107 protein-coding genes and 1 tRNA gene (2 of these 108 only partly in view) are annotated in these 114,003 nt (G+C 62.6%); 86 read left to right on the top strand and 22 right to left on the bottom strand.

Annotated features, from left to right (window positions below; all coding sequences use genetic code 11):
- The 7 genes in view from NIBR502773_RS05375 to NIBR502773_RS05345 are tightly spaced (at most 57 nt apart) and all read left to right on the top strand, a layout consistent with a single transcriptional unit that may run on beyond the window.
- Positions 1–348, top strand: partial view of a sugar ABC transporter substrate-binding protein gene (locus tag NIBR502773_RS05375; RefSeq protein WP_141155573.1) — the 3' portion only. It extends 612 nt beyond the left edge of the window; only the last 348 of its 960 coding nucleotides appear in the window; its start codon lies off the left edge, out of view; its stop codon occupies positions 346–348.
- A 57-nt stretch (positions 349–405) separates the two neighbouring features.
- Entirely contained in the window at positions 406–1,959 is a 1,554-nt protein-coding gene (locus NIBR502773_RS05370) for a sugar ABC transporter ATP-binding protein (protein WP_141155572.1), read from the top strand.
- A complete protein-coding gene (locus tag NIBR502773_RS05365) occupies positions 1,956–2,933 on the top strand; it encodes an ABC transporter permease (protein ID WP_065927257.1) in 978 nt (325 codons plus the stop codon). The genes NIBR502773_RS05370 and NIBR502773_RS05365 overlap by 4 nt, the downstream gene beginning before the upstream one ends.
- 3 nt (positions 2,934–2,936) lie before the next feature.
- Positions 2,937–3,959 carry a LacI family DNA-binding transcriptional regulator gene (locus NIBR502773_RS05360; protein WP_141155571.1) on the top strand — a complete coding sequence of 341 codons (1,023 nt, stop codon included), beginning with the start codon at positions 2,937–2,939 and terminating at the stop codon, positions 3,957–3,959.
- A 23-nt stretch (positions 3,960–3,982) separates the two neighbouring features.
- Positions 3,983–4,900, top strand: coding sequence for a ribokinase (gene rbsK / locus NIBR502773_RS05355; RefSeq protein ID WP_065940352.1), 918 nt, complete (start codon positions 3,983–3,985; stop codon positions 4,898–4,900).
- Positions 4,897–5,301 carry a D-ribose pyranase gene (gene rbsD / locus NIBR502773_RS05350; RefSeq protein ID WP_065940351.1) on the top strand — a complete coding sequence of 135 codons (405 nt, stop codon included), beginning with the start codon at positions 4,897–4,899 and terminating at the stop codon, positions 5,299–5,301. Before rbsK ends, rbsD begins: the two co-directional genes overlap by 4 nt.
- A gap of 26 nt (positions 5,302–5,327) precedes the next feature.
- The gene (locus NIBR502773_RS05345) at positions 5,328–6,356 is read left to right on the top strand and encodes a nucleoside hydrolase (protein ID WP_141155570.1); all 1,029 of its coding nucleotides are present in this window, start codon (positions 5,328–5,330) and stop codon (positions 6,354–6,356) included.
- Positions 6,357–6,382: 26 nt separating this feature from the next.
- Here NIBR502773_RS05345 and NIBR502773_RS05340 read toward each other — a convergent pair whose 3' ends face one another.
- On the bottom strand, positions 6,383–6,595 hold the full coding sequence (locus NIBR502773_RS05340; RefSeq protein WP_065940349.1) for a hypothetical protein: 213 nt from the start codon (positions 6,593–6,595) through the stop codon (positions 6,383–6,385).
- Between the two features lie 154 nt (positions 6,596–6,749).
- On the opposite strand from NIBR502773_RS05340, the gene NIBR502773_RS05335 reads away from it, so the two are divergent.
- Positions 6,750–7,055: a hypothetical protein gene (locus tag NIBR502773_RS05335; RefSeq protein WP_065927262.1), complete on the top strand. Its 306-nt coding sequence runs from the start codon at positions 6,750–6,752 to the stop codon at positions 7,053–7,055.
- Between the two features lie 143 nt (positions 7,056–7,198).
- Complete coding sequence (locus NIBR502773_RS05330; RefSeq protein ID WP_027604108.1) at positions 7,199–7,519, top strand: I78 family peptidase inhibitor; 321 nt, start codon at positions 7,199–7,201, stop codon at positions 7,517–7,519.
- 73 nt (positions 7,520–7,592) lie between these two features.
- Here the strand turns inward: NIBR502773_RS05330 and NIBR502773_RS05325 are convergent, their stop codons facing one another.
- Positions 7,593–7,805: a cold-shock protein gene (locus NIBR502773_RS05325; protein WP_003234260.1), complete on the bottom strand. Its 213-nt coding sequence runs from the start codon at positions 7,803–7,805 to the stop codon at positions 7,593–7,595.
- Between the two features lie 288 nt (positions 7,806–8,093).
- The gene (locus NIBR502773_RS05320) at positions 8,094–8,408 is read right to left on the bottom strand and encodes a hypothetical protein (RefSeq protein ID WP_027604109.1); all 315 of its coding nucleotides are present in this window, start codon (positions 8,406–8,408) and stop codon (positions 8,094–8,096) included.
- 367 nt (positions 8,409–8,775) lie between these two features.
- Here NIBR502773_RS05320 and thrS point away from each other — a divergent pair, with 367 nt between their 5' ends.
- The 10 genes from thrS to NIBR502773_RS05270 all read left to right on the top strand — a co-directional run bounded on the left by thrS (position 8,776) and on the right by NIBR502773_RS05270 (position 16,997).
- Positions 8,776–10,698, top strand: a complete 1,923-nt coding sequence (gene thrS / locus NIBR502773_RS05315) for a threonine--tRNA ligase (protein WP_048719014.1) — start codon at positions 8,776–8,778, stop codon at positions 10,696–10,698.
- Complete coding sequence (gene infC / locus NIBR502773_RS05310) at positions 10,698–11,249, top strand: translation initiation factor IF-3 (protein WP_015884933.1); 552 nt, start codon at positions 10,698–10,700, stop codon at positions 11,247–11,249. The genes thrS and infC overlap by 1 nt, the downstream gene beginning before the upstream one ends.
- Before the next feature lie 60 nt (positions 11,250–11,309).
- Positions 11,310–11,504, top strand: a complete 195-nt coding sequence (gene rpmI, locus NIBR502773_RS05305) for a 50S ribosomal protein L35 (RefSeq protein WP_002553160.1) — start codon at positions 11,310–11,312, stop codon at positions 11,502–11,504.
- A gap of 30 nt (positions 11,505–11,534) precedes the next feature.
- Positions 11,535–11,891 carry a 50S ribosomal protein L20 gene (gene rplT / locus NIBR502773_RS05300; protein WP_003174975.1) on the top strand — a complete coding sequence of 119 codons (357 nt, stop codon included), beginning with the start codon at positions 11,535–11,537 and terminating at the stop codon, positions 11,889–11,891.
- A gap of 109 nt (positions 11,892–12,000) precedes the next feature.
- Positions 12,001–13,017 carry a phenylalanine--tRNA ligase subunit alpha gene (pheS, locus tag NIBR502773_RS05295; protein ID WP_017737822.1) on the top strand — a complete coding sequence of 339 codons (1,017 nt, stop codon included), beginning with the start codon at positions 12,001–12,003 and terminating at the stop codon, positions 13,015–13,017.
- A 26-nt stretch (positions 13,018–13,043) separates the two neighbouring features.
- Positions 13,044–15,422: a phenylalanine--tRNA ligase subunit beta gene (gene pheT, locus NIBR502773_RS05290; RefSeq protein WP_141155569.1), complete on the top strand. Its 2,379-nt coding sequence runs from the start codon at positions 13,044–13,046 to the stop codon at positions 15,420–15,422.
- 3 nt (positions 15,423–15,425) lie between these two features.
- Positions 15,426–15,728 carry an integration host factor subunit alpha gene (gene ihfA / locus NIBR502773_RS05285; RefSeq protein WP_002553164.1) on the top strand — a complete coding sequence of 101 codons (303 nt, stop codon included), beginning with the start codon at positions 15,426–15,428 and terminating at the stop codon, positions 15,726–15,728.
- Entirely contained in the window at positions 15,709–16,065 is a 357-nt protein-coding gene (locus NIBR502773_RS05280; RefSeq protein ID WP_003174972.1) for a MerR family transcriptional regulator, read from the top strand. Before ihfA ends, NIBR502773_RS05280 begins: the two co-directional genes overlap by 20 nt.
- A 90-nt stretch (positions 16,066–16,155) precedes the next feature.
- Positions 16,156–16,232: transfer RNA gene (locus tag NIBR502773_RS05275), tRNA-Pro, on the top strand.
- Between the two features lie 204 nt (positions 16,233–16,436).
- Positions 16,437–16,997 (top strand): cytochrome b, encoded by a 561-nt coding sequence (locus NIBR502773_RS05270; protein ID WP_141155568.1) that lies wholly within the window; start codon positions 16,437–16,439, stop codon positions 16,995–16,997.
- A gap of 189 nt (positions 16,998–17,186) precedes the next feature.
- Here NIBR502773_RS05270 and bamA read toward each other — a convergent pair whose 3' ends face one another.
- A complete protein-coding gene (gene bamA / locus NIBR502773_RS05265) occupies positions 17,187–19,553 on the bottom strand; it encodes an outer membrane protein assembly factor BamA (protein WP_065940330.1) in 2,367 nt (788 codons plus the stop codon).
- A gap of 196 nt (positions 19,554–19,749) precedes the next feature.
- Between bamA and NIBR502773_RS05260 the strand changes: the two genes are divergently transcribed.
- The 9 genes from NIBR502773_RS05260 (at position 19,750) to NIBR502773_RS05220 (ending at position 29,735) form a co-directional block, all read left to right on the top strand.
- Positions 19,750–20,433, top strand: a complete 684-nt coding sequence (locus NIBR502773_RS05260; RefSeq protein WP_141155567.1) for a response regulator transcription factor — start codon at positions 19,750–19,752, stop codon at positions 20,431–20,433.
- Entirely contained in the window at positions 20,430–21,713 is a 1,284-nt protein-coding gene (locus NIBR502773_RS05255) for an ATP-binding protein (protein WP_141155566.1), read from the top strand. The genes NIBR502773_RS05260 and NIBR502773_RS05255 overlap by 4 nt, the downstream gene beginning before the upstream one ends.
- Positions 21,714–21,770: 57 nt before the next feature.
- Positions 21,771–22,208: a hypothetical protein gene (locus NIBR502773_RS05250; protein WP_141155565.1), complete on the top strand. Its 438-nt coding sequence runs from the start codon at positions 21,771–21,773 to the stop codon at positions 22,206–22,208.
- 256 nt (positions 22,209–22,464) lie between these two features.
- Positions 22,465–23,133 (top strand): GntR family transcriptional regulator, encoded by a 669-nt coding sequence (locus tag NIBR502773_RS05245; protein ID WP_141155564.1) that lies wholly within the window; start codon positions 22,465–22,467, stop codon positions 23,131–23,133.
- Between the two features lie 64 nt (positions 23,134–23,197).
- Positions 23,198–24,004 (top strand): ABC transporter substrate-binding protein, encoded by an 807-nt coding sequence (locus NIBR502773_RS05240; RefSeq protein WP_115486950.1) that lies wholly within the window; start codon positions 23,198–23,200, stop codon positions 24,002–24,004.
- A 12-nt stretch (positions 24,005–24,016) separates the two neighbouring features.
- Entirely contained in the window at positions 24,017–24,793 is a 777-nt protein-coding gene (locus NIBR502773_RS05235; protein WP_027607402.1) for an amino acid ABC transporter permease, read from the top strand.
- Positions 24,794–24,795: 2 nt separating this feature from the next.
- Positions 24,796–25,575: an amino acid ABC transporter ATP-binding protein gene (locus NIBR502773_RS05230; RefSeq protein WP_053129053.1), complete on the top strand. Its 780-nt coding sequence runs from the start codon at positions 24,796–24,798 to the stop codon at positions 25,573–25,575.
- A 21-nt stretch (positions 25,576–25,596) separates the two neighbouring features.
- Positions 25,597–27,207 (top strand): gamma-glutamyltransferase family protein, encoded by a 1,611-nt coding sequence (locus NIBR502773_RS05225; RefSeq protein ID WP_141155563.1) that lies wholly within the window; start codon positions 25,597–25,599, stop codon positions 27,205–27,207.
- Positions 27,208–27,329: 122 nt separating this feature from the next.
- Positions 27,330–29,735: a TonB-dependent receptor gene (locus tag NIBR502773_RS05220; protein ID WP_141155562.1), complete on the top strand. Its 2,406-nt coding sequence runs from the start codon at positions 27,330–27,332 to the stop codon at positions 29,733–29,735.
- Between the two features lie 111 nt (positions 29,736–29,846).
- On the opposite strand, the gene NIBR502773_RS05215 is transcribed toward NIBR502773_RS05220, so the two are convergent.
- The 3 genes from NIBR502773_RS05215 to NIBR502773_RS05205 are packed head-to-tail and all read right to left on the bottom strand — an operon-like array spanning position 29,847 to position 34,292.
- A complete protein-coding gene (locus NIBR502773_RS05215; protein ID WP_141155561.1) occupies positions 29,847–30,779 on the bottom strand; it encodes a sulfonate ABC transporter substrate-binding protein in 933 nt (310 codons plus the stop codon).
- Positions 30,776–32,107 carry an LLM class flavin-dependent oxidoreductase gene (locus NIBR502773_RS05210; RefSeq protein ID WP_141155560.1) on the bottom strand — a complete coding sequence of 444 codons (1,332 nt, stop codon included), beginning with the start codon at positions 32,105–32,107 and terminating at the stop codon, positions 30,776–30,778. Before NIBR502773_RS05210 ends, NIBR502773_RS05215 begins: the two co-directional genes overlap by 4 nt.
- 1 nt (position 32,108) lies before the next feature.
- Complete coding sequence (locus NIBR502773_RS05205; protein WP_141155559.1) at positions 32,109–34,292, bottom strand: TonB-dependent receptor; 2,184 nt, start codon at positions 34,290–34,292, stop codon at positions 32,109–32,111.
- Between the two features lie 209 nt (positions 34,293–34,501).
- Here NIBR502773_RS05205 and NIBR502773_RS05200 point away from each other — a divergent pair, with 209 nt between their 5' ends.
- Together NIBR502773_RS05200 and NIBR502773_RS05195 are read left to right on the top strand one after the other, a co-directional pair.
- Complete coding sequence (locus NIBR502773_RS05200) at positions 34,502–35,524, top strand: LacI family DNA-binding transcriptional regulator (protein ID WP_115486957.1); 1,023 nt, start codon at positions 34,502–34,504, stop codon at positions 35,522–35,524.
- A 29-nt stretch (positions 35,525–35,553) separates the two neighbouring features.
- A complete protein-coding gene (locus NIBR502773_RS05195; RefSeq protein ID WP_115486958.1) occupies positions 35,554–36,168 on the top strand; it encodes a TetR/AcrR family transcriptional regulator in 615 nt (204 codons plus the stop codon).
- Between the two features lie 458 nt (positions 36,169–36,626).
- Here NIBR502773_RS05195 and NIBR502773_RS05185 read toward each other — a convergent pair whose 3' ends face one another.
- A complete protein-coding gene (locus tag NIBR502773_RS05185; RefSeq protein WP_141155558.1) occupies positions 36,627–39,377 on the bottom strand; it encodes a glycoside hydrolase family 3 protein in 2,751 nt (916 codons plus the stop codon).
- Between the two features lie 507 nt (positions 39,378–39,884).
- On the opposite strand from NIBR502773_RS05185, the gene NIBR502773_RS05180 reads away from it, so the two are divergent.
- The 22 genes from NIBR502773_RS05180 (at position 39,885) to NIBR502773_RS05070 (ending at position 64,820) form a co-directional block, all read left to right on the top strand.
- On the top strand, positions 39,885–40,118 hold the full coding sequence (locus NIBR502773_RS05180) for a hypothetical protein (protein WP_141155557.1): 234 nt from the start codon (positions 39,885–39,887) through the stop codon (positions 40,116–40,118).
- 128 nt (positions 40,119–40,246) lie between these two features.
- A complete protein-coding gene (gene gspE / locus NIBR502773_RS05175) occupies positions 40,247–41,977 on the top strand; it encodes a type II secretion system ATPase GspE (protein ID WP_141155556.1) in 1,731 nt (576 codons plus the stop codon).
- Positions 41,974–43,176 (top strand): type II secretion system inner membrane protein GspF, encoded by a 1,203-nt coding sequence (gene gspF / locus NIBR502773_RS05170; protein WP_141155555.1) that lies wholly within the window; start codon positions 41,974–41,976, stop codon positions 43,174–43,176. Before gspE ends, gspF begins: the two co-directional genes overlap by 4 nt.
- A gap of 20 nt (positions 43,177–43,196) precedes the next feature.
- Positions 43,197–43,622: a type II secretion system major pseudopilin GspG gene (gene gspG / locus NIBR502773_RS05165; protein ID WP_024076412.1), complete on the top strand. Its 426-nt coding sequence runs from the start codon at positions 43,197–43,199 to the stop codon at positions 43,620–43,622.
- A gap of 9 nt (positions 43,623–43,631) precedes the next feature.
- Complete coding sequence (locus NIBR502773_RS05160) at positions 43,632–44,063, top strand: type II secretion system protein (RefSeq protein WP_141155554.1); 432 nt, start codon at positions 43,632–43,634, stop codon at positions 44,061–44,063.
- On the top strand, positions 44,060–44,428 hold the full coding sequence (locus NIBR502773_RS05155) for a type II secretion system protein (RefSeq protein ID WP_141155553.1): 369 nt from the start codon (positions 44,060–44,062) through the stop codon (positions 44,426–44,428). The genes NIBR502773_RS05160 and NIBR502773_RS05155 overlap by 4 nt, the downstream gene beginning before the upstream one ends.
- The gene (locus NIBR502773_RS05150; protein WP_141155552.1) at positions 44,425–45,054 is read left to right on the top strand and encodes a prepilin-type N-terminal cleavage/methylation domain-containing protein; all 630 of its coding nucleotides are present in this window, start codon (positions 44,425–44,427) and stop codon (positions 45,052–45,054) included. The genes NIBR502773_RS05155 and NIBR502773_RS05150 overlap by 4 nt, the downstream gene beginning before the upstream one ends.
- Positions 45,051–45,776, top strand: a complete 726-nt coding sequence (locus tag NIBR502773_RS05145; RefSeq protein WP_043293746.1) for a hypothetical protein — start codon at positions 45,051–45,053, stop codon at positions 45,774–45,776. The genes NIBR502773_RS05150 and NIBR502773_RS05145 overlap by 4 nt, the downstream gene beginning before the upstream one ends.
- Positions 45,773–46,816: a type II secretion system protein GspL gene (locus NIBR502773_RS05140; RefSeq protein WP_141155551.1), complete on the top strand. Its 1,044-nt coding sequence runs from the start codon at positions 45,773–45,775 to the stop codon at positions 46,814–46,816. Before NIBR502773_RS05145 ends, NIBR502773_RS05140 begins: the two co-directional genes overlap by 4 nt.
- A complete protein-coding gene (gspM, locus tag NIBR502773_RS05135) occupies positions 46,791–47,402 on the top strand; it encodes a type II secretion system protein GspM (protein WP_065940309.1) in 612 nt (203 codons plus the stop codon). The genes NIBR502773_RS05140 and gspM overlap by 26 nt, the downstream gene beginning before the upstream one ends.
- Complete coding sequence (locus NIBR502773_RS05130) at positions 47,399–47,923, top strand: general secretion pathway protein GspN (RefSeq protein WP_115486964.1); 525 nt, start codon at positions 47,399–47,401, stop codon at positions 47,921–47,923. The genes gspM and NIBR502773_RS05130 overlap by 4 nt, the downstream gene beginning before the upstream one ends.
- Entirely contained in the window at positions 47,920–50,142 is a 2,223-nt protein-coding gene (gene gspD / locus NIBR502773_RS05125) for a type II secretion system secretin GspD (RefSeq protein WP_141155550.1), read from the top strand. Before NIBR502773_RS05130 ends, gspD begins: the two co-directional genes overlap by 4 nt.
- A 1,145-nt stretch (positions 50,143–51,287) precedes the next feature.
- Positions 51,288–53,681, top strand: coding sequence for a TonB-dependent siderophore receptor (locus tag NIBR502773_RS05115; protein ID WP_141155549.1), 2,394 nt, complete (start codon positions 51,288–51,290; stop codon positions 53,679–53,681).
- A gap of 15 nt (positions 53,682–53,696) precedes the next feature.
- Entirely contained in the window at positions 53,697–54,662 is a 966-nt protein-coding gene (locus NIBR502773_RS05110; protein WP_141155548.1) for an amino acid ABC transporter permease, read from the top strand.
- A complete protein-coding gene (locus tag NIBR502773_RS05105; protein ID WP_065927298.1) occupies positions 54,655–55,428 on the top strand; it encodes an amino acid ABC transporter ATP-binding protein in 774 nt (257 codons plus the stop codon). Before NIBR502773_RS05110 ends, NIBR502773_RS05105 begins: the two co-directional genes overlap by 8 nt.
- A gap of 18 nt (positions 55,429–55,446) precedes the next feature.
- The gene (locus NIBR502773_RS05100; RefSeq protein ID WP_115486969.1) at positions 55,447–56,370 is read left to right on the top strand and encodes an ABC transporter substrate-binding protein; all 924 of its coding nucleotides are present in this window, start codon (positions 55,447–55,449) and stop codon (positions 56,368–56,370) included.
- A gap of 12 nt (positions 56,371–56,382) precedes the next feature.
- A complete protein-coding gene (locus tag NIBR502773_RS05095) occupies positions 56,383–57,966 on the top strand; it encodes an FAD-dependent oxidoreductase (protein ID WP_141155547.1) in 1,584 nt (527 codons plus the stop codon).
- 11 nt (positions 57,967–57,977) lie between these two features.
- Entirely contained in the window at positions 57,978–58,400 is a 423-nt protein-coding gene (locus NIBR502773_RS05090; protein ID WP_027607428.1) for a RidA family protein, read from the top strand.
- 233 nt (positions 58,401–58,633) lie between these two features.
- Positions 58,634–59,068, top strand: coding sequence for a DUF2165 domain-containing protein (locus NIBR502773_RS05085; protein WP_257228161.1), 435 nt, complete (start codon positions 58,634–58,636; stop codon positions 59,066–59,068).
- A 101-nt stretch (positions 59,069–59,169) separates the two neighbouring features.
- Positions 59,170–60,276, top strand: coding sequence for an efflux RND transporter periplasmic adaptor subunit (locus NIBR502773_RS05080; protein WP_141155546.1), 1,107 nt, complete (start codon positions 59,170–59,172; stop codon positions 60,274–60,276).
- Between the two features lie 21 nt (positions 60,277–60,297).
- Positions 60,298–63,381, top strand: coding sequence for a MexW/MexI family multidrug efflux RND transporter permease subunit (locus tag NIBR502773_RS05075; RefSeq protein ID WP_141155545.1), 3,084 nt, complete (start codon positions 60,298–60,300; stop codon positions 63,379–63,381).
- Positions 63,378–64,820, top strand: coding sequence for an efflux transporter outer membrane subunit (locus tag NIBR502773_RS05070; protein ID WP_141155544.1), 1,443 nt, complete (start codon positions 63,378–63,380; stop codon positions 64,818–64,820). Before NIBR502773_RS05075 ends, NIBR502773_RS05070 begins: the two co-directional genes overlap by 4 nt.
- On the opposite strand, the gene NIBR502773_RS05065 is transcribed toward NIBR502773_RS05070, so the two are convergent.
- Both NIBR502773_RS05065 and NIBR502773_RS05060 read right to left on the bottom strand, forming a co-directional pair.
- Positions 64,787–65,524, bottom strand: coding sequence for a nitroreductase family protein (locus NIBR502773_RS05065; RefSeq protein ID WP_027607433.1), 738 nt, complete (start codon positions 65,522–65,524; stop codon positions 64,787–64,789). The two genes, NIBR502773_RS05070 and NIBR502773_RS05065, sit on opposite strands and share 34 nt — an antisense overlap.
- A 35-nt stretch (positions 65,525–65,559) precedes the next feature.
- Positions 65,560–66,213, bottom strand: a complete 654-nt coding sequence (locus NIBR502773_RS05060) for a metalloregulator ArsR/SmtB family transcription factor (RefSeq protein ID WP_141155543.1) — start codon at positions 66,211–66,213, stop codon at positions 65,560–65,562.
- Between the two features lie 342 nt (positions 66,214–66,555).
- On the opposite strand from NIBR502773_RS05060, the gene NIBR502773_RS05055 reads away from it, so the two are divergent.
- The 8 genes from NIBR502773_RS05055 (at position 66,556) to ribD (ending at position 73,707) form a co-directional block, all read left to right on the top strand.
- Positions 66,556–67,611 (top strand): class I SAM-dependent methyltransferase, encoded by a 1,056-nt coding sequence (locus NIBR502773_RS05055; protein ID WP_115486974.1) that lies wholly within the window; start codon positions 66,556–66,558, stop codon positions 67,609–67,611.
- On the top strand, positions 67,611–68,504 hold the full coding sequence (locus tag NIBR502773_RS05050; protein ID WP_141155542.1) for a VOC family protein: 894 nt from the start codon (positions 67,611–67,613) through the stop codon (positions 68,502–68,504). The genes NIBR502773_RS05055 and NIBR502773_RS05050 overlap by 1 nt, the downstream gene beginning before the upstream one ends.
- A 74-nt stretch (positions 68,505–68,578) precedes the next feature.
- On the top strand, positions 68,579–69,610 hold the full coding sequence (locus NIBR502773_RS05045) for an SUMF1/EgtB/PvdO family nonheme iron enzyme (RefSeq protein ID WP_027607437.1): 1,032 nt from the start codon (positions 68,579–68,581) through the stop codon (positions 69,608–69,610).
- 10 nt (positions 69,611–69,620) lie between these two features.
- Positions 69,621–70,217 carry a GTP cyclohydrolase II RibA gene (ribA, locus tag NIBR502773_RS05040; RefSeq protein WP_065940295.1) on the top strand — a complete coding sequence of 199 codons (597 nt, stop codon included), beginning with the start codon at positions 69,621–69,623 and terminating at the stop codon, positions 70,215–70,217.
- A 28-nt stretch (positions 70,218–70,245) separates the two neighbouring features.
- Positions 70,246–70,914, top strand: coding sequence for a WD40 repeat domain-containing protein (locus NIBR502773_RS30835; protein ID WP_257228160.1), 669 nt, complete (start codon positions 70,246–70,248; stop codon positions 70,912–70,914).
- Positions 70,911–71,933, top strand: coding sequence for a WD40 repeat domain-containing protein (locus tag NIBR502773_RS30830; RefSeq protein WP_257228159.1), 1,023 nt, complete (start codon positions 70,911–70,913; stop codon positions 71,931–71,933). Before NIBR502773_RS30835 ends, NIBR502773_RS30830 begins: the two co-directional genes overlap by 4 nt.
- Positions 71,934–71,950: 17 nt before the next feature.
- A complete protein-coding gene (locus NIBR502773_RS05030; protein ID WP_141155541.1) occupies positions 71,951–72,607 on the top strand; it encodes a cyclopropane-fatty-acyl-phospholipid synthase family protein in 657 nt (218 codons plus the stop codon).
- A complete protein-coding gene (gene ribD / locus NIBR502773_RS05025) occupies positions 72,604–73,707 on the top strand; it encodes a bifunctional diaminohydroxyphosphoribosylaminopyrimidine deaminase/5-amino-6-(5-phosphoribosylamino)uracil reductase RibD (protein WP_227451416.1) in 1,104 nt (367 codons plus the stop codon). Before NIBR502773_RS05030 ends, ribD begins: the two co-directional genes overlap by 4 nt.
- Here the strand turns inward: ribD and NIBR502773_RS05020 are convergent, their stop codons facing one another.
- Positions 73,708–74,292 (bottom strand): trans-aconitate 2-methyltransferase, encoded by a 585-nt coding sequence (locus tag NIBR502773_RS05020; RefSeq protein ID WP_257228158.1) that lies wholly within the window; start codon positions 74,290–74,292, stop codon positions 73,708–73,710.
- A complete protein-coding gene (locus NIBR502773_RS30825; RefSeq protein WP_257228157.1) occupies positions 74,211–74,435 on the bottom strand; it encodes a hypothetical protein in 225 nt (74 codons plus the stop codon). Before NIBR502773_RS30825 ends, NIBR502773_RS05020 begins: the two co-directional genes overlap by 82 nt.
- Before the next feature lie 315 nt (positions 74,436–74,750).
- Here NIBR502773_RS30825 and NIBR502773_RS05015 point away from each other — a divergent pair, with 315 nt between their 5' ends.
- Positions 74,751–76,085 carry an LLM class flavin-dependent oxidoreductase gene (locus NIBR502773_RS05015; RefSeq protein WP_141155540.1) on the top strand — a complete coding sequence of 445 codons (1,335 nt, stop codon included), beginning with the start codon at positions 74,751–74,753 and terminating at the stop codon, positions 76,083–76,085.
- Positions 76,086–76,088: 3 nt separating this feature from the next.
- On the opposite strand, the gene NIBR502773_RS05010 is transcribed toward NIBR502773_RS05015, so the two are convergent.
- Both NIBR502773_RS05010 and NIBR502773_RS05005 read right to left on the bottom strand, forming a co-directional pair.
- On the bottom strand, positions 76,089–76,574 hold the full coding sequence (locus NIBR502773_RS05010) for a hypothetical protein (RefSeq protein ID WP_065940291.1): 486 nt from the start codon (positions 76,572–76,574) through the stop codon (positions 76,089–76,091).
- Entirely contained in the window at positions 76,571–77,485 is a 915-nt protein-coding gene (locus NIBR502773_RS05005) for an NAD synthetase (RefSeq protein WP_141155539.1), read from the bottom strand. Before NIBR502773_RS05005 ends, NIBR502773_RS05010 begins: the two co-directional genes overlap by 4 nt.
- Positions 77,486–77,669: 184 nt before the next feature.
- Between NIBR502773_RS05005 and NIBR502773_RS05000 the strand changes: the two genes are divergently transcribed.
- The gene (locus tag NIBR502773_RS05000; protein ID WP_141155538.1) at positions 77,670–78,158 is read left to right on the top strand and encodes a type VI secretion system tube protein Hcp; all 489 of its coding nucleotides are present in this window, start codon (positions 77,670–77,672) and stop codon (positions 78,156–78,158) included.
- A gap of 292 nt (positions 78,159–78,450) precedes the next feature.
- Here NIBR502773_RS05000 and NIBR502773_RS04995 read toward each other — a convergent pair whose 3' ends face one another.
- The 4 genes from NIBR502773_RS04995 to NIBR502773_RS04980 all read right to left on the bottom strand — a co-directional run bounded on the left by NIBR502773_RS04995 (position 78,451) and on the right by NIBR502773_RS04980 (position 82,763).
- Positions 78,451–79,917: an aldehyde dehydrogenase family protein gene (locus tag NIBR502773_RS04995; RefSeq protein WP_141155537.1), complete on the bottom strand. Its 1,467-nt coding sequence runs from the start codon at positions 79,915–79,917 to the stop codon at positions 78,451–78,453.
- Between the two features lie 143 nt (positions 79,918–80,060).
- The gene (locus NIBR502773_RS04990; protein WP_141155536.1) at positions 80,061–81,233 is read right to left on the bottom strand and encodes an FAD-binding oxidoreductase; all 1,173 of its coding nucleotides are present in this window, start codon (positions 81,231–81,233) and stop codon (positions 80,061–80,063) included.
- Positions 81,230–81,637 (bottom strand): RidA family protein, encoded by a 408-nt coding sequence (locus NIBR502773_RS04985; RefSeq protein ID WP_141155535.1) that lies wholly within the window; start codon positions 81,635–81,637, stop codon positions 81,230–81,232. Before NIBR502773_RS04985 ends, NIBR502773_RS04990 begins: the two co-directional genes overlap by 4 nt.
- The gene (locus tag NIBR502773_RS04980; RefSeq protein ID WP_141155534.1) at positions 81,627–82,763 is read right to left on the bottom strand and encodes a DSD1 family PLP-dependent enzyme; all 1,137 of its coding nucleotides are present in this window, start codon (positions 82,761–82,763) and stop codon (positions 81,627–81,629) included. The genes NIBR502773_RS04985 and NIBR502773_RS04980 overlap by 11 nt, the downstream gene beginning before the upstream one ends.
- 95 nt (positions 82,764–82,858) lie before the next feature.
- Here NIBR502773_RS04980 and NIBR502773_RS04975 point away from each other — a divergent pair, with 95 nt between their 5' ends.
- Positions 82,859–83,743 (top strand): LysR family transcriptional regulator, encoded by an 885-nt coding sequence (locus tag NIBR502773_RS04975; RefSeq protein WP_141155533.1) that lies wholly within the window; start codon positions 82,859–82,861, stop codon positions 83,741–83,743.
- Between the two features lies 1 nt (position 83,744).
- On the opposite strand, the gene NIBR502773_RS04970 is transcribed toward NIBR502773_RS04975, so the two are convergent.
- Positions 83,745–84,458, bottom strand: coding sequence for a cupin domain-containing protein (locus NIBR502773_RS04970; RefSeq protein ID WP_141155532.1), 714 nt, complete (start codon positions 84,456–84,458; stop codon positions 83,745–83,747).
- A 22-nt stretch (positions 84,459–84,480) separates the two neighbouring features.
- Positions 84,481–85,332: a GNAT family N-acetyltransferase gene (locus NIBR502773_RS04965; RefSeq protein ID WP_141155531.1), complete on the bottom strand. Its 852-nt coding sequence runs from the start codon at positions 85,330–85,332 to the stop codon at positions 84,481–84,483.
- Positions 85,333–85,858: 526 nt separating this feature from the next.
- Here NIBR502773_RS04965 and NIBR502773_RS04960 point away from each other — a divergent pair.
- The 14 genes from NIBR502773_RS04960 (at position 85,859) to NIBR502773_RS04890 (ending at position 101,757) form a co-directional block, all read left to right on the top strand.
- Positions 85,859–86,152, top strand: coding sequence for a transposase (locus NIBR502773_RS04960; protein ID WP_078833403.1), 294 nt, complete (start codon positions 85,859–85,861; stop codon positions 86,150–86,152).
- Positions 86,149–87,006: an IS3 family transposase gene (locus NIBR502773_RS04955; protein ID WP_141155283.1), complete on the top strand. Its 858-nt coding sequence runs from the start codon at positions 86,149–86,151 to the stop codon at positions 87,004–87,006. The genes NIBR502773_RS04960 and NIBR502773_RS04955 overlap by 4 nt, the downstream gene beginning before the upstream one ends.
- Before the next feature lie 705 nt (positions 87,007–87,711).
- Positions 87,712–88,380 carry a haloacid dehalogenase type II gene (locus NIBR502773_RS04945; RefSeq protein ID WP_065940281.1) on the top strand — a complete coding sequence of 223 codons (669 nt, stop codon included), beginning with the start codon at positions 87,712–87,714 and terminating at the stop codon, positions 88,378–88,380.
- Between the two features lie 23 nt (positions 88,381–88,403).
- Positions 88,404–89,678 carry an FAD-binding oxidoreductase gene (locus NIBR502773_RS04940; RefSeq protein WP_141155530.1) on the top strand — a complete coding sequence of 425 codons (1,275 nt, stop codon included), beginning with the start codon at positions 88,404–88,406 and terminating at the stop codon, positions 89,676–89,678.
- A gap of 95 nt (positions 89,679–89,773) precedes the next feature.
- Positions 89,774–91,411: an ABC transporter substrate-binding protein gene (locus NIBR502773_RS04935; protein ID WP_141155529.1), complete on the top strand. Its 1,638-nt coding sequence runs from the start codon at positions 89,774–89,776 to the stop codon at positions 91,409–91,411.
- 13 nt (positions 91,412–91,424) lie between these two features.
- Positions 91,425–92,381 carry an ABC transporter permease gene (locus NIBR502773_RS04930; RefSeq protein WP_027607458.1) on the top strand — a complete coding sequence of 319 codons (957 nt, stop codon included), beginning with the start codon at positions 91,425–91,427 and terminating at the stop codon, positions 92,379–92,381.
- A complete protein-coding gene (locus NIBR502773_RS04925; RefSeq protein ID WP_027607459.1) occupies positions 92,378–93,253 on the top strand; it encodes an ABC transporter permease in 876 nt (291 codons plus the stop codon). The genes NIBR502773_RS04930 and NIBR502773_RS04925 overlap by 4 nt, the downstream gene beginning before the upstream one ends.
- A gap of 1 nt (position 93,254) precedes the next feature.
- A complete protein-coding gene (locus NIBR502773_RS04920; RefSeq protein WP_141155528.1) occupies positions 93,255–95,096 on the top strand; it encodes an ABC transporter ATP-binding protein in 1,842 nt (613 codons plus the stop codon).
- A complete protein-coding gene (locus NIBR502773_RS04915; RefSeq protein ID WP_065940275.1) occupies positions 95,093–95,401 on the top strand; it encodes a (2Fe-2S)-binding protein in 309 nt (102 codons plus the stop codon). Before NIBR502773_RS04920 ends, NIBR502773_RS04915 begins: the two co-directional genes overlap by 4 nt.
- On the top strand, positions 95,383–96,762 hold the full coding sequence (locus NIBR502773_RS04910) for an NAD(P)/FAD-dependent oxidoreductase (RefSeq protein WP_141155527.1): 1,380 nt from the start codon (positions 95,383–95,385) through the stop codon (positions 96,760–96,762). The genes NIBR502773_RS04915 and NIBR502773_RS04910 overlap by 19 nt, the downstream gene beginning before the upstream one ends.
- Positions 96,759–97,913 (top strand): FAD-binding oxidoreductase, encoded by a 1,155-nt coding sequence (locus NIBR502773_RS04905; protein ID WP_115486990.1) that lies wholly within the window; start codon positions 96,759–96,761, stop codon positions 97,911–97,913. Before NIBR502773_RS04910 ends, NIBR502773_RS04905 begins: the two co-directional genes overlap by 4 nt.
- Positions 97,910–99,067 carry an acetylornithine deacetylase gene (gene argE, locus NIBR502773_RS04900; RefSeq protein WP_141155526.1) on the top strand — a complete coding sequence of 386 codons (1,158 nt, stop codon included), beginning with the start codon at positions 97,910–97,912 and terminating at the stop codon, positions 99,065–99,067. Before NIBR502773_RS04905 ends, argE begins: the two co-directional genes overlap by 4 nt.
- A 117-nt stretch (positions 99,068–99,184) precedes the next feature.
- Positions 99,185–100,645: an NAD-dependent succinate-semialdehyde dehydrogenase gene (locus tag NIBR502773_RS04895; RefSeq protein ID WP_141155525.1), complete on the top strand. Its 1,461-nt coding sequence runs from the start codon at positions 99,185–99,187 to the stop codon at positions 100,643–100,645.
- A gap of 20 nt (positions 100,646–100,665) precedes the next feature.
- A complete protein-coding gene (locus NIBR502773_RS04890) occupies positions 100,666–101,757 on the top strand; it encodes a tartrate dehydrogenase (RefSeq protein ID WP_141155524.1) in 1,092 nt (363 codons plus the stop codon).
- Positions 101,758–101,922: 165 nt separating this feature from the next.
- On the opposite strand, the gene NIBR502773_RS04885 is transcribed toward NIBR502773_RS04890, so the two are convergent.
- The gene (locus NIBR502773_RS04885) at positions 101,923–102,849 is read right to left on the bottom strand and encodes a glyoxylate/hydroxypyruvate reductase A (protein WP_141157822.1); all 927 of its coding nucleotides are present in this window, start codon (positions 102,847–102,849) and stop codon (positions 101,923–101,925) included.
- A 194-nt stretch (positions 102,850–103,043) separates the two neighbouring features.
- Between NIBR502773_RS04885 and gabT the strand changes: the two genes are divergently transcribed.
- From gabT to NIBR502773_RS04855, 6 genes are all read left to right on the top strand, one after another.
- A complete protein-coding gene (gene gabT / locus NIBR502773_RS04880; RefSeq protein WP_141155523.1) occupies positions 103,044–104,336 on the top strand; it encodes a 4-aminobutyrate--2-oxoglutarate transaminase in 1,293 nt (430 codons plus the stop codon).
- A 48-nt stretch (positions 104,337–104,384) separates the two neighbouring features.
- Positions 104,385–105,029 (top strand): 2-haloalkanoic acid dehalogenase, encoded by a 645-nt coding sequence (locus NIBR502773_RS04875; RefSeq protein WP_065940268.1) that lies wholly within the window; start codon positions 104,385–104,387, stop codon positions 105,027–105,029.
- A 45-nt stretch (positions 105,030–105,074) separates the two neighbouring features.
- The gene (locus NIBR502773_RS04870) at positions 105,075–105,563 is read left to right on the top strand and encodes an Lrp/AsnC family transcriptional regulator (RefSeq protein ID WP_010449292.1); all 489 of its coding nucleotides are present in this window, start codon (positions 105,075–105,077) and stop codon (positions 105,561–105,563) included.
- Between the two features lie 839 nt (positions 105,564–106,402).
- A complete protein-coding gene (locus NIBR502773_RS04865; RefSeq protein WP_257228151.1) occupies positions 106,403–107,173 on the top strand; it encodes a DUF4198 domain-containing protein in 771 nt (256 codons plus the stop codon).
- 28 nt (positions 107,174–107,201) lie between these two features.
- Positions 107,202–108,407, top strand: a complete 1,206-nt coding sequence (locus tag NIBR502773_RS04860; RefSeq protein ID WP_141155521.1) for a DUF1624 domain-containing protein — start codon at positions 107,202–107,204, stop codon at positions 108,405–108,407.
- Positions 108,408–108,476: 69 nt separating this feature from the next.
- Complete coding sequence (locus tag NIBR502773_RS04855; RefSeq protein WP_373682409.1) at positions 108,477–109,817, top strand: OprD family porin; 1,341 nt, start codon at positions 108,477–108,479, stop codon at positions 109,815–109,817.
- 7 nt (positions 109,818–109,824) lie between these two features.
- On the opposite strand, the gene NIBR502773_RS04850 is transcribed toward NIBR502773_RS04855, so the two are convergent.
- On the bottom strand, positions 109,825–110,649 hold the full coding sequence (locus NIBR502773_RS04850; protein ID WP_141155519.1) for a 5'-nucleotidase, lipoprotein e(P4) family: 825 nt from the start codon (positions 110,647–110,649) through the stop codon (positions 109,825–109,827).
- A 105-nt stretch (positions 110,650–110,754) separates the two neighbouring features.
- On the opposite strand from NIBR502773_RS04850, the gene NIBR502773_RS04845 reads away from it, so the two are divergent.
- From NIBR502773_RS04845 to NIBR502773_RS04835, 3 genes are all read left to right on the top strand, one after another.
- Positions 110,755–111,480 (top strand): response regulator transcription factor, encoded by a 726-nt coding sequence (locus tag NIBR502773_RS04845; protein WP_081744477.1) that lies wholly within the window; start codon positions 110,755–110,757, stop codon positions 111,478–111,480.
- Entirely contained in the window at positions 111,480–112,823 is a 1,344-nt protein-coding gene (locus NIBR502773_RS04840; RefSeq protein ID WP_141155518.1) for a sensor histidine kinase, read from the top strand. The genes NIBR502773_RS04845 and NIBR502773_RS04840 overlap by 1 nt, the downstream gene beginning before the upstream one ends.
- 97 nt (positions 112,824–112,920) lie before the next feature.
- Positions 112,921–114,003, top strand: the 5' portion of a protein-coding gene (locus NIBR502773_RS04835) for a TonB-dependent siderophore receptor (RefSeq protein WP_065940263.1). Its footprint extends 1,143 nt past the window's final position; only the first 1,083 of its 2,226 coding nucleotides appear in the window; its start codon is at positions 112,921–112,923; the stop codon falls past the right edge of the window.

The following is a 114,003-nucleotide window of genomic DNA, read 5'->3' as shown; positions in this document are numbered from 1 at the left end:
TCCGGCAACTGGGAAATTGACCAAGGCCAGAAAGTGGCCTCGGCCATGCTGAGCGAACACCCGGACCTCAAGGCGCTGCTGGCCGGTAACGACAACATGGCCCTGGGTGCCGTCTCCGCCGTACGTGCTGCAGGCAAGGCCGGTAAGGTCCTGGTGGTGGGTTACGACAACATCGAAGCCATCAAGCCGATGCTGCAGGACGGTCGTGTGCTGGCGACCGCCGACCAGGCGGCTGCGCAGCAAGCGGTGTTCGGTATCCAGAACGCCCTCAAGCTGGTCAAGGGTGAGAAAGTCGATGCCAAGGACGGCATGATCGAAACCCCGGTCGAGCTCGTCCTCAAGAAGTAATCCTGGCAGCACCCAACAGCGTCCGCCCGTCCTGGGCGGACGCCTGGAGATTTTCCTATGTCATCTTCCGCCCCGAACGCTGTCCTCTCGGTCAGCGGTATCGGTAAGACCTATGCCCAACCGGTTCTGGCCGACATTACCCTCACGCTTAACCGGGGTGAAGTACTGGCGCTGACCGGTGAAAACGGCGCGGGCAAGAGTACCTTGTCGAAGATCGTCGGTGGGCTGGTTACCCCGACCACCGGGCACATGCAATTCCAGGGGCAGGATTACCGTCCGGCCAGCCGTACCCAGGCTGAAGCGTTGGGCGTGCGCATGGTCATGCAGGAACTCAATCTGCTGCCGACGCTGACCGTGGCCGAAAACCTGTTTCTGGATAACCTGCCCAGCCACTGTGGCTGGATCAGCCGCAAGCAATTGCGCAAGGCTGCGATCGAGGCCATGGCTCAAGTCGGCCTGGACGCCATCGACCCGGACACCCTGGTCGGCAGCCTCGGTATCGGCCATCAACAGATGGTCGAGATCGCCCGCAACCTGATCGGCGACTGCCATGTGCTGATCCTCGACGAGCCCACCGCGATGCTCACGGCCCGCGAAGTCGAGATGCTGTTTGAGCAAATCGCCCGCCTGCAGGCCCGGGGCGTGGCGATCATTTATATTTCGCACCGGCTCGAAGAACTGGCCCGTGTCGCCCAGCGCATTGCGGTACTGCGCGACGGCAAGCTGGTCTGCGTCGAGCCGATGGCCAATTACAACAGTGAACAACTGGTCACCTTGATGGTGGGCCGGGAGTTGGGTGAACACATCGACCTGGGACCGCGCAGCCTCGGCGGCCCGGCCCTGACCGTAAAAGGCCTGACGCGCTCGGACAAGGTCCGCGACGTATCGTTTGAAGTGCGTGCCGGTGAGATCTATGGCATCTCCGGCCTGATCGGCGCCGGTCGTACAGAGCTACTGCGGCTTATCTTCGGGGCCGACCTGGCCGACAGCGGCACTGTGGCCCTGGGTTCGCCGGCCCAGGTGGTGAGTATTCGCTCGCCGGTGGATGCCGTGGGTCATGGCATTGCCCTGATCACCGAAGACCGCAAGGGCGAAGGGCTGCTGCTGACCCAGTCGATCAGTGCGAATATCGCATTGGGCAACATGCCGGAAATTTCCGCTGGCGGCCTGGTCAATAGCCGCGATGAAACTGCCTTGGCCAAGCGCCAGATCGATGCCATGCGGATCCGCAGTTCCAGCCCGGCGCAATTGGTGTCCGAACTGTCCGGTGGCAACCAGCAGAAAGTCGTGATCGGCCGCTGGCTGGAGCGCGACTGCTCGGTGATGCTGTTCGACGAGCCCACCCGCGGCATCGATGTCGGTGCCAAGTTCGACATTTATGCCTTGCTGGGTGAGTTGACTCGCCAGGGCAAGGCGCTGGTGGTGGTGTCCAGCGACCTGCGTGAACTCATGCTGATCTGCGACCGCATCGGCGTGCTGTCCGCCGGGCGCTTGATCGAAACCTTCGAGCGCGACAGCTGGACCCAGGACGAATTGCTCGCCGCCGCCTTTGCCGGCTATCAGAAACGTGATGCGCTGCTCAACGACGCAGTGCTTAGGGATACCCCATGAAACTAACAACTTCCCCCGGTAAAACCGGCGGCAACTTTTACGGCCTGGGCACCTACCTGGGGCTGGCCGGTGCATTGCTGGCGATGATCGCGCTGTTTTCGGTGCTCAGTGATCACTTCCTGTCCTATGACACGTTCAGCACCCTGGCCAACCAGATTCCTGACCTGATGGTGCTGGCGGTGGGCATGACCTTCATCCTGATCATCGGCGGTATCGACCTGTCGGTGGGCTCGGTGCTGGCGTTGGCGGCATCGGCGGTCAGCGTGGCGATTCTCGGGTGGGGCTGGAGTGTCTTGCCGGCTGCCTTGCTCGGCATGGGCTGCGCCGCGTTGGCCGGCACTATTACCGGCTCGATCACGGTGGCCTGGCGCATTCCATCGTTTATCGTGTCCCTCGGCGTGTTGGAAATGGCCCGTGGCGTCGCGTACCAGATGACCGGCTCGCGCACGGCCTATATCGGCGATTCGTTTGCCTGGCTGTCCAACCCGATCGCCTTCGGCATTTCGCCGTCGTTTATCATCGCTTTGCTGGTGATCATTGCCGCCCAGCTGGTACTGACCCGCACCGTATTCGGTCGTTACCTGATCGGTATCGGCACCAACGAAGAAGCGGTACGCCTGGCCGGGATCAATCCCAAGCCGTACAAGATCCTGGTGTTCAGCCTCATGGGCCTGCTGGCCGGTGTGGCGGCGCTGTTCCAGATTTCGCGCCTGGAAGCGGCAGACCCGAATGCCGGTGCCGGCCTCGAGCTGCAAGTGATCGCCGCAGTGGTGATCGGCGGTACCAGCCTGATGGGCGGGCGTGGTTCGGTGATCAGTACCTTCTTCGGTGTGTTGATTATTTCGGTATTGGCCGCCGGCCTGGCGCAGATCGGTGCCACGGAGCCCACCAAGCGCATCATCACCGGTGCCGTGATCGTGATCGCCGTGGTCCTGGATACTTATCGCAGCCGTCGCGCCAGTCGGCGAGGCTGAACCATGGCAACGATCAAGGATGTGGCCGCGATTGCAGGTATTTCCTACACCACCGTGTCCCATGTGGTGAACAAGACGCGCCCGGTGAGCGAGCCGGTACGGATCAAGGTTGAAGCGGCGATCAAGCAGCTTGACTACGTGCCCAGTGCCGTCGCGCGTTCGCTCAAGGCCAAGACCACGGCCACCATCGGATTGCTGGTGCCCAACAGCCTCAACCCGTATTTTGCCGAGCTGGCCCGGGGCATCGAGGATTATTGTGAGCGTAACGGCTACTGCGTGATTCTCTGCAACTCCGACGACAACGCAGAGAAACAGCGCAGCTATTTGCGGGTGTTGCTGGAGAAGCGCGTCGATGGCTTGATCGTGACTTCGGTAGGCGGTGATGACAGCGGCCTCGCCGCAGGCTTGAGCGCTGTGCGCACGCCCATGGTGATTGTCGACCGGGCGCTGGATGGCATCGATGTCGACCTGGTACGCATCGACCACGAGGAGGGCGCCTACCTGGCGACCCGGCACTTGCTTGAGCTGGGGCATCGGGACATCGCCTGCGTCGGCGGCCCGGCCCACACCCGCGTCGCGCAAATGCGCCTGGCGGGTTACCAGCGTGCGCTCCATGAAGCCGGTGTGGCGGTGGTGGCCAATCGCGTCCAGGAAAGCGACTTCACCAGCACCGGCGGTTATGCTGCTGCCGTGCAATTGCTGGCGCAGAACCCGCCCAGCGCGATTTTTGCCAGCAACGACATGATCGGCTTCGGCGTGTTGCGCGCGGCGGCGGAGCGCAATATCCGCGTGCCCGGTGAACTGTCGGTGATCGGTTTCGATGACATTCAAATGGGCCGCTACGTGTACCCGGCGCTGACCACGGTCGGTCAGTCGATCCTGCAGCTGGGCGAGACCGCGGCCGAGCTTTTACTGCGACGAATTGCAACCCCCCAACTGCCGATCGATCAACGCATCGTGACGCCGAGCATCGTGTTGCGTGAATCGACGGCGCCCGTCGCCGGTGTGTTCGCCCAATACCGCTGAACCGAATTGATGAGTACTGATGTATGCCAGCAAAAGTAGTGGTAATAGGCAGCTTGAACATGGACCTGGTCACCCGCGCGAGTCGGCTGCCCCGTGCCGGTGAGACCCTGATCGGCCAGACGTTTTCCACGGTGCCTGGCGGCAAGGGCGCCAACCAGGCCGTGGCCTCGGCGCGACTGGGTGCGGATGTGGCAATGATCGGGTGTGTCGGTAGCGATGCCTATGGCACTGAACTGCGTGGCGCCTTGCTGGTGGAAGGTATCGATTGCCAGGCGGTGAGCACCGTGGACGGTTCCAGTGGCGTGGCCTTGATTGTGGTGGACGACAGCAGCCAGAACGCGATTGTGATCGTTGCCGGCAGCAACGGCGAGCTGACACCCGCCTCACTTCAGGCGTCCGATGCGGTGCTGCAGGCTGCCGACGTGATTATCTGCCAGCTGGAAGTGCCGATGGATACCGTGGGCTACACCCTCAAGCGCGGTCGTGAACTGGGCAAGACCGTGATTCTCAACCCGGCGCCGGCCAGCGGCCCGTTGCCCGCCGACTGGTACGCCTCGGTCGACTACCTGATTCCCAACGAAAGCGAAGCCAGTGCACTGAGCGGCGTGACAGTCGACTCCCTCGACAGTGCCAAGGTCGCGGCGACCCACCTGATCAAGGCGGGGGCGGGCAAAGTCATCATCACCCTGGGTGCCCAAGGTGCGTTGTTTGCCGATGGCCAGGGCTTTGAGCACCTGGTGGCGCCCAAGGTCAAGGCGGTGGATACCACCGCTGCCGGCGATACCTTTGTCGGTGGTTTTGCCGCAGCACTGGCCAGTGGCAAAAGTGAAGCCGAGGCCATCCGTTTCGGCCAGGTCGCGGCAGCCTTGTCAGTCACCCGTGCCGGTGCGCAACCCTCCATTCCTACGCTGCATGACGTTCAAGGTTTTGTGCTTTTATGAAAAAGACCCCGCTGCTCAATATCGCCTTGTCGCGTTTGATCGCATCCTTGGGCCATGGTGACATCCTGGTGATCGGCGACGCCGGCCTGCCAGTGCCGCCCGGGGTCGAGTTAATCGACCTGGCGCTGACCCAGGGCATTCCCGACTTCATCAGCACCTTGCGTATCGTGCTCAGTGAAATGCAGGTGGAAAGCCACGTGCTGGCGGAAGAAATCCTGCTCAAGCAGCCGCCCGCGCTGACGGAGCTGAACGCTTTGGCTGAACAGGCCGCCCTCGGCGAGCGAAGGCTGCTCAGCCATGAACAATTCAAGCAACTGAGCCGTAACGCGCGCGCTGTCGTGCGTACCGGCGAGTGCCAGCCTTACTGCAATATCGCGCTGGTCTCCGGCGTCACCTTCTAGAGTTTCCCAACGACAAGGAGTGTTTTATGCAACGTGGTCTGCCAACCCTGAAAAATCTGTTTCGGAGTGTCCTGCTTTTGTCCGCACTCACTGCTGCCAGCGCCCAAGCGGCGGAAAAAATCGACTTGATCATCGACACCGACCCAGGTGCCGACGACGTGGTGGCCTTGCTCTTCGCCATGGCTTCCCCGGACGAATTGAACATTCGTGCGCTGACCACCGTCGCCGGCAACGTGCGCCTGGACAAGACCTCGCGTAACGCGCGCCTGGCCCGCGAGTGGGCCGGGCGTGAAGAAATCCCGGTGTACGCCGGCGCACCCAAGCCGCTGTTGCGCACACCGATCTATGCCGAGAACATCCATGGCAAAGAAGGTATTTCCGGCGTCACCGTCCATGAGCCTAAAAAGGGCCTGGCTGAAGGCAACGCCGTTGATTACCTGATCAAGACCCTGCGTGCGGCCAAGCCTCACAGCATTACCATTGCCATGCTCGGCCCTCAGACCAACCTGGCGCTGGCCTTGACCCAGGCCCCGGAAATCACCCAAGGCATCAAGGAAGTGGTGGTGATGGGTGGCGCGCACTTCAACGGCGGCAATATCACCCCGGTTGCCGAGTTCAACCTGTTCGCCGATCCGATTGCAGCCGAGATTGTGCTCAAGAGTGGCGTCAAGCTGACCTACCTGCCGCTGGACGTGACCCACAAGGTGCTGACCAGCGAGGCGCGCCTGAAGAAGATCGCCGACATCAACAACAACGCGAGCAAGGTCGTCGGCGATATTCTCAATGAATACGTCAAGGGCGATATGGAACACTACGGCATCCCGGGCGGCCCGGTACATGACGCTACTGTCATCGCCTATCTGCTCAAGCCGTCTTTGTTCACCGGGCGTCAGGCCAATATGGTGGTAGACAGCCGCGAAGGCCCGACCTTCGGTCAGACCATCGTTGATTGGTACGACGGCCTGAAGCAGACAAAAAATGTGTTCTGGGTTGAGAACGGTGACGCCCAGGGCTTCTTCGATCTGCTCACCGAGCGCCTGGCACGCCTGAAGTAACCCGGTCGACGTTCGCCAGCCGGTTCTTATTCACGCTCGGGGTCTGATGCCCCCATGTGATCGGCCGGGTATTTTTCGAATACCTGGCCGATGAATGCCTGTGCCGCCTGGGTGCCGAGTTCCTTGACCAGCAGGTCGATACCGATGATTGCCAGTTCTTCCGGGCTTCCTGGGCTGTAGGAGCTTTGTCCTTGGGGCCATTTGGCTTTGATGTCGGCTTGGAGCGTTACGGTGGTCATGGAAGTCTCACGGGTTGAAATGCTGGGCAATGCGCTGGAACGCGGCTCTAACCGGCGCAGTTAATCATTTTGCGCGGGGTTTGGCACTGCTACTTAGGCATGAAGCAGGTGCTGTGCGACACTGTCTCCCTGTTTAATTGCCGGGGGACCCCGCGTGCAGATCGATTTGAATAACCCCGAGAACCTGACACTGGCCGCCGTGCGTCAACTGATCGCCAGTGCCAGTGATGACGAGCATACCCAGTTGCGTGTAACCAGGGCGGGAATTGCCTACATATCTTCTGGGGTGGTGGGAGGTACTGACATCGATGGCCTGCTGTTCCGCCTGGAGACCTGGGCCAAGGGTTCCGGTTATGTCGGCAATGTCGCGGCCAGCGACGAGGTCTGGGTTACACAGATTTTCAATGCGCTGAAGCAGAACTGGCCGAAGCCGCCGTTTGATTACATCGACGTCTACTGATTGCGCTCATATTTGGTCACGATTGATCGGGCGAATGCCTGCTGATAGTCGGGCAGACTTACCTGGCGGCGGTTTACGTTTTGAAACCTATCAGCCTGACCGCTGTCGCACGATCTCTGTCCATTTTTCAATTAGGAGGCTTCATGCCTTGGAAGCTCGCATCATTCGGTACTTTGTTGGCAGCACTCGCGTTGGCGGGTTGCAGCACCCCGGGTGCCTCTGAGCCAGCCAAAGACGCCGCCGTGACCGATGCCGGTCATAGCCGCTGTGAGTCGAAGGCCGCCGAATTCAGCATTGGCCAGAAAGCCTCGCCGCAGTTGCTGGAGCAGGCCCGTACCCGCGCAGGCGCACAGAACGCACGGATCCTCAAGCCCAACGATATGATCACGCTGGAATACCGCTCCGACCGCTTGAACCTGAACACTGATGACAACCTGGTGATCACGCGCGTTAATTGCGGCTGATCGTTTCCAGGCTTTTGCAACGCCCATAAAAAACCCCGTCACATGGACGGGGTTTTTTTAGCTCAGCGGAGAATTACTCGCCGCGAACCTGTGCAGCTTGCATACCCTTTTGGCCTTTCTCAGCCACGAAGGAAACGGTTTGGCCTTCTTTCAGGCTTTTGAAACCGTCGCTTTCGATAGCTTTGAAGTGTACGAACAGGTCGTCACCGCCACCTTGAGGAGTGATGAAGCCGAAGCCTTTTTCATCGTTGAACCATTTAACGGTGCCGGTTTGGCGATTAGACATGGTGTATCTCCAAGAAACATATATTTTCAGTAGTGCTGTGCTGCTCAGGCCAACTGGGCACACTGGGCTATCATAGTCGAAATGTTCGGCTTGGGAGCCCCCCAAGGCATTGTTTGCTAATCAATAGCGTTGCGTTTGCTACTTGTGTCGGCTGAAAGCCCCGATCTACGGGGCTTCGGCGCGAAATATCAGCTGGTAAAAAAAGCCGTAAAAGCTGCGTAATTTGTGCGAAATGGCAGTTTTCGGGCTGTTTTCCTGGCAAAACGGTCGTCTGGTCCCAGGTCGGTCTTACTTTTTCTTCACGACTTTGCAGGACGAAATAGCCGCGACTGCTTTGTTTTTAAGCTCCGGGCTGGCGTTCTGGTTAGTCATGAGCTCTTTGATTTCCGCAGTGCTCAATTCGGCGTTGATCTTGTCGGCGCCACATTCGCAGTGGGCCTTGGCAGTCTTGACGTCTACGTTCTGGCTGGCGGCCGCGCTGCAGTCGCTGACGAAACTGTCACGGGCACCGGCTGGCCAATTGGATGGAGCGGCAGCCTGCGCGCCGAGGGAAAGGAGGCTCAGGGTAGCGGCGAAAGCGAGGGTCGAGGTAAAACGCATCATGGGATGCTCCTTTGATTCGAGGACGAACGGCGATTCTCAGTGGGTTTGAGGTGTGGCGTACAGCTCAAGTTCACTTTTGCAGCTATAAAGGCTGGAATTTGTATTTGCATCGGATACTGCCGGCGCGATGACCGTTCATCTGTGCTAGCATCCTTGGCTTGGCTAATTCCGGGTGCGCCATTTGCCGCCTAGCCATGTTTCTTTTCTGCTCACTCCAGTCACTGTGGTTCGATTATCGGTTGGCCGAAAGGCTCCTGCCGCTGTAAGGCAGGCGTTCATCATTGAACGGCCTGGTGTTGGATCTTGTACTGGCTCATCCCAACCCACGTGACCTTTGGTAGGGGTCACCACTAGGAGAGGAGGCGCCATGCCAACTATTACTCTTCCCGACGGCAGTCAACGTTCATTCGATCATTCGGTTTCCGTAGCCGAGGTCGCCGCATCCATTGGTGCTGGCCTGGCCAAGGCCACCGTGGCCGGCAAGGTCGATGGCAAGCTGGTTGACGCCAGCGACCTGATCACCTCCGATGCCAGCCTGCAAATCATCACGCCCAAGGATCAAGAGGGGCTGGAGATCATTCGCCACTCCTGCGCGCACTTGATTGGCCATGCGGTCAAGCAGTTGTATCCCACCGCGAAAATGGTGATCGGCCCGGTCATCGACGAGGGCTTTTACTACGACATCGCCTACGAGCGCCCTTTCACCCCGGACGATCTGGCCGCTATCGAACAGCGCATGCACGCCCTGATCGAAAAAGATTACGACGTCATCAAGAAAGTCACCCCGCGCGCCGAAGTGATCGACGTGTTCACTGCGCGTGGCGAAGACTACAAGCTGCGCCTGGTGGAAGACATGCCGGACGAGCAGGCCATGGGCCTGTACTACCACGAAGAATACGTCGACATGTGCCGTGGTCCCCACGTGCCGAACACGCGCTTCCTCAAGTCGTTCAAGCTGACCAAGCTGTCCGGTGCCTACTGGCGCGGCGACGCGAAGAACGAGCAACTGCAACGCATCTACGGCACTGCCTGGGCTGACAAGAAGCAGCTGGCCGCCTATATCCAGCGCATCGAGGAGGCCGAAAAACGCGACCACCGCAAGATCGGCAAGCGCCTGAACCTGTTCCACCTCCAGGAAGAAGCGCCGGGCATGGTGTTCTGGCACCCGAACGGCTGGACGCTGTACCAGGTGCTCGAGCAGTACATGCGCAAGGTTCAGCGCGACAACGGTTACCTGGAGATCAAGACCCCGCAGGTCGTTGATCGCAGCCTGTGGGAGAAATCCGGGCACTGGGCCAACTACGCCGACAACATGTTCACCACCCAGTCGGAAAACCGCGACTACGCCATCAAGCCGATGAACTGCCCATGCCACGTGCAGGTGTTCAACCAGGGCTTGAAGAGCTACCGCGAGTTGCCGATGCGCCTGGCCGAGTTCGGTGCCTGCCACCGTAACGAGCCATCGGGTGCGTTGCACGGCATCATGCGTGTGCGCGGCTTCACCCAGGACGACGCCCATATCTTCTGTACCGAAGAGCAGATGCAGGCCGAATCCGCCGCGTTCATCAAGCTGACCATGGACGTTTATCGTGATTTCGGCTTTACCGAAGTCGAGATGAAACTGTCCACTCGTCCGGAAAAACGCGTCGGTTCCGACGAGCTGTGGGATCGCGCCGAAGCGGCCCTGGCCGCAGCGCTAGACAGTGCGGGCCTTGCGTACGATCTGCAGCCGGGTGAGGGCGCCTTCTACGGCCCGAAGATCGAGTTCTCGTTGAAAGATTGCCTTGGCCGTGTCTGGCAATGTGGTACCTTGCAGCTCGATTTTAACCTGCCGATCCGTTTGGGAGCCGAATACGTCTCCGAAGATAACAGTCGTAAACACCCGGTTATGCTGCACCGGGCGATCCTCGGCTCATTCGAACGGTTCGTCGGGATCCTGATCGAGCACTACGAGGGTGCGTTCCCTGCGTGGCTGGCTCCGACTCAGGCAGTGATCATGAATATCACTGATAAACAGGCGGATTTTGCTGCTGAAGTTGAAAAAACTCTCAACGAAAGCGGATTTCGTGCCAAGTCCGACTTGAGAAATGAAAAGATCGGCTTTAAAATCCGCGAGCATACTTTGCTCAAGGTTCCCTATCTTTTGGTTATCGGAGATCGGGAAGTCGAGATGCAGACTGTCGCTGTGCGTACTCGCGAAGGTGCTGACCTGGGCTCGATGCCCGTCGCCCAGTTCGCTGAGTTCCTCGCGCAAGCGGTTTCCCGGCGTGGTCGCCCAGATTCGGAGTAATTATTATTAAGCGTGAAATGAGACAAGATAAACGAGCTGCACCGAAAGCCCCGATCAACGAGAATATCTCGGCACGCGAGGTTCGGTTAATTGGCGCTGACGGCGAGCAGATTGGCATCGTCTCGATTGATGAAGCGCTTCGTATTGCAGAAGAGTCCAAGTTGGACCTGGTGGAAATCTCCGCCGATGCAATCCCACCCGTTTGCCGGGTGATGGACTACGGCAAGTCGATCTTCGAAAAGAAGAAGCAGGTTGCCGCGGCGAAGAAGAACCAGAAGCAGATTCAAGTAAAAGAAATCAAGTTTCGTCCAGGGACGGAGGAAGGGGATTACCAGGTAAAACTGCGCAACCTGGTACGTTTCCTGAGTGATGGGGACAGGGCCAAGGTATCCTTGCGATTCCGCGGCCGTGAGATGGCCCACCAGGAGCTGGGGATGGAACTCCTCAAGCGGGTTGAAGCTGACCTGCTCGAGTACGGTTCGGTCGAACAGCATCCTAAGATGGAAGGACGCCAGCTGATCATGGTCATCGCCCCGAAAAAGAAGAAGTAATCAACAGGGCACGGCAGGCCTTCTGATTATGTTTATCAACTGAATGCGGAGTATCCGAACATGCCAAAGATGAAGACTAAAAGTGGTGCTGCTAAGCGGTTTCTGAAAACTGCTAACGGTATCAAGCACAAGCACGCTTTCAAGAGCCACATCCTGACCAAAATGTCGACCAAGCGTAAGCGTCAACTGCGCGGTAGCAGCTTGCTGCATCCGTCTGACGTGGCAAAAGTCGAGCGCATGCTGCGCCTTCGTTAATTTTTGGATCAAGAATAGAGGAAGTAACTCATGGCTCGTGTAAAGCGTGGCGTCATTGCCCGTAAACGTCACAAAAAAATTCTGAAACTCGCTAAAGGCTACTACGGCGCGCGCTCACGCGTATTCCGTGTTGCCAAGCAAGCGGTAATCAAGGCAGGCCAATACGCCTACCGCGACCGTCGTCAGAAAAAACGTCAGTTCCGCGCTCTGTGGATCGCTCGTATCAACGCTGGTGCACGTGTTAACGGTCTGTCCTACAGCCGTTTCATCGCTGGCCTGAAAAAAGCGTCCATCGAAATCGACCGTAAGGTTCTGGCTGAACTGGCCGTGAACGAAAAAGCGGTGTTTGCTGCGATTGTCGAGAAAGCTAAAGCCACCTTGGCTTAAGTACCCCCGACAGTCACCCTGGGCTGCGCCTGTAGCCCAAGGTGGTAAACGTCATAAATAGGGGAAGAGCCTTCAAGCTCTTCCCCTATTTTGTATCTGGAGTCTGTACATGGAAAACCTGGACGCGCTCGTCGCTCAAGCTCTTGAGGCTGTGCAAAGCGCTGAAGATATCAATGCCCTGGAGCAAATCCGGGTTCACTACCTTGGCAAAAAGGGTGAATTGACTCAGGTGATGAAGACCCTGGGAAATTTGCCGGCCGAAGAGCGCCCGCAAGTCGGCGCGCTGATCAACGTTGCCAAGGAGCGTGTCACAGAGGTGCTCAATGCACGCAAGGCGACCATGGAGGAGGCCGATCTCGCGGCCAAACTCGCCGCCGAGTCCATTGACGTTACCTTGCCTGGCCGTGGCCAGGCCTCGGGCGGTCTGCATCCGATCACCCGGACTCTGGAACGTATCGAGCAGTTCTTCACCCACATCGGCTACGGCATTGCCGAAGGCCCTGAGGTCGAAGACGACTATCACAACTTCGAGGCGCTCAACATCCCAGGCCATCACCCGGCCCGGTCGATGCACGACACCTTCTATTTCAACGCAAACATGCTGTTGCGCACCCATACCTCGCCGGTACAGGTCCGCACCATGGAAGCGAACAAGCCGCCGATCCGCATTGTCTGCCCAGGCCGTGTGTACCGTAGCGACTCAGATATCACCCACTCGCCGATGTTCCACCAGGTCGAAGGCCTGTTGGTTGATCGCGACATCAACTTTGCCGACCTCAAGGGCACCATCGAAGAGTTCCTGCGAGTGTTCTTCGAGAAAGAGCTGGCGGTGCGTTTCCGTCCATCGTTCTTCCCGTTCACCGAGCCATCCGCAGAAGTCGACATGGAATGCGTGATGTGCAGCGGTAAAGGCTGTCGCGTCTGCAAGCAGACTGGCTGGCTGGAAGTGATGGGCTGCGGCATGGTTCACCCCAACGTGCTGCGCATGTCCGGGATCGATCCGGAAGAGTTCTCGGGCTTTGCCTTCGGCATGGGCGTTGAGCGTCTGGCCATGCTGCGTTACGGCGTGAACGACTTGCGTCTGTTCTTCGACAACGACTTGCGGTTCCTCGCGCAATTTCGCTAGTCGTAACGAATCTTTAGGAGAGCAGGATGAAATTCAGTGAACAATGGCTGCGCGGCTGGGTAAGCCCGCAGGTAGATCGCGATGCGCTGGTTGCGCGTCTGTCGATGGCCGGTCTTGAGGTCGATAGCGTTACGCCGGCCGCCGGTGTTTTCAGTGGTGTGGTGGTGGGCGAGGTGCTGAGCACCGAGCAACACCCCGATGCTGACAAATTGCGTGTGTGCCAGGTCAGCAATGGCGCACAAACGTTCCAGGTCGTGTGCGGAGCGCCTAACGTGCGCCCGGGCCTGAAGATCCCGTTCGCCATGATCGGTGCCGAACTGCCGGGCGACTTCAAGATCAAGAAAGCCAAGCTGCGTGGCGTCGAGTCCAACGGCATGCTGTGCTCCCAGGCAGAGTTGCAAGTAGGCGAGGGCAACGACGGCCTGATGGAACTGCCGGGCGATGCGCCAGTGGGCCAGGACATTCGTGTCTATCTGGAGCTGGAAGACGCCAGCATTGAGGTCGACCTGACTCCGAACCGTGGCGATTGCCTGTCCCTGGCTGGCCTGGCACGTGAAGTGGGCGCGCTGTACAACGCTCCCGTGACGCGTCCAGTGGTGGCCGCAGTGGCTGCTGTGCATGATGAAGTACGTCCGATCGAAGTACTGGCGCCAAGCGCTTGCCCGCGTTACCTGGGGCGTGTGATCCGCAACGTCGACCTGTCCAGGCCAACCCCGCTGTGGATGGTTGAGCGCCTGCGTCGCGCCGACGTGCGCAGCATCGACGCGGCCGTCGACATCACCAACTACGTGATGCTTGAACTGGGCCAACCGCTGCACGCTTTCGATCTCGCTGAAATCAATGGCGGCATCCGCGTGCGCATGGCCGAAGAAGGCGAGAAGCTGGTTCTGCTCGACGGCCAGGAAGTCAGCCTGCGCGCCGACACCTTGGTGATCGCTGACCATTCCCGCGCCCTGGCGATTGCCGGTGTGATGGGGGGCGAGCACAGCGGTGTGTCCGCGACCACGCGCGATGTGTTTCTTGAAAGCGCGTTCTTCGACCAGATTGCCATCGCTGGCAAGGCCCGCTCCTACGGCCTGCATACCGATGCTTCGCATCGCTATGAGCGTGGTGTGGACTGGAAGCTCGCCCGTGAAGCCATGGAGCGCGCCACTGGCCTACTGCTGGAGATCACTGGGGGCGAGGCCGGTCCGATCATTGAAACCGTCAACGAACAGTACCTGCCGTCCGTTGCGCCAATTACCCTGCGCGCCAAAAGTGTCGAGCAAATGCTTGGCCTGGTCATCGCACCGGCTGAAATCGAGCAATTGTTGTCGGCCCTCGGGCTGAGCATTTCTGCGGGTGGGGAAGGGCAGTGGCGTGTTGAAGTGCCAAGCCACCGCTTCGATATCAGCCTGGAAGTCGATCTGATCGAAGAGTTGGCTCGCCTGTACGGTTACAACCGCCTGCCGGTTCGTTACCCGCAAGCCCGCCTGGCACCGCAACCCAAGGCAGAAGCGCGTGCGCACTTGCCTGAGCTGCGCCGTCTGCTGGTTGCCCGTGGCTATCAGGAAGCGGTGACCTACAGCTTCATCGATCCGAAGCAGTTCGAACTGTTCAACCCGGGCGTCGAGCCGCTGCTGCTGGCCAACCCGATCTCCAACGACATGGCCGCCATGCGTTCGTCCCTGTGGCCAGGCCTGGTGAAAGCCCTTTCCCATAACCTGAACCGTCAGCAAGACCGCGTGCGCATGTTTGAAAGCGGCCTGCGGTTTGTCGGGCAACTCGACGGCCTGAAGCAAGAGCCGATGCTGGCCGGCGTTGTTTGCGGCAGTCGCTTGCCGGAAGGCTGGGCGCAAGGCCGGGATGCCGTGGACTTCTTCGACGTTAAAGCGGACGTGGAAGCGGTACTGGGCTTTGCCGGTGCATTGGATGACTTCACATTTGTGCCAGGCAACCACCCGGCTTTGCACCCTGGTCAGACTGCGCGTATTGAGCGCGAAGGTCGCCTGGTGGGCTTCGTCGGCGCCATCCACCCGGAACTGTCGAAAACCCTTGGGCTCGACCGCCCGGTCTTCGTCTTCGAACTGGTCCTGGCTGAAGTGGCCTCGGGCAAGATGCCTAAATTCAGCGAGTTGTCGCGCTTCCCTGAAGTGCGTCGTGACCTGGCCCTGATCGCCGATCGTGAAGTCGCCGCTGCTGCTGTTCTGGATGTAATCCGTGAAAATGCAGGGGAATGGCTGACAGACCTCAGGCTATTTGACGTCTATCAGGGTAAAGGCATTGATCCGCATAGAAAAAGCCTTGCAGTTGGCTTGACCTGGCAGCATCCATCGCGCACTCTTAATGACGATGAGGTGAATGCCACGACACAAAATATCCTCACCTCGCTCGAACAAAGGTTGAACGCCACGTTAAGGAAGTGACGTATGGGGGCTTTGACGAAAGCTGAGATGGCGGAACGTCTGTACGAAGAGTTGGGTCTGAACAAGCGCGAGGCCAAGGAATTGGTCGAGCTGTTTTTTGAAGAGATCAGACACGCTCTGGAAGACAACGAACAGGTCAAATTGTCCGGTTTCGGCAATTTTGACCTGCGGGACAAACGCCAGCGGCCTGGCCGCAATCCAAAAACGGGAGAAGAAATCCCGATCACGGCTCGCCGTGTGGTCACCTTTCGTCCAGGGCAGAAGTTGAAGGCCCGAGTTGAGGCTTATGCTGGAACCAAGTCATAACGACGAGCTACCCGTCATCCCAGGCAAACGCTACTTCACCATTGGTGAAGTCAGCGAGCTCTGTGCGGTAAAACCGCACGTGCTGCGCTATTGGGAGCAGGAGTTTCCTCAACTCAACCCCGTGAAACGCACTGGGAACCGTCGGTATTATCAGCGCCAGGATGTGCTGATGATCCGACAGATCCGTGCATTGCTGTATGACCAGGGTTTCACCATCAGCGGCGCGCGCCAGCGTATGTCCGGTGATGAAGCCAAAGACGACACCACCCAGTACAAGCAACTGATCCGCCAGATGATCTCCGAACTGGAAGATGTGCTGGTGGTTTTGAAGAAATGATTCAGGCTTTTAAAATACTTCCACATTTCAAAAGCTTGCGGTATATTCCTGATCGCTTCGTTGCGAAGCGAACCCAGTAACACGCCTAGTCGGGGCGTAGCGCAGTCCGGTAGCGCACTAGCATGGGGTGCTAGGGGTCGAGTGTTCGAATCACTCCGTCCCGACCATATAATTCAATGACTTAGCCCAATCTGGAAAGGTTGGGCTTTTTCATGCCTGAAAAATACCACCGCTTTTTCTCACGCTCATATTCCCCCTTTCATTTTCGCCCCCGAAAACCAAAAAACTCGATGGTAATCATCGGATTTTTGCGGTTTTTCCAAAATGACTGTTGACCATAATCGTGGCTTCTTAACGGGAGGTATGTGCTGATGTCGAACGTAGAAAGCTACACAGCTACCGCAAAGTGGTTGCACTGGGGAATGGCGTTGATCTGGATAGTCGCCTGGCTTTTCGGGATCGTGGCGGTTCATTGGCGTGACGAATTCAACCCTCAGCACCAGCTCACCTTTCTCCATAAGGCTATGGCCAGCGTGCTTCTATTCCTTATCGTCCTGCGCGTTGTCTGGCGTCTTACCCATCCTTCCCCCGCAATGCCCGCGACAATGAGCCCGCTGATGAAGCGTGGCGCTTTCGCTGGCCATCTGTTGCTGTACTGCATCGCTTTGGTGGGGCTGCCGATGTCCGGCTGGTATTGGAGTTCGGTCGCAGATAAACCCATCCTGGTCGCCGGTTTGTTCTTGCTGCCGGCACTCGTGGAGCCTGATCAAAGCCTGTACGACCTGGCGAAGTCGATTCACACCTACACCGCCTGGCTATGCGGAGTACTTGTAGGTGGGCATGTGATCGTGGCCCTGAAACATCACTTTATTGACAAAGACAGGGTTCTCGCGGGTATGTTGCCCGGGCGTGCGACTGATGCACCAAGCTGATCGCAGCGATTGACCGTTCAGGTTTCGGAACGGCTCGCACGATAGGGCCTGACGCTGATGCATGCTCTAGAGGGGCTCGGGGCAGTGTTTTCATCAGGCTCAACGTGCGCTGAGTGCCAATTGTCTACATCACCGCATAGGTGCTCTGGTACGGCGTTTCTTTACAAAAAAGGATACCTAGGCGCGCAATCAAAACGTCTGCCCCATGGAGAACTGAAACACTTGCTTGTCCGCGTTCTCCGGCGTGCGAATCGGATACGCCAAATTCACACTCAGCGGCCCCAGCGGGCTGTACCAGGTCACCCCAACTCCCACCGAACTGGCCATCTGGCCCAGGTCCACGCTGCCGCAGCCCTGTGTCGTGCTGAGGTAGCACTTGTCCGAATACACCGTCCCCACGTCCCAGAACAATGAGGTGCGCACGGATTTGTTGTCTTTGATGAAGGGCACCGGGAACAGGTATTCCGCGCCGCCGGTTATCAGGATATTGCCGCCCAGCGACTCGGTGTCCCGGTCCGAGTAGTACGCCTGCCCGGCACTGGCGTAGGCACCGGTTGCCGGGGTGTTGCGCGGGCCGAGGGTGCCGCTTTCAAAGCCGCGCACCGTGCCTTCGCCGCCGGCGGTGTAGGTTTCATAGAAGGGCAGCCCGTCCGTGGAGCCGTAGCCGCTGCCGTAGCCGAGCTTGGTGTGAAAGCGCAGTGATGTGTTGTTGCTGACAGGCAGGAACGTCTGCCCCGTGTAGTCGATTTTGTAGAAACTCAGGTCGCTGCCGGGCACCGTCACCATCAGGTTGAGGTTTTGCGAATGCCCGCGAGTCGCCAGCACGCCTTTGTTCAAGGTCGATTCCGACCAGCCAAGGTTGGCCTTGAAGTTAGTGAATTCCTTGCCTTCGCGCTCGATAAAGTCGTAGATCTCGTCGGCGCTGTAGGTGCCCGGTTCGATGCTGTCGTGTTGTACGGTCAGGCCAAAGTTCAAGCGCGAGGTTTCATTGATCGGGTAACCGAGTGTGGTGCCCAGGCCAAAACTATTGATGGCGTAATAGGAAACCCCGTCATCGTAGTACTTGTTGTAGTCGGTCTTGCTGTAGAACGCGTTGTAACCCAGGCTCACCCCGTCGGTGGTGAAGTAGGGATCGGTGAAACCGATGTTGTACTTGCTCTGGTAGGACGAGCGGGTCAGCCCCAGGCTGGCGTAGTTGCCGGTGCCGAGGAAGTTGTTCTGGGTGATCGAGCCGCCGAGGATCAGCCCCGAACTCTGGGCAAAGCCGACGCTGGCGGTAATCGAACCGGACGCCTGTTCTTCCACGGCGTAGTTCACATCCAACTGGTCGTCGATGCCCGCCACCGCAGGCGTCTCGACGTTCACCTCCTTGAAGAACCCCAGGCGCTCCAGGCGCACCTTGGACTGATCGATCAGGTAGGTTGACGCCCAGCCACCTTCCATCTGGCGCATCTCGCGACGCAGCACTTTGTCGTCGGTCTTGGTATTGCCGCGGAAATTGATGCGATTGACGTAGGCCCGCTTGCCGGGGTCGACGGAGAACGTGACGTCAACCGTGTGGTCTTCATCGTGGGCCTGCGGCACGCCGTTGACGTTGGCGAACGTGTAGCCTTCATTGCCCAGGCGGCGAGTAATAAGCTCCGAGGTGGTGGTCATCAGTTTGCGTGAGAACACCTGGCCCTTCTGCACCAGCAGCAAGGACTGGACCTGGTCCTGCGGGACTTTCAGCTCACCACTGAGCTTCACCTCCCGCACCGTATATTTCTGGCCTTCCTGGATGTTCACGGTGATGTAGACGTGCTTTTTGTCCGGCGTCATCGAGACCTGGGTCGAGGTGATATCCATGTTGATATAGCCACGGTCCAGGTAATAGGAACGCAAGCGTTCAAGGTCGCCCGACAGCTTCTCCCGTGCGTATTTGTCGTCGTTCTTGAAAAACGACAGCCAGTTGCTGGTTTTGAGGGTGAACTGGTCGATCAGGGCATCGTCGGGGAACACCGTGTTACCCACTACGTTGATGTGCTGGATCGATGCCACTTCACCTTCGTCGATCTTGATTTTCAAGCCCACGCGGTTACGCGGCTGAGCCACCACCTGCGCGTCGACCGACGCCGAGTACCGGCCCTGGGCAACGTACTGGCGCTGCAACTCGTTGCGTATCCCTTCCAGGGTGGCGCGTTGGAAAATTTCGCCCTCGGCAAGGCCCGATTGCTTCATGCCTTTCATCAGGTCATCGGTGGCAATCGCCTTGTTGCCCTCGAACTCGATACTGGCAACCGAAGGACGCTCGACTACATTGATGATCAACACATCGCCTTCGCGGCTCAGTTGGATGTCCTGGAAGTAACCGGTCTTGAACAGCGCGCGGGTCGAGTCCACCAGGCGCCGGTCATCCGCTTCGTCGCCGACGTTCAGGGGTAATGCCCCGAACACGCTGCCCGCAGAGACCCGTTGCAGGCCGTTGATTCGAATATCCGAGATTTTGAAGCCTTGGGCGAGTGCCAGTGAGGCATTGAGCAGCAGCGCAACCGAGCAGAGCAGGCGCGAAAAATTCATCAAGATCTTTTCCAGAACACATCGACAAGCAGCGCCGGCACGCATGGACAACTCGCCGCGCGGCCGGACTGGTGAACATCCAGCATACGAGCGAGGGGCGTTTGGTGCGGTTAACCGAATGTCAAGTTAGGTAAAGTTTGGCCTGGGATGCCGATGCCGGGCCGATAATGCGCAACCCCCCACCGACGAGCCCGAGATGATCCGCGTACTGTTGGTTGACGACGACCAGGAACTGACTGACATGCTGAGCCAATACCTCGCGCGCGAAGGCTTTGAGGCCACGGCCGTGCACACGGGGGAGGAGGGCGAGGTGGAGGCGCTGTCGGGGCACTACAGTATTGTGGTGCTGGACGTGATGCTGCCCCAGCGCTCGGGCATCGAGGTGCTCCGGCGCATCCGCGTCGTCAGCCAGGTACCCGTAGTGCTGCTCACCGCCCGTGGCGACAACATCGACCGCATCACCGGCCTGGAACTCGGCGCCGATGATTACGTACCCAAGCCCAGCTCCCCCGGCGAACTGGTCGCGCGCCTGCGCGCCATCATGCGCAGGGTGCAGCCGGTGGGCCAGCCGACCACCGAAGTGATCACGACCGGCGCGCTGGTGTTGTGGCCCGGCAAGCGCCAGGCCCTGTGGAACGGCCTCGAGCTGGGTGTGACCAGTACCGAGTTCAGCCTGCTGGAAGAGCTGGCCCGCAGTGCCGGCCAGGTGGTGAGTAAAAAGGATCTGTCACTCAATGCCCTCGGTTGCCCGCTGACCCGCTACGACCGGCGCATCGACGTGCATATCAGCAGCATCCGGCAAAAACTCGGGCCGCGCCCGGACGCCAAGGCCTGGATCCAGAGCGTACGTGGCCTCGGCTATTTGTTGATTGCCGAATGACCCGGCCCAGCCTGCTGTTCTGGAAACTGTTCCTGGCCTTCTGGCTGGCGACCACCTTGACCTTCCTGGTGGGCGTCGGCGTGCTTGAACTGGGCCGTTTCCAGCCGAATGACCCGCATGTGGAAGCCATGCTGGCGGCCGAAGACAAGCTGTTGCAAACGTTCGGTGTCGAGGCGGGCGGCCAGCTCCTGGCGGTGTGGGAGCGCCCGGCGGATGAGGCCATCGGCGTCTACAACAGTGCCGGGCAATTGCTGATAGGTGGGCCGGTGACGCAGCCGGCCTATGAGCGAGCGGTCGTCAGCAAGGAAGGCCTGGCGCTGTCGATCAGGTCCACCCACACGCCCGGTAACCCGCCCGGCCGGCCCTGGCACCAGATTCCGCTGATCATCGGCACATTGATGAGTGCGCTGTTCAGCGGCTACATGGCCTATTACCTGGCCTGGCCCCTGGCTTACCTGAAGCGCGCCATGAGCGACGCGGCCCACGGACGCTTCGAAACCCGGGTCAAGCCGGCCATGGGCAAGCGTCGCGACGAGATCGTCGACCTGGCGGAAGACTGCGACCGCATGGCCAACCAGTTGAAGGTGCTGGTGGAGGCCCAGCAACAGCTGCTGCACGACATCTCCCATGAACTGCGCTCCCCGCTGACGCGCATGCAGGCGGCCATCGGCCTGTTGCGCCAGGACGCCGCCCGCCTGGAAATGCTCGAACGTATCGAGCGCGAATCCGAGCGCATGGACACCCTGATCGAAGCGTTGCTGACCCTGGCCCGCCTGCAAGGCCGTCCGGAAAGTATCGAGCGCGAGCCCGTGGATATTGTCGAATTGCTGGCGATGATCGTTGAAGATGCGCAGTTCGAAGCCGGCATCAAAGGCTGTCGCGTGCACCTGCAGGCGTGCCCGCCGTTTATCGCCTGCGTCAGCGGTGAGTTGTTGTACCGCTGCTTCGAGAACGTGATCCGCAATGCCGTGCGCTACACCCGGCCGGACACCACCGTGTGCGTGTCGGCGCAGGTCAACCCTGACGCGACCCGCCTCACGGTACAGATCACCGACCAGGGGCCGGGCGTCGACAATGACCGGCTGCGCAGCATTTTCCAGCCGTTCGAACGTGGTGTGGGCGATGCCAGCGTGGGGTTTGGCCTGGGGCTGGCCATTGCTGCGAGGGCCGTCCAGATGCACGGCGGCCACATCCTCGCGCGCAATGAGCCGGGCAGCGGGCTGACAGTGGAGATCACCCTGCACAGCGCGCGATCTTTACACGACATTACACTGGCTTGACCGCCCTGTACGTCGCGCCTCATTAGACTTGTCGCCATTGATTGAGTGGAGGTGGCGATGTTTCAGGTGCATAAAAAGGGCTTCGTGCCCGGCAGGAAAATGGTCGACGGCCTGGTCCCTTACGACTTCTTTTGCGAAGACAGCCCGGCGATCAATCTGTTTGTGTTCACCGGCGCCGCTACGCCGGGCGCCACCGTCGAAGAACAGACCCTGTGGGGCTTCACGCGGTTGGAACGTTTCGAGGCGATGAGCCACGCGTTGGTGAGCAACCAGCGGCATGCCGGCTGGTTTCAGAGCGTCAATGTGCTCACCGGGCCTAACCAGAACGGCACGCAAAGCGTGAAGTTCCAGCGCGTGCTGAAAATCATCAAGCACGCCAGTCCGGCCCGCAAGGCCGACTACGAGATCCTCACCGACGAAGGCGACACCTATTTCACCCGCCACGCGGTCGGCGAAAACAGCGCGCAAACCGTCATCTATTCGGTCGAGCCATAACGCCAGCGGTGGGCTGGATTCGCCTCAAGCAAAAGCATCTCACCCACGTCCTGCTTGTTACTTCCGCCCACCAATGGGGCATCTTCTGCGCCATTGGGTAGCAAATTCCCACGCGACTTTTCAACGCCAGCGCCAGCTTTTTCCCTTCTATCCGATCTGAATCAATCACTTGGCTCCTGGCCCAGGCCGTTGGCACGCATTCTGCTTTTTTTGTATTCGTGGATAATTGGATACAAAAATTCAAAAGGTGCTGCCGATGCAATTCGCTCCCGCTTACGTTGACCGCCAGCCCCTCACTGCCGAGGAGGAGGCCTACAACTTTCTGCTCGATGCCATTTGCAGTGGTCGCTACCGCAAGGGCGACCGGCTGATCGCCGAAGACATCGCCAGCGAGATCGGCATGAGCCGCATGCCGGTGCGCGAAGCCTTTCGCCGCCTTGATGCCCAGGGCCTGGTGACCTTGCGGCCCAACCGTGGCGCGATCGTCAGCGGTCTGGATATCGATGAGTTGCACGAAGTGTTTGAGATGCGCAGCGCCCTCGAAGGCCTGGCGGTGCGCGTGGCCGTCGGCCGTATCGGTGAGCGTCAACTCGCGGCCCTGGAGCGCATGCTCGACGCGATGGACGACTACCGCGATGAGAGCGCCGCCTGGGTCAGCCGCCATCGCGCGTTCCATGAATACCTGTGCAGCCTCAGCGGTCGCCCGCGCCTGATGAAGCAGATTTCGGCGTTGTACTCGCTGGTCGAGGCGCCTATGCGCTTGTGGCTGCAGCACGGTGAAAAACCCCTCAGCGCCCGCCAGGAACACGCGGTGATCCTCGATGCGATCCGTGCCGGTGACGCCGCCCGCGCCGAAGCCGTGGTGCGCGAACACATCGAAGGCACCGTGCCGGCACTGATCCAGTTCCTGCAAACCGAACAATAAGAAACACCCGCTGTGTTTTGACTTTAGTCCTGCCCCGTTATTCAACGAACTGGAGTGTCTGGTCATGCATAAATGCCGCGCCTTGCTGGTGGCTGTCTCCTTCGGTCTCTGTGCACAAGGGGCCTTTGCTGCGCCTCAAGTGCCGGATCGTCTGCAAAAAGTCGACAAACTTGTCTATTGCTCGGGGATGGATTCCCCGCCCCTGGTGTCCTTCGACGAAGCCCAGAAACCCCGCGGGCTCACCGTCGACCTGGGCCTGGAAATCGCCAAGCGCCTGGGCGACAAGCAAGTGCAATGGCGGGTGATCCCGTTCTCTGGCCTGGTGCCGGCGTTGCTCGCCCAGCAGTGCGACATGATCGTCGACCAGTTGTTCGACAAACCCGAGCGGCGCCAGGTGATCGACATCGTCAACTACATGTATTCCAGCCAGTCGGTGGTGGTGCCCAAGGGCAACCCCAAGGGTATCAAGGCGCTGGATGACCTGTCCGCGCACAAGGTCGCGGTGCTCAACGGCTCAACCATCAAGACCCTGCTTGATGCCCACAATGAAAGCCTGGCCAAGGCCGGCAAGCCCCCGATGAAACTGGTGGTCTACAACACCGACACCGACGCGTTCCAGGCCCTGCGCATCAGCCAGGTCGACGCCTACGGCACCACCGTGGAAACCGCCGGCTACTACGCGGCGATGGCCCCGGACCTGTTCCAGGAAGGCGTGCCGGCGTTCAGCCGCATCCTCACCGGCCTGGGCATACGCAAGGACGACCCGCAACTGACCGCCGCCGTGCAGCAGGTGATCAGCGATATGCGCAGCGATGGCAGCTATGTGCAGTTGCTGAACAAATGGCATGTCAGCAGCGACACACTCGACTGAGGTTCTACAACAATGAATTTCAATTGGGATGTGTTCTGGCAGTACCTGCTGCAGCCCAGTGGGGTTTACCTCACGGGGCTGTGGCTGACCTGCCTGATCAGCGTACTGGCGATGCTGCTGGGCTGCGCGCTGGGGCTGGCGGCGGCGTTGTTGCGCTTGTCGAAGAACCCGCTGTTGCATCTGCCGGTGCGTTTTTACGTGTGGCTGATGCGCGGCACGCCCTTGCTGGTACAGATCGTGTTTCTGTACACGGCGCTGGCGGCGGGCGGGATTTTCCGCTTCGAAGATATCGAATTGTTCGGCCTGATCGTCCCCGGCAATATCCAGGCGGCGATCATTGCCCTGGGCCTCAACGAAGGTGCCTATATGGCCGAGATCATCCGTGCCGGCATCGGCGCGGTGGACAAGGGCCAATATGAAGCCGGGCGCTCCCTGGGCATGGGCTTCGCCAAGTTGATGCGGCGCATCGTGCTGCCCCAGGCGTTCCGGGTGATCGTGCCGCCGCTGGGCAATGAGTTCAACGTGATGCTCAAGAACACCACCCTGGTCAGCGTGATCGGTGTGCAGGAGCTGCTGCTCAGCACCCAGATGATCACCTCGGCCACCTTCCGGGTGTTCGAGCTGTACCTGGTGGTTGCCTTGTACTTCCTGACGCTGACTACCCTCTGGGGCTTTTTCCAGCGCTGGCTCGAAGCCCGTTTCAGCCAGTCCGACCGGCCTTCCGCGCCACCACCGGCAGCCAGCCGCATGTTCGGGCGCAGCACCCTGAAACTGCTGAGGGGACGATAACCATGGCGCACCAAAGTGAAGAGCTGATCATTGAGGCACTGGATATTCAGAAGTCGTTCGGCGAGTTGCAGATCCTCAAGGGTATCTCGCTGCAAGTACGGCGCGGCGAAGTGGTGGTGCTGATCGGCGCCTCGGGCTCGGGCAAGACCACCTTTATCCGCTGCATCAACCTGCTGGAAGACATCCAGGGCGGGCGCATCCGCGTCAACGGCCGCGCCATGGGCTATCGCGAGCGCAGCGACGGCAGCCTGGTGCGCGATTCGGAGCGCAACATCGCCCGCCAGCGTCGCGACATTGGCATGGTGTTCCAGCGCTTCAACCTGTTCCCCCATATGACGGCGCTGGAAAACATCATTGAAGCGCCGATCCAGGTCCTCGGCACGCCACGTGCCGAAGCACTGGAACAGGCCCGTGGCCTGTTGGCGCGGGTCGGCCTGGCGGACAAGGCCAGCCATTACCCGTCGATGCTCTCCGGCGGCCAGCAGCAACGGGTCGCCATCGCCCGCGCCCTGGCGATGAAACCCCAGGCCATGCTGTTCGACGAACCCACCAGCGCCCTCGACCCGGAAACCGTCGGCGAAGTGCTGCAGGTGATGAAAGAGCTGGCCGAGGAGGGCATGACCATGGTGGTGGTCACCCATGAAATGGGCTTTGCCCGGGAAGTGGCAGACCGCGTGGTGGTTCTCGACCAGGGCGAACTCATCGAACAAGGGCCGCCGGAACAGATCTTCAGCCACCCCAGCCATCCCCGTACCCGGGCGTTTCTCAGCCGTGTGTTATAACTTTTTTGAAGAGCCTTTGCCATGTTGAAATTTTCTGCCCACGAGTACCCCTATCCGTCGCAGCGCCAGAGCGTATTTGCCCGCCGTGGCATGGTCGCCGCGTCCCAGCCCCTGGCCGCCCAGGCCGGTATCGAGATCATGCAAAAGGGCGGCAACGCCATCGACGCGGCCATCGCCACGGCGGCCGCGCTCACGGTGGTGGAGCCCACCGGCTGCGGCCTGGGCGGCGATGCGTTTGCCCTGGTGTGGTGCAAGGGCCAGTTGCATGGCCTGAATGGCAACGGCCACGCCCCGGGCGCCTTGAGTGTCGAGGCGGTCAAGGCTGCCGGGCACGACCGGATGCCGCTGTACGGCTGGACCCCGGTGACCGTGCCCGGCTGCCCATCGGCCTGGGCGGAGCTGTCGCAACGCTTCGGCAAGCTGGCGTTTGCCGAGTTGCTGCAACCGGCCATCCGCCTGGCCCGCGAGGGTTTCCCACTGTCACCGGTGGTTGCCCATCAATGGCAGATCTCCTTGAACGAGTTCAGCCCGCACCGCGATGAAGTGCTGCAAGCCTGGTTCGACACGTTCCTCATCGATGGGCGCGCACCCCAAGCGGGCGAAATCTTCCGCAATCCGGCCCAGGCGCGCACCCTGGAAGAACTGGCCGCCAGCCGTTGCGAAAGCCTGTATCGCGGTGCCCTGGCCGCACGCCTGGACGCCCACTCACGGGCCACCGGGGGATACCTGCGCGCCAGCGATCTCAAGGACTACCGCGCACAGTGGGTGGACCCGATCCACATCAATTATCGCGGTGTCGACGTCTGGGAAATTCCGCCGAGCGGCCAGGGCCTGGTGGCGCTGATGGCGCTGAATATCCTCGAAGGCTTCACCTTCGATCACCGCGACAGCCAACAGACCTGGCACCGCCAGCTCGAGGCCATGAAGCTCGCCTACAGCGACGGCCTGCACTACATCACCGACCCGCTGCACATGCGCGTGGCCGTGGCCGACCTGCTCAGCGACGACTACAGCGCCCGTCGTCGCAGCCAGATCGGCGAGCAGGCACAGGCGCCCAAGCCCGGTGACCCGCACGCCAGCGGCACGGTGTACCTGGCCACGGCGGACGCCGAAGGCAATATGGTCTCGTTCATCCAGAGCAACTACCACGGCTTCGGCTCCGGCGTGGTGTTGCCCGACAGCGGCATTGCGCTGCAGAACCGTGGGCAGGAATTCAGCCTCGACCCGACCCACGCCAACTGCCTGGCAGCAGGCAAGAAGACCTTCCACACCATCATCCCCGGCTTCCTCACCAAGGACGGCCAGGCCCTGGGCCCGTTCGGCGTGATGGGCGGCTATATGCAGCCCCAGGGTCACGTACAGATGGTGATGAACCTGGTGGACTTCGGCCTCAACCCCCAGGCCGCACTGGATGCGCCGCGCTGGCAATGGCTGGGCGACATGAAGGTCGGCATCGAGCAGGGTGCCTCCCGCGACCTGGCCAATGCCCTGGCCCGGCGTGGTCACCATGTGCAGATCGCCAGCGACCTCACCGACTACGGCCGTGGGCAGATCATCCTGCGCGACCCGGTCAGCGGCGTGCTGTGCGGCGGCACCGAACCGCGTGCGGATTCCCATATCGCGGTATGGTAACCAGGGCAGGGCATGGCGCCGCCATTGCCCTGTCATTTTGAAAAAAGTTGGTCGAAGCCTGTCCCCTTTTTTCACCTCGCCTGTCATTCCAGGCAAGTGAACAAAATCGAGAGCTTCTTCCAATGCCCGCAGTCCACCCCTTGCGCTTGCGCCCGTTGCTCAAACTGAGCCTGATGCTGAGCCTCAGCGCCAGCCCCTTGTTCGTCCCCGTCAGCTATGCCGAAGACAGCGCCGCGCGCCGCAGCTACCAGGTGCCGGCCGGCAGCCTGAGTGCGGCGTTGACCCGTTTTGCCGGGCTGTCGGGGGTCAACCTGTCGGTGGACCCGGCGCTGGTCAGCGGGCGCAGCAGCAGCGGCTTATCCGGCGAATATGGCGTGGAAGAAGGGTTTGCCCGCTTGCTGCAAGGCTCCGGCCTGCAATTGCAGCCCATGGGGGAGCAGGCCTACATGCTGGTGCCGGTGCCGGAGGGCGGCAGCCTGGAGCTGGCGCCCACGTCGATTCTCGGTACCACCGGCCTGTACGACGGCGACACCTACGCCGGTGGCCAGGTGGCGCGGCGTGGCTCGCAAGGCCTGCTGGGCACCCGGGACTTCATGGAAACCCCGTTCAGCATGACCACCTACACCCAGGACGCGGTGAAAAACCAGCAGGCGCGCACCCTCGGCGACCTGATCGCCAGCGACCCGTCGGTACGCGCCACCAACCCGGCCGGCGGGCGGTATGAGCAGTTCACCATTCGCGGCTTCAGCCTGTTCAACAGTGATGTGTCGTACAACGGCCTTTACGGCGTGCTGCCGACCTACACCATCGACATGGAGATGGCCGACCGCGTCGACATCTTCAAAGGCCCCACCCAGTTGATCAACGGCATCTCGCCGCGCGGCAGCGTGGGCGGCGGGATCAACGTGGTGCCCAAGCGCGCCACCGACAAGGACATCACCTCGTTCACCGGCACCTGGGCCTCCGACAGTCAGGCCGGCGGTGCGGTGGACGTGGGCCGGCGTTTCGGTGAAGACAACAAATTCGGCCTGCGCTTCAACGGCGTGAAGCAGTCCGGCGATACCGAATGGGACCATCAGAGCGTCGACCGTGAGATGGCCGTGCTGGGCCTGGATTTTCGTGGCGAGCGCCTGCGCCTTTCCACCGATATCGGCCGCACCGAGCGCGATACCGATGCGCCGCAGGAGCGTGTGCAAGTCGCGGCTGCCGCGCCGGTGCCCAGCGCCAACGATGTGCGCCGCAACTATGCGCAGTCCTGGAGCAAGGCGCGCACCAAGGACACCTTCGGTACGCTGAATGCCGAATATGACCTCAGCGATTCGGTGATGCTCTACGGCGGTGTCGGCGCGCGTAAAAGTAACCATGAGTTCCTGCGCCATGCTGTTTCGGTGACCAATGCGGCCGGTGATTTCACCGTGCAGCCACGGGACTTCACCCGCGATGAAAACGTCCGCACCGCCACGGCCGGTGTGCGTAACTGGTTCCACACCGGGCCGGTGAGCCATGAGGTCAACCTGGCCGCCAGTTACTTCTATATGGACTTCACCAACGGCGGTGCGCGTTATGCCAACGCATCGAGCAATCTCTATAACCCCGTGCAAACCCCGACGCCGTCGGTGGCCACGCGCCAGGATGCGAAGGTTTATACCGAGAACAAGTTCAGTGGCGTGGCGTTGTCCGACACCCTGGGTTTCTTCGATGACCGCCTGTTGCTCACCCTCGGTGCGCGCTGGCAGCGCGTGATCGTGGATGACTGGAGCGACGGCATCAAAGGCGACACCAACTACGACGAAGAAAAGATCTCGCCTTCGGGCGGCCTGCTGTTCAAAGCCACCGACAAGCTGTCGCTGTACGCCAACTACATGGAAGGGTTGAGCCAGGGCAAGATCGCCCCGTCCACGTCGCGCAACGAAGACCAGATCTTCCCGCCGTTTATCAGCCGCCAGGTGGAAGTCGGCGCCAAGTATGACGCCGGCGCCTTCGCCGTCACCGCCGCGGTGTTCCGCATCAAGCAACCGGCCTACGAGACCAACGCCACGTCGCGGCTGTTCGGTCCCAATGGCAAACGCCAGAACACCGGTGCGGAGCTGAGCGTGTTCGGCGAACCCCTCAAGGGCGTGCGCCTGCTCGGCGGCGTGATGTACATCGACAGCAAATTGAAGGACACCACCAATGGCGCCTGGGACGGCAACCGCGCGCCGGCCACCCCCAAGTACAACGTCAACCTCGGTGCCGAGTGGGATGTCCCGACCCTCGAAGGCCTGACCCTGACCAGCCGTGGCATCCACTCCAGTTCCCAATACCTGGACCAGTCCAACGTCAAGGAAATCGACGCCTGGAACCGCATCGACGTCGGCGCCCGCTATGCGTTCAAGGTCGATGACAAGCACATCACCCTGCGGGCGAATGTGGAAAACGTCGCCGACAAGCGCTACTGGAGTTCGGCCGGCGCGTCGGATGACAGCGAGCCGGGGCTGACCCTGTCGACCCCGCGCACCTATCTGCTGTCTGCCACCGTCGACTTCTAGACGCGGATTAAAAATGTGGGAGGGGGCTTGCCCCCGATTGCGGCGGTTCAGTTGGAGCATCCTTGACTGACACACCGATATCGGGGGCAAGTCCCGTCCCATATTTGGATCTCAGTTGGCTTCGGAACTCCACACGGCCTTCTTCACCTCAATGGCCTTGGGCAACAACCGATTCTGGAAAAACAGATCCGCCGTCGCCTGCTGCGCCTCAATAATCTTGTCATCAATCGGCAAAATCGGCGAAGGCGGGCGGTTGTCCATATAGCGCGCAACCACCTCGGCGGGCAGGCCCATGAACTCGGTCAGTACTTTCAAACTGTCTTCGCGCTGGCTGCGGGTAAGGGCTTCGGCGGCGGTGAGCTCGTCGAGCAGGTCATGGATAAAGGGCCCATTGTCCCGCGCATACTCGCGCCGGGCGCTGTACACCGGACCCGACAAACCCAAGCCTTCGCCATTGGCCAGCACATGGCTGGGGCTCTGGCTCAAGGCGAGTGACGAGTAGGGCTCCCAGATCGCCCAGGCATCGACGCTGCCTTGTTCGAACGCCGCTCGCGCATCGGCCGGGGGCAGGTACACCGGTTGGATGTCCTTGTAGCTCAGGCCGGCGTTGTTCAGCGCGCGCAGGATCAGGTTGTGGGAGCTGGAGCCCTTCTGGAACGCCACTTTCTTGCCCTTGAGGTCCGCGACCGAATGCAGCGGGCTGTCATTGCGCACCAGGATCGTCTCGGCGCTGGGCTTGGGTGGTTCGGCGCCGATGTAGACCAGGTCGGCCCCGGCGGCTTGGGCGAACAGCGGCGGGATGTCGCCGGTGGAACCCACATCCAGTGCCCCCACGTTCAGCGCTTCAAGCATCTGCGGGCCGGCGGGGAATTCGATCCACTTCACCTCCGTCTTCGGGAAACGCTTTTCCAGCAGTTCATGTTGCTTGGCGAGGACCAGGGCGATGGAGCCTTTTTGGTAGCCGATGCGCAAGGTGGCGGGGTCGGCGGCCAGGGCGGTTTGCGTCACCGCCAGCAGGGCCAGGATCAGTGCTGGAAACTTCATGCTTTACCCTCTGTAAAACGATGGGCCGGGCGCGCCAGGCCGAGGTTTTCGCGCAAGGTGGAACCGCTGTATTCAGTGCGAAACAGGCCGCGCCGCTGCAGCTCGGGCACCACCCCTTGCGCGAAATCTTCCAACCCACCCGGCAAGTGCGGCACCAGGATATTGAAACCATCGGCCGCGCCGTTTTCGAACCAGTTCTGCAGCTCATCGGCAATCTGCGCAGGCGTGCCGATCAGGCTGTAATGCCCGCGTCCCCCGGCAATTCGCCGACCCAATTGTGCGAGGGTCAGTTGCTCACGGTTGGCCAAGTCGCTCAGCAGTTGCTGGCGACTGCGTTGCCCGCTGTCGGTCAACGGCAGCGCCGGCAACGGCCCGTTCAGCGGGTAGCCGGACAGGTCGAAATTGCCCAGCATGCGCCCCAGCAACGCGACGCCCACCTCAGGTTTGACGAGATCCTGGAACGCCTCGAATTTGGCCTGGGCCTGGGCCTCGGTCGCCCCGACCACCACAAACACGCCGGGCATGATTTTCAGCGAATCCGGCCCGCGCCCGTACCGGCTCAAGCGGCCCTTGAGGTCTGCATAAAACGCCTGGGCATTGGCCAGCGAGGTCTGTGCGGTAAACACCACCTCGGCGGTCTGCGCGGCCAGCTCACGGCCGGCTTCGGACGAGCCGGCCTGCACGATCACCGGTTGGCCCTGGGGCGAGCGCGCCACATTCAGCGGGCCCTTGACCCGGAAGTGTTCGCCCACGTGGTCCAGCACATGCAGCTTCGTCGGATCGTAATAGTTGCCGCTGGCCTTGTCGCGCACAAAGGCATCGTCTTCCCAGCTGTCCCATAGCCCGGTCACCACCTGATGAAACTCCCTGGCGCGGCTATAGCGTTCGCCATGGCCGAGGTGTTCGTCGCGGCCAAAATTCTGCGCTTCGGCGGCGTTGTCCGAGGTCACCAGGTTCCAGCCCGCACGCCCGCCGGACAGGTGATCCAGCGAAGCGAACTTGCGCGCCACATGGTAGGGCTCGTTGTAGCTGGTGGTCGCCGTGGCGATCAGGCCGATGTTATCGGTCACCGCACTCAGCGCCGAGAGCAGGGTGAGCGGCTCGAAATGGTCCGAGCGCGCCATATGGCTGGCGATCTCACCGGTGGCGGCGGCGATGCTGTCGGCCACGAACAGCGCATCGAACTTCGCCGCTTCGGCCACCCGCGCCAGGTGTTTGTATTGGGCGAAATCCAGCCCGGCATCCGCCGGGACGTCCGGGTGGCGCCAGGCGGCGACATGGTGCCCGGTGGCCATGAGAAAGGCGCCGAGTTTCAGTTGACGGCTCATGCTAGAAATCCTTGCGCAGTTGCACGCCGAAGTAACGCTCATCGTCACGGGGTACGGCGCGGTAGATGTAGTTGCCGCCACTGGCCAGCAGCGGTGAGTAGGACTTGTCGGCGAGGTTCTTGGCCAGCAACGCCACGCGCCAGCCGTTGCTGTAGTCGGCCAGGGCCACGCTGGCGTTCCAGATGCCGTAGGCGCCTTGCTTGGTGTCGACGTTCTGGCTGATGTCGTACTGCACTTCGCTCTGCCAGCTGTAGTCGGTGCCCAGTTCGATGTCCAGACCGTTATCCAGCGGGATCGTGTAGTCGGCGCGCACGTAGCTTTTCCAGTCGGGGCTGAAGGGCAGTGGCTTGCCATTCACGTTGCACGTCGCCGCTGCACCGGCCGGGCAGGCGAACTCATCGATGCGCGCACGGGTGTAGGCCAGGGCGCCGGAGAGCTTGAGTTGCTGGGTGGCCTGCAGGGCGTAATCCAGCTCGACGCCTTCGGTGCTGACGCTGCCGGCGTTGATCAGGCGGGTCACGACCTGGCCGGCGACGGTGTCGAAAAAGTTCGCCTGGTAGTTGTCGTAGTCGCTGTGGAATACCGCCAGGTTGGTGGTCAGGCGGTTGTTCCAGGCGGTGGCCTTGATCCCGGCTTCCCAGGTGTTGGAGGTTTCCGGCTTGAGCGCGTCGGTGTCGCGCGGCTGCATATTGAAGAACACGTTGTAGGCCGGGCCCTTGTAGCCGCGCGAGTAGGTGAGGTAGCTGGTGACACTGTCGCTGAGGTCGTACTGCACCCCGAGGCGGCCTGACCAGCCGTCTTCGTCCATCGAGCCGGAGCTGGAGGTGGCCGGTTGAATCCCGCTGACCGTGGTGGCCGAGGTGGAGACGCGGCGGTGATCGTATTTCAGCTCATCGTGGGTGTAGCGCAGGCCGGCGATGCCACGAAAGCGCGAGGTGAAGTTCAGCGTGGTCTCGCCGAACACCGCGTAGCTGTCGCTGGTGGTGCTGTAGTCGGCGATGCCACGGTCGGTGCGCGTGGTGGTGGTCAGCGTACGCTGATAGGTTTCCTCGTCCTTGCCGTGCATGTAGAACAGGCCGCCGACGTATTCCAGGAACTCACCCTTGGGCGAGGCCAGGCGCAGTTCCTGGGAGTATTGGTCGAAAGCCAGCTCGCCCTTGTCGGCGGTGCCGGGGAAGGCGCCAGTCACCGTGCCGAGGCGGTCGCCGTCCTGGTACTGGGTGTTGTCCCAGCCGCGCCAGGCGGTGATCGAGGTCAGGGTGTAGTCGCCGAGGTTCCAGTCCAACTGAGCGGACAAGCCTTTATTGGTGTCCTCGACATGGCTGCGCGTATCGGTGTTGATGTCGCGGTTGTCGCCGGAGGCGCGCACCGGGCTCAAGGCATTGCTGAAGGCCGGGCTCAGGGACTTGCTGACCACGCCATTCGGCGCGTCGTCGTGGGACTGCATGTAGTCGGCGATCAGGGTCAGTTTCACGTCATCGTTGGGGGTGAATTCCAGCTTGCCGCGGATGCCCTTGTGGTTGTAGCCGTTGACCTCCTGGCCGTTGTGCTGGTTATCGACGTTGCCGTCGTAGCTGCCGAACAACGTGCTGATCGAGCCTTTGAGCACCTCCGGCACCAGGCTGCCGCCGATGCCGAAACGGGTGCGGCTTTCGTTGCCGCTGTAGTACGCCTGGTCGATATAGCCGTGGGTCTCGGCGCTGGGCGCCTTGCTGGTGATGTTGAGCACGCCGGCCGAGGCGTTCTTGCCGAACAAGGTGCCTTGCGGGCCGCGCAGCACTTCGATGCGTTCCAGGTCCAGCAGGTCGAGGGTGGCCTGGCCGGGGCGCGCATAGACCACGCCGTCGATCACCGTGGCCACTGTCGGCTCCACCCCAGGGGAGGTGGAAATGGTGCCCACGCCGCGCACGAACAGCGAGGTGTCCTTGTTCGAGGCGCCGGTGCGGAAGTTCAGCGACGGCACTTGCTGGGCGATGCTGGCCACGCCGTTGCGGTTGTCGCGCTCCAGTTGTTCGCCGTCCAGCACCGAGACCGCCACCGGGACTTTTTGCAGGGATTCTTCACGCCGGGTGGCGGTGACCGTCACCGCTTTGAGCGTGGGTTCCTGCTCGTCGGCGGCAAAGGCGCCGGGCACGGGGAGGGCGGTCAAACCGGCGAGAAGGAATAAGTGCGTGTGCCTGTGCATGGTGTGTTCGCTCGAAAAAATGCCCTGAACCGCTGCGGTTCTTACGACCGTCAGCGCCTGTGGAAACTGCCTTGGGCATTCGCTTGAGCGAGTAGCAGACAGCGCGCTTTGTTAGCGCTAACATCGGCATTATTGGTAGCTCGGGTTTAGAGCGTCAAAGACTTAAAAATTATTCCTATATTCTTTTTGGTTGTTAGCAGGATGGTCCCGTGAGCGAAGACAAACCGCGTAAACGCCGTGGCGCCGGGCGCGTCACCTTGAACACCGTGGCCCGCCAGGCCGGGGTGTCGGCGATCACCGTGTCGCGCTACTTCAACCAGCCGGAGCAGGTCTCGCCCGAGCGCCGCGAGCGCATCGCCGAGGTGGTGGCTGAGCTGGGTTATGTGCCCAACCTGGTAGCCGGCGGGCTGGCATCGGCGCGGGGGCGGATCGTGGCGATGGTGATCCCGAACATCTCGGGGCCGATCTTCGCCAACACGATCCAGGGCTTCAGCGACACCCTCAGTCGCCATGGGTATCAGCTGTTGCTGGCGTCCAGTTACTTCAGCGCCGAGCAGGAAGAAAGCGCGGTGCGCGCGTTCCTCGGCTGGTCGCCGGCGGCGCTGGTGTTGACCAGCCGCTTCCACAGTGCAGGCACCGAAAAGATGATCGCCGACACCGATATCCCGGTGGTGGAAACCTGGGACTACGTGCCCGAACGCGCGCCGGTGCAGATCGGTTTTTCCCACTACGACGTCGGCGTCACGGCCGCGCGCTACCTGCATGGCAAGGGCTATCGGCGCATGGCCTTCGTGCAGAACAGCGCCACGGGCGACTTCAGCGCGCTGGAGCGGGGTGATGGGTTTGCCGCGACCCTGATCGAACTGGGTGTACAGCCCCGGGTCTTCGTCCCGGACGCTGACAGCGCGCCGTTCGAAGCCGGCAAGCAGGCGATGCAAGCCCTGATGAACCACGCCACCCCACCTGACGCGATCTTCTTCGCCAATGACAACCTCGCAGCCGGTGGTTTGCTGGCGGGGCAGCGTTCCGGGTTAAAGTGCGCGGTGCTTGGGTTCGGTGACTACCCGTTTGCCGAAATGCTGTTGCCCAGCCTGAGTACGATCAAACCGCCGGCCCTGGAGATCGGCGTACTGGCGGCAACCCGCGTGCTGGAAAGCCTCGGCGTGTTGCCGCATGCCGTACAGCGTTTGAACCTGTTGGATTGCCGCTTGATCGAACGGGAAAGCGCCTGAGCTTTTTTATCGCCCACTAGGACCTGCCCATGACCGAACCCGCCCCCAAGACCCGCCGCGCCCCCAAAGGTGAAAAACGCCGCGAAGAGCTGCTGGACGCGGCCCTGCAGGTGTTCTCCCTGGAAGGCTACAGCGGCGCCTCGATGGCCCAGGTGGCGGCGATCGTGGGTATTTCGGTGGCCGGGCTGCTGCATCATTTTCCCAGCAAGATCTCGCTGTTGATGGGGGTGTTGCAGCGTCGCGATGAGGTCAATCAACGGATTGCCGATGAGGTACGTGCGGAGAAAACCCTCAATGGCTTGCTCGGCAGCCTGCGTGCGATCAATCGTTCGAATGCCACGGCACCGGGCGTGGTGCGCGCGTTTACTATCTTGAATGCCGAAAGCCTGCTGGACACCCATCCGGCCTGGGCCTGGTTCCAGGCGCGCTATGCGGCGATTCACCAGCGCATGCAGGGGCAGTTTGCCGACCTGGTGGCGGCGGGGGAGGTGCGCAGCGATGTGGACATCGCCGGGCTGGTGGAAGAAATCCTGGCCATGATGGATGGCCTGCAGATCCAGTGGCTGCGGTTTCCCGAGCAGGTGGACCTGGTGGCGCGGTTTGACGGCTACATCGCGCGGGTCGAGGCAGCCATCAGAACCTGAGTCGAACACAGTCAACATGTGGGAGGGGGCTTGCCCCCGATGGCGGCCTCTGGGCCGACCATCTGCTGGGGTTGGAATGAGTACATATCCGTTGCTGCGGTAACGGCTACTTAGGGTTCCGCTCTTACAGCGGGTCACTTTTGGAAGAGCGCCAAAAGTAACCAAAAACGCTTCGCCCCCACCACTCGGCACCTCGCCTAGGCTCGGTGTGCCCGTAATCCGACAGTGATGTGGGGGGCCGCCGCCACGCGCCATCCATGGCGCGGGGCGGCTAAACCGGCATCCCTGCCGGTTTACCCCCCAAATCACTATCGAATTCCGGCCAGCGTGGTTTAACGGGGCGCCTGAGATCAAGATCAAGATCAAGGGCGGCTCGCTTCGCATCGTGGTTAGCGTTGGCTGCTACACAGTTGTGTAGATACCCATGCTCATCGGGGGCAAGCCCCCTTCCACAGGGATCAGTTGCCGGTGGCACTGCCCTGGCTGCTGTCATCGCTCATGTCGTAGCCATCACCGTCGCTGGTGCCGCTGTCGCCTTCGTTTTGATGCAGCACACCGCCGGTCTTCACCGTCGATTCACGCAGCGTCGAGTTGAGCGCCGAGCGCGGCAGCGGGTTGCTGGTGGTGGTCGACAGTTCCTGGCGGAACGGGTTGACCAGCTTGGCGTTCAGGCGAATATCCTGGGACGACGCGCCCACCGACAGGTTGAAGCTGTCGGCATCCACCACCCATTGCTTGCTCGCTACGTCGTAGTAGGCCAGCGAGCGATCGTTGAGCTCGATGGTCACGCGCTTGCTCTCGCCCGGCTTGAGGAACACCTTCTTGTAGCCCTTGAGTTCCTTGATCGCGCGTTCGACTTTCGGGTTGTTCTGGCCCACGTACAACTCGGCCACTTCGGCGCCCGCGACCTTGCCGGTGTTGGCCAGGTCGAACGACACCTTGATCGGCGCACCGGCCACCGCCACCCCAGGGGTCACGCTGATGTTGCTGTAGCCGAAGGTGGTGTACGACAAGCCGTAGCCGAACGGGTAGAGCGGCTTGATGCCCTTTTTCTCGTAGCCGCGATAGCCCAGGAACAGGTCGTCCTTGTAGCTCATCTCGGCCAGGGTTTCCTGGTTGTCGAACTTGGGGAAGGTCGCGTAGATCGGGTTGTCTTCGATGTTGCGCTCTATGCTGATCGGCAGCTTGGCCGACGGGTTGACCTTGCCCAGCAGGATCTCCGCCAAGGCCTGGCCGCCGTTCTGCCCAGGGTAGAACGCATGCAGCGCAGCCGGTACCTGGTCGATCCAGTCGCTCATCTTCAGGCCGGTGCCGCCGTGCAGGGTGACCACGGTATTCGGGTTGACCTTGGCGATGCTCTGGATCAGCAGGTTCTGGTATTCGGGCAGGTCGAAGCTGTGGTCGAAGCCTTCGCCTTCGTACTCATTGCTGTTACCGGCCGCGACCAGTACCGCGTCGTACTTGGCCAGGTCCTGCGGTGCCACCAGCGACGCCCAGCTCATCTGCACACCGACGAGGCCGCCCATGGTCGACAGGTAACCGTTGCGACGTGAGTATTCCAGCTTGATGTCGACCGGTTTGCCGGCTTCAAGGTTGACCTTGGCAAACACCGGGATGGTCGGCGGAATGCTGTTGTTCGGCAGCGGTTTGCCGTCGCCGTTGTCGAGGACTTTCTTGCCGTTGACGTAGAGGCGCACGGCGCCGTCGGCACGCACCTTGAACACCTGCTCGCCGCTGACCGTCGGGGTGATCTGGCCGCTGTAGCGAATCGAGGTGGCGGCGGTATCGCCGTTCACCGGCAGGCTGTCGGTGGACCAGTCCAGGTCGACATGGGTGTCGGTGCGGCTGGCGGCCGGGTCGCCGGACCAGTTGGTGTTGCTGAAGAACTCGGTCTTCAGGCCTTTGACGCTGTTGCCATTGCTGTCGGCATGGGTCCAGGTCGAGGTGGCCGGGTCCAGGGACAGCCCGTCGATGAACTCGACCTTGGCGCCTGGCGCCAGTTGCTGCAAGCCGCTCAGCTCACTGATGTAGTTGGCGGCCATGACGTTGGCGCTGCCAAAACCGGTAGGCGGCGCGTACTTGGCCAGGGTGCCGACCACGGCGATGCGCTTGACCTTCCTGGCGTCCAGCGGCAGCAGGCTGTTCTGGTTTTTCAGCAGCACGATGCCTTCGCGGGCGGCGTTCAGGGCCACGCGGTTGCTGGTGGCGCTGTTCATGTTGTGGCTGGTCAGCGGCGCCTTGCTGTCGAACTTGTACAGGTAGATCTGCTTGAGGATACGGCGCACCTTGTCATCGATGGTCGCGCTGCTCAGCTCGCCGCTGTCCAGGTACGGCTTGAGGATGGTGCTGTTCATCTGGTAGCCCATCATGTCCAGGTCGGTACCCGCCTGTGCCGCCGGCAAACCGTCGACCACTGCGTTGTAGTCGCTCTGCACGAAGCCCGGGTAGCCCCATTCAGTCTTGAGGATGTCACGCATCAGGTGCTTGTTCTGGCACGCGAACTCGCCGTTCACCTTCTGGAAGGCGCACATCATCATCGCGACCTTGCTGTTCTTCGAGGCGGACTCGAACGGCGGCAGGGTCATCTCGCGCAGCACGCGTTCGCTGATGATTTCATTGAGGTGGAAGCGGTTGCTTTCCTGGTCATTGGCGGCGAAATGCTTGGCATTGGCCCACACGCCACGGGACTGAATGCCGTTGATCACGGCCGGCGCCAGGCTGGCGCCGAGGAACGGGTCTTCACCGGACAGGTATTCGAACGCCCGGCCGCTGTACGGCATGCGGTACAGATTCACACCAGGGCCGGTGACGAACTGATAGCCGCCGCTGGCGGTGTCATAGCCCAGGGCACGGCCCAGGTCGATGGCGCGCCGTGGGTTCCAGCTGGCGGCCAGGTTCGGCCCCGACGGGTAGACCACGCCCTGGGCGTTGCCTTCGCTGGTGTAGCGCACGCCCACACCGCCATCGGCGCCGTGGATCTGCGGGATGCCGTACTGGGTCAGTGGCTTGACGTCCCAGCCACCGGTGCCGCCGATGTAGGCGAGTTTTTCTTCAAGGGTCATCTTCGCCAGGGTCTTGTCCGCGGCTTTTTCCGCGCGGCTGACCCGGCCTTCATCCAGGGCCGGGCTGGTGGCTGCATGCACCTGGGACACGGCCAGTGCCAGCAGGGCGAAAGCCGACTGTGCACCGATCATTTTGCGTTTATTCATGGGTCTCTCCGACAACAGTTCAGTAAACAGGGCGCGCCGAGAAGTGCGTATTGCACTGCACCTCGTCACTTTTTTTCGGGCAATAGTTGCCCGTGATCGCAATTTTTAACCGATGGCTAATTGCAACTATTTGGCGAATTTCGCAGTTTTATAAGTGTAATAATTGTATTAGTTATTGTTGTGGATAGTGTCTAAGCGATATCACGAGATGGCATTTTGAACCGCTAAAACCGCATAATTAAGGCAATTCTTGCGGTTATAAGTCAAACGAAAGCTAATTTTTGCGTGAAATAAGAAATATTTTCTTACCTTTCGGAACTAAGGCTAAACCTACCAGTCGATTGGTTTAAGAAAATTTGTCGAGTCGTGGCTAACTAGTGGCATTGCTCGGTAGTTCTAAAGTGCCATGTTTACACAAGCTGTCATACACAACGCTTTGGTGTAGGGTCTTGATCGAGTTCAAGGCGCCACTTGGGCTATCTGCTGTTTTTGATCTGGAGAAAGTTGATGAAGATTTCCCTGTTGGGTGCCGGTGTTGTATTGGGCGTTGCGCTAACGCTAAGTGGCGCGGCGATGGCGGCCGAGTCCACGGACGCCGATGCGAAATCCGGCGCCGCCGATTCCACGGTGTTGACCCAGGCCCACGATGCCAAGGCCGTCAAAAAACAGAAGGCTGAAACCACCAAGGGTGGGCGGCCGCTGAGCCAATCTGCTACCTCTAAAACAGCGCCAACCAAGTAAGCCTGACCCCCTGTAGGAGCGAGCTTGCTCGCGAAAGTATTCCAAGCGCATCGCGGCGTCGGATGTACCTTTTTCGCGAGCAAGCTCGCTCCTACAGGGGGCTCATATAGCCCCTCAGATTTTTACCCATGCCCAGCCCTTCAACGCCCATCGATGCCTGCCAACTGCACATCCCGCACACCGAACAGGTCTGCGCGTGGCTGATGCAGCACGCCGGCTTGAAAACCGTTGACCTGGAGCGCGCCCGACGCTTGTCCCAGGAGGGGGGTGACACTGAATTACTAGGCCTGCTCACGCGCCTGGGGCTGGTTTCCGAAGTGGAATTGGCCCGTGCCTGGGCCGACCTGCTCGGCGCACCGCTGCTGTTGGCCGATGCCGCGCCGCCGCTGCTGGACCCGTTGCCGGTATTGACCGAGCGCTTCATGCGCCACTACCAGGTGGTGCCCGTGGGCTGGAGCCAGGGCGGCCTGCGGGTGCTGGCGGCCAACCCGTCGCTGGTGTATCCGTTCCAGGCCATGGCCTATGCCTGTGGCGTGCCGGTGTGGCTGGCGGTGGGGCCGCGCAACGAAGTCGAAACCCTGATCGAGCGCTACTACGGCCAGGGCCGTTCGGCCATGGGCACCCTGATCGAAAACCTTGACGAGCAGGGCGGTGCCCTCGAAGACATCGAACACCTCAAGGACATGGCCTCCGAAGCGCCGGTGATTCGCCTGGTTAACCTGATCCTGCAGCGCGCGGTGGAACATCGCGCCTCGGACATTCATATCGAACCCTTCGAAAACCAGCTCAAGGTGCGCTACCGCATCGACGGCGTGCTGCACGACGCCGAGGCGCCGCCGTCCAGCTCTTCGGCAGCGGTCATTTCGCGGGTGAAGATCATGGCGCGCTTGGACATCGCCGAGCGGCGCCTGCCCCAGGACGGGCGCATCATGCTGCGCATCCAGGGCAAGGAGCTGGACTTGCGGGTGTCCACGGTGCCCACCAGTTTTGGCGAATCGGTGGTCATGCGTTTGCTCGACCGCCAGACCGTGCAGTTCGATTTCCAGAGCCTGGGCTTTGATGGCCAGCGCCTGGAAACCTTCCTCGAAGTGCTCGAACGGCCCCACGGCATCCTGCTCGTCACCGGGCCCACCGGCTCGGGCAAGACCACCACCCTGTACACCGCGCTGTCGCGGCTCAATACCGCCGAGCGCAAGATCATCACCGTCGAAGACCCGGTGGAATACCAGCTTGAGGGCATCAACCAGATCCAGGTGAAACCGGCCATCGGCCTCGACTTCGCCGGCGCGCTGCGCTCCATCGTGCGCCAGGATCCGGACGTGATCATGATCGGTGAAATCCGCGACCTGGAAACCTGCCGCATCGCCATCCAGTCGTCCCTCACCGGCCACCTGGTGCTCTCGACCCTGCACACCAACAGCGCGGCGGCGAGTATCACGCGCTTGCTGGACGTGGGCGTCGAAAGCTACCTGATTGCCTCGACCGTCAACGGCATCCTCGCCCAGCGCCTGGTGCGGCGCCTGGACCCGGCCACCCGTGAAGCCTTCGAAGCACCGGCGGAGTTGATCGCCGAACACGGCCTCGACCGCTTTACCGAGCAGCGCCCGATCCTGCTTTATCGCCCCCGCGCCGATGCGCCGGGCGGTGGCTACCACGGCCGCAGTGCGATCACCGAACTGCTGGTGATGAACGACGAACTGCGCAGCCTGTTGATGCGCCAGGCCGACGCCGCCACCCTCGAACAGGCCGCCCGCCGTGGCGGCCTGCGCACCTTGCATGAAGAAGGCCTGCGCCAGGCCGTGGCCGGTGTCACCTCACTTGAGGAAGTGCTGCGCGTCACCCGGGGAGAGGGCGCATGAGCCTGTTCAAATACCGCGCCCTCGACAGCCAGGGCCAGGCGCAAAACGGCACCCTCGAAGCCAAGGACCAGGATGCCGCCGTCGCCGCGCTGCACAAGCGCGGTTTGCTGCTGTTGCAGATCGAGGTGGCGGGCGCCCAGGGCCTGCGCAAGGCCTTGGGTCGGGGCCAGTTGAACGGCGCGGCGCTGGTCAGTTTCACTCAACAGTTGGCCACGCTATTGGGCGCCGGCCAGCCGCTGGAACGCTCCCTGGGCATCCTGCTCAAGCAGCCCGGCCAGCCCCAGACCCGTGCGTTGATCGAGCGTATCCGCGAACAGGTCAAGGCCGGCCAGCCGCTATCCAAGGCGCTGGAGGCGGAGGGCGGCCAGTTCTCGCCGCTGTACTTGAGCATGGTCCGCGCCGGCGAGGCGGGCGGCGCCCTCGAAGACACCCTGCGCCAGCTCAGCGACTACCTGGAGCGCAGCCAGTTACTCCGGGGCGAAGTGATCAACGCGCTGATCTACCCGGCGTTTCTGGTGGTCGGCGTGCTCGGTTCGCTGGCCCTGCTGCTGGCCTATGTGGTGCCGCAGTTCGTGCCGATCTTCAAGGACCTGGGCGTGCCGATTCCGCTGATTACCGAAGTGATCCTGGACCTCGGCCAATTCCTCGGGGCCTACGGCCTGGCGGTGCTGGCCGGGTTGATTGTCGGCGCATGGGCCCTGGCCGCGCGCCTGCGCGATCCCCAGCGCCGCGAACGTTATGACCGCCGCGTGCTGGGCATCCGCATCATCGGCCCGTTGCTGCAACGGGTCGAAGCCGCCCGCCTGGCCCGCACCCTCGGCACGCTGCTGAGCAACGGTGTGGCGCTGCTGCAAGCGCTGGTGATTGCCCGCCAGGTCTGCACCAACCGCGCCCTGCAAGCCCAGGTCGCCCAGGCCGCCGAGTCGGTCAAGGGCGGCGGCACCCTGGCCAGCGCCTTCGGCAGCGAGCCGCTGCTGCCCGACCTGGCGTTGCAAATGATTGAAGTCGGCGAACAGGCCGGCGAACTCGACAGCATGCTGCTCAAGGTCGCCGAGGTGTTCGACGTGGAAGCCAAACGCGGCATCGACCGCCTGCTCGCCGCGCTGGTGCCGTCCCTGACCGTGGTCATGGCGGTGCTGGTGGCGGTGATCATGCTGGCGATCATGCTGCCGCTGATGAGCCTGACCAGCAATATATGAACCCTTAAGGAAACACGCTGATGCGCCATACCCGATTCAAGCCCGCCCGCCGCCAGGGCGGTTTTACCTTGCTGGAAATGCTCGCCGTGATCGTGCTGCTGGGCATTGTCGCGACCATCGTGGTGCGCCAGGTCGGCGGCAATGTGGACAAGGGCAAATACGGCGCGGGCAAGGCCCAGCTGGCCAGCCTGAGCATGAAGATCGAAAGCTACGGCCTGGACGTCGGTTCGCCGCCCAAGACCCTGCAGCAACTGGTCGACAAGCCGGGCAACAGCGCCGGTTGGGCCGGGCCGTATGCCAAACCGTCGGACCTCAAGGACCCGTTCGGTCATGCCTTCGGCTATCGCTTCCCCGGTGAGCACGGTGCGTTCGACCTGATTTTCTACGGCCAGGACGGCCAGCCCGGCGGCGAAGGCTACAGCGCCGACCTGGGCAACTGGGAATAACCCACGACCATGGCCAACGCCCAACGCGGCTTTACCTTGCTGGAAATGCTGGTGGTGATCGTCTTGATCAGCATCGCGGCCGGGTTGGTAGGGTTTGGCCTGCAACAAGGCCTGCGTGCGGCCAAAGAGCGCCAGGCCGTCGGGCAGGTGGTCGAGGCGTTGCGCAGCACGCGGGCGCGGGCGATTGTCAGTGGCACCACCGAAAGCACGGTGTTCGATTTGCGCAACCTCAGTGTGCAGGCGCCGGGCCGTCCGAAAAAGTATTGGCCGGCCGGGCTGCAAGTGACCCTGCACACCGCCGAGCAAGCCGGCGCTGCGGTGGATTTCTACCCCGATGGCAGCTCCACCGGCGGCCACGTGTTGCTGGCCAACGGCAGTCGGCGTTGGCGCATCGACATCGGCTGGCTGACCGGCAGCGTCGAAGCCAAGGCCCTGCCATGAAGCGCCAGGCGGGTTTTACCCTGCTGGAAATGCTCGCCGCGCTGACGCTGATGGCGATCTGTAGCACGGTGCTGCTGGTCGCCTTCGGCCAGAGCGCACGCTCGTTGTTGCAGGTGGCCCACAGCGACCGCCTGACCCATGCCGCCTTGAGTGTGATGGATCAGGAAGGCATGGGCCCTTTGGCCAGCGGTACACGCCAGGGCGAGTTGGACGGCATCGCCTGGCAACTGCGCATCGCCCAACAACCCAGCCGGATCGGCCAGGCCCATCTGTTTCGCCTGGACCTCACCGTCAGCGAAGGCCCGCGCCAGGCCAGTTTCAGCACCTTGAAACTGCGCGCTGCCGGCGTCGGGGCCGGCTTGTGAAGGCGCGTCAGCAGGGCTTTACCTTGCTTGAGATCATGATCGTACTGAGCCTGCTCGGGGTGTTGCTGACCCTGGTCGGCGGGGCGTTGCTGGGCGCCAATCGCGCCGTGCTCAAGGCCCAGCGCTACACGGTCAGCCTGGATGATATGCGCGCCGCGCAGCAGTTTTTGCGCACCGCCATCAGCGAGGCGTTGCCGCTGGATGTGACCGAGGACGACAGCCAGACCGATGGCTTTTTTGCCGGTGGGCCCCAGCGCATGCAGTTTGTCGCGACCTTGCCGGGTGTACTCGGTGGCGGGATTCAGCGCTTCACCTTGCAGTTGGTGGGCCCTGAATCGCGGCGCGATTTGCAGGTGGCGTTCGCGCGGTTTGAGTCTGAGGCACAGGTGAGTGTTCCGGCCTCGCGCAGTGAGCCGCAGGTGTTGTTGAAGGATGTCGAGGGCCTGCAATTCAGCTATCGCGGGGTGTCGCCCAAGGGCCAGGCCACCGGCTGGATCAGTGAGTGGCCGTGGACCAAACGCCTGCCTTACGCAGTGCGGATTGACGCACGGGTGAACGGGCCGGTGCCGTGGGTAACCCAGGTGGTTGCCCTGCGCCTGAACCTGTCCGGCGGGGCACCCGAATGATCCGCCATCAACGCGGTGTGGCCCTGCTGCTGGTGCTGTGGGTGCTGGCCTTGCTCAGCCTGTTGCTCGGCGGTTTGGCCGGCTGGGTGCAACTGGAAACCCGCCAGGCCGCCTGGCACCGCCAGCACACCCAGGCGGTGCTGGCGGCCGAGGCCGGGGTGGCGTTGGCGATGCAGGCCGTCGCCGACCCATTGCAGCGCAAGCAGTGGATTGCCGACGGGCGTGAAATTCCGTTGGTGTTCGACGATGCGCAGCTGCGCGTCAGCCTGCATAGCGAGCGCGGCAAGTTGTATTTGAACAGCGCCGAGGTGGGTGATTTTGCCCGCCTGGCGCTGGCCTGCGGTGCGACCCAGGCCCAGGCCAACCACCTCGCCAGGGCCCTGGAAGTACGGCGCAACCAGGGCCTGGCGCCGTTTCGGGTGGTGGAAGAGGTGCGCCAACTGCCGGGCATGACCCAGGCGCTGTACAGCGAACTGGTGCCCGAGATCAGCTTGTGGAGCGGCCTGGACCGGCCCGATCCGGCATTCGCCAGTGCCTTGATGCGCCGCGCACTGAACCTGCCGCACCAGAATGCGGTGGGTGCCGATCCCGGCGACGTGCTTGTGGTCAGCAGCCGCGCCCAACGCCCCGGCGGTTACCACGCCCAGGTGCAGGCCACCGTGTTATTGAGCCCCGCGCAAGGCAGCGCACAACCTTATCGAGTCTTACGTTGGCAAGAATGAACGAACAGTTAACCGCACGGCTTCAGGCGCTGGCGCAGCCCATCACCCAGCGCTGGCGCGGCAGCCTGCTGCAACTGGGCTGGCGCCTGTGGCTCAAGGAGCTGCGTGGCTGCCTGCCGGCATGGTTGTCATTTGCCGAGATCCCCGAGCATGCCTACGCCTGGCCGCTGACCGCGGCGGTCGAAAAGCTGCCCGGCGAAGCGCGTCAGGTGTTGGTGCTGCCGCCTGAAACGGTGTTGGTGCAAACCCTGCAACTGCCCCCGGCGGCAGCGCGCAACCTGTCGACGGTGGTGGGCTATGAACTGGACCGCTTCACGCCGTTCGACGCCGCCCAGTTGTACTTTGTTGCGCGCCAGGAGCGCCGTACCCCTACGCACTTGCACGTCACGCTGGTGGCGATCCTGCGGGAGCGCCTCGACCAGATCCTCAATGACTGCGCGGCCCTCGGCTTGCAGCCCCATGCCGTGGATGTCGCCGATAGCGCAGGCAAACCCATGGGCATCGACTTGCTGCCGGCGCCGTTGCGTCCCCGTCAGCGCCCCCAGGGCAAGGGCCTGCAACGCAGCCTGCCGTGGTTGTGCGGGGCCTTGCTGATTGCGGCGATGCTGCTGTGGCTCAACGACCGCCAGCGCGTGCTCGATGCCATGCAACACAGTGTGCGCGAGCAGAAAGCCCAGGTCGCCGAGATCCAGGCCCTGCGCCAGCAATTGCTCAATACCCGTGGCGCCGCCCAGTACCTGATTCGCCGCAAGGCCGCCCAACCGCCGTTGGCGGCGCTGCTCAACGAGCTGACCGCGTGCCTGCCCTCGGACACCTGGCTCGACCAGTTGGAAGTCAACGACGGCGCCGAGGTGTCCTTCTCCGGGCAGAGCGCCAAGGCCAGTGCCCTGATCACCCGGATCAAGGGCTGCCACAGCCTGGAAAACGCCCAGTTCGAAGGGGTGATCCAACCCGATGCGCAAACCGGCAAGGATCAATTTTCCTTGCGCGCCCACCTGCACCAGGAGGCCGCCGATGCGCCGACCACTGACACCCCGTGAACGCCGTGGCGCGGCCCTGATCGCCCTGGCCCTGGTGCTCGGCGCCGGTTACTGGCTGTTGATCGACAGCTGGTTCGCCGGCCCCTTGCGCGCCATGGGCGAGCAGGCCGAGCAACTGCGTGAACAGCAGCAACGCTACGCCGGCGTGTTGCGTCAGGGCGACAGCCTGCGCCAACAGTTGGAACAGGCGCGGCAGGACCCGGCCAGCAGTACCAGCCTGTTGCCCGGCGACGACCCGAGCGCGGTGGCCGCGGACCTGATGCAACGCATCGCCGACCTGATCAACAGCCGCGCCGGCCTCGGTGGCGGTTGCAGCCTGACCCAGCGCATGCCCATCACCCCGGAGCAGGACGACGCCGAGCCCTATCGCCAGGTCAAGGTCAGCCTGACCCTCAACTGCGCCATCGAACCCTTGACCGCGATCCTGCATGAGCTGGAGTACCAGCGGCCATTTCTGTTCGTCGATGAAATGAGCATTCGTCGCCCACCGAACGCACCGGCCAGTGGCGGCGCCGGGCAACTGGTGGTGCACCTGTTGGTGCGCGGTTACCTGCAACCGGCCGCCGCCCGGCAGGTGCAGCGATGATCCATGCATTGCGTCCCCTGGAATGGCTGTTGCTCGGCGTCGCCGGGCTGTTGGGCCTGCTGATGGTCGGCATCCTCAGCAGCATCGGCGATGCGCCGCAGTGGTTGCCGGCGCCAGAGCCCGATGCGCGCGCCAACACCGCCGCCAAGGTGCTGGTGGCGCCGAGCGCGACCCTCGAAAGCCTGGCCGGCACCTGGCAGGCGCCGCTGTTCAGCCCCGACCGCAGCCCCGACCGTGCCGTGGGCCAGGCCGGTGTTTCCAGCCTGTCGAGCCTGGTGCTGACCGGGATCGTCCTCGACGGCGACCTGCGCGTGGCGCTGCTCAAGCGTGCCGATGGCCCGCCGCTCAAAGTCCACCAGGGCCAGACCCTGCCCAATGGCTGGCGCCTGGAACAGCTGACGCCCCGCGATGCCCGCTTTGTCCTCGACGGCCGTACGCAAACCCTGAGCCTGCGGGCCCTGCGTTTGCCGCCGCCGTCCACCACACCCCCGATTACCCTTCCTCACGAGTCCACCCCTTGATCGATACCTTCCCTGGCGCCTTGCGCACCACCGTGTTCTGCCTGGCCACCGCCGTTTCCCTCGGTGGCTGCGGCACCTTCCCCGAGCATCTCGACCCGGACGAGGCCCTGTTGCATGAGGCGATGCAGGGCACCGGTTCGCAACGCCCACCCGTGGACCCGGCCAGCGAACAGGCGCCGGTCGACAGCGGCCAACCCCAGGCGAAGACTCCGCCCCAGCGCCAGTTGATACGCGGCAACCAGCAGTTCGTGCGCCAACCGACGGCGGTCTCGGCCGCCAAGGAAGAGGGCAGCGGCGACATCGTATTCAACTTCGCCGACCAGCCGATCGAAGCGGTGATCAACAGCGTGATGGGCGACCTGCTGCACGAGAACTACAGCATCGCCCAAGGCGTGAAGGGCAATGTCAGCTTTTCCACGTCCAAGCCGGTGAACAAGCAGCAGGCCTTGTCGATTCTGGAGACCCTGTTGTCGTGGACCGACAACGCCATGATCAAACAGGGCAACCGCTATGTGATCCTGCCGGCCAACCAGGCGGTGGCGGGCAAGCTGGTGCCGGAGATGCGCGTGTCGCAGCCCTCCAGCGGTTTGTCGGCACGCCTGTTTCCGTTGCGTTATATCTCGGCCACCGAGATGCAGAAACTGCTCAAGCCGTTCGCCCGCGAGAATGCGTTCCTGCTGGTGGACCCGGCGCGCAATGTGTTGAGCCTGGCCGGCACCCCCGAGGAACTGGCCAACTACCAGGACACCATCGACACCTTCGACGTGGACTGGCTCAAGGGCATGTCGGTGGGCGTGTTCGGCCTGCAACGGGCGTCGGTGGCCGAGCTGATGCCCGAGCTGCAAAAAATGTTCGGCCCCGACAGCGGCATGCCCCTGGCCGGCATGGTGCGCTTCTTGCCCATCGAGCGGACCAACTCGGTGGTGGCGATCTCGTCGCAGCCGCAGTACCTCAGTGAAGTTGGCGACTGGATCCACACCATCGACGAAGGCGGCGGCAACGAGCCGCAGATGTACGTCTACGACGTGCGCAACATGAAGGCCACCGACCTGGCCAAGTACCTGCGCCAGATCTACGGCACGGGCGCGATCAAGGACGACACCCCGGCCAAGGTCGCCCCCGGTTTGCGCACCGCGACCTTGTCCTCGCCGGGCACCAACAGCACCTCCGGCAGCACGCCCGGTGGCCTGAGCAACAACCTCAATGGCAACCCACCCGCCGCAGAGGATGAGGAGCAGGAGCCCGAGGCCGAGCAGGACACCGCCGAGCAGGGCGCGACTGAAGACGCCCCGGCCAAAAGCCTCGACGCCGGCACCCGTATCACCGCGCAGAAAAGCAGTAACCAACTGCTGGTCCGCACCCGCCCGGTGCAGTGGAAAGAGATCGAATCGGCGATCAAACGCCTCGACAATCCACCGCTGCAGGTGCAGATCGAAACGCGCATCCTCGAGGTCAAGCTCACCGGCGAACTGGACCTGGGCGTGCAGTGGTATCTCGGTCGCCTGGCGGGCAATTCCACCAGCACCACCGTGGCCAACACCGCCGGCAGCCAAGGCGCGTTGGGCGGCGGCGGTGCAGGGTTGGGCGCGACGGATTCGTTGTTCTACTCCTTCGTCAGCTCCAACCTGCAAGTGGCCCTGCACGCCCTCGAAACCAACGGCCGCACCCAGGTGCTGTCGGCGCCGTCGCTGGTGGTGATGAACAACCAACCGGCGCAGATCCAGGTGGGCGACAACATCCCGATCAGCCAGACCACGGTCAACACCGGCACCTCCGACACCACCTTGAGCAGTGTTGAATACGTGCAGACCGGGGTGATCCTCGACGTCGTGCCACGCATCAATCCGGGTGGTTTGGTGTACATGGACATCCAGCAGCAGGTCAGCGATGCCCAGGACCAGCAGGCGTCCAGCAACGACACCCAGGCCAACCCACGTATCTCCACGCGCTCGGTATCGACCCAGGTCGCGGTGCAGAGCGGGCAGACGGTGTTGCTGGGCGGGTTGATCAAGCAGGACAACGCGGAGAGTGTCAGTGCGGTGCCTTACCTTGGGAAAATTCCGGGGTTGCGCTGGTTGTTTGGCAATACCAGCAAGTCCAAGGACCGTACGGAATTGATTGTGCTGATTACCCCGAGGGTGATTACCAGCAGCAGCCAGGCGCGGCAGGTGACGGATGACTATCGCCAGCAGATGCAGTTGTTGAAGCCGGCTAACTGAAATGTGGGAGGGGCGGTGCGACGATTCGACTTGCCCCCGATGGCGGCCTCTGGGCCGACCATTTTTTTGGATTGGACCGGGTACATATCCGTTGCTGCGGTAACGGCCGCCATGGGTTCCGCCCTTACGGCGGCTCACTTTTGAACAGCGCAAAAGTAAGCAAAACGCTTCGCCCCACCACTCGGCACCTTGCCTAGGCTCGGTGTGCCCGTAATCCGACAGTGATGTGGGGGGCCGCCGCCACGCGCCATCCATGGCGCGGGGCGGCTAAACCGGCATCCCTGCCGGTTTACCCCCCAAATCACTATCGAATTCCGGCCAGCGTGGTTTAACGGGGCGCCTGAGATCAAGATCTAAAGCAAGATCAAGGGCGGCTCGCTTCGCATCGTGGTTACCGTTGGTTAATACAACGTTGTGTAGATACCCATACTCATCGGGGCATAGGTATCTACACAATTTTCAGAGACTGGCGAGTTCCCCTGTGGCGAGCGGGCTTGTCCCGCGTTGGGCTGCGTAGCAGCCCCAGTAAAGCTGAATGTGGTGTATCAGAAACTCCATAGCGGCTGTTTTGGGGCCGCTACGCGGCCCAACGCGGGACAAGCCCGCTCGCCACAGGGAGATTTATCAGAGGCTGAAAAGTTGTGTAGATATCCATGCCCCGATGCGGGAGTGTCAGTTGATGCATCTGTAGCTGACCCACTGCCATCGGGGACAAGTCGAACCGTCGCACCGCCCCTCCCACATTTGGATTTGCATACCTCAGGTAGACCTCGGCCTGAGCTAAAGGCCAATCTCAAAAAGACATTATTTATATGAATAAAAAAACTAAAAAATAATAAAATTAGAGAATATTAGCTTATACCAAAACAGCATTATATTTTCAAAACCCATTCCGTTATGTTTGATCGCAACAGCCTACCCCTGACCTCGGATGGTACCCAGCGTGATTCAGATTCTGCGCGCCATAACCGGGTGATAGCCCCGCGGCAGAATCGTTGGAAGGGAGCTCAACGTATGTTGCCGACTCAAACCCCTCGACTGCCCCACACCTAGTCCCCAATCGCCGCAACGCCCCTGAAAAAATCGAGCACCGCGCCCGCCCGCGTGACTGCCCGACTTCGCGATTTGGAATGTCTGGAGTGGCTATGAAGCAAGTCTTACAACCGACCGCCATCCTGGCGCTGGCGATCCTGGCCAACACCGCCCGGGCCCAGGACGACAGCACCCTGTCCACCGTGGTGGTCACCGGTAACCGTGGCGCCGAACAACGCACGGTCACCAGCAGCCCGGTGCCGATCGATGTGGTCAGCGCCAAGCAACTCCAAAGCACCGGCAAGCCCGGTTTGATGGAGGCCTTGAGCGCGGTGATCCCGTCGCTGACCCTGCCGGAAAAAACCGGTTGGGACGCCAGCGGCATCGCCCGTGCGCCGAACCTGCGCGGCATGAGTGCCGCCGAAGTGCTGGTGCTGGTCAATGGTAAGCGCCGCCACACCGCGGCCACCCTGAATATCAACGGCATCAACACCGGCGCCGCACCGGCAGACCTGGATTTGATCCCGATCAGCGCCATCGACCACGTCGAAGTCCTGCGCGATGGGGCCGCCGCTCAGTACGGCTCCGATGCCATCGCCGGGGTCATCAACGTGATCCTCAAGGCCGACACCAGCGGCACCTCGGTGACTAATGTCGGCCAGGGTTACGACGGCAAGAAACAGACCGTGCAGCAAAGCCTCAACAAGGGCTTCGAGATCGGCAACGGCGGCATCGTGCAGTTGGCCCTGGACGCGCGCAGCCAGAACGACGACAACAAGGCCAGCGCCAACGGCTACACCTACGCCCAGGCCTTTGAGCAGGCCGGCCGCTCCACCTATGGCGGCTACGGCACACCGAAGACCAACCTGCTGACCCTGGGCTACAACGCCGAATTGCCGATCGACGACAGTTTCAGCCTGTATTCCTTCACCACCTATTCGCGGCGCAAGGCCGAGCAGGGCCAGAACTTCCGCCTGCCGACCATCACCAACACCATTACCACCGGGCCTAACGGTTACCCCGGCGGCTACACGCCGACCTGGTATATCGACGAGGACGACTTCCAGGCCGCCTTCGGCGGTAAAGGCACCGTCGGCGAGTGGGACTGGGACCTGTCCAGCACCTACGGGCGCAACGAGGCGGAGCAGGGCACCACCCATAACCAGAACCCCTCCCTGGGCGAGGCCACGCCGAATAGCTTCACCTCCGGCACCTGGATTTCCACCGAGCTGACCACCAACCTCGATTTCAAGCGCGGCTTCGACATCGGCCTGCAAAAGCCGCTGGACCTGAGCTACGGTTTCGAACATCGCCGCGACACCTATGAGGTGCAGGCCGGTGACTATGAGTCCTATGCCAACGGCGGCTACTGCGTGGCACCGGGTAACTGTGCGTCGTCCGGGGCCCAGGTCACCAACGGCATCTCCCCGGATGAAGAAAGCAGCGCCTCGCGCAACAGCCTCGCCAGTTACGTCGACGTGGGCTTCAACCCGGTGCCGGACTGGTACGTGGGCACCGCGTTTCGCTACGAGCATTACAACCAGGGCGTGGGCGCTACCCGCAGCGGCAAGCTGACCACCCGCTACGACTTCACCCCGCAATTCGCCGTGCGCGCCACCGTGAGCAATGGCTTCCGTGCGCCGTCCCTGGCCAACAGCCTGTTCAGTGCGCGGTCCACCACCTATGGCGTGGTCGACGGCGTGTACCAGTCGATCAACTACGGCGTGCTGCCGGTAGGTTCGGCCGCCGCCCAGGCCTTGGGTGCGCAGGAACTGAAACCCGAGCGTTCCACCAACTTCAGCCTGGGTTTCACCCTGACCCCCACCGATCGCCTGAGCTTCACCGCCGACGCCTACGTGATCAACCTGCGCGATCGCATCACCCTCACCGGCACCTTGCTCGGCCCGGAGATCACCCAGGTGCTGCAAGGCAATGGCATCACCTCCACCTCCGGCGGCCAGTACTTCATCAACGGCGCCGACACCCGCACCAAAGGCCTGGACCTGGTCAGCAACTACAGCCAGGACCTGGGTCCCTATGGTGCGCTGAAATGGACCGCCGCGTTCAACTGGAACCAGACCAGAATCCTCAACTACAAGGAATCCACCACGATCCTGGGCACGGCCTATGACCTGATGGACCGCCAGGCACGCAACCTGATCACCGGCGTGCAGCCCAGCACCAAGCTGATCCTCGGTGGCGACTGGAGCATCGAGCGCTTCAACCTCAACCTGGCCCTGACCCGCTACGGCTCTTACAAAGAGGTCAACGTCTCCGCCGACCGCAGCCTCGACCGGGTCTACAGCGCCAAGTGGATCACCGACCTCGACCTTGGCTACAACCTCACCAAAGACCTCAACGTGGCCATCGGCGCCAAGAACCTGTTCGACGTCTACCCGAAAAAACAAGGTGTACCGAGCAGCACCATGGTCAGCAGCTACGGCACCTATTCGCCCTACGGTTTTACCGGCGGGTACTACTACACCCGCTTGACCTATGCCTTTTAGGCCGAGGAATACACCATGCCCATCGTTGCCAAATCCTATGACCTGATTGACACGCCCGGCGCGCTGCGCCAAGCCCGAGTGTCCACCCCGATCAAAGCCCTGCAGGTGGTGCCCGCGCGACACCCCTGGCGCTGGGCCGGGTCGATCTTTGCCGCGCTGGTGCTGCTCGCCATTGGGCATTCCCTGGCCACCAACCCGCGCTGGGAGTGGGGCGTGTTCGGCCAGTGGTTCTTCTCGCCGTCGGTGCTGCGTGGCCTCGGCCAGACCCTGTTACTGACGCTGCTGAGCACGGTGTTCAGCGCCATCCTCGGCACTGCGCTGGCGTTGGCGCGGCTGTCGGGCTCGCCGCTGCTGGCGGCGCTGGCCTGGGGTTACATCTGGTTTTTCCGCTCGATGCCGGCGCTGCTGGTGCTGATCATCCTCTACAACTTCGCCTACCTGTACGACCACATCGTCCTCGGTGTGCCGTTCACCGGCGTAGTGTTCGCCGAGTGGTCGACGGTGGACGTGCTCAGCCAATTCACCGTGGCCGTACTGGGCCTGAGCCTGATGCAGGCGGCGTACGCGGCGGAGATCATTCGCGGCGGCCTGATCGGTGTGGATGCCGGCCAGCATGAAGCGGCGGCGGCCCTGGGCCTGCCGGCCTCGCGGCGCATCTTCCGGATCATCCTGCCCCAGGCGCTGCGCTCGATCCTGCCGTCGGGGTTCAATGAAATCATCGGCCTGGTCAAGGGCACCTCCATCGTCTACGTGCTGGCGCTGCCGGAGCTGTTCTACACCGTGCAGGTCATCTACAACCGCACCCAGGCGGTGATCCCGTTGCTGATCGTCGCCACCGTCTGGTACCTGATCATCACCACCGTGCTCACCAGCGCCCAGTACTACGTCGAGCGGCATTTCGCCCGGGGTACGGCCAGGGTGCTGCCGCCTACGCCGTGGCAACGCGTGCGCCGCTGGCTGAAGGAGAACACCCATGAGTGAAGCCCGCGCCGGCCGTATCCAGATCCAGGGCGTGGGCAAGCGCTTTGGCAATCAACAGGTGTTGAAAGACATCGACCTGACCATCGATCCAGGCAAGGTCACGGTGATTCTCGGGCCGTCCGGCTCGGGCAAGTCCACCTTGCTGCGCACCATCAACCACCTGGAAAAGATCGACAGCGGGCACATCACCATCGACGGTGAATACGTCGGCTATCGACGCAAGGGCGACCTGCTTTACGAGCTCAAGGAACGCGAGATTCTCAAGCGCCGTATCGACGTCGGTTTTGTGTTCCAGAACTTCAACCTGTTCCCGCACCTCACCGCCTGGGAAAACGTCGCCGAGGCGCCGCTGGCGCACAAGCGCTGGAGCAAGGCCGACGCCCAGGCCAAGGCCACCGCACTGTTGGCCAAGGTTGGCCTGGCGGACAAGGTCGATGCCTACCCACGCCAGCTTTCCGGCGGCCAGCAACAGCGCGTCGCCATTGCCCGCGCACTGGCGCTGGACCCCAAGGTACTGCTGTTCGATGAACCCACCTCGGCCCTCGACCCGGAACTGGTGGGCGAAGTACTCGACGTGATCAAGGGCCTGACCCAGCTGGGCGTGACCCTGGTGATCGTCACCCACGAAATCGGTTTTGCCCGCGAAGTGGCCGACCACGTGGTGTTCCTCTGCGACGGCGAGTTGATCGAAGAGGGCCCGCCCGAACAGATTTTCCGCCAACCCCGACATCCCCGCACCGTGGCCTTTCTCGGCAAGGTGCTTTAGTTCAAGGAGTGACTGCCCATGTTCATCAACACCACCCGTGTGGCCCTGCTGGCGCTGGCCGTCAGTGCTGCGCAAAGCGCATTCGCCGTGCAACAGGTCGACCTCAGCCCCGACCGCCCGCGCATCCATGTGCCGCGTAACGAAGCGGCGATTGCGCAGATCCCGCCGGGCTTCAAGTTCGCCCAGCCGGGCAAGTTCACCGTGGCCGTGTCCGGCGTGGCCGGGCCGCCCCTGGCGCTGTTGGCCAGCGACGACAAGACCACCATCGGCAGCGAAGCCGACACCGCGCAACTGGTGGCCGACAGCCTCGGCCTGCAACTCAATGTGGTGCAGACCAGCTGGGAAGACTGGCCCCTGGGCGTCAGCTCGGGCAAGTACGACGCGGTGATCAGCAACGTCACCGTGACCGAGGCGCGCAAGAAGCGCTTTGACTTCGCCACCTATCGCCAGGATGTGCTCGGCTTCTACGTCAAGACCACCAGCAAGATCAGCGAGATCAAGCAGGCAGCCGATATTGCCGGGCTGAAGATCATCGTCGGCTCCGGCACCAACCAGGAAAAAGTCCTGCTGGCCTGGAACGAGGCCAACGAAAAGGCCGGTCTCAAGCCAGCGCTGTTGCAGTACTTCGACGACCAGGCCGCCGCGCAACTGGCGGTGCAGTCGGGGCGCAGCGATGCGCTGTTCGGGCCCAACTCGGTGTACGCCTATTCGGCGGCGATCACCGGCGGCATCAAGCGCGTCGGCACGGTGAACGGTGGCTGGCCATTGCAGGCAGACATTGCCGTGACCACCCGCAAGGATAACGGCCTGGTCAAGCCGATCCACACCGCCCTGGAAGGCGCGATTGCGGGCGGCCAGTACGCGCAGGTGCTGCAACGCTGGGGCCTGGATGTGGAGCGTGTCGACAAGTCGCTGATCAACCCACCGGGCCTGCCGGATTAAGGAGCAATCGATATGGGACTGACACGACGTGAAGCGTTGTCGAGCATCGCGGCGGTAGGCGGCGAAAAAGCCGTCAAGGATGCGCTGGCGGTACTCGGCCTGGGGCCGTCATCGCACCGCCGACCGCAACCGTTGAAACTCAAGGACGGCCTGGGGCAGGGCACCCGCGTGCTGGTGCTGGGCGCCGGGATTGCCGGGCTGGTCACCGCCCTGGAACTGACCCGCGCCGGGTTCAGCGTGCAGGTGCTGGAAGCCCGTGAGCGGGTCGGCGGTCGCACCTGGACAATCCGCCATGGCGACCGCGTGGACTACCAGGATGGCCGTACGCAGACCGCCGCGTTCGAGCCGGGGCATTACTTCAACGCCGGGCCGGCACGGATTCCCAGCCAGCACCGCACGATCCTCGATTATTGCAGTGAGCTGGGCGTGCCGCTGGAAGTGCTGGTCAATAGCAGCCATGGCGCCCAGGTGCGGCCGGATGTGAACCAGCCGGCCTTCACCGTCGGCCAGGCGATCAACGATGCGCGCGGGCATTTGTCCGGGTTGCTGGCCAAAGCGGTGCAGCGTGATGCCCTCGACGATGTGCTGAGCGCCGAGGAACGCACGCGCTTGCTGGCGTTTTTGCAAGTCTATGGCGACCTGTCCCAGGAGCTGACCTTCGAGGGCACGATCCGTTCGGGGCACCTGGAATCGCCTGCACATCCTGGCGCCTTGCCCGCCAGCCGCAGCCCGTTGGCGCTGGACCAACTGCTGCACCCCGAACTGTGGGGCGCCTTGCTGCACACCGAATTCCCGGAATTCTCGGCGACCATGTTCCAGCCGGTGGGTGGCATGGACCGCATCACCGACGCCTTCTACCGGCGCGTCAGCGATCACGTGCAACTGGGCGCCCAGGTGCGCCAGATCCGTCAGTTGGAAGACGGCGTGGCCGTGACCTACCACGACCAACGCAGCGGTCGCGAGCAGGTGGTGCGCGCCGACTATCTGGTCTCGACCTTGCCGCTGCCATTGCTGGCCAAGCTCGACACCGACTTCAGCGACCCGATCAAGGCCGCCTTGCTCAGCACCCGCAGCGACCAGGCCACCAAAGTGGCGTGGCAGTCCCCACGCTTCTGGGAAACCGACTACCGCACCTACGGCGGCCTGTCGTGGATCGAACACCCGGCGCGCCTGCTCTGGTACCCGAGCAACGACCTCAACACCCACGAGGGCCTGCTGGTGGCCGGCTACGTGACCGGGGAGGGCGCCGATGTGTTTGGTGCGCGACCGTTCGACCAGCAGTACGCCACCTCCAAGGAGGCCGTGGAGTTGCTGCATCCGGGCTATTCCAAACACCTGCGCCACCCGCTGGCGGTGTCCTGGGAACAGATCCCCTTCAGCGAAGGCCCGTGGCTGCAACGCGAACACTTCCCCGCCGATGCCAGCGCCTTGCTCGAACAGGGCCACGGCCGCGTGTACTTCGCCGGCGACGGCCTGGTGCAAAGCGGGGTGGGCATCTGGCAGGAATCGGCGGCCAACTCGGCGCGGCATGTGGTCGCGCAACTGGCTGAACGCGTGACCCAACAACGACAGGTCGCGGCACTCGCCGCCTCTTAAGGAGACACACCATGAGCGACAGCATTCAACGCACCAGCGTCGGCGATTTCCCGATCTCGCAGACCGTCACCGTACCGGCGTCCGCCAGCCTGATCTTTGTCAGCGGGACCTTGCCGGACCTGGTTGATCCAACGGTTCCCGGGGTGTTTGGCAACACCGAAGTGCAGACGGTTTCGGTGTTCAACAAGCTGCGCCAGATCCTGCGCCAGCAAGACCTGGACCTGGGCGATATCGTGCAGTTACGGGTATTCCTGGTCGGCGCCGAGGAAACGGGCGGCAAGCTGGATTTCGCCGGGTTGCAGCGTGGGTATACGCAGTTCTTCGGCACCCCCGAGCAGCCGAACAAGCCGGCACGCACCGCGTTGCAGGTCGTGGCGTTGCCATTGCCAGGTGCACTGGTGGAAATCGAAGCCATCGCCGCCAGGACGGCGTGACAATCCCTCGCAAGTAACTCCCCTCCAGCCCCCTCACAACCGCTTCGGGGCTTCGGCGTGACTGCGCCGAACGCCCCCGGCGGGCGCCTGCCAGACAGCGTTTCCAACCTTCCTGAAACCCCTCCCGCACAAAGATAAATCTTGTATTTAAACGCCTGCGACGTATTATCCAAGCAATGTCTTGTGTATATACCTGAGGCTGGATTTCCCTTTCGACAAATACGGAGGTTTGAATGACTGTGGAGGCAGGGTTACTGGGTCACTCGATGTCAGTGTTCCTGGGCGTACAGGCCATTGGCTTGAGCCTGTGGCTGAGCATTGCGGTGCTTAACAACTGGCAAGCGTTTCGCAGCTCGGTAGGCGCGGTAGGCGCGACGATGGCCATGGAGCCGTTGCGCCAGAGCCCCGCCATCGATATTCCCTTGCTGGTGCGGGCCGTGCGTTCACCCCGTCTGCACCAACTGGCGCTGCTGGTGGTGCTGGCCCTGCAATTGGTCGCTGCACTCGCGGCCTGGACCGGCAGTTATCAGTTGATCCTCGGCGATGGTCTGCTGTCGGCAAGGCCCTGGCTCAACCTCGCCCTCAGCGCGTTTTCGGCGTTTGTCTTCGCCATGTTGCTGGGGGCTTGTGGTTCGGCTACTGGATTCGCCAGGAGGGGTTGCAACTGACTCATCTGGTGCTGTCGATCTGGGCGGTACTGGCCTTCTTCCTGTTCAACCACAGCTGGCTGTGAACCGCGCGTAACGCACTCATCGTGATAAGGACGTCCATGAACAACAAGAAGATAACCAGCCTGGTGTTGATTCCGGTGGCGGTCATCGCGGTGGTGATGATGTCGCGCGCGCCGTCCCAGGCCCAATCCGCCGACGCCCCCGCCAGCGCCTTGACCAAGGTGGCCCTGGGGGCGGTGCAATTGCGCCCGGCCAATGTGTATTTCGCCGGCGTCGGTGAGCTGGAAGCGGCCTCCCAGGTGCAGGTTTCCGCCGAGGCAGGTGGGCGGGTCACCTTGATCAACTTCGAGTCGGGCCGCCAGGTCAAGGCCGGCGAGGTGCTGGTCAAACTCAACGATGCCCCGGAACAGGCCGAGCAGTTGCGGCTGCAGGCCCAGGTGCGCAATGCCGAGATCATCCGCAAGCGGGTGACCGGGCTGGTCAGGGAAAACGCCGCGACCCAGGAACAGCTCGATAACGCTCGGGCCGCCCATGACATGGCCCTGGGCGAGTTGAAAAAAGTCCAGGCCCTGATTGCCCAGAAGACTATCCGCGCCCCCTTCGCCGGGGTGCTGGGGATTCGCCAGGTCAACGAAGGGCAGTACCTCAATGTCGGCGACCGCATCGTCAGCCTGGTCAATACCCAGGTGCTCTATGTCAATTTCTCCCTGGATGAGCAGCTCAGCCGCCGCCTGGTCGTCGGGCAAACCGTGGGCGTGCTGATCGACGCCTACCCTGACCGGGTGTTCAAGGCGCGGATCAGTGCCGTCGACCCGATGATCGGCCGCTCACGCACGGTGCAGGTGCAGGCCACGCTGGAGAGCCCGGACGCCCCCCTCAAGCCGGGCATGTACGCCAGCGTCAAAGTGGCCGATACCGAAGTGGCCGATGTCCTGACCGTGCCGGAAACGGCGGTGGCCTACACCGCCTATGGCGATACCGTTTTCCTTGCCCGCCCGGACCAGGGCGCCACGCTGGTGGTCAAGCGGGTGGCGGTGAAAATCGGCCAGCGCCAGGACGGTTGGGTCCAGATCCAGGAAGGCTTGCACGAGGGTGACCAGGTGGTGACCTCCGGGCAACTCAAGCTCAGTGACGGCATGGCGGTGCAGGCGACCGATGACACCCTGGCCCTGCCTGCGTCCAAACCGCCTGTGACGGGCATCTGATTCTTCGCCCAGAGAACGCTCATGACTTTCACCGATATTTTCGTTCGGCGGCCGGTGCTCGCGCTTGTCGTCAGTATTCTGATCCTGCTGCTGGGGATCATGTCCTTGTTGCAGCTGCCAATCCGCCAGTACCCGATGCTGGAAAGCTCCACCATCACCGTGACCACCGAATACCCCGGCGCATCATCCGACCTGATGCAAGGCTTCGTCACTCAACCGATTGCCCAGGCGGTGTCATCGGTGGAAGGCGTGGATTACCTGTCGAGTTCGTCGGTGCAGGGGCGCAGCGTGGTCACGGTGCGCATGGAGCTCAACCGGGACTCGACCCAGGCCCTCACGGAAGTCATGGCCAAGGTCAACCAGGTGCGTTTCCGGCTGCCGGAGCAGGCCTATGACCCGGTGATCGAACGCTCGTCCGGCGAGTCGACGGCGGTGGCCTATATCGGGTTCTCCAGCCCGACCCTGTCCACCCCGGCCTTGACCGATTACCTGGCGCGGGTGGTGGAGCCGGTGATGAGCACCATCGAGGGCGTGGCCAAGGTCCAGGTGTTCGGCGGGCAAACCCTGGCGATGCGCCTGTGGATCGACCCCGCACGGCTGGCCGCGCGCGGCCTGACCGCCGCCGATGTGGCCGACGCGGTGCGCCGCAACAACTACCAGGCGGCGCCGGGCAAGGTCAAAGGCCTGTTCGTGGTCGCCAACCTGCGGGTCAATACCGACCTGACCAACGTCAATGAATTTCGCGATTTGGTGCTGCGCAACGATGGCAACGGCCTGGTGCGCCTGAAGGATGTCGGTACCGTGGAGCTGGGTGCAGCGTCCAGCGAAACCAGCGCCACCATGGACGGCGTTTCGGCCGTGCACCTGGGGTTGTTCCCGACGCCCGGCGGCAACCCGCTGGTGATCGTCGACGGTATCAAGAAACTCCTGCCGGACGTGCGCAAGACCCTGCCGCCGGACGTCAAGGCTGAGCTGGCGTTTGAAACCGCGCGCTTTATCCAGACCTCCATCGACGAGGTGATGAAGACCCTGCTCGAGGCCTTGCTGATCGTGGTGATCGTCATCTACCTGTGCCTGGGGTCGTTGCGCACGGTACTGATTCCGGTGGTGACCATCCCCTTGTCGATGCTGGGGGCCGCGGCGCTGATGCTGGCGTTCGGTTTCAGCCTCAACCTGTTGACGCTGCTGGCGATGGTGCTGGCCGTGGGGCTGGTGGTGGACGATGCGATTGTGGTGGTGGAGAACGTGCACCGGCATATCGAGGAGGGCAAGACCCCGGTGGCGGCCGCCCTGATCGGTGCGCGGGAAGTGGCGGGGCCGGTGATCGCCATGACCATTACCCTGGCGGCCGTGTATGCGCCTATCGGCATGATGGGCGGCCTCACGGGTGCGTTGTTTCGGGAGTTCGCCCTGACCCTGGCCGGCGCGGTGACCGTGTCCGGCGTGGTGGCGCTGACGTTGTCGCCGGTCATGAGCTCGTTCCTGCTGCAGTCCAAGCAATCGGAAGGGCGCATGGCGCACCTGGCCAACCGTTTCTTCGACGGCCTGGCCCTGCGTTATGCCAAGGTACTGGACCTGTCGCTGCGGCATCGCTGGCTCAGCGGGCTGTTTGCCTTGCTGGTGATGATCAGCCTGCCGTGGCTGTACCAGTTGCCGCAGCGGGAGCTGGCGCCCACCGAGGACCAGGCCGGGCTGCTCACCGCGATCAAGGCGCCGCAACATGCCAACCTGGAATACGTCGAGCGCTTTTCCGCCAAGCTGAATGAGGTCTATGGGCGCCTGCCGGAAACCGTCAGCACCTGGATCATCAATGGCAGCGACGGCATCGCCTCGAGCATTGGCGGCATCAACCTGACGTTGTGGGGCGAGCGCGAGCGCACCGCCGCGCAGATCCAGGTCGACCTGCAGGCGGCCACCAACGATGTGGAAGGCACCAGCATCTTTGCCTTCCAGTTGCCGGCCTTGCCGGGCTCCACCGGTGGCCTGCCGGTGCAACTGGTGCTGCGCAGCTCCCAGGATTACCGCGTGCTGTACGAAACTATGGAGCAGATCAAGCAGAAGGCCCGCGACAGTGGGTTGTTCGCCGTGGTCGACAGTGACCTGGACTATAACAACCCGGTGGTACAGGTGCGGGTGGACCGGGCCAAGGCCAACAGCCTGGGGATTCGCATGCAGGACATCGGCGAATCGCTGGCGGTGCTGGTGGGGGAAAACTACCTCAACCGCTTTGGCCTGGAGGGCCGCTCCTATGATGTGATAGCCCAGAGCCCCGGCAGCGAACGCCTGACGCCCGAAGCCCTGACGCGCCAGTACGTGCGCACCGAGGACGGCACACTGATTCCGCTGTCGACGGTGATCCAGGTGTCCGAGCACGTCGAACCCAACAAGCTGACCCAGTTCAACCAGCAGAACGCCGCGACCTTCCAGGGCGTGCCGGCGGCCGGGGTCACCCTGGGCGACGCCGTGGCGTTCCTGGAAGGCGTCACCGCCGAGTTGCCCGTAGGGTTCAGCTACGACTGGCAATCCGATGCGCGGCAGTACACCCAGGAAGGCAATGCGCTGCTGCTGGCGTTCCTGGCGGCGGTGATCGTGATTTACCTGGTACTGGCGGCGCAGTACGAAAGCCTGATGGACCCGCTGATCATCCTGATCACCGTGCCGCTGTCCATCAGCGGCGCGCTGATTCCCCTGGCGCTGGGCTACGCCACGATCAATATCTACACTCAGATCGGCCTGGTGACCCTGATCGGGCTGATCAGCAAGCACGGCATCCTGATGGTCGAGTTCGCCAACGCCCTGCAGGCCCAGGAACATCTCGACCGTTCCGAGGCGATACGCAAGGCCGCGCAGATTCGCTTGCGGCCGATCCTGATGACGACGGCGGCCATGGTGGTCGGCCTGGTGCCGCTGCTGTTCGCCTCGGGGGCCGGGGCCAACAGCCGCTATGGCCTGGGGGTGGTGATTGTATCGGGCATGCTGATCGGCACTTGCTTCACCCTGTTCGTGCTGCCGACGGTCTACACCCTGCTGGCCCGCAAGCATTCCTTGGCGGCCGCGACCCCACGGGCCCAGTCCCTGGCGCAAACCCTGAGGAGCGAACCATGAAGCCCGGCAAAACTGTCACCACCGTGCTGGCGTTGGCGCTGCTCAACGGCTGCATGGTCGGGCCGCATTACGAAAAGCCCGTAACCCCGCCGATCAGCCTGGTCACCGCGCAAAAGGATTTGTTTGCCCGGCAGGCGCCGGTGCAGGCCCAGTGGTGGGCGTTTTTTGACGACGCCGAGCTCGATCGCCTGATCGACACGGCGCTGGCGCATAACCATGACATTCGCCAGGCCCAGGCCAACCTGTTGGCCTCCCGTGCGGTGTTCGATGACCGCCGGCTCGACCAGTATCCCGGCGTCACTGCTCGTACCGCCTATGGCCGCAGCCTGGAGCAGCAGTTGCCGTTCGACGGTGGGCCACCGGAGCGGATGCTGTCGCAGACCTATCGCGCCGGCTTTGATGTGCAGTGGGAGATCGACGTGTTCGGGCGTTTGCAACGCCTGACCGCCTCGGCCATGGCGCGTTCCCAGGCAGCCCAGGCGGACCTGGCGCTGATGCAGTTGAGCATCGCTGCCGACGTGGCGCGTTATTACTACGAGCAGCAAGGCTTGACCCGCAGCCTGGAAGTGGCCCAGGCCCAGGTCAGTGCCTGGCGCGAAACGCTCACGCTGACCAGCGCTCAGGTGCGCGCCGGCAGCGGTCAATTCGAGGATCAGCAAAACGCCCATGCCAACCTGCTGCTCAGCGAGGCGGCGATTCCACCGTTGCTGACGCGGATCCAGGAAACCGGTTATCGCCTGGACGTATTGACCGGCCAACCACCGCGTCAACAGCAGGCCCTGGCCAAGGCGCATTTCCTCGCGCCCCTGGCCCGGCAACTGCCCTTGGGCGATGTCGACCAGTTGATCCGCAATCGTCCGGATGTGGTCAGCGCCGAACGCTTGCTGGCCGCCAGCACCGAAGACGTCGGCGCCGCCACGGCGGACTTGTACCCACGCCTGAACCTGGGCGGTTTCATTGGCTTCTTCGCCCTGCGCGGCGGCGACCTGGGCAGCGCGTCCCGCGCGTATGAGCTGGCGCCGTCGGTGGACTGGCCGGCGTTTCGCCTGGGCAACGTGCGCGCACGCCTGCGCGGTTCCCAGGCCCAGGCCGAAGGTGCCCTGGCGCGCTATCAACAGTCGCTGCTCAAGGCCCAGGAAGATGTGGAAAATGCGCTGATGCGCCTGGCGCAGGACCAGACCCGCCTGGGCGCCTTGCTGGCGTCCGCCACCCATGCCGAGCAGGCGATCGACATCGCCAGCAAACGCTACCGCAGCGGTTCGGGCACCTACATGGCGGTGCTGGAAAACCAGCGCGCGTTTTTCCTGATCAAGAAGGACGTGGCCGATGCCGAGACGGCGTCCTACCTCAACGCCATCGCGTTATACAAGGCGCTGGGCTGGGGCAGTGGCGGTGCGCTGCAGGCTCAATCAGCGGACAAACCATTGGCCAGCAACTGAGCCTTGAGGTCGGGCCGGTAGTTACGTGCATACGTGCGGCCCACGGTGCTTGACCAGGACTGGCCGTCCGCACGGCCGATGATCTGCCAATGGCGCATCAGGTGCTGGTCATAGGCACTGATCGCCGGTGCCAGCGCGGCCGGGTTGTAGCGCTCGTCGTGACGGAAGGCTTCGATGCCCATGCGCGGTTTCTGTGCCGCCGGCTCGTGCACATGACCCAGGGCCAGGCCGCACAGGGCGAAGGTCTGCTCGGGCAGCCCGAGCAGCTCGATCATCGCCTCGGCGTTGGCACGAATGCCGCCCACCGGCACCACGCCCAACCCCAATGAACGTGCGGCGATCATCAGCGTGCTGAGGATGATGCCGCCGTCGGTGCTGGCGGCGATCAGCCCTTCCAAATGTCGCTGGATCTGCTGTTGCTGGCCATTGAGCGCGGCACCCACGGCGGTCTTGTGAAAGTCCACCACCAGGGTGATAAACACCGGCGCCGACGCGATCCAGGGCTGGCCGCCGGCTATTGCCGCAATGCGTTGGCGGGTGCCTGCGTCGCGCACGACCACCACGGAAATATGCTGGGCATTGAAGGACGTCGGCGCCAGGTGGCCGGCCCGCAAGATGGCATCCAGGTGTTCGTCGCTGACGGGCGTGGGTTGGAAGCTGCGCTCGCTGCGGTGGTTGGCGAGCAAGTCGATAGTCGGGGTCATGGCCTTATTCCTTTAGGGCGGTTGGTGTAGGGCGGTCAGGTGCGCGGTTGAATGTTATAGACGCAACGCCGGTCCCCGGAGATCAGGTGTTCGCAGCGTTCGACAAGGGTGTCGTCACCCATGGCTGCACGAAATATCTGCAGCTCCGAGCGGCAGAAACCCTGGCATTTGCGCGCGGCAGCGCAGATCGGGCAATGGTTTTCGATCAGCAGCCAACCTTCACCTGCGGGTTCCATATGCGCCATATAGCCGGCGAGTTCGCGGATGCGCACCAGGATGGCGACTTTTTCTTCCAGGGATGAGGCTTGCGAACACGCCTGGACGTATTCCTGGCGGTTGGTCGCTTCCATGCTGGAGATGATTTTTTCGATGCCGTCGCTGCCGAAAACGCCCTCGATGGATTCGATCAGGTGCAGGGTCAGCACACTGTGGGAATCGGGGAATTTATTCTGCGCGGTGTCCGTCAGCGCCCACTTCAACGAAGGGCGGCCGGCCCCGGAGGTGGGTGCCGAAACGCCGACGATCAGCTCCGATGTCTGCAATTTCTGGATTTGTTGCCGGGTTGCCTCAAACGTGAGTTCCAGCAGGGACGCCAGTTCGGTGGTTTTCAGCGGGCCACGGGTCTTGAGCAAAAACAGGATGCGTTCAGCGGTGGATGACTGGGTATCGTCGGCAGGTCTGGAGGTCATAAATCGCGTGTAACCATGGGGAGTGAGGGCATCACTGGAGTTCGTCGACCTTTGGCGCCATCCATTGCGTAAGGGGTAGTGGGCATGAGCATAGTCATTTTTGCTGCTCAGGAAAATAATAAATAAATGGAATCAATAGGTAATTATAAATAGCAAATAATTATAAAAGGTTTGGCTTGCTTTTGTAGGACTTACGACTAGGATCGTAGCTAGCTTTTTGGAAGCTGCTCGTAAACATTCATTTGCACACGACTCCGGACCGTTAAAAAACACGCTGCGTCCCGAGCACTCATCGCTCGCCGACGCCAGTGAAGACAAAAACATTCAAGGAAGAGAATCTGTATGAATGCGCAAAAGCCGACGACCATCTATGAGCACGCCGATGAAGTAACCGCTCTGTCCAGCGTGGTCGACCTGGTAAAACTCTCCGACCAGTATCGACAATCCGCCATCCTTCACTTCGCCGTGGCGCAGCACCTTTTCGATCACACCGCCCGCCCGGCTACCGCCAAGGCGATCAGCCAGCAATTGGGCTGGGTGCCCAACAAGGCGAAGATCTTTCTCAATGGCCTGGTCGCCCTGGGCCTGTTGAAAAAGTCCGCCGACACCTATACCAACCAGCCCCTGGCCGAGCGTTTCCTGGTCAGCCGCAGCGCCGAGTTCATCGGCCCGATCATTGCCCACCAGCGCTTGCAGTGGCAGAACTGGCCACGCCTCGGGGAAATCCTGAGCAGCGCCGAGTCCATGGATTTCCAGCAGGAGAACCGCTTCAAGCACGACATCGCCGCACGTGATGCCTTCAACGATGCGATGGTGCGCTTCAGTCAACCCATGGTCGATGTGCTCAAGGAATTGCCGGTGTTCGATACCGCCAGCAAGGTCATCGACCTGGCCGGTGGACACGGCACCTATATCGCCGAAATCGCTCGGCGGCACCCTCAGGTCCAGGGCGAAATCTGGGACCTGGCCGCCACGCGCCAGTCCGCCGAAAGCACCGTCGAGAAGTACCAGTTGGCGGGGCGCCTGACGTTCAAGGAGCGTAACCTGCTGGACCTGGCCCGCTACGAAGGTGAAAGCGCCGACGTGATCATGGTCAATGATTGCCTGCACTATTTCACCCGCGAAGAAACCAGCACGCTGATCCGCTCGGCGGCCCAATTGGTCAACGACGGCGGTTCGTTGCTGGTGCTGAGCATGACCCTGGAAGACGATGAAATTCACCCGGCGCTGTCGGCGGATTTCTCCCTGCACATGATGGTCAACACGGTGCACGGCGAACTGCATCCCACCCGCTGGATCGCCGAACAGATGGTTGCCCAGGGCTTTGAGGTGGTCCAGGAGCCTATCGGGCGCTACAGCCTGTTGATCGGTCGCCGCACTGAGGGGAGGGTTGCCTGATGCTGCGCTTTATTACCTTGTACAGCTCCGACACGGCCGCACGTCTGAACGGCTTTCTCGAGTCGTTGAACACCTGCGCGAAAACCGCCGGTTTTGAACTGTGCGCGGCCGTTGAGGGCGCGCAGTTACCCCAGGCCGACGGGTTTATCCTGCTGGTGTCGGCGGCAGACAGCCTCGATACCCTCACTGCCCGGCTCGCGGCATTGGCCGATGGCTACCACAACAAGGCGGTCAGCATCGTGCGCCTTGCCGAAGGCAGCGCCGGGCAACCTGCCGGCGATCCGCTGAACGCGGCATTGCTGCAACGCACGGCCTGTTTCATTTACCCCCATGGCCTGGCGATCACTGACGCGGGCGTATCCACGGACACGGTGAAAAACTGGCTGGCCGGTTTCTCAAAATTCGCCGCCGCGATCAAAATGTGGCGGTCCCTGGAAGGCGTATCCATCGAGGCGGCCGCGCTGGAATCCCAGCGTCCGCAACTGACCCACATCAACATCCTCACCCGTAACCTGGAAGCCTCCCAGGCGTTTTATCGCGACATCTTCGGCGCCCACTATTGCTACAACCTGGGGCCGCGCAAAGTGGTGATGGAGTTGAACGGGTTCGACTTCTTCATCGAACACAATCCCGACTTTGTCTACCCGCCGGGCTACCACATCGGCATTCGTGCGCTGCCGGAGGATGTCAAACGCATCGCCGACAAGGTGGCTGCCGACGACAACATCACCCTGGTCAAGGGCAATGGCCCCGCGCCGGGTTATCACCACGGTCCGGACAACGTCCGCACGGCCGTGTACTTCGAAGATCCCGATGGCCTGGTGGTTGAGGTGTACTCCACCGAAATCGAGATGATCGAGACCAATCGAAGGTTGCTGCTCGACCAACTCTGATACCTGACTGATCCACACGCCGAGCGGTTTCGCGCTCGGTCGTGGATGTGTTCGCTCGGAATAAAGGTGTACCTATGACGAATCAATACGGTTGGCATTGGCCGACGCTGCCGAGCCCTTTGCCAAAGAACGTGTCTGATCGGGTATTGATGGGCTACCCGCAGGCTTACGTCGAATATGAACTGACCCGGCAAATCGCCGACGCCACCGGACAGCTGATGAGTGCGCCCATCGAGCAACTGCTGCGGGTGGTCGAGTCGGTTGCCGAACCCCTGGTGCGGCGTATCGCCGCCGGTGAAGTGCTGGGCTACAAGGGCGACCCGCGCATCGACGTGTTCAGCCCCGCCATGTGCGACGTTCCTGCCGCCCAGGTCGAGATCGGCCTGGAGCCGCAACGCGTCGATGCGGTCATGACCGCCTACGCCGGGCTGGGCCTGGATCGCAGTTGGATCGAGAAAGAAACCCCCAACCATCGGGTCGACCTGGCGAGCTTTCGCATCGGTCGCTACCCGGTCACCAACAGTGAATATCGCGCCTTCCTGCTGGATACCGGTTATCCGTTCCTGCCGACCGGCTGGGCCTTTGGCCGCTTTCCCCAGCACCAGGCCAACCACCCGGTCTACAGCGTCAGCGACGTGGATGCCGACGCCTACGCCCAATGGCTGAGCCGACGCACCGGGCGGGCGTTCGCGCTGCCCAGCGAAGCACAGTGGGAATACGCCGCGGCAGGGCCGCAGCGCTCTCAGTTTCCCTGGGGCGAAACCTTCAATGTCGAGTACGCCAATACCATCGAGTTGGGGTTGCTCACGTCGACACCCGTCGGGGTGTTCCTCGAGGGCGCCTCGATGTTTGGCGCGCTGGACATGGCCGGCAACGTGGAAGAGTACGTTGCCGACGATTATCGGGCCTATCCGGGCGGGCCTGAGATCAACGATGACCTGGTGCTGGATGTTGGTAGGCACCGGGTAGCCCGTGGCGGCAGTTTCACCCGCTTCAGGGATCTTGCGCGCAATCAGCGCCGACATGGACGTTATCCAAGACCCATCTATGTCATGGGATTCCGTTTGGTAGAAAACCACTCTGGCCAGAACGCGACACTTCCATAGAGGCTATGCCATGGACACTCCAGTAACGCTTCATACGCAAGTTCCCATCTCCATTCTTGGCGGTGAGGTCAACGCCCACTTCTACGGGTTCAAGGGCTTTGACAAGAACAATGAACACTTTGCCGTCAAAGCCGGTGAGCCCGATGCCGATGTGCCCCTGGTGCGCGTGCATTCCGAATGCATCACCGGTGATGTATTCGGTTCCCAGCGCTGCGATTGCGGCCCGCAGTTGCAGGAAGCCCTGAAGGCGCTCGATGCCGAAGGCGGCTACCTGATCTACCTGCGCCAGGAAGGTCGCGGTATCGGCCTGTATTCGAAGTTCGAAACCTACCTGCTGCAAGACGCCGGCATGGACACCTACGAGGCCAACGTGAAGCTCAACCACCCGGAAGACTCACGCAGTTTCGCCCCGGCGGTCGCCATGCTGCGGGCCCTGGATGTGCATCGCTGCCGGCTCCTGACCAACAACCCGGACAAGGTCAAGCAGTTGCGCGATGGCGGGATCGACGTGGTCAGCTCAGTGCCGACCGGGGTGTTCCTGACCAAGCACAACCACAACTACCTGCGATCAAAAGTCAGCAAGTCGAGCCACACCATCAAGCTTTGATTTCATTCTCCAGGAAAAGGACTTTTCGATGAGACACATAGGCCCTATCAGCGGCGTCGCCGCCCATGCTGGTGAGTTCATCGCCACCGCCGGCTACGACAACCAAGTCATTCTGTGGAACGCCCAGACCGGGCATTCGATCCACCGTGTCAGCCATGACCACCTGGCCAACCAGTGCGCGTTCAGTGCCGATGGCAAGTACCTGGTGAGCGCCAGCAGCGACTACACCGCCCGCGTCTGGGAAGTGCCGAGCATGCGCCTCAAGGCGGTGCTGTCGGGGCATGACGACGACGTGGAAATGGCAGTGTTCTCGCCGGACGGTGCGTCGATCGCGACCTGCTCGCGCGATCATCAACTGCGCCTCTTCGACCTCGACGGCAACCTCAAGGGCACCTGTCGGGGGCATCAGGCCGATGTGATTTCCGTGGTCTGGTCGCCGGATGGCAAGCGCCTGATTTCCAGCAGCGACGACGGCACTGTACGCCAGTGGGACACCAGCACCTTCGAGCAATGCGATGAAGTCGACATCGGCGGCGTCGAGACCGATACCGTCGCCATTACCCGTGCCGGCGTGGTGTTTGCCGGTGACGATGAAGGGCGCATCTCGATCATCCATGGGGCGAGATCCGCTCCATTCCTGCCCACGATGCCGGGATCAAGCGCATTGTCTGGAATGATGAAAAACAGCTGCTGGTGACCTTGAGTTATGACCGCCTGGCGATCCTCTGGCGCTTCGATGGCACCCAGCTGGAGCGCCTGCGCAGCACCAATTTGCCGAGCATCGTCTGGCCGCGCAGCTGTGCGTTCGTCGGCAGTGACGCCTTGGTGTTCGCCACCTTCGGCTCGCGCTACGCCACTTGGGATTATGAACACGATCAGTGGACCGTGGACGGCATTCAGCCGGCGGTGAGTATCAACGCCGTGGTGACCACCGAGGGCGGGCAATACAGCATCGGTGACGCGGGCCTGCTGTTTCGCGATAACCAGCCCGTGAGCGGCGTCGGCAGCCTGTGCAACTTCCTGCTGCCGTTCGGCCCACTGTTGCTGACCGGTGGGCAGATGGGCCAGGTGTTCGATGCCCTCAGCGGGCGCCTGTTGTATCAGCATCGCTCGCCGCTCAATTGCGGCACCACGTTCCAGCGCAATGGCCAGCTTCATGCACTGATCGGAACCTACACCGGCGAAGGCCTGGTGTTTGTCATCGCCGGCGATAACAGCCTGGAACTGGTGGCCTCGATCCCGATGCACGACAACGCGATCAAAGGCGTGGCCGCCAACGAGCATCACTTGTTCAGCGTGTGCGCCTCGGCCGCCGCCGCCCTGCACAATATCAGCGACTTCAGTTGCGCGCGGCATATCGAAAATGCCCACACGCGCATCTCTAACGGTTGCTGCCGGGTCGACGGCGGTTTCGCCAGCATTGGTCGCGACCTGAAGCTGCGCCTGTGGCTGGAGTCCGGTGACGAGGTCTATGACACGCCGCACCGCAATTCCATCAAGTGCATTTGTGCCTCGGCCGACGGGGAGGTGATTGCCACCGCGAACTACAGCGGCACCATCGCGCTGTTCGACTTGCCCAGCCGTTCCTGGCAGCAAGTGCAGCGTCCCACCGCCAGTGGTATCTCCTGCATCACCCACAGCACGGCCAGTGATGACTTCCTGGCCAGTTCCTACGATGGCCAGATCTACGGGATTGCCACCCGTCGCGCCTCTTGACCCAAGGACCGCCTGATATGAGCAAGCAAGCGCAATTCATGGACGTATCGACGTACCGCCGGGCGCTCGACACCTCATTTGTCCACCGCTACAGCCATGGTGAAGATGAGTGGTCCTGGGACATCGGCATGGCCAAGGCCGCCCGGGTCTTCCTCGAGGCACTGGGGCCGACGCCGGACCAGCACATCCTCGACGTGGGCGTCGGCCGTGCGCGGGATGCCTCTGAGTTCATCCTGGCAGGACACCGGGTGACCGGCCTGGACATCGTCGAGAATTCCAGCTGGCCGCTGCTGCGCAAACGCTGGGGCGAGCGTCTCAGCCTGGTGTGCAGCGCCCTGCAGGATTGGCAGCCACCAGCAGGAGAGGTGTTTGACGGCGTACTCGACAATGGCTGCTTCCATCACCAGCATCCGGATGAGTGGAGCCGTTACCTGGCCAATATCCGCCAGTACGCCCGCCCTGGCGCGTTGATCGGGCTCAACGTCTTCGGCGTCGACGCGAGCAACCCGGAGCCGGGCTGGCGCGAGATGGATAACCAGCGTCAAGGTTATTTCTTCACCGGGCAGGGCGTGCGCGACACCCTGGAAGCGTTTGGTTTCACTTGGCAGGACCTGGTGGTAATCGAGCGCCAGCATGGTGAGGCGGTGTACCTGTTGGCGCTGGTTCGCACATGAGCCTGGCGCTGGCGCGCGACATGCACTTCATGCGGCTCGCCCTGAAACTGGCTGACCGCGGCGCCTTTACCACGGCGCCGAACCCGCGGGTCGGTTGCGTGATCGCCAAGGGCGACCTGCTGCTTGGCCAGGGCTGGCACGAGTGGGCGGGGCAGGCACACGCCGAAGTCAATGCCCTGCGCGAGGCGGGCGTCGATGCGCGGGGCGCCACCGCCTATGTCACCCTGGAGCCGTGCGGCGGTCATGGGCGCACGCCGCCTTGTGCCGACGCGTTGATCAGGGCCGGCGTGGCGCGAGTGGTGATCGCCAGTGTCGACCGCTCCCAGCATGAGCATCATGGCATTGAGCGGCTTGAGGCGGCGGGGGTGCTGGTCGAACACTTGCCGTGTCCGGAGGCGCGCGAGTTGAACCAGGGGTTTTTCTCGCGTACCGAGCGCAAGCGGCCGTGGCTGAGGGTCAAGCTGGCCATGAGCCTGGACGGGCGCACGGCCCTGGGTAACGGGCAATCCAAATGGATCACTTCGCCCGAGGCCCGGGACGATGTACAAGTGTGGCGCGCCCGGGCCTGCGCGGTGCTCACCGGCAGCGGCACGCTGCTGGCGGACAACCCGCGCCTGACGGTGCGCCTGCCCGACCCGCACGCGGCGTTTTCCGTTCCGCTGCGGGTGGTGCTCGACCAGCATCTCAAGGGCGATGCCCAGGCCCATGTGCTGGATGGTGCGGCACCGACCCTGGTGTTTCATGGCCCCGGCGTCCAGCCGGCGCACCCACCCCCTGCGGGTGTGCGTTTCCGGCAGGTCGGGGTGGACGGCGAAGGGCTTGACCTGCGAGAGGTCATGACGGTCCTGGCTGAGGAGGGGTGCAACGAGGTCCAGGTCGAGGCCGGCCCGGTATTGTGTGGCGCCTTTGCGGCGGCAGGCCTGGTGGATGAATGGCTGGTCTACATCGCCCCGCTGTTCCTGGGCAGTGATGCACGGCCGTTGCTGGCGCTGGATGGCTTGACCGATCTGGGCCAGGCGCAACCCTTGTCGATCATCGAGCAGTGCCTGGTGGGGGCGGACATCCGGGTGCGATTGCGCCCGGTCGCCGCCCCGGCGTGATTATTTGCGGCAGGTCAAACCGATCTGCAGGCTGTTGCGCTCGAACAGTTGCCAGTACCCCGCCCCCATGGTGGTGCGGCTGTGTTCGCTGATCAGCGGGGCGACCCAGGTGAGCTGGTTGAAACCGGCCACCCGTGCGGCTTCTTCGTACACGCCTTGCTCCCAGCGGTAGTAGGTAAACGGTGCGGGGGGCGATGACATGAATTGCGCATTGCAGCGAAACCCGCCGGCGACCGGGGTTTCATCGAACACCTCAATCCCGTAGCGAGTGAAATTGCCTTTTTGCAGTTCGAACGACGGGTTGGCGGTGTAGGCCACCAATTGACCACCGGGCTTCAGGTTGTCGGCCGCCGACTGAAACATCTTGCTCAGTTCGTCGACACTGCTGGCATAGTTGAAGAGCCAGGCCGCCGTCACCATGTCGTAGGCGCCGATACGGCCCATCTTCGCCACATCCCGCACTTCGTAGGCGATACCGTCGTTGGCTTGCCGTGCCTGGTAAATCATGTTTTCGGAAATATCCACGCCATGTACCTTGGCCGCCCCCAGTCTTTCAACTGGCGACTGAAGAAGCCATGCCCACACGCCAGGTCCAGGATATGCAGGCCCTCGATATGACCGACCATGCTGCGAAAGGTGTCGACCTCGACCTTGCGCTGAGAGGCCCTGGCGGTGAAATCCTCGAACTGTTCACTGATGCGTTCGTACACTTCTTTGGATTCTTTCATCTGCATGCCACTCCTTCGAATATGCGGGCTGGGGGATGTGCAAGCCTTGGCATTTTTATGCAAGGTATAACTTGCGATATTAGGCCTAACGCCTCGATTTAACAAACGGCTTGGTGGGCGGTGCGCCTCGATCGGGTCAGCCTGCTGATAGGCGCGCGCTGGGTTGATTATGTGTTTGTGGAATATCTTCTATTGTTTTGATCATTATTTTTAATGATTAGCATAGATCCACAAAGCATTTCACAAGCCTGTCGATGGGCCTTATGGTCCTCCTCCACAGGTCAGCGTCGCTGCCATCCACGGAGGAATATCGTGATGTCCCATTTACCCCGGCAACTCAGGTTCGGTGCCATCCTCACCGGCGTCGGCACCGCGCAAAACGAATGGTTGCACCCGCAAATCCCCGGCGATGCCAGTGTGGACATCAATTGGTACCGCACCCAGGCGCAACAGGCGGAAGCGGCAAAGTTCGACCTGGTGTTCATCGTCGACAGCCCCTACATCACCCCGGATTCGGCGCCGCATTTCCTCAACCGTCTGGAGCCGCTGACCCTGCTCTCGGCCCTGGCCGGTGCCACTTCGAAGATCGGCCTGGTGGCCACCCTGACCACGTCCTATACCGAACCCTTCAACGTCGCCCGCCAGTTTGCCTCCCTGGACCTGATCAGCGGCGGCCGCGCCGGCTGGAACGTGGTCACCACCGGCCTGGAAGGCGCGGCCGGCAACTTCGGCCGTGAGCAGCATATCGACCACACCGAGCGCTATCGCCGCGCGGCCGAGCACCTGGAGGTGGTGCAGGGGCTGTGGGATTCCTACGAGGACGACGCCTTCGTGCGCGACAAGGCCAGCGGCGTGTTCCTTGACCCGCAACGCCAGCATCGCCTGGATCACCATGGCGAGTTCTTCTCGGTGACCGGGCCGTTGAATATCGCGCGCTCAGCCCAGGGCCAGCCGGTGATTTTCCAGGCGGGTATTTCCGAATCCGGACGCAGCCTGGCGGCCAACTATGCCGAGGGCATTTTTGCCGGCGTGGGCAACTTCGAAGACGCCCAGGCCTACTACCGCGACATCAAACAACGCACCGCCGCTGCCGGACGCAACCCCGACCACGTGACCATCCTGCCGGGCATTTCGCCGATCATTGCCGACACCGACGAACAGGCCCAGGCCATCGACCGCGAACGCAATGGCGAGCTGGATCTGAACAAGGCCCTGGTGCAGTTGGGGCGGCCGTTCAACTACCACGACTTCAGCCAGTACCCGCTGGACGAACCCTTCCCGGACCTGGGCGACCTGGGCAGCAACGGCTATCGCGGGCATGCCGAAAACATCAAGCAAGTCGCCCGCGACCAGCGCCTGACATTGCGCGAGGCGGCGTTGCGTTTTGCCAAGCCGTTTTCCAGCTTTGTCGGCTCGCCCAAGACCGTGGCCGACGAGATCGAACGCTGGTTTGTCGAAGGTGCGGTGGATGGGTTCAATATCCACGTGGGTGCGCCGGATGACTTTGCGCGGTTTACCGACCAGGTGCTGCCATTGTTGCGGGAGCGTGGGTTGTTTCGCAGTGAGTACAGCCACAGCACGTTGCGTGGGCATCTGGGCTTGCCGGTGCCGGTGAATCGGCATACGGCGGCAAGGAGCGAGGCGGCCTGAGGGTCACCACCATTTCCAGCGGCCCTGTTGTTTCAGGGGCGCGATAACGCTGTTGCGTTTATGCCTGATTTCCAACATCTCTCGGCGCATTTGTCGTTGGCGTTTGCTGTTCAGGCATAGAAGTCCGATCAGCGGGCTTAGTAAGGCAAGGGTAAATAGGAGGTGATCGGGGCTGTAAAGGATTGTCGGTAATACAAGCAGTAAGTAGATGATGAACACCCCAACCTGAAGCCACACCCATCGTGGGTAACCGTGAAGGACCAAGCTCTGCGCGACGCCGAATACCGCACACGCAATCCCGCCTGCGATGAAGAACGCATTGCTGGTCAGTTCATCGGATGCGTGGGCGAAGTAGGTGAGATTCATCAGGGTGCCGGTGGTGGCAATCGAAAAGCACAAGGCTATAAGACCGCAAAACAACACCAGTCTGTGACGCGCCCAAAGAGGGCGAGGATCTATAAGGTAAAGGGGCTCCTGGCGGTTTTTCATTCGCTGAACTCTTCGTAGATACCGATGGCCAGCGTCTTGGTGTTTCCGGACATACCGCTGCTGGCGAGGCCCAGTGCTGCTGCAATGGCATCATTGCGATGGGTCGCGATGATGGGTTTTATCTTTGTTGCTGGAATGCGTTTTGGCGCGTTACGTGCGGCTTGCTTGAGCTTGAGGAGCTTGGGTGTCAGGCGCGGGTCTTGGATTATCAGGAGCTCATTCGTTAATTTTGCCCGTTCCTGTCGACTCAGCCCACGCAATACTTCTCTTAGTGGTTTACCTGTTGCGCGCTTGGACAGGTTGATGACTTTCACTGTCGTTACCGCAGAAGAGGCGACACCAAGTAAAGACACAGCATCGAGAGCTGCCATCACCCCTTCGTACCAAGCATTACTGTCCAGGTAGTCATTCATCTGCGGATCCCAAACTTCGTTTACCGTTCGATAGACTCCGGCGGCGCACTGGAACAACCCCGCTACTGCTGCTGCGGTGCCAATGAATGAGACAACAACACTTGCGCCACCCGTAAAAGGCATCAAGGCGATTCCGCTGTAAATAACATGCCAACTCAACAACGCCCCGGTACACGTCACCGTCGTCCTCAAAGCCTCCGCTACCCATTCCGACTCCCGAGGCTCATGCTCCAACATCCGCTTGAACTCCACCGGCCCCACATACCTCGGCGGTTCCCGCAGCACCACCTTGATCGGCCGCACACTGCAAATCGCCTGGAACTCACGCAGTACCACCACGTTGAAATCCCCATCGATATACACCACCCCCGCGCCGATCAACGTCGGGTCGGCGTCTATGGCGAAAAACAACCGCCGCAGGTCGAGACTGCTTTCAATGCGTTGACGTGTAGTGCGGTGGGCCGAGGGGAATCCATCCTTGAACAGGGCGACGGTCATTCCTGAACTCCTTTTTTTGGGAGTTGAGAGAGTAAAGACACCGCGGCTGGGGTGAGTGTCGGAAGCTTCGCCATTTGCAGTCGGGCACTTCCTGATGCGACTTTGACGTCTTGTAGGCCTGCTCCCGATTGAGGAAAAGTGCGCCCCACGTCATTTCCGGCGGACCACAGGACAAGGAGCCAACATGGCAGTCGATATGTTTTTGAAACTGGGCGATATCAAGGGTGAATCGCGGGACCAGGCCCATCGTGACGAGATCGACATTACCAACTGGGGCTGGGGTTTATCGCAAACGGGCTCGATGCATTCCGGCACGGGAGGCGGCTCGGGCAAGGCCGACTTTGCCAACCTGAACCTGACCAAACCCCTGGATAAATCCAGCCCCAACCTGATGATGGCCTGCGCCACCGGCAAGCATTACCCCGAAGCCAAATTGGTGGTGCGCAAGGCCGGCGGAGCCAGCCCGGTGGAATATCTGGTGATCACCTTGAAGGAGGTCATGGTGGTGTCCTACAGCACCCGCGCTGAAACGACCGATGATGTGTTGTACGACAGCATCGCCTTGAACTTCGCCACCGTCGACGTCAGCTATCAGCCGCAGAAGGCCGATGGTGCCAAGGACGGCGGGCCGGTGAAATTTGGCTGGAATATCCGGCAGAACGTCAAGGTGTGATGCGCTGAGAGGGCATAGGTACTGACACAACTTTTTAAACCCTGACACATCTCCCTGTGGTGAGCGGGCTTGTCCCGCGCTGGGCTGCGAAGCAGCCCCAAAACCAGCCTCTACAGAGTGTCTGATACACCGCGTTCTTCTTGACTGGGGCTGCTTCGCAGCCCAGCGCGGGACAAGCCCGCTCACCACAAGAATGCGGTCGCCTGAAATTGTTTATGCAAGACTCAAGATTTTAGAGTGAAAATTTAACCCTTTAAAATCAATAAGTTATTTTAAGCTTGATAAAGGCCCATCACTCATCACCAAACCCGATAATCGCCTTGGTTTCCAGATACTCCTCGAACCCCTGCACCCCATACTCCCGCCCATTCCCCGAGCGTTTGTAGCCCCCAAACGGCGCCATCGGATTCCACGCTGGATGGTTCAGGTGCACCTGGCCCGCGCGTATACGCGACGCCACCGCTCGCGCAAGATCAAGGTCCTGCCCCTGAACGTGGGCGCCCAGCCCGTACACCGTATCGTTGGCGATGGCGACGGCTTCATCCACCGTGTCATAGGCAATGATGCACAGCACCGGCCCGAATATTTCCTCCTGGGCAATGCGCATGGCGTTGTCCACGTCGGAGAAAACCGTCGGCCGTGTATAGAAGCCCTTGTCAAAACCCGCCGCCCGTCCCGGCCCGCCGCACAGCAGTTTGGCGCCCTCGTCGAGGCCGGCCTGGATCATGGCCTGGACGCGATGAAACTGGGCTTCGTTGGCAATGGGGCCCAACTGTGTCTGTTCCGATTGCGGGTCGCCGACGATCAGTGCATTCGCGGTAGCCGCCGCCAGGGCTTCGACTTCGGCCAGGCGGTTTCTCGGCACGATCATGCGGGTCGGCGCGCTGCACGACTGGCCGACGTTGCGAAACGCCGACATCACCCCCAGCGGCACAGCCTTGGCGAAGTCGGCGTCGGGCAGCAGCACGTTCGGCGACTTGCCCCCCAATTCCTGGGTGACCCGCTTGACCGTTGGTGCGGCCGCCTGGGCAACCAATGCGCCCGCGCGGTTGGAGCCGGTGATGGAAATCATGTCGATATCCCCATGGGCCGCCATGGCCGCGCCGACGTCGGCACCGCTGCCGTTCACCAGGTTGAACACCCCAGGCGGCAGGCCGGCGTCATGCACCAGTTGGGCAAACAGCAGGGCACTCAATGGCGACAGTTCGCTGGGTTTCAACACTACGGTGCAGCCTGCGGCGATGGCCGGGGCGACTTTTGCGGTGATTTGATACAGCGGCCAGTTCCACGGCGTGATCAGCCCGCACACGCCGATGGGCTCGCGCTCGATTGCGGTGCCGCCTTCCACGGTCTGGAAGCGATAGCTGGACAGCAGGTCACGGGCGACCCGCACGTGTTCGGCCGCCAGCGGCACTTGCATTGCCCGCGCAAAACCGATGGCCGCGCCCATTTCCAGGGACAGCGCCTGTGCCAGCTGCTCTTTGCGTTCAAGGATCAGTGCGTGGATTTTCCCCAGCACCTGGGCTTTCGCAGCCGCCGGGGTTGCAGACCAACCGACGAACGCCCCGCGTGCCGCCGCAACGGCCCGGTCGACATCCTCGGCAGACCCGCGTGCCACCTCGGCAACCACGGCTTCATTGGCCGGGTTGACCACCGGCAGCGTCGCCGGGATCGCCGGGGACGTCCAACGACCGTTGATGTAAAACTGGTGAGCCGTTTGCGCATCAAAGCTGTAGCTGTTTGAAGATTGAGTTGTCATCCAACTGGCTCCCTGGAGCGGTAATAGGCGCTGCAAACAGCACGGCCCGGTGTCCGGATAAGCTAGCAAAAGCCTCCCGCGCAAAGATGCCGTTATTCAACGCTGCAAGGGATAATCTGCTGAATCCGGCAGGCGGGTGAGGCTCATATGAGTTTTCCTGTGGTGGGGGCGTTTGCAGGCACTGTCGAAGGTTGGGTAAAGCGCCGGATATCGAACGGGCTGATCAAGGTGCTGGTACTGCCGGTGCTGATCAGTTCGGCCATCACATCCCCCACGCCCGGGCCGAGCTGGAAGCCGTGGCCGCAGAAGCCGAAGGCATAAAACAGCCCGTCCACGTTGCCGCTGGGGCCCATCACCGGCAGGGAGTCGGGTGTATAGCTTTCGATGCCGCTCCACACGCGAATGATGTTCAGCTTCTCGGCGCCCGGTAATAGCCGTTTCATCTGGCGCATCTGGTTGAGCAGGCTCTCGGGCTTGAAAAATGCGCGGCGGTTGAGCATGTCCGGCGTGCAGCGGGCGCCGCCACCGATGATGATGTTGCCGCGCGGGATCTGGCGGAAGTAGATCACCTCTTCCTTGAGCTTGGTGAACACACCGATCACGGTTTTCAGCGCGTAGGGCACCGGTTCCGTCACCGACATCTGCGGGCCGTTGGGCTCCAGTGGCACCGGCTCGCCGAAGCGCTCGGACAGGCGCGCGGCCCAGGCGCCGGCGGTAATCAACAGTTGCTCGGCAACAAACAACTGACCGTCGGTGGTGGTGACGTGGAATAGGCCGTTGACCTTTTCCACGTCGGCGACTTCGGTGCTTTCCTCGATGCGTGCACCGAGGCGCTGTGCGGCGCGGGCAAACGCCGGCGCGGCCAGGCGGGGGTTGGCGTGGCCGTCGTGGGGCGCGTAGGAGCCGCCTTTCACCTCGGGGCCGAGGAAACCGAAACGCTGGTGCAACTCGGCGCCGCGATAGATTTTCAGGTCCAGTTGCGCGGCTTCCGGCGCAGCGGCGTAGGCCTCCAGTTCGGCGATTTCATCTTCGCGATAGCACACGCGCATGTGGCCGCTGGGGATAAATTCCAGGTCGTCGTCGATCAACTCCGGCAGGCGTTTCCACAGTGCCCACGAACGGTTGGCCAGTTCCAGTTGCCCCAGGTAGCGGCCCTGGCGGCGCACATTGCCGAAGTTCACACCGCTGGCGTACTGACCGATCTGGTCGCGTTCCAGCAGCGTGACCGAGCAGCCGCGGCGGCGCAGGAAAAACGCCGACGAGGCGCCCATGATGCCGCCGCCGATGATCAGCACAGCGCTTTTTTGCGGGTTCATGCAGGCTGCTCCTGTGTGGCACGGGCCACCGCTTCGATTTCGATCAGGTAGCCATGGTGCAGCACCGGCACGGGCACCACGGCGCGGGCCGGTTTATGTTCACCCAGGTAGCGCGCGTAAATCCGGTCGAAGGTGGGCCAGTGTTCGATGCCGACCACGTAGACCGTCACTTTGAGCAGGTCATCGGGGCCCAGGCCCGCTTCACCGAGGATCGCCACCAGGTTATCCAGGGCAAGCGAGGCTTGCACTGCGAACGGTTGCCCGGCGCTGTGCTCGCCATTGGCGCGTACCGGCAGTTGCCCCGACACATACAGCACGCCGCCATGCGCCACCGCTTGGGAATAGTGCCCGCCCGGCGGTGCCGCGTGGGTGCTATGAATCGAGTGGATGCGATTACCAGCCATGCAGGCGACTCCAGGTGTGCACGCTGCCATCGGCCTCCACGGCGTGATAATCCGGGAACTGCGCGCCGGTGGCACAGGCATGGTTGGGCAGGATGCGCAGCCGACTGCCGATGGGGAAGCGCGTGACAAGCGCGTCACTGTGGGCAGCGCCGAGGCTGACGATGCCGTGTTCCTGGTTGGCAGCGCTGACCAGCGCGCCGTCGATCCAGTCGCCCGCTTCGCTGCACACTTGGCCGTAACCGAAGTCCTGGCGCTGGCGCTGGGTGCCACGGTCACGACTCATGGCCATCCAACCGGCGTCGGTGATGATCCAGCCTTTGTCCGGCTGATGGCCGATCACAGTGGTCAGTACGCTCAGCGCCAACTCATCGGCCTGGCACACGCCGATGTTGCGCATGACCAGGTCGAAGAACACATACACCCCCGCGCGCACTTCGGTGACGCCGTCCAGGTTCAGCGCCGAGAGGGCCGTGGGGGTGGAGCCGATGCTGACCTCGGGGCACGCCAGCCCGGCTGCGCGGAGGGTGTCTGCGGCGTGTACGCAAAGTGCGCGTTCCTGTTCGGCCAGCGCTTGCAGGGGTTCAAGGCTGTCCAGCTCGTAGCTCGAGCCGGCGTGGGTCATCACGCCACGCAGGTGCAGGCCGCCCTTGCTGAGGATTCGGGCGACGTCGATCAGTACCGGGTCCTGTGCGGCCAGGCCGGAGCGATGGCCGTCGCAATCGATTTCGATCCACACGTCGAAGCGTGCGTCATGCTGCTGTGCGAAAGCGACGATGGCCTCGGCGCCTTGGACGCTGTCGGTGAGCAGGCTGAGGTTGCAGCCTTTGCGCCACAGGGCCAGGGCCTGGGGCAGTTTGCCTGGGGCGATGGCCACGGCGTAGAACACATCGCGGATGCCGGCGGCGAAACAATGCTCGGCTTCCTTGAGGGTGGACACCGTGACACCGCTGGCCCCGGCGGCGATCTGGGCGTGGATCACCGGCAGGCACTTGCTGGTCTTGATATGCGGGCGCAAACGCACGCCCAGGCTGTTCATGCGCTCTTGCATGCGCTGGATATTGCGCTGCATCTGCGGGATGTCGACGAGCGCGGCGGGCGTGTCGAGGGAAGCAATCGGCGTGGGCATGGCGGAACTCGTGTGGCGGGGGACAGGCTGCACTCTACTCAGCTGTCGTTAACCTGTGGTTCAATCGGTACTCATCAATCATTAAGTAAAATTGAATGATTTCCATCGAAGACCTGCGCCTTGCCGTGACCCTGGCCCGCTCGGAGTCGCTGAGCGCCGCCGCCCGCACCCTGAATGTGTCGCCGCCGGCGTTGTCCATGCGCCTGCGCAAGTTGGAGACGCTGCTCGGTCTGAGCCTGGCCAATCGCGATGCGCGGCGCCTCAGCCTGACGGCGGATGGCGAGCGGTTTTCGCGGGAGAGCGCGCTGTTGCTGGAGCAGCTTGAGGCGCTGCCGGAGTCGTTCCGGCACAAGGATGAAACCCTGGTGGGCACCTTGAGGGTGGCGGCGCCGTTTGGCTATGGCCGCCAGCGCATCGCACCGCTGTTGGCGCGGTTTGCCAAACTGCACCCGCAGCTGTGTTTGCACCTGGATTTGCGCGAGACGCCCTGGCCCGATCGCCATGACAGCGATGCGGTGATTCACATCGGCCATCTCAATGACAGCCTGTGGACCGCGCGGCCACTGACACCAAACGAGCGCTGGTTGTGCGCCAGCCCGGCCTACCTGCACGCCCACGGCCTGCCGTCTGCGCCGGATGAGCTGGCGTCCCATCGCTGCATCTGCATTCGGGAAAATGATGAGGACGTGACCCTGTGGCACCTGCGCAAAGGCCAGGACCGCAAGACCCTGCGCGTGGAACCTGCGTTGTTGAGCAACGATGGCAGCGTTGCCCGGCGTTGGGCCGAGCAAGGCTTGGGGCTGGTGCTGCGTTCGCAGTGGGACGTGAGTGACGCCGTGGCCAGCGGCAGCCTGGTACGTGTGTTGGCGGACTGGAGCTTTGACAGCGCACCGGTGCTGCTGCTGGTGCCGTCGCGCAAACTGCGCAGCCCGCGCGTACAGGCGTTGGTGACGTTTCTGGAAGAGGCGTTGAAGGCCTGAGTCACTTCACCGCGTAGACCTTGCGCACGTACACCGTACTGGTCCAGGCGCAGGGCGCGCCCTTGGCCACGAACACGGTGTCGCCGGTATGCACCGTGACCTCGCCACCTTCGTTATCCAGCAAGGTGACGCGGCCTTCGAGCAGGTGCATCAGTTCGTGCAGTTTGTGCGGGCGGCCGTGGCGAGCGTAGGGCGTCGAGTCCCAGATGCCGACGCGCAGCTCGGTCACGGCATCGTCGAACAGGTTCAATGCGCGGCACTGCGGGGTGGGGCCGATCAGTATCTGGGGTTCCGGCGCGGCGGAGGGGTTGAGCAGGGTGTGCGGGTCGAGCAGGGTCAGGCCGGGGCATACCGGGGCATCGGCGTGCTCGACCGCGCAGAACGCCCATTCGCTGCCTGCACTGGCCTGCACCGTGAGGCGTGTGCCGAAGCCGATGACGGCGCTGGCGCCGACGTCCAATTCCAAGGTCTGTTCCGCGGCACTGAGCACGACATGGCCTGCATGTACCACCAGCGTTTCGCTATGGGGGAACTCTTCGACCACCGCTTCGCCGCTGAAGGACACCACGCCGGCGGACACGCCATCGTCGCCCATCCAGGCAAGGTGGCGGCTGTCGCCGAACGGGTCCAGCGCGCTCAAGGCGGCCTTGTTGAAAGGCGTGGCAACGCGGCTGCCGTCGGCGCGTGCCAACAGCAGGATACGGGGAGATGACATGGGGAGTGCTCCGGGAGAAAAGTCAGCCGATCGCCTGGGTGATCAGGGCAAAGGGGTGGACGCCTTGGCTGGCCTGGGGCGGCGTACCCAGGGCCATTTGCGCGACGGTGTCGATGTTCTTCAGGCCGGCCTGTTCGAGCCAGTCGCTGAGGCCGCAGGCGACGGGAATGTCGATGCGCACAAAGGTGTCCGGCACCTGGGCCAGTAAGGTGGCGATCAGGTACTTGGCCTGCTCGATATTTTCCGCTACCACCGGGCCGATGCACCGCCCACGCCCAAACGGCCGCAGCAGGGCGAAGCCCCGTAGGCAGCCGTCGCGTTCGATACCCACGGCGTGCTCCACCTGCAGGTCACGCAGCACTTCACGGCGGTCCATACCGCTGGCGGCCTTGGCCAGCGCGAGCAGGCTGGCGTGATCATCGGCGTTAAGCGCCCGGCAGGTTTCGCCGTCGGCCAGCGTCGGCAGGGCGGGCACCAACGCCTGGCCCTGATGCTGCTGCACCCGGCCGAACTCGACAAACCCCTGGCTGGCATACAACGGCGCGCCGGCGAGGGTGGCGTTGAGGACCGGCGTGCGCGTATCGCAGGCGGCAATGGCCTTCTCCATCAAGCGCCGGCCGATGCCCTGGCCCTGGTAGTCATTGCTGACGATCACCAGGCCGATGGTGGCGTAGTCGCCCTGGGGGCAGGTGAACGCGCTGCCGATCAGCCGCTCGCCATCCATGACCACGAAGCCGTCGCTGACCCGTTGCAACATTGCCCAGTCTTCCAGGCGGTGAGGCCATTTGAGTTGCACCGACAAATCGTGGGCGGCCGGGAGATCGGCTGCGGTCATTGCACGGTAGAGATAAGTGGGGTGTGGCAGGGCGGACATGGCGAGCCTCCGTGGAGCGTTGTTTTGGCGGTGTCAGGTTGCTTGTATCCCACCTGGGTTGGAGGCTGGCAAGAGGGCCGGGAATATTCGGTAGATTCCTCGCGGTGTGCGGGGCGAGACCACAGTTACTACTTAATTGGGGTTGGGGGGCAGCAGCAAATGCCATGGGGTTGGCGTTGGAGCCAACTGGAGTAGGAAGGGTGTACACGGTACAAATGTGGGAGGGGGCTTGCTCCCGATGAGGCCGTGTCAGTGGATACATCTGTAGCTGACCCACTGCCATCGGGGCATAAGTATCTACACATTTTTTTCAGCGGTCTGTGGCGAGGGCACTTGCTTCCGTGGCGGCCTTCGGGCCGACCGCTTTTTTTTGGGGTGAGTACATATCCGTTCCTGCGGTAACGGCTGCCTATGGTTCCGCTCTTACAGCGGGTCACTTTTGGAAAGACCCAAAAGTAACCATGGACTTGTTCCCTCGCAGCGGACGCCAAGAAGCGATATTTTAATCGCAATCTTGGAGGCACCTATGTCACAGCAAACCCGCCGCAGCTACACCGATGACTTCAAAGCTCAAGCAGTGACACTTGCTGAAAGTATTGGTCGAGGAGAAGCTGCCCGACAGTTGGATATCTCGGTCAAAACCCTAGGGAATTGGCTGGACGCCGCACGCAACGGGCGTCCTCTCAGTTCTCCCTCCCGGCATCCGGTTTCTGACCTGGAAAGCGAGCTGGCCCGGCTTCGAGCTGAAAATGCCACGCTTAAAATGGAACGAGAAATCCTAAAAAAAGCGACGGCGTTCTTTGCCAGAGAGTCCAACTGAGATACGCCTTCGTCGCCCGTGAACGGACTCACTTTCCAGTCAGGCTGTTATGTCGAGTGATGGAGGTCTCGGTGTCGGGCTTTCACGACTATTTGAAGCGCCAGGAACGTCCTGATCCAGATGCGGCGATTCGCTTGGAAATTCGTGCGATTCATCGGGCAAGCCGCGGCACTTATGGGCGACCACGTATGGTTAAGGCGCTTCATAACCGGTCGTACGCGATAGGACACAAGCGAGTAGCTCGTCTGATGAGAGAGGAGATGCTGCGAGGAAAAATCAAAGCACGGTTCAAACACTCGACGGATAACCGGTATATCCAACCCATTTCTGAGAACGTGTTGAAACGACGCTTTTCTGTGACAAGCCCGGCGCCCGCCTGGGTGGGGGATATCACGTATATTTCGACTCGCCAGGGTTGGTTGTACCTGGCTGTGGTGTTGAGTGTCCAAACCCGGCAGGTGCTGGGTTACAGCCTGTCGGACCGTATGCCCGAGGGCTTGGTACAACAGGCGTTCATGAACGCCTGGACTAAAGCGCCAGTTGATCACGGTGTGATTTTTCACTCTGATCGAGGCCGGCAATACACCGGTAGCGGTTTTCGCAGCATGATCGCGGAAAGAGGCTTCGTGCAAAGCATGAGCCGTAAAGGAAATTGCTGGGATAACGCCGTGGCAGAGAGCTTTTTTGCCACACTCAAGAAGGAAGAAGCCACCGGTGTGTATCCCAGCAAAGCGCAGGCCCATACATCAATCGCAAGCTACATCCATGGGTTTTACAACGCGGCACGGCTGCACTCGGCGCTGGGATACAGCTCACCTAATGACTACGCAACGCAACTGAAGCAAACTGCTTAACACTCGCTTCATGGCGTACGTTTTGAGGGAACAAGTCCACCAAAAGGTCTTCGCCCCAACACTCGGCACCTCGCCTAGGCTCGGTGTGCCCTCACTCCGGCTTTGGAGCGTGGGCCGCCGCGATGGGCCATCCATGGCCCAGCGCGGCTAACCCGGCGTCCTGCCGGGTTACCCACGCTCCAAAGCCTGCGTTCGGCCAGCGTGTTTGACGGGGCGATTTGAGATCAAAAGCCAAAGCGCGGCGGCCTTAGAGCCGACCGGAGTTGGGTCTGGTGTACTGGGTTAAAAATGTGGGAGGGGGCTTGCCCCGGTACAAACCGGGGACATCGTTTACATTTCTAACCGGGGACATGGTTTACAGGCTAATACGCATGATCAGGAGGTAACTGATCATGCCCTGGAACCGAGCGCCCTCCCACCGTTCAACCCGCCACACTTTCTGCCGCCCCCACCCCCGTGCTTAAGCCTCTGCACCCCGAAAAGCCCCCTAAAAGCGCACAAACACTGGCCCTGCCCAAGCCTGGCGCGCACCGCAAAGTCTGCTGAGCCCGGCCACCAAAACGGTGGTTTGTATTGAGCGCAGGTCTTTTTAGACGGCATATGCTGATTTCACAGTGGTGTAATGAACCTGTGCTGCAACGAGGCCAACGCGCCGCCAGGGCAGCGAACGCTTGTCACACTCAACGAACTTCAGGACCGCACTCAATGAGCTTTCTTCGTCCCAAATTCATTACGTTCGACTGCTACGGTACGCTGACCAACTTCCATATGGGCACCATGACCCGCGAGCTGTTCGCCGATCGCATCACGCCCGAGCAGATGGACCAGTTCGTCAAGGATTTCTCGGCCTACCGCCTCGATCAGGTCATGGGCGACTGGCGCCCGTACGATGAAATCCTCAAGACCGCCCTGGCCCGTACCTGCAAGCGCTGGGGTATCGACTATCGCGAGGAAGGCCAGCTGTATTACGACGCCGTGCCGACCTGGGGCCCCCATGCGGACGTGCCGGCCGGGCTGTCGAAAATTGCCGACAAGATTCCTCTGGTGATCTTCTCCAATGCCAGCGACAGCCAGATCATGTCCAACGTCGACAAGCTCGGCGCGCCGTTCCACAAGGTGTTCACCGCCGAGCAGGCCCAGGCCTACAAGCCGCGCCTGGCCGCGTTTGAATTCATGCTCGACAACCTCGGCTGCGGCCCGGAAGACATCTTGCATGTGTCGTCCAGCTTCCGTTACGACCTGATGCCGGCCCATGACATGAAGATCAAAAACAAAGCCTTCGTTGCCCGTGGCCACGAAGTGCCGGGCAACGCGTTCTACGGTTACCAGCAGATCACCGACATCGGTGGGCTGCCGGCGCTGGTCGGTCTGTAATCGCACACCTCTGAGGGCAAGACATGGGCAGCGAATCCTATTGGCTCGACACCGCACCGGCGTTTACCGGTGCCCGGCTGGGTGGTTTGCCCAGCCAGGTCGATGTGGCTGTGGTCGGCGGTGGGTTCACCGGCCTGGCGGCGGCGCGGGCGTTGGCGCTCAAGGGCGCCAGCGTGGTGGTGCTCGACGCCGGGCGGGTGATCGGTGAGGCCTCGGGGCGCAACGGTGGGCAGTGCAACACCGGAGTCGCCCAGGATTACGCCGGGCTGCACGCCAGCCTCGGTGCCGCCAAGGCGCGCGCCTATTACCAGGCCTATGAAAGTGCCGTGCAGACGGTGGTGTCACTGGTCGAGCAGGAAGGGATCACCTGCGACCTGGTGCGCAACGGCAAGCTCAAGCTGGCGGCCAAGCCGATGCACTACGAAGGCCTGGCGCGCACCTGCGAGCTGATCCGTCAGGAGGTGGATGCCGAGGTCGAGCTGCTCAGTGCCGAACAGACCCGTGCTGAGGTCAATTCGGCGCAGTTTCATGGCGGCCTGCTGCAGCGCAACGGCGTGCAGATGCATGTCGGCCGCTTCGGCGTCGGCTTGGCCGAAGCGGCGGCGCGGCACGGCGCGATGATTTACGAGCATACCCAGGTCAAGGATTGGCAGGCCCAGGCCGGCGGCTACCAGGTCAACACCGCCAAGGGTTCACTGCACGCCGGGCAAGTCCTGCTGGCAACCGGTGCCTGCCAGCATGGCGACCTGGGTTGGTACCGCCGCAGGATTGTGCCGGTGGGCAGTTTTGTCATCGCCACCGAAGTCTTGTCCCAGACGCTGATCGACCAGTTACTGCCGCAACATCGCGCCTATGTGACCAGCCGCATGATCGGCAACTACTTTCGCCTGACCCCGGACAACCGCCTGCTGTTTGGCGGGCGTGCTCGGTTTGCCATGTCCGACAGCGTCTCCGACGCCAAGAGCGGCAAGGTACTGCAAGCGGCGATGCTGAACATGTTCCCGCAGTTGGCGCACGTGAAGATCGACTACTGCTGGGGTGGCCTGGTGGACATGACGTCCGACCGCCTGCCCCGCGCCGGCCAGCATGGCGGCGTGTTCCACTCCATGGGCTACAGCGGCCATGGCGTGCAGATGTCGGTGCACATGGGCCAGGTGATGGCCGAGGTCATGGCCGGCAATACCGCGGCCAACCCCTGGCGCGAACTGGAATGGCCGGCGATTCCCGGGCATTTCGGCAAGCCGTGGTTCCTGCCGTTCGTGGGGGCTTACTACCGCTTCCAGGACTATTTGCACTGAGTTGCCGTTGTTGCGTCACCGTCGTTTGTGTTTCCAGGACGCTCCGGACATCCGTGAGCACTCGATTCTTCCGATTATCGACAGGTAGCCTTGCTATGACTGACAACAAAAACACCCCCGAACTCATCTCCGGCCAGGACAGCCTGCGGGTGTTCGAACGTCTCAACCGTGGCATGTCGCGCCGCAACGCCCTGCAAATGCTCGGTGTGGCCGGTGTCGCCGCCGCCGGTGCGGGCAGCCTGTTCGGTGCCGCCGGCAAGCTGTTCGCCGACGAGGCCGCCGTGGACGGCAAAGGCAAGCCAGGCGGCAAGATCCGCGTGGCCGGCATGTCCAGCTCCACCGCCGATACCCTCGACCCGGCCAAGGGCGCGCTGTCCACCGACTATGTGCGCCACTACATGTTCTACAACGGCCTGACCCGCTTCGATAAGCACCTGGTGCCGCAACTGGAACTGGCCGAGCGCATCGACAACACCGACGCCACCGTCTGGACCATTACCCTGCGCAAGGACGTGACCTTCCACAACGGCAAGGCCCTGACCGCCGCCGACGTGGTGTTCTCCCTGAATCGCCACAAAGACCCGCTGACCGGTTCCAAGGTCATGCCGCTGATGGAGCAGTTCGCCGAGATCAAGGCCAGCGGGCCGAACGAAGTGCAGATCCGCCTCAGCGCGGCCAACGCCGAATTGCCGTCGATCCTCGCGGTGTCACACCTGTTGATCGTCCCCGAGGGCACCAGCGACTTCAGTAAAGGCATCGGCACCGGACCGTTCACCGTGGGCGAGTTCAAGCCCGGCGTGCGTTCGATTGCGGTGCGCAACAAGAACTACTGGAAACCGGGCCTGCCGTACCTCGATGAGATCGAGTTCATCGCGATTGCCGACGAGCCATCGCGGGTCAATGCACTGCTGTCGGGCGACGTGCACATGATCAACGAGGTCAACCCGCGCTCCACCACGCGCATCAAGGCCAGCGCCAAGCATCGCGTGGTCGACGCACCGTCGGGCAACTACACTGACCTGATCATTCGCCAGGACCAACTGCCCGGCAAAAGCCCGGAATTCACCCAGGCCATGAAGCTGCTGCTCGACCGTGAACAGGTCAAGTCCGCGGTGTTCCGTGGCTTTGCGGTGGTGGGCAACGACCACCCGATTGCGCCGGGTTCGCGCTACTTCAACACCGACTTGCCGCAGACGGTCTACGACCCGGAAAAAGCCAGGTTCCTGCTGAAGAAAGCCGGCATGGAAAGCATCACCATGCCCGTGATGGCCTCGCCTGCCGCCACCGGCTCGGTGGACATCGCCGTGCTGTTGCAGCAATCGGCCAAGCAGGCCGGGCTCAAGCTCGACGTGAACCGCCTGCCGAGCGATGGCTACTGGTCCAACCACTGGATGAAGCACCCGCTGAGCTTCGGCAACATCAACCCCCGGCCGAATGCCGACGTGATGTTCTCGCAGTTCTTCCAGTCCAAGGCGCCGTGGAACGAGTCCGGCTGGCAGAACGATCAGTTCGACCAGTTGCTGATGCTGGCCCGTGGCGAAACCGACGACGCCAAGCGCGCCAAGATGTATGGCGACATGCAGGTCCTGGTGCACGACCACTGCGGCATCGGCGTGCCGGTGTTCATCAGCAATATCGACGGCGTCGACCAGCGCATCAAAGGCTACGACAGCAACCCACTGGGCGGTTTCATGGGCTACATGTTTGCCGAGCAGGTGTGGTTGGACGCTTGAGGAGGGTGGTGGGATGAATAGCAATACACTGTGGTTGATCGGCCGGCGCTTCGGCGCCGGGGCCTTGACCTTGTTGATCGTGTCCATGGTCGTGTTCGCGATCACGGCGGTACTGCCGGGGGACGCGGCGCAACAATCCCTGGGCCAGTTCGCGACCCCTGAACAGGTGGCGGCCCTGCGCCTGAAACTGGGGTTGGACCAGCCCGGTGTGTTGCGGTACCTGCACTGGTTGATGAGCCTGCTCAGCGGCGACATGGGCGTATCGGTCTCCAACGCCATGCCGGTGGGTGAACTGATGGCGGGCCGGGTACCCAACACCCTGATGCTGGCGGGCGCCACCGCGCTGGTCTCGGTGCCGGTGGCGCTGGTGCTCGGCATCGGTTCGGCGATGGGCCGGGGCGGGCGCATCGACAGCTGCCTGAGCTTTATCACCCTGGCGATGGTCGCGGTGCCGGAATTCCTGGTGGCGACCCTGGCGGTGCTGATCTTTGCGGTCAACCTCGGTTGGTTGTCGGCCCTCTCGTATGCCAGCGACATCAGTTCACCGCTGCAATTCATGCGCACCTATGCCTTGCCGGTGATGACGCTGTGCTGTGTGATCGTCGCGCAAATGGCGCGCATGACTCGCGCGGCCGTGATCGACCAGCTCGACAGTCCCTATGTGGAAATGGCCCGCCTCAAAGGCGTCAGCCCGATCCGCATCGTGCTGCGCCATGCCTTGCCCAATGCCATCGGGCCGATTGCCAACGCCATCGCCCTGAGCCTGTCGTACCTGTTGGGCGGGGTGGTGATTGTCGAAACCATTTTCAACTACCCCGGAATTGCCAGCTTGATGGTCGATGCCGTGACCAACCGCGACATGGCGCTGGTGCAGGCGTGCACCATGTTGTTCTGCGCGGCGTACCTGGGCCTGGTGCTGCTCGCCGACCTGTGCGCGATTCTGTCCAATCCGAGGCTGAGAAACCAATGAACAACCTCATTGCGAAATCCAAGCCTGTCTCCTCCGCCCTGGCACTCGCCAAGGTGTCCAGCGGCCCGTCGTGGCTGGGGCTGCTGGGCGGCGTGGTGTGTGTCGCCTGGCTGCTGGTGGCGCTGCTCGGCCCGTGGCTGGCGCCCCATCCGGTGGGGGAGGTGGTGTCCGATAACATCTTCGAAGGCTTCAGCCTCGCGCATCCATTCGGCACCGATTACCTGGGCCGCGACATGCTCAGCCGTGTGCTGGTGGGCGCGCGCTTTACTGTCGGGCTGGCGCTGGTGGCGGCGTTACTGGCCAGCACCTTCGGCACCGGCTGTGCGCTGTTGTCGGTGGTCTCGCCCAAGTGGCTGGACGAGATCATCAGCCGCATCATGGACGCCTTTATTTCGATCCCGAGCAAAATGCTCGCGTTGATCATGGTCTCGGCGTTTGGCTCATCGGTGACGCTGCTGATCTGTACGGCCGTGATCAGCTATATCCCCGGCTCCTTCCGTGTCGCCCGCAGCATGGCGGTCAACATTGAAGCCCTGGAGTACGTGCAGGTCGCGCGTACCCGTGGCGAGCGCCGGCTGTACGTGGCGTGCGTGGAGATCCTGCCGAACATGCTCAACCCGGTCCTGACCGACCTGGGCCTGCGTTTCGGCTACATCGTGCTGTTGCTCAGCGGCATGAGTTTTCTTGGCCTGGGCGTGCAACCGCCGGATGCCGACCTCGGCTCGCTGGTGCGGGAAAACATCGGTGGCCTTAACCAGGGCGCGCTGGCCATCATCCTTCCGGCGCTGGCCATCGGCACGCTGACCATCGGCGTGAATCTGCTGATCGACTATCTGTCCTCGCGACGCAGTCGACGCACGGGAGGCCATTGAAATGACTGAATTGATTCGCGTCGAAGACCTGCGCGTGGTCGCCTGTGGCGAACGCGGTGAGGTGGAAATCGTCAAGGGCGTGAGCTTTGCCCTGAAACAAGGTGAAGTGCTGGCGTTGATCGGCGAGTCCGGCTCGGGCAAGACCACTATCGCCCTGGCCTTGCTGGGGTATGCACGGCGCGGGTGTCGGCTGTCCGGCGGTGTGGTGCAGGTCGGCGAGCACGACATGCTCGCCCTGGGCGAACACCAACTGCAGGGCCTGCGCGGCAACCGTGTGTCCTATATCGCGCAAAGCGCCGCCGCCGCGTTCAACCCGGCGAAAAGACTCATCGACCAGGTCATCGAAGGCGCACTGATCCACGGCCTGGGTACTCGGGCCGAGCTGCACGCCAAGGCTATCGGCCTGTTCCGCGACCTGGCGCTGCCAGGCCCGGAACGCATCGGCCAACGCTACCCGCACCAGGTCTCCGGCGGGCAACTGCAACGGGTGATGGCGGCGATGGCGCTGATCAGCGATCCGCTGCTGGTGGTGCTCGACGAGCCGACCACCGCCCTGGACGTGACCACCCAGATCGACGTGCTGCGCGCCTTCAAGCGCGTGGTGCGCGAGCGCGGTGCCACGGCGGTGTACGTGTCCCACGACCTCGCGGTGGTGGCGCAAATGGCCGACCAGATCGTGGTGCTCAACGGCGGGCAAATCCTCGAACAGAGCGCCACGGCGCCGCTGCTCAATGCCCCGGCTCACGCCTATACCCGCAGCCTGCTAGCCGCCGCACGGCCCGACAGCAGCATTCGCCCGCCCTGCGGCGTCGCCGGGGAGGTACCGCTGCTGACCATCACCGGCCTCACCGCCGGCTACGGCAACAAGAACCTGCACGGCATGCCGTCGATTCGGGTATTGGAAGACATCGACCTCACCGTGCGCCGTGGCCAGGCCATCGGCGTGATCGGCGAGTCGGGCTCGGGCAAGTCCACCCTGGCCCGGGTGGTGGCGGGGTTGCTGACCCCGGCCCTCGGCGGCCTGGCCTTCGATGGGCAACCCTTGGGCGGCAGCCTCGCCGAGCGCACCCCGGAACAATTCCGGCGGATCCAGATGGTGTTCCAGAACGCCGACACCGCGCTCAACCCGATGCACAGCGTGGCGGCCATCATCGGTCGGCCGTTGAAAATGTATTTCGGCCTCAAGGGCGCGGCGCTGCAAGCCCGGATCGGTGAACTGCTCGACCTGGTGCGCCTGCCCCGGGACCTCGCCGAACGGCGCCCGAATGAGCTGTCCGGCGGGCAAAAGCAGCGGGTCAACCTGGCCCGCGCGCTGGCGGCCAAGCCCGACCTGATCCTCTGCGACGAAGTGACCTCGGCCCTCGACACCGTGGTGGGTGCGGCGATTCTCGAACTGCTGCGCGACCTGCGCCAGCAGCTGGGGGTGTCGTACCTGTTTATCAGCCATGACATTTCCACCGTGCGCGCGCTGTGCGATGACATCGTGGTGATGTACAGCGGCCGCAAGGTCCAGGCCGGCAGTCGCCAGGCGTTTGCCGAGCCGCCGTTCCATCCTTACACCGACCTGTTGATTCACTCGGTGCCCGAGTTGCGCCAGGGCTGGCTGGAAACCTGCGGTACTGCAGGCGACACGCTGCCGGCGCTCGGCGAGCGGGCCAATGGGCCGCAGCTGTGCACCTTCCTCAATCGCTGCCCGGTGCGCGTCGACGGCCTGTGCAACCGCACCGCGCCGCCGCGCCGCCGCCTTGACGACGGTGGTGAAATCCTTTGCCACCACGACAGCGCCCACTTGCTGGGTACCCAGCAGGGCGTCAACACCCTCACTGTGGGAGCCTATGCATGAACGCGCGTTTTGTGAGGCTGGCCGAACAGGGCCGGCCGACGGTCAGCCTGACCGTGGATGGCGCCGCCGTCCAAGCCCTGCAGGGCGACACCCTGATGGTTGCGCTGCTGACCCAGGGCAACGCGCTGCGCCAGTCGGAATTCGACAGCGGCCGCCGTGCCGGTTTCTGCCTGATGGGCGCGTGCCAGGATTGCTGGGTGTGGACCCGCAGCGGCGAACGCCTGCGCGCCTGCTCCAATGAAGTCCGTGACGGGCTGGATATCGTTACCACACAACCGGAGGCGACATGGCCACTGCACGGGTAGTTATTGTGGGCGCCGGACCGGCCGGGGTGCGCTGCGCCGAAACCCTGCTGGCGGCCGGGATCAAACCGATCCTGATCGATGAAAACCGCCGCGACGGTGGCCAGATCTACCGGCGTCAGCCAGAAGGCTTCACCCGCGACTACGCGACCCTGTACGGCAGCGAGGCCGCCAAGGCCCAGGCGCTGCACCAGAGTTTCGACCGCCTGCGCGACGCCATCGACTACCGCCCCGACACCCTGGTGTGGAACCTCACGCCAGGGCAACTGTGCTGCGTGAGCCAGGGCCGCCACACCACGGTGGATTACGACGCACTGATCCTCTGCACCGGCGCCACCGACCGCCTGATGCCTATCGAGGGCTGGCAACTGGCGGGCACCTACAGCCTGGGCGGGGCGCAGATCGCCTTGAAAAACCAGGCCGTGTCCATCGGCCATCGCGTGGTGTTCATGGGCAGCGGGCCGTTGCTGTACCTGGTCGCCAGCCAGTATGTGAAGGCCGGCGCCGACGTGGCGGCGGTGCTCGACACCTCGCCTCTGAGCCTGCGCCTGAAAGCCTTGCCCAAACTGCTGGCGCGGCCCGGCGTGCTGTTCACCGGGATCAAGCTACTGGCGCAACTGTACCGCGCCAAGGTGGCGGTGCACCTCGGGGTCAAGCCGCTGCAAGTGATGGGCGACGCGGCCAATGGCGTGAGCGGTGTGCGCTTCGCCACCGGCAACGGGCAGACCGTCACGGTGCAGGCCGATGCCGTTGCGCTGGGTTACCACCTGCGTCCGGAAACCCAGCTGGGTGACCTGGCCGGCTGTCGCATGGCGTTCGATGAGGCATCGAGCCAATGGTGGCTGGCCACGGATGACGCCGGACGCACCTCGGTGAAGGGCGTGTACGCGGCCGGTGACGGCGCGAAAATTCGCGGCGCCGATGCCGCCGAGCATGCCGGGCGCCTGGTGGCGCTGGCGCTGCTGGAAGACCTGCAACAACCGGTCGACACCGGCCTGCGGGATGAGCAACAGCAGGCCCTGGCGGTGATGGATCAATTCCGCCTGGGCCTGGCCCAGGCGTTCCCGTGGCCGAGCGAACAGGCCAAGGCGTTGCCGGACAGCGCCATCGTGTGCCGCTGCGAGATGATCAGCGCCGGCGAGTTACGGCGCACGGTGAAGGAGAAGGGCGCCTGCGAAGTCAATCGCGCCAAGGCGTTCAGCCGCGTGGGCATGGGCCGTTGCCAGGGGCGTTACTGCTCCCAGGCCGGGGCCGAAGTGATCGCCGCCGCTGCCGGCGTGCCGGTGCAGGCGGTCGGGCGCCAGCGCGGCCAGGCGCCGGTCAAACCGTTATCGATGCTGATCACCGAGGAGGTCTCGTCATGAGCGTGCAAAAAGCCGATGTGGTGATTGTCGGCGGGGGGCTGATGGGCTCGGCGACCGCGTTTTTTCTGCGCCGTCGCGGGCAATCGGTAATCCTGCTGGAGCGCGACCAGATCGGCCAGTACGCCAGTGGTGTGAACTTCGGCAATGTGCGCCGGCAAGGGCGTTTCCTCGGCCAGCTGGCCTTGGCTAATCGCTCCTGGGCGCTGTGGAAGCGCCTGCCGGAACTGATCGACGACGACCTGGAATTCATCCCCAGCGGGCATATGCGCGTGTGTTACCGCGAGGATGAAATCGCCGAGCTGGAGGCCTATGCCGCCGCACCGGAAGCGCAACAACTGGACCTGAAGATTTATCGCGGCGCCGAACTGCATCAACGCTTCGGCTTCCTCGGCCCGGACGTCAAGGGCGGCTCCTATGCGCCCCACGACGGCCATGCCAACCCGCGCCTGGCCGCACCGGCGTTTGCCCGCGCCGCCCGGCGCCTGGGCGCGCAGATCGAAGAACGCACCGAAGTGGCCGAGGTGCAGAAGGTCGGCGCCGACTTCCAGGTCACCACCACCGACGGCCGCCAGTTCCACGCCGCGCAACTGTTGATCACCGCCGGCGCCTGGGGCCAGAAGCTCTCGGCGCAGTTCGGCGAACCGGTGCCGCTGGACACCCACGGCCCGCAAATGGCCGTGACCGAGCCGGTGCCTTATGCCTTGCCCACGGTGATCGGCGTGTACACCAAGGTGCCCGAAGAGGTGATCTACTTCCGCCAGATTCCCCGGGGCAATATCGTCATCGGCGGCGGCTACCGCAGCAAGCCGGATATGCTCAACCGCCGCGCCTACGTGGAACCGCGCAGCATCCTCAACCAGGTCAGCCAGATGCGCCGCCTGCTGCCGGGCGTCGGCAACCTGAACATCATCCGCGTGTGGAGCGGCATCGAAGGCTACCTGCCGGACTCGCTGCCGGTGATGGGCCCCAGCGGTACGGTCGACGGGCTGTTCTATGCCTTCGGGTTCTGCGGCCACGGTTTCCAGCTGGGCCCGGGCGTCGGCGATGTGATGGCCGAACTGCTTGCCACCGGCAGCACCAGCACCCCGATCGAGCCGTTCTCCATCACCCGGTTCGCCCCATCTGCCGAGCAACGGAGCCAGGCCTCATGAAACCCCGCGTATTGGAGATTCTGAAACAGCTGATGGCCTTCGACACCGTGTCATCGGCGTCGAACATGGCCTTGATCGAGTATGTGCGCGACCAGCTGCTGAGCAAGGGCATCGACTCGCTGATCGTCAAGGACCCCAGCGGCAAGAAAGCCAACCTGTTCGCCAGCACCGGGCCCAAGGAACAGCCCGGCGTGCTGCTGTCCGGGCACACCGACGTGGTGCCGGCGGCGGGGCAGGCCTGGACCTTTCCCGCCTTTGCCGCCACCGTGCAGGACGGGCGCATTTATGGGCGCGGCAGCTGCGACATGAAGGGCTTTATCGCCCTGGCCATCGACGCCATGCTGGATGCCGCCGACCACACGTTGAACCGCCCGCTGCAACTGGCCCTGTCCCATGACGAAGAAATCGGCTGCGTCGGCGTGCGGCGCTTGCTCGACGTGCTGCACCTGGCGCCGGTGCGGCCGTTTCTGTGTGTGATCGGTGAGCCGACCAACATGCAGTTTGTCCTCGGCCACAAGGGCAAGGGCTCCTACCGCACGTACTGCCGAGGCCAGGAGGCGCATTCATCCCTGGCGCCGCGCTCGGTCAACGCCATCCACGTGGCCTGCGACTTTATCGCCGCCCTGCGTGACAGTCAGCAGCAGTTGCAACGCCACGGCGCCCAGGACAACGACTATGACGTGCCCTACAGCACCGTGCATGTCGGCCAGATTATCGGCGGCAAGGCGCTGAATATCGTGCCCAACCTGTGCACCCTGGACTTCGAAGTGCGCAACCTGCCGGCGGACGACCTGGACGCGTTCCTGGAGCAGATGCGCGAGCGCGCCGAGGTGATCGTGCGCGAGGCGCAGAAGCTGTCCAGCGTGGCGGCCATCGAGATCGAAACGATCAACGTCTATCCTGGCCTCGACACCCATCCCAGTGTCGAGGCGGTGCGCTTTCTCAAGCAATTCGCCGCGCCGGGCACCGGCACCTCCAAGGTTTCGTTCGGCACCGAAGGCGGCCTGTTCAAGCAGCGCCTGGACGTACCGGTGGTGGTGTGCGGGCCGGGTTCCATCGAGCAGGCGCACAAGCCCGACGAGTTTATCGAGATCAGCCAGATGGACGCCGGCGAGCGCTTTTTGCAAGGCTTGCTCGGTTCGCTGACGGCTTAGCAGAGCCTGCCGTCCTGGGGTGAATTTCAGCACGGCACGCTGCTTTAACCGCGCTTTCGGCATCCTCGTTTGCGGCGCCTCCCTAGACTGGAGCGTGTCTCGGATCAGGACTCGACCATGCTCAAGAATCGCTTGCAAGACCCCAGCCTGCTGGCTGAACTCGCCTACGTAGATGGCCAGTGGATCGCTGCCGACAGCGGCGCCACCCTGGACATCCGCGACCCGGCCACCGGCCACGTGATTGCCCAGGTGCCGGCCATGGACGCGGTGGACACCCGCCGCGCCATCGAAGCCGCCGAGCGTGCCTGGCCTGCCTGGCGCGCCCGCCCGGCCGCCGAACGCGCGGCGCTGCTGGAGCGCTGGTACCAGGCGATGATCGACAACCTCGATGACCTGGCGCTGATCATGACCTGCGAGCAGGGCAAACCGCTGAACGAGGCCCGTGGCGAAGTGCGCTACGGTGCCGGTTTCGTCAAGTGGTTCGCCGAGGAAGCGCGCCGGGTCTACGGCGAAACCATGCCCGCGCCCAGCGGTGATCGGCGTTTGCTGACCCTCAAGCAACCGGTGGGCGTATGCGCCGCCATCACCCCATGGAATTTCCCCAACGCGATGATCACGCGCAAATGCGCACCGGCGCTGGCCGCCGGTTGCCCGATCATCGTCAAACCCTCGGACTTCACGCCGCTGTCGGCCCTGGCCCTGGCGGTGCTGGCCGAGCGCGTGGGCATTCCGGCCGGGGTGTTCAATGTGATCACCGGCTTACCCGCCGGCATTGGCGAAGAACTGACCGGCAACCCGGCGGTGCGCAAGATTTCCTTTACCGGCTCCACCGCCGTCGGCCGCCTGTTGATGCGCCAGAGCGCCGAGCACATCAAGCGCTTGAGTTTGGAACTGGGCGGCAATGCGCCGTTTATCGTGTTCGACGATGCCGACCTGGAGCAGGCGGTGGCCGGGGTGATGCTCAGCAAGTTTCGCAACGCCGGGCAAACCTGCGTGTGCGCCAACCGTATCCTGGTGCAGGACGGTATCTACGCGCGTTTCGCGGCGCGGCTGGTGGAAGAGGTGGGCAAGCTCAAGGTCGGCAACGGCCTGGACGACGGCGTGACCATCGGCCCGCTGATCAACCCCGCAGCGGTGAACAAAGTCGCGCGGCATATCGACGATGCCCTGAGCCAGGGCGCCCGGCTGCTGTGCGGCGCCGTCCCCGACGGCGACAGCCAGTTCGTGCAGCCCACGGTACTCGGCGATACCCACGCCGGGATGTTGCTTGCCAATGAAGAAACCTTCGGCCCGGTGGCACCGCTGATGCGCTTTACCGACGAAGCCCAGGCCCTCGCCCTGGCCAACGCCACCCCGTATGGCCTGGGTGCCTACTATTTCACCCAGGACCTGCAGCGCTCCTGGCGCTTTGGCGAGGCCCTGGAGTTCGGCATGGTCGGGCTCAACACCGGGATCATCTCGATGGAGGTCGCGCCGTTCGGCGGCATCAAGCAATCGGGACTGGGACGCGAGGGCAGCAAGTACGGCCTGGACGAATACCTTGAAGTCAAAGCCTTCCATATCGGCGGCTTGAACTGAATTTTTGCGAGGCATGCACCATGAGCAAGGCATTCAGAATCGCCGCGATTGCCGGCGATGGCATCGGCAAGGAAGTCCTGCCCGAAGGGCTGCGGGTACTGGAACAGGCCGCCAGGATCTGGGACCTGGACCTGAGCATCGAAGTGCTCGACTGGGCCCACTGCGATTACTACCTGGAACACGGGCAGATGATGCCCGAGGACTGGTTCGAGCAGCTCAAGGGCTTTGACGCGATCTACTTCGGCGCCGTGGGCTGGCCGGACAAAGTCCCGGACCATATTTCCCTGTGGGGCTCGCTGCTCAAGTTCCGCCGCGACTTCGACCAGTACGTGAACATCCGCCCGGTGCGCCTGTTCCCCGGCGTGCCGTGCCCGTTGGCCGGGCGCGCGCCGGGGGACATCGACTTTGTGGTGATCCGCGAAAACACCGAGGGCGAATACTCCTCGGTGGGCGGCAAGATGTTCGAAGGTACCGAGCATGAATTCGTGCTGCAGGAATCGGTGTTCACACGACGTGGGGTTGATCGCATTCTCAAGTTTGCCTTCGACCTGGCCAAGACTCGCCCGCGTAAGAAGCTGACGGCGGCGACGAAGTCCAATGGGATTTCCATCAGCATGCCTTACTGGGATGAACGCACGGCATTGATGGCGGCGAACTATCCCGAGGTAACGTGGGACAAGCAGCATATCGATATTTTGTGTGCGCGGTTTGTGTTGCAGCCGGACCGGTTTGATGTGGTGGTGGCGTCGAATCTGTTTGGCGACATCCTGTCGGACCTGGGGCCGGCGTGTGCGGGGACCATCGGGATAGCGCCGTCGGCGAACCTGGATCCGGAGCGGCGGTTTCCGTCATTGTTCGAGCCGGTGCATGGGTCGGCGCCGGATATCTATGGGCAGAACATTGCCAATCCGATTGCAATGATCTGGTCGGGGGCGTTGATGTTGGACTTTTTGGGCAATGGGGATGGGCGGTATCGGGCGGCGCATGATGGGATATTGCGGGCGATTGAGGCGGTGATTGCAGAAGGGGTGGTGACGCCGGATCTGGGGGGCCGGGGATCGACTCAGGATGTGGGATTGGCAATTGCGACCCGGTTGACTGAGACGAATTGATCAAAGCGCGGCGGCCTTGGAGCCGACCGGCATTGTGCCTGGTGTACTGGGTTAAAAATGTGGGAGGGAGCAAGCCCCCTCCCATATTTTGATCTGCATACATCAGGTAAACCTTGGCCTGCTCTTGCGGGCTTGGAACCCACGGCCTTGGAACCGAATAGGTACTCAATACCCCCGCAACCGATCCACCTCACCCACCATCTCCTCCCCCCGCTCAAACCGCCGAATATTCTCCAGCAACACCGCAAACGCACTCTCCGGCTGGGTCATCGCCGCAATATGCGGCGTCAACAACACCTGCGGATGCCCCCAGAACGGATGCTCCGGTGCCGCCGGCTCTTCCCGCAGCACATCCAGCACCGCCCCACTCAACTGCCCACTCTCCAACGCCTCGAGCAAATCCTCTTCAACCAGGTGCCCCCCACGGCCCATATTCACCAACCCCGCCCCCCGTGGCAGTTGCGCAAACAAGCGCCGGTCCAGAATTCCCTGGGTCTGCTCCGTCAACGGCAACACGCACAGCAAAATATCGCACTGGCTGAGAAACGCCGGCAGTTGCGCTTCCCCCGCATAACACTCAACCCCCGGCACCTGGTGCGCACTGCGCGCCCAGCCGGACAGGGCAAAGCCCAGGGGGGCCAAGGTCGCCAGGATCTGCTGGGCCTGGGTACCCAACCCCATCACCCCCACGCGCCGGTTCGCAGCCGGCTGCAACAGGTGCGCCTGCCAACAGCGCGCCACCTGCTGTTGGCGGTAGCGCAGCATGTCGCGGTGCAGGCTCAGCACGGCCCAACTGGCGTATTCGCACATGCCGCGGGTGATGCCCGGGTCCAGCAGGCGCACCACCGGCAGGCCCGCGGGCAGGCGATCAAGGTCCAACTGATCGACACCGGCCGACAGGGCGAACAACACCTTCAGGTTGGGCAGCACGCGGGCCAGATCTTCCGGTGCCTGCCAGGCGGCCAGGTAGTCGACCTCGGCGGGGTTGCCGAGGTCGGGCCAGGTGCGCCATTCGATGTCCGGCGCGTGTTGGGCAAAGAGTGCCTGCCAGTGTCGGCCGCGCACCGGGTCAGCTTTGTAGAGCAAGGCCATGGGCATTTCCTGCTGGATAAACGGAAGCATCATCATCGCCCAAAGCCCGGCGCAGGATCTGTTGAAACGCGGGGCGAAAACAGTTGATCCGAATTTCTCACGGGGCAAGTTCGGCGTAGTTGGTTGCCCGCAGGCCGTACTCTGGACTGCATCGCAACCACCTTCCGGTTGCCGGACTCACGATGGGAAATGCCATGAATAGCAAAGTCGACGAAACCCCTCATTTGCTCCGTCAGCGCGAGCAGTTCGTGCCCCGTGGCCTGGTGACCGCGCACCCGCTGGTGATCGACCGCGCCCAGGGCGCCGAATTGTGGGACGTGGATGGCAAGCGTTACCTGGACTTCGTCGGCGGTATCGGCGTGCTCAACATCGGCCATAACCACCCCAAGGTGGTCGCCGCCGTGCAGGCTCAGTTGCAGAAGGTTTCCCATGCCTGCTTCCAGGTGGTGGCCTACCAGCCTTACCTCGACCTGGCCCAGCGCCTGTGTGAAATGATCGGCGGCCAGGAAGCCTATAAAGCGGCGTTTTTCACCTCCGGCGCCGAGGCGGTGGAAAATGCGGTGAAGATCGCCCGCGCCCATACCAATCGCTCGGCGGTCATTGCCTTCCGTGGCGGTTTCCACGGGCGCACGTTGCTGGGCACCACGCTCACCGGCATGAGCCAACCCTACAAGCAGAACTTCGGGCCGTTTGCGCCGGAGGTGTTCCACACCCCGTACCCGAACGCTTATCGCGGCGTGACCAGCGACATCGCGCTCAAGGCCCTGGATGAGTTGCTGGCGACCCAGGTAGCGCCGGAGCGGGTGGCCGCGATCATCATCGAACCGGTGCAGGGCGATGGCGGTTTCCTCACCGCACCCCCTGAGTTTCTCCAGGCGCTGCGAGCGTTGGCCGACAAGCATGGCATCGTGTTGATCCTCGACGAAATCCAGACCGGCTTCGGTCGCACCGGCACCTGGTTCGGTTTCCAGCACGCGGGCATCCAGCCCGACCTGGTGACCGTGGCCAAGAGCCTGGCCGGCGGCTTGCCGTTGTCCGGCGTGGTCGGCAAGGCGCACATCATGGATGCACCGCTGCCCGGCGGGCTGGGCGGCACCTACGGTGGTAATGCGCTGGCCTGTGCGGCGGCGCTGGCGGTGATCGACGCGTTCGAGCAAGAGCAATTGCTGGCACGCAGCCAAGTGCTGGGCGAGCGCCTGCGCCAGGGGTTGCTCGGTTTGCAGGCGCGCTACTCGCGCATCGGCGATGTGCGCGGCACCGGCTTTATGTTGGCGATGGAGTTGATCAAGGATGACCCGGCCCGCACCCCGGATGCCGACCTCAATCAACGCCTGATCGATGCAGCCCGGGCCGGTGGTTTGCTGGTGATCAAGTGCGGGGTACATCGCAATGTGCTGCGCTTCCTCGCGCCGTTGGTGACCAGCGAAGCCCAGGTCGACGAAGCGCTGGAAATCCTCGACGGCGCCTTGGCACGGGTCTTGAACTGAGGCTGTGCCCGCTACGGGCCAACTGCGGCATTGGAGGCTTGACCCCACATGGGACTGACAGATTATCGAGCGTTGCTGATCGATTGCGATGAAGTGCTGGTGGATCGCGATTCAGGGGTGTGGGCGGCGTTGCAGCCGCTGCTCGACAGCCGTGGCGGGCAGCCGGCCAAGGATCAGGTGCTGGCCGAATTCAACACGCAGGTTGCCAGGCTCTACCCGCGTTTCGCCGAGCTGGGCTTCAGTGGCGTGTTGTGTTTTGCCCATCGCCAACTGGCCGAGAGCTGGGGGCTGCACGCCAGTTGGGAGGAGGGCATGAGCTTTGCGCGTTCGGCGGGCAATTGGTCGCTGTTCGAGGATGCGCCGGGGGCGATGCTGTACCTGCGCAAGTTCTACCGTTTGCTGGTGCGTGGCGACCGTGATGCCGAGGACCGCGGGGTGTTGTGCGAGCGATTGGGGATTGCACCGGAAGATTTCATTTCCCTCGCCGAAGACCCGCAATGGCTCACGGACCGAGGCGCGCAGCTGCAACCGGTGCTGCATGTAACGCGACCGTCGGTCGGCGCACATGGGGCGCTGGACCGCTGTTTGATCGGCCGCCACCGGGCGCGGCAGCCTTCGCCTTGTGCGGCGGAGTACTGCATCAACAGCATGGCGGATCTGGTGGCGCAGCATCAGCTGTCTTTACGGCGCTGATTTTGCTAGAAGATTGTCTTACAAACGGCAGTCAAGAGGTACGTGATGGAAGGGCAAGTCAAGCTGGACCGGATCGACATCAGTATTCTGGTTGAACTGCAAAAAGACGGTCGGATGACCAATGTCAGCCTTGCCGATGCCGTGGGCCTGTCCGCCAGCCCCTGCCTGCAACGGGTCAAGCGGCTGGAATCGGCCGGGTATATTTCCAGCTACAAGGCGCACTTGAACCTGGCCAAGATCACCGACTCGGTGACGGTGTTTACCGAGATCACCCTCAGCGACCATAAACGCGAAGACTTTGCCAAGTTCGAATCGAATATCCGCCTGGTGGACGAGGTACTTGAGTGCCACCTGATCAGCGGTGGCTACGACTATCTGGTGCGTTTCATGACCCGCAGCATCCAGCACTACCAGGAAGTGGTCGAGAGCCTGTTGGATAAGAACATTGGCATCTCCAAGTACTTCAGCTATATCGTGATCAAGTCACCGGTGCTCAAGGATGGCGTGCCGTTGCGCAAACTGCTGCGGCACTGACCCACGCTCGCTTTCCTGTGGGAGGGGGCTTGCCCCCGATGGCGGCCTCTGGGCCGACCATTTTTTTGGATTGGACCGGGTACATATCCGTTGCTGCGGTAACGGCCACTTAGGGTTTCGCTCTTACAGCGACTCACTTTTGGAGAGGCCCAAAAGTAAGCAAAAGGCCTTCGCCCCACCACTCGGCACCTCGCCCAGGCTCGGTGTGCCCGTAATCCGACAGTGATTTGGGGGCCGCCGCCACGCGCCATCCATGGCGCGGGGCGGCTAAACCGGCATCCATGCCGGTTTACCCCCCAAATCACTGTCGGATTACGGCCAGCGTGGTTTAACGGGGCGCCTGAGATCAAGATCAAGATCAAGATCAAGATCAAAAGCAAGATCAAGCGCGGCTCGCTTCGCATCGTGGTTACTGTTGGCGGCTACAACGTTGTAGATAGCTATGCCCCCGATGGCGGTCTTTCAGCTGACCCCGCTTTATGGGGGGAACCGGTTCAAATGTGGGAGCTGGCTTGCCTGCGATGCAGGCACCTCGGTACATCAGGTACACAGCCTTGCGCAGAGCGTCGGAACGATCAACGCTCACTGCTTTTGCACCTCAATTGGACACGCTCACTCGTAGTCTCGGCTAAACGCCTCATCTCGACGCAACCCGCATAAAACACTTTTTCGGGCCCTTAAACAGTGGTCTGCGCCGATCCGTGGGTGCAATTCGGCGAAAAACGCAAAAGGGCCTGCGCTGTAATGCTCGCAGAGTGAGGGAGCGCAGGGTTGTGCGGTGTTTTCCAGCCGCGACAGCCTTGGGTTGAACACCACCAATCGGAGCGAAAAAAATGCGAATGAGCAACGCAAAAGCACTGTTGGGTTATGGCGCGTTCATGTTGGCAACCGCCTGCGAGGCGCATCAGATTTGGTACGAACAACTTCCCGGCCAGCCCTTGGCCTTGTACTACGGGGAGTATGACAAGAATGTTCTGGAGGTGACCCCGGGGGGCATGGACCGGTTCAGGCAACTCCAGGCGTGGTCGATGGCCGACCGGTCGGCACCGCTGCAACTGAGCCTGCAGCGCCAGGCGTTCCTGCTGGCGGAGCAGCCCGGGCAAGAGGATTCGCTGCTGGCGCAAGATCTGCACTATCCGATGTTCGATGTGCATGAAGGCGCCAAGACCGTGAAAGCCGCTTGGACCCCGGCCACGCGTTGGGTCGGTGACCTGCGGGCCCGTAGCCCGGAGCTGACCCTGGATATCGTCCCCACCGGCGTTGCCGATGCGGGCCGTGCGCAGTTCCGGGTGTTCTACGCGGGCAAGCCGCTGACGGGCCAGGAAGTGATGCTGGAAACCGCCTCCGGTGAAGTCTTCAAGCAGCGCAGCGATGCCGCCGGCAACGTCAGCTTCGAGCTGCCCTGGCAGGGCACTTACGTGGTGGCCGTCGAGTACCAGGACAACAGCCCTGGGGAGCGTCTTGATCCGGTGGGCAAGCCCGAGCGGTTTGACGTCAAACGCTTCAGTTCGACGTTGTCGTTCTACCGCCAGCAAGGCCAGGCGCCGTTACCTCGCGCGCCGTCGCAACTGCCGGCATCGGAAGTCGCCAGGCTGAAAAAGTCAGCCTGATTCATTGCCTCCTTCATGAGTGATTGATATGACCCTTTCTTCAGGATTGGCCGGTCAGGCGGGCACTGTTGCGCCGACGCTTGCCCGCACGAACGTCACGACGGCCACACGCATGCTGGCTATCGATGCGCTGCGTGGTTTTGTGATGCTGTTGATGCTCATCGACCATGTGCGCGAAACCTTCTTGCTGCACCGGCAGGTCACCGACCCAATCGACGCCTTGAGTGTCACCCCGGACCTGTATTTCACCCGTATGCTCAGCGAGATCTGCGCCCCGGCGTTTATCTTCCTGACGGGCTTGTCGGCCTGGCTCTACAGCCAGAAACACAGCGCCCGCGAAACCTCGGTGTTTTTGCTCAAGCGCGGGTTGTTCCTGGTGTTCCTGGAAATCACCTTCGTGTGCTTTGCCTGGAACGCCGAGTTCCCACCCAAGACGTTATGGCTGCAAGTGATCTGGTGTATCGGCCTGTGCATGATCGTGCTTGCCGGTTTGCTGCACTTCAAACGCGCCTGGCTGATCGTGCTGGGGGTGGCGATTGTCGCCGGGCATAACCTGCTCGACGGCGTGACCGTCGGGCCGGAGTCGCCGTTCTTCGTGCCCTGGTCGATCCTGCATCAGCGGGTGTTTATCGACATTACCGAATTCACCCGCGCCCGCACGACGTACCCGATATTGCCGTGGATCGGTGTGATCCTGCTGGGCTGGGGCATCGGTCCGTGGTTTGGCAAGGCAATGCCGTCGGCCGAGCGTATCTCGCGCCTGGTCAAGCTGGGTGCATGCCTGCTGGTCGCGTTCGTGTTTATCCGCTACCTCAATGTGTATGGCGAGAAACCCTGGGTGCAGACCGGTGATGCGCTGCGCACCTTCATGAGCTTCATGAGCGCGAAGAAATACCCGCCGTCGCTGATGTTCCTGATGCCCACCCTGGGCCTGTCGCTGCTGCTGTTGGCACTGTTCGAGAAGTGGCAGGCCCGCTGGGCTACTGCGACCCTGGCGATCTACGGTGGGGCGCCGATGTTTTTCTACTTGCTGCACCTCTACGTGCTCAAGGCCATGTACCTGGTCGCGCTGGCGATCTGGGGCGCCAACCAAGGCACCTACTACGGTTTTGACGACCTGCCCATGGTGTGGTTGTGGAGCGTGATACTCGGGGTGTTGCTGTTCTTCCCGACACGCTGGTTCGCCGACCTCAAGCAGCGTCGTCGCGACATCGCGATGCTCAAATACCTCTGACGGAACCAACGGTGTTCTGCGCCCTGCGGAACACCTTTGCCTGACACGTTCTGGAGTCAAACCGTGAAGATGCTATCGACCCGCACCCTGCTATTGGCATTGGGAGGGCAGAGCCTGCTCGCCTTCGCCGCCGAACAAGACACCGCCAACGGCTTTATCGAGGACAGCCAGTGGAACCTGCTCAACCGCAGTGTCTACGACCGCCGCGACTACCAGCATGGCGCCCTCAGCAACGGCGCACGCAACGCCTACAAACCTCGATCCCAGCGCAGCGACCTGGCGGAAGAATGGGCCTATGGCCTGATGGCTGACTACGCCTCGGGTTTCACCACCGGCACTCTGGGTTTTGGCCTGGATGCGCACGTTTACTCCGCCTGGCAACTGGACAGTGGCGGTGGGCGCGCCGGGAAGGCACGGCTATTGGCGGTGGACAATGACGGCCACCCCAAGGAGCAGTTCAGCCGCGGTGGTGCGGTTGCCAAACTGCGTTTTTCCTCCACCGAATTGCGCTACGGCGAGCAGCGGGTGAAAACCCCGGTGTTTGCCTCGTCCGACAGTCGCTTGCTGCCCGAAACCGCGACGGGATGGTGGTTGACCAGCCGCGAGTTGCCGGCCACCACCCTGTTCGCGGGGCACTTCAATGAGAGCACCGACCGCAACGCCAGCAGCCATGACCGAGGGTTTGTCGTCAACTATTCCAACGGCAGGCAAGGCGATCGCTTTGACCTGGTGGGCGTGCGCAATACGGCAATCAAGGGGCTGAGCGCCAGCGTGTTCAGTGCTGTCTATGAAGACACCTGGCGCCAGCATTACCTGGGGGCGGTCTACACCCGGCCGCTGTTTCCCGGCCAGGCACTGACCGTTGACCTGAACCTGTATCGCACCCAGGACACCGGCAAGGCGTTGTCGGGGCGCATCGATAACACCACGTGGAGCCTGCTCTCGACCTATCGGTTCGGTGCCCACAGTGTGGGCGTGGGCTATCAGAAAGTCAGTGGCGACACGCCGTTCGACTACGTGACGCGCGGGGCGATTTACCTGAGCAACGCCGTGGCGCTGTCCGACTTCAACGCCCCACGGGAGGCCTCGTGGCAGGCGCGCTATGACCTGGACCTGGCGGGCCATGGCATGCCCGGCCTGAGCCTGGCGGCGTTGTATGTACGTGGCAGTGGCATTGACGGCCGCCACATGGATCCTCGCGGCGGCTACCAATGGCTTGGCTACGGTGATGAGGGCAAGCACTGGGAACGTGACCTGCAGGCACGCTACGTGGTGCAGTCCGGTGTCGCGAAAAACCTCGCCTTTACCCTGCGCCATGCCGTGCACCGGGGCAATGCGGCCCAGGCGGAGCTGGATGCCAACCAGATCCGCCTGGCGGTCGAGTACCCGTTGGGCGGGCGCTTGCACTAGGTCGGCGTTACTCCTGCAACTGCAACGCCTGCTGCTTGAGCTGGCGTTTCTGCGCGAACGGCAGCTTTTCATCATCCCCATAGGGCGCGCTGTACCAGTTGCCGTAAGTCGGGTTGGGCAGCAAAAACCAGCGCTGCCCGAGCCAGTTCACATAGGGTTCGACGGCCTTGCGCTGGGCCTCGAGGGTGTTGCGTTCGGCCTGGACGAAATCCCCCAGGGAATCACCGGCCATCAACAGCACGCGAGCCTGGCTGGCGACCCATTGGCGGCGGCAGTTTTTGCCGTAGCCGGCGCTTTCGCAGTGCCCGGTAGGCGTGCTGGCGGCGAGCACCTGTTGATTGCTCTCCACCGGGAAGCCGCGCAGGCGCAGGTTGGCCACCGTGGCCGCGACCTGGCGGTGTTCGCGGTTGGTCAGGTAGTAAACCGTGATGCCTTTTTGCTTCGCCGCTTGCAGGAACGCCACGGCACCGGGAAGGGCCTGGGCCTTGGCCTGGTCGACCCAGGTGTTCCAGCGGTCGTAGCCATACACCTGGTTATGGATGACGTCGCGGGCATTGAGCGGCACGTTGTCCAGCAGGGTTTCGTCAATATCCACCACCACTGCCGGTTGCAGGCCGCTCAGGTTGCGGGGCGGGAAGGGCAACGCGTCCCAGCTGGGATCGGCCAGGGCCACGTCGAGCTGGCGGGTGGCGTTGGCGAACACCTGGCGATAGATCAACTCGTGTTCGATGGAGGTCTGGGTCCAGAGTACGGCGTCGAGCTGGTCGTTGGCCGGCGGCGTTTGTTGGCAGCCTGCCAGCAGGCACAGGCTGGCGAAGATCAGGGGTCGCATGCAGAGGTCTCGCAGGGAAAGGGCGCGTGGGCCGCACCTTAGCCTAATCCCGCGTGGATTCACCACATTGCGAAATGTTTCGCCGGATGCGAAACTGACGTAATTGTGAATACTTATCATCTAGCGCCAACCTTATCGCCGGCCCCGCGCATCCTGATCATCGAGGATGACGTGGAGCTGTGCACGCACCTGAGCAACCATTTGAGCCGTCGCGGCTTTGCCTTGAACAGCACCCATTGCGGCGACCAGGGTTTGGACCTGGCGCTGCATTCGCCGGTGGAGCTGATCCTGCTGGACATCATGCTGCCCAATGAAAGCGGCCTTAACATCCTTGCACGCCTGCGGCATGCGCGCGGCACCCCGGTGATCCTGATGTCGGCGCTGGGCGCCGAGCAGGATCGCATCACCGGCTTCAGCCAGGGCGCCGATGACTACTTGCCCAAGCCGTTCAGCCTGGCGGAACTCGATGTGCGCATCGATGCCTTGCTGCGTCGCGTGGCGATTGATTGCGGGGTCGCGAAACCGCTCGCCCGGCATTCCACATCGGGACTGGACAGCGACGCACGCGATTTCACCTGTAACGGCCGCGCCGCCGGGCTGACGGCTTCGGAATTCCGTCTGTTGTGCACGCTGCACGCACACCGGGGCGAGACGCTGAGCAAGGCTTTCCTCTACCAACAGGTGCTGCATCGCCCCTACACCCGCCTGGACCGTGGCCTCGATGTGCATGTGTGCAACCTGCGCCGCAAGCTGGCGGCCATCGATGTGCAGGGTATTCGCATCGACGCGGTGCGCCATCAGGGCTACGTGCTGCTGTGCGACAGCGCCTGATGCCGCGCCGTCATCCGCTGCTGTGGAAAATGGCGGCGCTGCAAGTGTGCTTCTGCCTGCTGCTGGTGTGGCTGGTCTGGAGCTGGGGTTTGCAGGTGGAGCGCAACACCTACTTTCTGGAACAGCCGGATCGCATCGCGCTGGCTGCGTATGCCGCCGAGGCGGAACAGCTGGCGGCCAGTGGCGATGCCCAGGCGCTGGAGCGCTGGCGACTGGCGTTGCAGCAGCGCGAGCACACCTGGGTCGCGGTGCTGGATGACTACTTGCACAGTCTGGGCACCACGCCGCTGACGGCCGAACAGGTCGGCCACCTGACTTTCATGCGCAAGCTCAGTTGGCCGATGAGCAAGCGCCTGGACGATGAATTGCCATACGTCAGCATCGCCTTCCCCCAGCACCCCGAGCGCGGGCGGCTGGTGATGCAATTGCCGGAGCGCCTGTTGCCACCGGGCCTGACGCCCTGGACCCATGTGTTGAGCCACGGCGTGGTACCGGTGCTGTTGGCGCTGGGCCTGGGGTTGCTGCTGTATCGCCATTTGGTACAGCCTTTGAACGAACTGCGTGAGCGCGCCAACGCCTTGAGTGCCGGCGACCTCGAGCCCCTGGCCAGCAGCCGCGTGACCCAGCGCCCGGACGAATTGGGCGAGCTGGCACGCGCCTACGAACACATGGCGGGGCGCCTGCGCCAGAGCCTGCACCAGCAACGGCAATTGCTGCGCACCCTGTCCCATGAAATCCGCACACCGTTGGCACGCTTGAAGATCGCCAGTGAAAGCGGCCTGTCGCCGGCTCAGCTGGAGCAGCGCCTGGGACGGGAAGTGGAGGAGATGCGCCGGCTGGTGGACGACTCCCTCAACCTGGCCTGGCTCGACACCGAAAAACCGCGCCTGGAAGCTGAAACGGTGGTGGTGGCCTCGGTGTGGGAAGCGCTGGTGCAGGACGCGCATTTCGAAACCGGCTGGCCCCTGGATGCGCTGGTCTGCGAGCTGGACAGCGCCTGCCAGGTGCACGTGCACCTCAACAGCTTTGCCCAGGCCCTGGAAAATATCCTGCGCAATGCCATCCGCCACTCGCCGCAACACGCCGTGGTGCGCTTGAGCGGCGAGCGTGACGGCGACAGCTGGTGGCTGGTGATCGAAGACCAGGGGCCGGGCGTGGCCGGAGGCGATCTTGAGCGCATCTTCGAAGCCTACCTGCGCCTGGATGGCACGGTGGGCAGCGGTTTCGGCCTGGGCCTGAGCATCGCCCGGCGCGCCATCGAACTGCAGCACGGCCGGCTGTGGGCCAGCCAGGGCACTCAAGGTCTGCGCATGAACCTGCGCCTGCCCGCGGCGAATGTTTAGAAAGTTAATGTTCTTTACTCGCAATTGCATCTGATTATCATCGGCGATCTTTGATGGCCCACCGCTATCGGTCGGGCTGACGTTTGGAGATCCGCGCATGTTCCGCTTGTCCCTGCTTGCCGTGAGTATTTGCAGCCTGTTGCCCGCCAGCAGTTTCGCGGTTGAAACCGAAGCCCCCGCGCAGATGGAGCTGCCGACCCAGACGGTACTGGGCACCGCACAGGAAGAGATCAAGCAGATGCCCGGCGTGTCGATCATCACCGCCGAAGACATCAAGAAACGCCCCCCGGCCAATGACCTCTCGGAGATCATCCGCACCATGCCTGGCGTCAACCTCACCGGTAACTCCAGCAGCGGCCAGCGCGGCAACAACCGCCAGATCGACATCCGCGGCATGGGCCCGGAAAACACCCTGATCCTGGTGGACGGCAAGCCGGTCAGCAGCCGTAACTCGGTGCGTTACGGCTGGCGTGGCGAGCGCGACAGCCGTGGTGACAGCAACTGGGTGCCGGCTGACCAGATCGAGCGCATCGAAGTCATCCGTGGTCCGGCGGCGGCGCGTTACGGCAACGGCGCGGCAGGCGGCGTGGTGAATATCATCACCCGGCAACCGGGCAGCGAAACCCACGGCTCGGCGACGATCTACCACAACTTCGCCCAGCACACGGCCGAGGGTGAGACCGAGCGCATGAACTTCGGCCTCAACGGCCCGCTGACCGACACCCTCAGCTACCGCGTGTACGGCAACATCGCCAAGACCAATGCCGACGATGCCGATATCAACAGCGGCCATGAGTCCGTGCGCACCGGTAACCAGGTCGGCACCTTGCCGGCGGGGCGCGAAGGTGTACGCAACAAGGACGTCAACGGGCTGCTGAGCTGGCAGTTCACCCCCGAGCAGACGCTCGACCTGGAAGCGGGGTTCAGCCGCCAGGGCAATATCTATACCGGCGATACCCAGAACACCAACAGCAATGCGAATGTGAAGAGCATGCTGGGCCATGAGACCAACATCCTCTACCGTGAAACCTATTCGGCCACCCACCGTGGCGAGTGGGATTTCGGCAGCAGCCTGGCCTACCTGCAATACGAAAAGACCCGCAACAGCCGCATCAACGAAGGCCTGGCGGGCGGCACCGAAGGCATCTTCGCCAACACCGATTTCTACACCACTGTGCTG

The organism is Pseudomonas sp. NIBRBAC000502773 (assembly GCF_006517195.1).
GTDB lineage: Bacteria > Pseudomonadota > Gammaproteobacteria > Pseudomonadales > Pseudomonadaceae > Aquipseudomonas > Aquipseudomonas marginalis.
The sequence above is the reverse complement of the archived record's forward strand: the minus strand, read 5'-3'. Positions and strand labels throughout refer to the sequence as shown.

Coding starts and splice junctions, on each gene's coding strand:
- NIBR502773_RS05115 (WP_141155549.1), top strand. CDS start 51,288: ATGAAGCAAGTCTTACAACCGACCGCCATCCTGGCGCTGGCGATCCTG.
- NIBR502773_RS05365 (WP_065927257.1), top strand. CDS start 1,956: ATGAAACTAACAACTTCCCCCGGTAAAACCGGCGGCAACTTTTACGGC.
- NIBR502773_RS04960 (WP_078833403.1), top strand. CDS start 85,859: ATGTCACAGCAAACCCGCCGCAGCTACACCGATGACTTCAAAGCTCAA.
- bamA (WP_065940330.1), bottom strand. CDS start 19,553: ATGAATTTTTCGCGCCTGCTCTGCTCGGTTGCGCTGCTGCTCAATGCC.
- NIBR502773_RS05160 (WP_141155554.1), top strand. CDS start 43,632: ATGGCCAACGCCCAACGCGGCTTTACCTTGCTGGAAATGCTGGTGGTG.
- NIBR502773_RS05010 (WP_065940291.1), bottom strand. CDS start 76,574: ATGAAAAACCGCCAGGAGCCCCTTTACCTTATAGATCCTCGCCCTCTT.
- NIBR502773_RS05220 (WP_141155562.1), top strand. CDS start 27,330: ATGCCCGCAGTCCACCCCTTGCGCTTGCGCCCGTTGCTCAAACTGAGC.
- NIBR502773_RS05340 (WP_065940349.1), bottom strand. CDS start 6,595: ATGACCACCGTAACGCTCCAAGCCGACATCAAAGCCAAATGGCCCCAA.
- rplT (WP_003174975.1), top strand. CDS start 11,535: ATGGCTCGTGTAAAGCGTGGCGTCATTGCCCGTAAACGTCACAAAAAA.
- NIBR502773_RS04925 (WP_027607459.1), top strand. CDS start 92,378: ATGAACAACCTCATTGCGAAATCCAAGCCTGTCTCCTCCGCCCTGGCA.
- pheT (WP_141155569.1), top strand. CDS start 13,044: ATGAAATTCAGTGAACAATGGCTGCGCGGCTGGGTAAGCCCGCAGGTA.
- NIBR502773_RS04860 (WP_141155521.1), top strand. CDS start 107,202: ATGACCCTTTCTTCAGGATTGGCCGGTCAGGCGGGCACTGTTGCGCCG.
- NIBR502773_RS05140 (WP_141155551.1), top strand. CDS start 45,773: ATGAACGAACAGTTAACCGCACGGCTTCAGGCGCTGGCGCAGCCCATC.
- NIBR502773_RS05180 (WP_141155557.1), top strand. CDS start 39,885: ATGAAGATTTCCCTGTTGGGTGCCGGTGTTGTATTGGGCGTTGCGCTA.
- NIBR502773_RS05065 (WP_027607433.1), bottom strand. CDS start 65,524: ATGACCCCGACTATCGACTTGCTCGCCAACCACCGCAGCGAGCGCAGC.
- NIBR502773_RS04945 (WP_065940281.1), top strand. CDS start 87,712: ATGAGCTTTCTTCGTCCCAAATTCATTACGTTCGACTGCTACGGTACG.
- NIBR502773_RS04995 (WP_141155537.1), bottom strand. CDS start 79,917: ATGACAACTCAATCTTCAAACAGCTACAGCTTTGATGCGCAAACGGCT.
- NIBR502773_RS05345 (WP_141155570.1), top strand. CDS start 5,328: ATGCAACGTGGTCTGCCAACCCTGAAAAATCTGTTTCGGAGTGTCCTG.
- NIBR502773_RS05110 (WP_141155548.1), top strand. CDS start 53,697: ATGCCCATCGTTGCCAAATCCTATGACCTGATTGACACGCCCGGCGCG.
- NIBR502773_RS05320 (WP_027604109.1), bottom strand. CDS start 8,408: ATGATGCGTTTTACCTCGACCCTCGCTTTCGCCGCTACCCTGAGCCTC.
- rbsK (WP_065940352.1), top strand. CDS start 3,983: ATGCCAGCAAAAGTAGTGGTAATAGGCAGCTTGAACATGGACCTGGTC.
- NIBR502773_RS05070 (WP_141155544.1), top strand. CDS start 63,378: ATGAAGCCCGGCAAAACTGTCACCACCGTGCTGGCGTTGGCGCTGCTC.
- thrS (WP_048719014.1), top strand. CDS start 8,776: ATGCCAACTATTACTCTTCCCGACGGCAGTCAACGTTCATTCGATCAT.
- NIBR502773_RS05055 (WP_115486974.1), top strand. CDS start 66,556: ATGAATGCGCAAAAGCCGACGACCATCTATGAGCACGCCGATGAAGTA.
- NIBR502773_RS04940 (WP_141155530.1), top strand. CDS start 88,404: ATGGGCAGCGAATCCTATTGGCTCGACACCGCACCGGCGTTTACCGGT.
- NIBR502773_RS30835 (WP_257228160.1), top strand. CDS start 70,246: ATGAGACACATAGGCCCTATCAGCGGCGTCGCCGCCCATGCTGGTGAG.
- gabT (WP_141155523.1), top strand. CDS start 103,044: ATGAATAGCAAAGTCGACGAAACCCCTCATTTGCTCCGTCAGCGCGAG.
- NIBR502773_RS05235 (WP_027607402.1), top strand. CDS start 24,017: ATGAATTTCAATTGGGATGTGTTCTGGCAGTACCTGCTGCAGCCCAGT.
- NIBR502773_RS04910 (WP_141155527.1), top strand. CDS start 95,383: ATGGCCACTGCACGGGTAGTTATTGTGGGCGCCGGACCGGCCGGGGTG.
- NIBR502773_RS04990 (WP_141155536.1), bottom strand. CDS start 81,233: ATGAACCCGCAAAAAAGCGCTGTGCTGATCATCGGCGGCGGCATCATG.
- NIBR502773_RS05080 (WP_141155546.1), top strand. CDS start 59,170: ATGAACAACAAGAAGATAACCAGCCTGGTGTTGATTCCGGTGGCGGTC.
- rbsD (WP_065940351.1), top strand. CDS start 4,897: ATGAAAAAGACCCCGCTGCTCAATATCGCCTTGTCGCGTTTGATCGCA.
- NIBR502773_RS05195 (WP_115486958.1), top strand. CDS start 35,554: ATGACCGAACCCGCCCCCAAGACCCGCCGCGCCCCCAAAGGTGAAAAA.
- NIBR502773_RS04915 (WP_065940275.1), top strand. CDS start 95,093: ATGAACGCGCGTTTTGTGAGGCTGGCCGAACAGGGCCGGCCGACGGTC.
- NIBR502773_RS05030 (WP_141155541.1), top strand. CDS start 71,951: ATGAGCAAGCAAGCGCAATTCATGGACGTATCGACGTACCGCCGGGCG.
- NIBR502773_RS05270 (WP_141155568.1), top strand. CDS start 16,437: ATGTCGAACGTAGAAAGCTACACAGCTACCGCAAAGTGGTTGCACTGG.
- NIBR502773_RS04935 (WP_141155529.1), top strand. CDS start 89,774: ATGACTGACAACAAAAACACCCCCGAACTCATCTCCGGCCAGGACAGC.
- NIBR502773_RS04890 (WP_141155524.1), top strand. CDS start 100,666: ATGAGCAAGGCATTCAGAATCGCCGCGATTGCCGGCGATGGCATCGGC.
- NIBR502773_RS04970 (WP_141155532.1), bottom strand. CDS start 84,458: ATGTCATCTCCCCGTATCCTGCTGTTGGCACGCGCCGACGGCAGCCGC.
- NIBR502773_RS05240 (WP_115486950.1), top strand. CDS start 23,198: ATGCATAAATGCCGCGCCTTGCTGGTGGCTGTCTCCTTCGGTCTCTGT.
- NIBR502773_RS05050 (WP_141155542.1), top strand. CDS start 67,611: ATGCTGCGCTTTATTACCTTGTACAGCTCCGACACGGCCGCACGTCTG.
- NIBR502773_RS04885 (WP_141157822.1), bottom strand. CDS start 102,849: ATGGCCTTGCTCTACAAAGCTGACCCGGTGCGCGGCCGACACTGGCAG.
- ribD (WP_227451416.1), top strand. CDS start 72,604: ATGAGCCTGGCGCTGGCGCGCGACATGCACTTCATGCGGCTCGCCCTG.
- NIBR502773_RS05250 (WP_141155565.1), top strand. CDS start 21,771: ATGTTTCAGGTGCATAAAAAGGGCTTCGTGCCCGGCAGGAAAATGGTC.
- NIBR502773_RS05105 (WP_065927298.1), top strand. CDS start 54,655: ATGAGTGAAGCCCGCGCCGGCCGTATCCAGATCCAGGGCGTGGGCAAG.
- NIBR502773_RS04870 (WP_010449292.1), top strand. CDS start 105,075: ATGGAAGGGCAAGTCAAGCTGGACCGGATCGACATCAGTATTCTGGTT.
- NIBR502773_RS05130 (WP_115486964.1), top strand. CDS start 47,399: ATGATCCATGCATTGCGTCCCCTGGAATGGCTGTTGCTCGGCGTCGCC.
- NIBR502773_RS04905 (WP_115486990.1), top strand. CDS start 96,759: ATGAGCGTGCAAAAAGCCGATGTGGTGATTGTCGGCGGGGGGCTGATG.
- NIBR502773_RS05215 (WP_141155561.1), bottom strand. CDS start 30,779: ATGAAGTTTCCAGCACTGATCCTGGCCCTGCTGGCGGTGACGCAAACC.
- gspM (WP_065940309.1), top strand. CDS start 46,791: ATGCGCCGACCACTGACACCCCGTGAACGCCGTGGCGCGGCCCTGATC.
- NIBR502773_RS05230 (WP_053129053.1), top strand. CDS start 24,796: ATGGCGCACCAAAGTGAAGAGCTGATCATTGAGGCACTGGATATTCAG.
- NIBR502773_RS05245 (WP_141155564.1), top strand. CDS start 22,465: ATGCAATTCGCTCCCGCTTACGTTGACCGCCAGCCCCTCACTGCCGAG.
- NIBR502773_RS05000 (WP_141155538.1), top strand. CDS start 77,670: ATGGCAGTCGATATGTTTTTGAAACTGGGCGATATCAAGGGTGAATCG.
- pheS (WP_017737822.1), top strand. CDS start 12,001: ATGGAAAACCTGGACGCGCTCGTCGCTCAAGCTCTTGAGGCTGTGCAA.
- NIBR502773_RS05060 (WP_141155543.1), bottom strand. CDS start 66,213: ATGACCTCCAGACCTGCCGACGATACCCAGTCATCCACCGCTGAACGC.
- NIBR502773_RS05045 (WP_027607437.1), top strand. CDS start 68,579: ATGACGAATCAATACGGTTGGCATTGGCCGACGCTGCCGAGCCCTTTG.
- NIBR502773_RS04920 (WP_141155528.1), top strand. CDS start 93,255: ATGACTGAATTGATTCGCGTCGAAGACCTGCGCGTGGTCGCCTGTGGC.
- NIBR502773_RS04930 (WP_027607458.1), top strand. CDS start 91,425: ATGAATAGCAATACACTGTGGTTGATCGGCCGGCGCTTCGGCGCCGGG.
- rpmI (WP_002553160.1), top strand. CDS start 11,310: ATGCCAAAGATGAAGACTAAAAGTGGTGCTGCTAAGCGGTTTCTGAAA.
- argE (WP_141155526.1), top strand. CDS start 97,910: ATGAAACCCCGCGTATTGGAGATTCTGAAACAGCTGATGGCCTTCGAC.
- NIBR502773_RS05075 (WP_141155545.1), top strand. CDS start 60,298: ATGACTTTCACCGATATTTTCGTTCGGCGGCCGGTGCTCGCGCTTGTC.
- NIBR502773_RS05360 (WP_141155571.1), top strand. CDS start 2,937: ATGGCAACGATCAAGGATGTGGCCGCGATTGCAGGTATTTCCTACACC.
- NIBR502773_RS05015 (WP_141155540.1), top strand. CDS start 74,751: ATGTCCCATTTACCCCGGCAACTCAGGTTCGGTGCCATCCTCACCGGC.
- NIBR502773_RS05260 (WP_141155567.1), top strand. CDS start 19,750: ATGATCCGCGTACTGTTGGTTGACGACGACCAGGAACTGACTGACATG.
- gspF (WP_141155555.1), top strand. CDS start 41,974: ATGAGCCTGTTCAAATACCGCGCCCTCGACAGCCAGGGCCAGGCGCAA.
- NIBR502773_RS05330 (WP_027604108.1), top strand. CDS start 7,199: ATGCCTTGGAAGCTCGCATCATTCGGTACTTTGTTGGCAGCACTCGCG.
- NIBR502773_RS05100 (WP_115486969.1), top strand. CDS start 55,447: ATGTTCATCAACACCACCCGTGTGGCCCTGCTGGCGCTGGCCGTCAGT.
- NIBR502773_RS04965 (WP_141155531.1), bottom strand. CDS start 85,332: ATGTCCGCCCTGCCACACCCCACTTATCTCTACCGTGCAATGACCGCA.
- gspE (WP_141155556.1), top strand. CDS start 40,247: ATGCCCAGCCCTTCAACGCCCATCGATGCCTGCCAACTGCACATCCCG.
- ihfA (WP_002553164.1), top strand. CDS start 15,426: ATGGGGGCTTTGACGAAAGCTGAGATGGCGGAACGTCTGTACGAAGAG.
- NIBR502773_RS04840 (WP_141155518.1), top strand. CDS start 111,480: ATGCCGCGCCGTCATCCGCTGCTGTGGAAAATGGCGGCGCTGCAAGTG.
- NIBR502773_RS04850 (WP_141155519.1), bottom strand. CDS start 110,649: ATGCGACCCCTGATCTTCGCCAGCCTGTGCCTGCTGGCAGGCTGCCAA.
- NIBR502773_RS04985 (WP_141155535.1), bottom strand. CDS start 81,637: ATGGCTGGTAATCGCATCCACTCGATTCATAGCACCCACGCGGCACCG.
- NIBR502773_RS05005 (WP_141155539.1), bottom strand. CDS start 77,485: ATGACCGTCGCCCTGTTCAAGGATGGATTCCCCTCGGCCCACCGCACT.
- NIBR502773_RS05090 (WP_027607428.1), top strand. CDS start 57,978: ATGAGCGACAGCATTCAACGCACCAGCGTCGGCGATTTCCCGATCTCG.
- NIBR502773_RS04865 (WP_257228151.1), top strand. CDS start 106,403: ATGAGCAACGCAAAAGCACTGTTGGGTTATGGCGCGTTCATGTTGGCA.
- gspG (WP_024076412.1), top strand. CDS start 43,197: ATGCGCCATACCCGATTCAAGCCCGCCCGCCGCCAGGGCGGTTTTACC.
- NIBR502773_RS04975 (WP_141155533.1), top strand. CDS start 82,859: ATGATTTCCATCGAAGACCTGCGCCTTGCCGTGACCCTGGCCCGCTCG.
- NIBR502773_RS05225 (WP_141155563.1), top strand. CDS start 25,597: ATGTTGAAATTTTCTGCCCACGAGTACCCCTATCCGTCGCAGCGCCAG.
- ribA (WP_065940295.1), top strand. CDS start 69,621: ATGGACACTCCAGTAACGCTTCATACGCAAGTTCCCATCTCCATTCTT.
- NIBR502773_RS05085 (WP_257228161.1), top strand. CDS start 58,634: ATGACTGTGGAGGCAGGGTTACTGGGTCACTCGATGTCAGTGTTCCTG.
- NIBR502773_RS04855 (WP_373682409.1), top strand. CDS start 108,477: ATGCTATCGACCCGCACCCTGCTATTGGCATTGGGAGGGCAGAGCCTG.
- NIBR502773_RS05325 (WP_003234260.1), bottom strand. CDS start 7,805: ATGTCTAATCGCCAAACCGGCACCGTTAAATGGTTCAACGATGAAAAA.
- NIBR502773_RS05280 (WP_003174972.1), top strand. CDS start 15,709: ATGCTGGAACCAAGTCATAACGACGAGCTACCCGTCATCCCAGGCAAA.
- NIBR502773_RS05205 (WP_141155559.1), bottom strand. CDS start 34,292: ATGCACAGGCACACGCACTTATTCCTTCTCGCCGGTTTGACCGCCCTC.
- NIBR502773_RS04895 (WP_141155525.1), top strand. CDS start 99,185: ATGCTCAAGAATCGCTTGCAAGACCCCAGCCTGCTGGCTGAACTCGCC.
- NIBR502773_RS05185 (WP_141155558.1), bottom strand. CDS start 39,377: ATGAATAAACGCAAAATGATCGGTGCACAGTCGGCTTTCGCCCTGCTG.
- NIBR502773_RS04875 (WP_065940268.1), top strand. CDS start 104,385: ATGGGACTGACAGATTATCGAGCGTTGCTGATCGATTGCGATGAAGTG.
- NIBR502773_RS05255 (WP_141155566.1), top strand. CDS start 20,430: ATGACCCGGCCCAGCCTGCTGTTCTGGAAACTGTTCCTGGCCTTCTGG.
- NIBR502773_RS04980 (WP_141155534.1), bottom strand. CDS start 82,763: ATGCCCACGCCGATTGCTTCCCTCGACACGCCCGCCGCGCTCGTCGAC.
- NIBR502773_RS05210 (WP_141155560.1), bottom strand. CDS start 32,107: ATGAGCCGTCAACTGAAACTCGGCGCCTTTCTCATGGCCACCGGGCAC.
- NIBR502773_RS05145 (WP_043293746.1), top strand. CDS start 45,051: ATGATCCGCCATCAACGCGGTGTGGCCCTGCTGCTGGTGCTGTGGGTG.
- NIBR502773_RS30825 (WP_257228157.1), bottom strand. CDS start 74,435: ATGAAAGAATCCAAAGAAGTGTACGAACGCATCAGTGAACAGTTCGAG.
- NIBR502773_RS05370 (WP_141155572.1), top strand. CDS start 406: ATGTCATCTTCCGCCCCGAACGCTGTCCTCTCGGTCAGCGGTATCGGT.
- NIBR502773_RS05095 (WP_141155547.1), top strand. CDS start 56,383: ATGGGACTGACACGACGTGAAGCGTTGTCGAGCATCGCGGCGGTAGGC.
- NIBR502773_RS05155 (WP_141155553.1), top strand. CDS start 44,060: ATGAAGCGCCAGGCGGGTTTTACCCTGCTGGAAATGCTCGCCGCGCTG.